Annotated in this window: 100 protein-coding genes and 1 pseudogene (2 of these 101 cut by a window edge); 62 read left to right on the top strand and 39 right to left on the bottom strand. The window is 54.1% G+C overall.

Going from position 1 to position 115343, the window contains the following annotated elements:
- Positions 1-734, top strand: partial view of an MFS transporter gene (locus N5923_RS14135; protein WP_267141989.1) — the 3' end only. Its footprint begins 850 nt before the window's first position; the window shows 734 of its 1584 coding nt (coding positions 851-1584); its start codon lies off the left edge, out of view; it ends in the stop codon at positions 732-734.
- A gap of 35 nt (positions 735-769) precedes the next feature.
- On the opposite strand, the gene N5923_RS14130 is transcribed toward N5923_RS14135, so the two are convergent.
- A complete protein-coding gene (locus tag N5923_RS14130; RefSeq protein WP_267141988.1) occupies positions 770-1678 on the bottom strand; it encodes a LysR family transcriptional regulator in 909 nt (302 codons plus the stop codon).
- Between the two features lie 110 nt (positions 1679-1788).
- Here N5923_RS14130 and N5923_RS14125 point away from each other — a divergent pair, with 110 nt between their 5' ends.
- Together N5923_RS14125 and N5923_RS14120 are read left to right on the top strand one after the other, a co-directional pair.
- Positions 1789-2346 (top strand): antibiotic biosynthesis monooxygenase, encoded by a 558-nt coding sequence (locus tag N5923_RS14125; protein ID WP_267141987.1) that lies wholly within the window; start codon positions 1789-1791, stop codon positions 2344-2346.
- 19 nt (positions 2347-2365) lie between these two features.
- Positions 2366-4234 carry an amidohydrolase gene (locus N5923_RS14120; protein ID WP_267141986.1) on the top strand — a complete coding sequence of 623 codons (1869 nt, stop codon included), beginning with the start codon at positions 2366-2368 and terminating at the stop codon, positions 4232-4234.
- Between the two features lie 56 nt (positions 4235-4290).
- Here the strand turns inward: N5923_RS14120 and N5923_RS14115 are convergent, their stop codons facing one another.
- Entirely contained in the window at positions 4291-5625 is a 1335-nt protein-coding gene (locus N5923_RS14115; RefSeq protein ID WP_267141985.1) for an MFS transporter, read from the bottom strand.
- Between the two features lie 306 nt (positions 5626-5931).
- Here N5923_RS14115 and yghX point away from each other — a divergent pair, with 306 nt between their 5' ends.
- Positions 5932-6816, top strand: a complete 885-nt coding sequence (yghX, locus tag N5923_RS14110; RefSeq protein WP_267141984.1) for a YghX family hydrolase — start codon at positions 5932-5934, stop codon at positions 6814-6816.
- Between the two features lie 45 nt (positions 6817-6861).
- Here yghX and N5923_RS14105 read toward each other — a convergent pair whose 3' ends face one another.
- Complete coding sequence (locus N5923_RS14105; RefSeq protein WP_267141983.1) at positions 6862-7275, bottom strand: ASCH domain-containing protein; 414 nt, start codon at positions 7273-7275, stop codon at positions 6862-6864.
- Between the two features lie 158 nt (positions 7276-7433).
- Between N5923_RS14105 and gstA the strand changes: the two genes are divergently transcribed.
- The 3 genes from gstA to N5923_RS14090 all read left to right on the top strand — a co-directional run bounded on the left by gstA (position 7434) and on the right by N5923_RS14090 (position 10025).
- Positions 7434-8036: a glutathione transferase GstA gene (gene gstA / locus N5923_RS14100; RefSeq protein WP_017801642.1), complete on the top strand. Its 603-nt coding sequence runs from the start codon at positions 7434-7436 to the stop codon at positions 8034-8036.
- A gap of 115 nt (positions 8037-8151) precedes the next feature.
- Complete coding sequence (locus tag N5923_RS14095; RefSeq protein ID WP_267141982.1) at positions 8152-8976, top strand: AraC family transcriptional regulator; 825 nt, start codon at positions 8152-8154, stop codon at positions 8974-8976.
- Between the two features lie 83 nt (positions 8977-9059).
- Complete coding sequence (locus N5923_RS14090; protein ID WP_267141981.1) at positions 9060-10025, top strand: DMT family transporter; 966 nt, start codon at positions 9060-9062, stop codon at positions 10023-10025.
- Positions 10026-11082: 1057 nt separating this feature from the next.
- Here N5923_RS14090 and N5923_RS14085 read toward each other — a convergent pair.
- Positions 11083-11478: a transposase gene (locus N5923_RS14085; protein ID WP_267141980.1), complete on the bottom strand. Its 396-nt coding sequence runs from the start codon at positions 11476-11478 to the stop codon at positions 11083-11085.
- Positions 11479-12033: 555 nt separating this feature from the next.
- Here N5923_RS14085 and N5923_RS14080 point away from each other — a divergent pair.
- Both N5923_RS14080 and N5923_RS14075 read left to right on the top strand, forming a co-directional pair.
- Entirely contained in the window at positions 12034-13290 is a 1257-nt protein-coding gene (locus tag N5923_RS14080; RefSeq protein ID WP_267141979.1) for an MATE family efflux transporter, read from the top strand.
- Positions 13291-13298: 8 nt separating this feature from the next.
- The gene (locus N5923_RS14075; RefSeq protein WP_267141978.1) at positions 13299-14249 is read left to right on the top strand and encodes an ATP-grasp fold amidoligase family protein; all 951 of its coding nucleotides are present in this window, start codon (positions 13299-13301) and stop codon (positions 14247-14249) included.
- Between the two features lie 62 nt (positions 14250-14311).
- Here the strand turns inward: N5923_RS14075 and N5923_RS14070 are convergent, their stop codons facing one another.
- Entirely contained in the window at positions 14312-14593 is a 282-nt protein-coding gene (locus N5923_RS14070) for a YjcB family protein (protein ID WP_267141977.1), read from the bottom strand.
- 1067 nt (positions 14594-15660) lie between these two features.
- Here N5923_RS14070 and N5923_RS14065 point away from each other — a divergent pair.
- Positions 15661-16962: a diguanylate cyclase domain-containing protein gene (locus tag N5923_RS14065; protein WP_267141976.1), complete on the top strand. Its 1302-nt coding sequence runs from the start codon at positions 15661-15663 to the stop codon at positions 16960-16962.
- 28 nt (positions 16963-16990) lie between these two features.
- Here N5923_RS14065 and soxS read toward each other — a convergent pair whose 3' ends face one another.
- The gene (gene soxS, locus N5923_RS14060; RefSeq protein WP_267141975.1) at positions 16991-17419 is read right to left on the bottom strand and encodes a superoxide response transcriptional regulator SoxS; all 429 of its coding nucleotides are present in this window, start codon (positions 17417-17419) and stop codon (positions 16991-16993) included.
- 90 nt (positions 17420-17509) lie between these two features.
- Between soxS and soxR the strand changes: the two genes are divergently transcribed.
- The 4 genes from soxR to N5923_RS14040 all read left to right on the top strand — a co-directional run bounded on the left by soxR (position 17510) and on the right by N5923_RS14040 (position 22214).
- On the top strand, positions 17510-17977 hold the full coding sequence (gene soxR / locus N5923_RS14055) for a redox-sensitive transcriptional activator SoxR (protein ID WP_267141974.1): 468 nt from the start codon (positions 17510-17512) through the stop codon (positions 17975-17977).
- Between the two features lie 47 nt (positions 17978-18024).
- Complete coding sequence (locus N5923_RS14050) at positions 18025-18687, top strand: glutathione S-transferase family protein (RefSeq protein ID WP_267141973.1); 663 nt, start codon at positions 18025-18027, stop codon at positions 18685-18687.
- Positions 18688-19011: 324 nt separating this feature from the next.
- A complete protein-coding gene (locus N5923_RS14045) occupies positions 19012-20361 on the top strand; it encodes an NCS2 family permease (RefSeq protein WP_267141972.1) in 1350 nt (449 codons plus the stop codon).
- 203 nt (positions 20362-20564) lie between these two features.
- On the top strand, positions 20565-22214 hold the full coding sequence (locus tag N5923_RS14040) for a Na+/H+ antiporter (RefSeq protein WP_267141971.1): 1650 nt from the start codon (positions 20565-20567) through the stop codon (positions 22212-22214).
- A 57-nt stretch (positions 22215-22271) separates the two neighbouring features.
- On the opposite strand, the gene N5923_RS14035 is transcribed toward N5923_RS14040, so the two are convergent.
- Positions 22272-23174, bottom strand: a complete 903-nt coding sequence (locus tag N5923_RS14035) for a LysR family transcriptional regulator (protein WP_267140941.1) — start codon at positions 23172-23174, stop codon at positions 22272-22274.
- 102 nt (positions 23175-23276) lie between these two features.
- On the opposite strand from N5923_RS14035, the gene N5923_RS14030 reads away from it, so the two are divergent.
- From N5923_RS14030 to N5923_RS14020, 3 genes are all read left to right on the top strand, one after another.
- A complete protein-coding gene (locus N5923_RS14030; protein WP_017799028.1) occupies positions 23277-23705 on the top strand; it encodes a CidA/LrgA family protein in 429 nt (142 codons plus the stop codon).
- Positions 23698-24396, top strand: a complete 699-nt coding sequence (locus N5923_RS14025; protein WP_267140940.1) for an LrgB family protein — start codon at positions 23698-23700, stop codon at positions 24394-24396. Before N5923_RS14030 ends, N5923_RS14025 begins: the two co-directional genes overlap by 8 nt.
- 136 nt (positions 24397-24532) lie before the next feature.
- The gene (locus tag N5923_RS14020) at positions 24533-25075 is read left to right on the top strand and encodes a YfaZ family outer membrane protein (RefSeq protein WP_267140939.1); all 543 of its coding nucleotides are present in this window, start codon (positions 24533-24535) and stop codon (positions 25073-25075) included.
- Positions 25076-25139: 64 nt separating this feature from the next.
- Here N5923_RS14020 and N5923_RS14015 read toward each other — a convergent pair whose 3' ends face one another.
- The 3 genes from N5923_RS14015 to acs form a co-directional block, all read right to left on the bottom strand.
- The gene (locus N5923_RS14015) at positions 25140-26801 is read right to left on the bottom strand and encodes a cation acetate symporter (RefSeq protein WP_267140938.1); all 1662 of its coding nucleotides are present in this window, start codon (positions 26799-26801) and stop codon (positions 25140-25142) included.
- Positions 26798-27109, bottom strand: a complete 312-nt coding sequence (locus N5923_RS14010; protein WP_267140937.1) for a DUF485 domain-containing protein — start codon at positions 27107-27109, stop codon at positions 26798-26800. The genes N5923_RS14015 and N5923_RS14010 overlap by 4 nt, the downstream gene beginning before the upstream one ends.
- Before the next feature lie 209 nt (positions 27110-27318).
- Positions 27319-29274: an acetate--CoA ligase gene (acs, locus tag N5923_RS14005; protein ID WP_267140936.1), complete on the bottom strand. Its 1956-nt coding sequence runs from the start codon at positions 29272-29274 to the stop codon at positions 27319-27321.
- A 520-nt stretch (positions 29275-29794) separates the two neighbouring features.
- Here acs and gltP point away from each other — a divergent pair.
- From gltP to N5923_RS13970, 7 genes are all read left to right on the top strand, one after another.
- Positions 29795-31096 carry a glutamate/aspartate:proton symporter GltP gene (gene gltP / locus N5923_RS14000; RefSeq protein WP_267145240.1) on the top strand — a complete coding sequence of 434 codons (1302 nt, stop codon included), beginning with the start codon at positions 29795-29797 and terminating at the stop codon, positions 31094-31096.
- A 137-nt stretch (positions 31097-31233) separates the two neighbouring features.
- Positions 31234-32142 (top strand): N-acetylmuramic acid 6-phosphate etherase, encoded by a 909-nt coding sequence (murQ, locus tag N5923_RS13995; protein ID WP_267140934.1) that lies wholly within the window; start codon positions 31234-31236, stop codon positions 32140-32142.
- 2 nt (positions 32143-32144) lie between these two features.
- Entirely contained in the window at positions 32145-33569 is a 1425-nt protein-coding gene (gene murP, locus N5923_RS13990) for a PTS N-acetylmuramic acid transporter subunit IIBC (protein WP_267140933.1), read from the top strand.
- 440 nt (positions 33570-34009) lie between these two features.
- The gene (locus N5923_RS13985) at positions 34010-40213 is read left to right on the top strand and encodes an autotransporter outer membrane beta-barrel domain-containing protein (protein WP_267140932.1); all 6204 of its coding nucleotides are present in this window, start codon (positions 34010-34012) and stop codon (positions 40211-40213) included.
- 400 nt (positions 40214-40613) lie between these two features.
- A complete protein-coding gene (locus N5923_RS13980) occupies positions 40614-42329 on the top strand; it encodes a beta strand repeat-containing protein (protein WP_267145239.1) in 1716 nt (571 codons plus the stop codon).
- Positions 42313-43908 (top strand): autotransporter family protein, encoded by a 1596-nt coding sequence (locus N5923_RS13975; protein WP_267145238.1) that lies wholly within the window; start codon positions 42313-42315, stop codon positions 43906-43908. The genes N5923_RS13980 and N5923_RS13975 overlap by 17 nt, the downstream gene beginning before the upstream one ends.
- 277 nt (positions 43909-44185) lie before the next feature.
- Complete coding sequence (locus N5923_RS13970; protein WP_267140930.1) at positions 44186-45730, top strand: methyl-accepting chemotaxis protein; 1545 nt, start codon at positions 44186-44188, stop codon at positions 45728-45730.
- A gap of 117 nt (positions 45731-45847) precedes the next feature.
- Here the strand turns inward: N5923_RS13970 and N5923_RS13965 are convergent, their stop codons facing one another.
- Positions 45848-47020 carry an ROK family transcriptional regulator gene (locus N5923_RS13965; RefSeq protein WP_267140929.1) on the bottom strand — a complete coding sequence of 391 codons (1173 nt, stop codon included), beginning with the start codon at positions 47018-47020 and terminating at the stop codon, positions 45848-45850.
- A 299-nt stretch (positions 47021-47319) separates the two neighbouring features.
- On the opposite strand from N5923_RS13965, the gene N5923_RS13960 reads away from it, so the two are divergent.
- The 6 genes from N5923_RS13960 (at position 47320) to N5923_RS13935 (ending at position 53111) form a co-directional block, all read left to right on the top strand.
- The gene (locus tag N5923_RS13960; RefSeq protein WP_267140928.1) at positions 47320-48570 is read left to right on the top strand and encodes an extracellular solute-binding protein; all 1251 of its coding nucleotides are present in this window, start codon (positions 47320-47322) and stop codon (positions 48568-48570) included.
- A gap of 9 nt (positions 48571-48579) precedes the next feature.
- Complete coding sequence (locus tag N5923_RS13955) at positions 48580-49488, top strand: carbohydrate ABC transporter permease (protein ID WP_267140927.1); 909 nt, start codon at positions 48580-48582, stop codon at positions 49486-49488.
- Complete coding sequence (locus N5923_RS13950) at positions 49478-50317, top strand: carbohydrate ABC transporter permease (RefSeq protein ID WP_267140926.1); 840 nt, start codon at positions 49478-49480, stop codon at positions 50315-50317. The genes N5923_RS13955 and N5923_RS13950 overlap by 11 nt, the downstream gene beginning before the upstream one ends.
- Before the next feature lie 2 nt (positions 50318-50319).
- Positions 50320-51267, top strand: a complete 948-nt coding sequence (locus tag N5923_RS13945; protein ID WP_267140925.1) for a carbohydrate kinase family protein — start codon at positions 50320-50322, stop codon at positions 51265-51267.
- 3 nt (positions 51268-51270) lie between these two features.
- Positions 51271-52359 (top strand): ABC transporter ATP-binding protein, encoded by a 1089-nt coding sequence (locus N5923_RS13940; protein WP_267140924.1) that lies wholly within the window; start codon positions 51271-51273, stop codon positions 52357-52359.
- 104 nt (positions 52360-52463) lie between these two features.
- On the top strand, positions 52464-53111 hold the full coding sequence (locus N5923_RS13935) for a Qnr family pentapeptide repeat protein (protein WP_267140923.1): 648 nt from the start codon (positions 52464-52466) through the stop codon (positions 53109-53111).
- Positions 53112-53200: 89 nt separating this feature from the next.
- Here the strand turns inward: N5923_RS13935 and N5923_RS13930 are convergent, their stop codons facing one another.
- Together N5923_RS13930 and N5923_RS13925 are read right to left on the bottom strand one after the other, a co-directional pair.
- Positions 53201-53494, bottom strand: a complete 294-nt coding sequence (locus N5923_RS13930; protein WP_267140922.1) for a type II toxin-antitoxin system RelE/ParE family toxin — start codon at positions 53492-53494, stop codon at positions 53201-53203.
- On the bottom strand, positions 53487-53729 hold the full coding sequence (locus N5923_RS13925; protein ID WP_267140921.1) for a type II toxin-antitoxin system ParD family antitoxin: 243 nt from the start codon (positions 53727-53729) through the stop codon (positions 53487-53489). The genes N5923_RS13930 and N5923_RS13925 overlap by 8 nt, the downstream gene beginning before the upstream one ends.
- A gap of 167 nt (positions 53730-53896) precedes the next feature.
- Here N5923_RS13925 and N5923_RS13920 point away from each other — a divergent pair, with 167 nt between their 5' ends.
- A complete protein-coding gene (locus N5923_RS13920; protein ID WP_267140920.1) occupies positions 53897-54661 on the top strand; it encodes an AraC family transcriptional regulator in 765 nt (254 codons plus the stop codon).
- Here N5923_RS13920 and leuA read toward each other — a convergent pair.
- Entirely contained in the window at positions 54643-56334 is a 1692-nt protein-coding gene (gene leuA / locus N5923_RS13915) for a 2-isopropylmalate synthase (RefSeq protein WP_267140919.1), read from the bottom strand. The genes N5923_RS13920 and leuA overlap by 19 nt on opposite strands.
- A 182-nt stretch (positions 56335-56516) precedes the next feature.
- Here leuA and N5923_RS13910 point away from each other — a divergent pair, with 182 nt between their 5' ends.
- Complete coding sequence (locus N5923_RS13910; protein ID WP_267140918.1) at positions 56517-58157, top strand: dihydroxyacetone kinase subunit DhaK; 1641 nt, start codon at positions 56517-56519, stop codon at positions 58155-58157.
- Positions 58158-58222: 65 nt separating this feature from the next.
- On the opposite strand, the gene sbmA is transcribed toward N5923_RS13910, so the two are convergent.
- Positions 58223-59452 carry a peptide antibiotic transporter SbmA gene (gene sbmA, locus N5923_RS13905; protein ID WP_267140917.1) on the bottom strand — a complete coding sequence of 410 codons (1230 nt, stop codon included), beginning with the start codon at positions 59450-59452 and terminating at the stop codon, positions 58223-58225.
- A 328-nt stretch (positions 59453-59780) separates the two neighbouring features.
- On the opposite strand from sbmA, the gene N5923_RS13900 reads away from it, so the two are divergent.
- The 3 genes from N5923_RS13900 to N5923_RS13890 are packed head-to-tail and all read left to right on the top strand — an operon-like array spanning position 59781 to position 63627.
- A complete protein-coding gene (locus N5923_RS13900) occupies positions 59781-60521 on the top strand; it encodes a gluconate 2-dehydrogenase subunit 3 family protein (RefSeq protein WP_267140916.1) in 741 nt (246 codons plus the stop codon).
- Between the two features lie 2 nt (positions 60522-60523).
- Positions 60524-62308 carry a GMC family oxidoreductase gene (locus N5923_RS13895; protein ID WP_267140915.1) on the top strand — a complete coding sequence of 595 codons (1785 nt, stop codon included), beginning with the start codon at positions 60524-60526 and terminating at the stop codon, positions 62306-62308.
- 11 nt (positions 62309-62319) lie between these two features.
- The gene (locus tag N5923_RS13890; RefSeq protein WP_267140914.1) at positions 62320-63627 is read left to right on the top strand and encodes a c-type cytochrome; all 1308 of its coding nucleotides are present in this window, start codon (positions 62320-62322) and stop codon (positions 63625-63627) included.
- A 153-nt stretch (positions 63628-63780) separates the two neighbouring features.
- Here the strand turns inward: N5923_RS13890 and N5923_RS13885 are convergent, their stop codons facing one another.
- The gene (locus N5923_RS13885) at positions 63781-64104 is read right to left on the bottom strand and encodes a cupin domain-containing protein (protein ID WP_267141493.1); all 324 of its coding nucleotides are present in this window, start codon (positions 64102-64104) and stop codon (positions 63781-63783) included.
- A 17-nt stretch (positions 64105-64121) separates the two neighbouring features.
- On the bottom strand, positions 64122-65288 hold the full coding sequence (locus N5923_RS13880; protein WP_267141494.1) for an oligogalacturonate lyase family protein: 1167 nt from the start codon (positions 65286-65288) through the stop codon (positions 64122-64124).
- A 245-nt stretch (positions 65289-65533) separates the two neighbouring features.
- On the opposite strand from N5923_RS13880, the gene N5923_RS13875 reads away from it, so the two are divergent.
- The 3 genes from N5923_RS13875 (at position 65534) to N5923_RS13865 (ending at position 68248) form a co-directional block, all read left to right on the top strand.
- Positions 65534-66172 carry an RpiB/LacA/LacB family sugar-phosphate isomerase gene (locus tag N5923_RS13875; RefSeq protein ID WP_267141495.1) on the top strand — a complete coding sequence of 213 codons (639 nt, stop codon included), beginning with the start codon at positions 65534-65536 and terminating at the stop codon, positions 66170-66172.
- 208 nt (positions 66173-66380) lie between these two features.
- Positions 66381-67079, top strand: coding sequence for a hypothetical protein (locus N5923_RS13870; RefSeq protein WP_267141496.1), 699 nt, complete (start codon positions 66381-66383; stop codon positions 67077-67079).
- Between the two features lie 476 nt (positions 67080-67555).
- The gene (locus tag N5923_RS13865) at positions 67556-68248 is read left to right on the top strand and encodes a GntR family transcriptional regulator (protein WP_267141497.1); all 693 of its coding nucleotides are present in this window, start codon (positions 67556-67558) and stop codon (positions 68246-68248) included.
- Here N5923_RS13865 and N5923_RS13860 read toward each other — a convergent pair.
- The 4 genes from N5923_RS13860 to N5923_RS13845 are packed head-to-tail and all read right to left on the bottom strand — an operon-like array spanning position 68245 to position 74011.
- Entirely contained in the window at positions 68245-69465 is a 1221-nt protein-coding gene (locus N5923_RS13860; protein ID WP_267141498.1) for an amidohydrolase family protein, read from the bottom strand. The two genes, N5923_RS13865 and N5923_RS13860, sit on opposite strands and share 4 nt — an antisense overlap.
- Positions 69465-71942, bottom strand: coding sequence for a branched-chain amino acid ABC transporter ATP-binding protein/permease (locus tag N5923_RS13855; RefSeq protein WP_267141499.1), 2478 nt, complete (start codon positions 71940-71942; stop codon positions 69465-69467). The genes N5923_RS13860 and N5923_RS13855 overlap by 1 nt, the downstream gene beginning before the upstream one ends.
- On the bottom strand, positions 71942-72805 hold the full coding sequence (locus N5923_RS13850; protein WP_267141500.1) for a branched-chain amino acid ABC transporter permease: 864 nt from the start codon (positions 72803-72805) through the stop codon (positions 71942-71944). Before N5923_RS13850 ends, N5923_RS13855 begins: the two co-directional genes overlap by 1 nt.
- 24 nt (positions 72806-72829) lie before the next feature.
- Entirely contained in the window at positions 72830-74011 is a 1182-nt protein-coding gene (locus tag N5923_RS13845; RefSeq protein ID WP_267141501.1) for an ABC transporter substrate-binding protein, read from the bottom strand.
- 192 nt (positions 74012-74203) lie between these two features.
- Between N5923_RS13845 and N5923_RS13840 the strand changes: the two genes are divergently transcribed.
- Entirely contained in the window at positions 74204-74605 is a 402-nt protein-coding gene (locus N5923_RS13840; protein WP_267141502.1) for a nuclear transport factor 2-like protein, read from the top strand.
- A 111-nt stretch (positions 74606-74716) separates the two neighbouring features.
- The gene (gene yjdN / locus N5923_RS13835; protein ID WP_267141503.1) at positions 74717-75154 is read left to right on the top strand and encodes a VOC family metalloprotein YjdN; all 438 of its coding nucleotides are present in this window, start codon (positions 74717-74719) and stop codon (positions 75152-75154) included.
- Between the two features lie 51 nt (positions 75155-75205).
- Here yjdN and N5923_RS13830 read toward each other — a convergent pair whose 3' ends face one another.
- Positions 75206-76072, bottom strand: coding sequence for a nucleoside-specific channel-forming protein Tsx (locus tag N5923_RS13830; protein WP_267141504.1), 867 nt, complete (start codon positions 76070-76072; stop codon positions 75206-75208).
- A 385-nt stretch (positions 76073-76457) separates the two neighbouring features.
- On the opposite strand from N5923_RS13830, the gene N5923_RS13825 reads away from it, so the two are divergent.
- Positions 76458-77237, top strand: a complete 780-nt coding sequence (locus tag N5923_RS13825) for an ABC transporter substrate-binding protein (protein ID WP_267141505.1) — start codon at positions 76458-76460, stop codon at positions 77235-77237.
- Between the two features lie 8 nt (positions 77238-77245).
- Here the strand turns inward: N5923_RS13825 and N5923_RS13820 are convergent, their stop codons facing one another.
- The 6 genes from N5923_RS13820 to N5923_RS13795 form a co-directional block, all read right to left on the bottom strand.
- A complete protein-coding gene (locus N5923_RS13820; RefSeq protein WP_267141563.1) occupies positions 77246-78016 on the bottom strand; it encodes an ABC transporter ATP-binding protein in 771 nt (256 codons plus the stop codon).
- A 24-nt stretch (positions 78017-78040) separates the two neighbouring features.
- The gene (locus tag N5923_RS13815; RefSeq protein ID WP_267141506.1) at positions 78041-78907 is read right to left on the bottom strand and encodes an ABC transporter ATP-binding protein; all 867 of its coding nucleotides are present in this window, start codon (positions 78905-78907) and stop codon (positions 78041-78043) included.
- Positions 78879-79784 (bottom strand): ABC transporter permease, encoded by a 906-nt coding sequence (locus N5923_RS13810; RefSeq protein WP_267141507.1) that lies wholly within the window; start codon positions 79782-79784, stop codon positions 78879-78881. Before N5923_RS13810 ends, N5923_RS13815 begins: the two co-directional genes overlap by 29 nt.
- Complete coding sequence (locus tag N5923_RS13805; protein WP_267141508.1) at positions 79781-80818, bottom strand: ABC transporter permease; 1038 nt, start codon at positions 80816-80818, stop codon at positions 79781-79783. The genes N5923_RS13810 and N5923_RS13805 overlap by 4 nt, the downstream gene beginning before the upstream one ends.
- Entirely contained in the window at positions 80815-82443 is a 1629-nt protein-coding gene (locus N5923_RS13800; protein WP_267141509.1) for an ABC transporter substrate-binding protein, read from the bottom strand. Before N5923_RS13800 ends, N5923_RS13805 begins: the two co-directional genes overlap by 4 nt.
- 142 nt (positions 82444-82585) lie before the next feature.
- Positions 82586-83740: a mandelate racemase family protein gene (locus N5923_RS13795; protein WP_267141510.1), complete on the bottom strand. Its 1155-nt coding sequence runs from the start codon at positions 83738-83740 to the stop codon at positions 82586-82588.
- 599 nt (positions 83741-84339) lie between these two features.
- Here N5923_RS13795 and N5923_RS13790 point away from each other — a divergent pair.
- Entirely contained in the window at positions 84340-84789 is a 450-nt protein-coding gene (locus N5923_RS13790; protein ID WP_267141511.1) for an SgcJ/EcaC family oxidoreductase, read from the top strand.
- A gap of 79 nt (positions 84790-84868) precedes the next feature.
- Here N5923_RS13790 and N5923_RS13785 read toward each other — a convergent pair whose 3' ends face one another.
- From N5923_RS13785 to N5923_RS13775, 3 genes are all read right to left on the bottom strand, one after another.
- Positions 84869-85327, bottom strand: coding sequence for a MarR family winged helix-turn-helix transcriptional regulator (locus N5923_RS13785; protein ID WP_267141512.1), 459 nt, complete (start codon positions 85325-85327; stop codon positions 84869-84871).
- Positions 85328-85414: 87 nt separating this feature from the next.
- Positions 85415-86284 (bottom strand): glutathione-dependent disulfide-bond oxidoreductase, encoded by an 870-nt coding sequence (yghU, locus tag N5923_RS13780; protein ID WP_267141513.1) that lies wholly within the window; start codon positions 86282-86284, stop codon positions 85415-85417.
- Between the two features lie 109 nt (positions 86285-86393).
- Positions 86394-87341: a GGDEF domain-containing protein gene (locus N5923_RS13775; protein WP_267141514.1), complete on the bottom strand. Its 948-nt coding sequence runs from the start codon at positions 87339-87341 to the stop codon at positions 86394-86396.
- 476 nt (positions 87342-87817) lie between these two features.
- Here N5923_RS13775 and fhuE point away from each other — a divergent pair, with 476 nt between their 5' ends.
- From fhuE to N5923_RS13755, 4 genes are all read left to right on the top strand, one after another.
- Positions 87818-90010, top strand: a complete 2193-nt coding sequence (gene fhuE / locus N5923_RS13770) for a ferric-rhodotorulic acid/ferric-coprogen receptor FhuE (RefSeq protein ID WP_267141515.1) — start codon at positions 87818-87820, stop codon at positions 90008-90010.
- A gap of 325 nt (positions 90011-90335) precedes the next feature.
- Positions 90336-90668 (top strand): hypothetical protein, encoded by a 333-nt coding sequence (locus N5923_RS13765; RefSeq protein WP_267141516.1) that lies wholly within the window; start codon positions 90336-90338, stop codon positions 90666-90668.
- A 109-nt stretch (positions 90669-90777) separates the two neighbouring features.
- Positions 90778-91479, top strand: coding sequence for a hypothetical protein (locus N5923_RS13760; RefSeq protein WP_267141517.1), 702 nt, complete (start codon positions 90778-90780; stop codon positions 91477-91479).
- Positions 91472-91897 (top strand): hypothetical protein, encoded by a 426-nt coding sequence (locus N5923_RS13755; RefSeq protein WP_267141518.1) that lies wholly within the window; start codon positions 91472-91474, stop codon positions 91895-91897. Before N5923_RS13760 ends, N5923_RS13755 begins: the two co-directional genes overlap by 8 nt.
- Positions 91898-91918: 21 nt before the next feature.
- Here N5923_RS13755 and N5923_RS13750 read toward each other — a convergent pair whose 3' ends face one another.
- Positions 91919-92887, bottom strand: a complete 969-nt coding sequence (locus tag N5923_RS13750) for a LysR family transcriptional regulator (RefSeq protein ID WP_267141519.1) — start codon at positions 92885-92887, stop codon at positions 91919-91921.
- A gap of 258 nt (positions 92888-93145) precedes the next feature.
- Between N5923_RS13750 and N5923_RS13745 the strand changes: the two genes are divergently transcribed.
- From N5923_RS13745 to N5923_RS13730, 4 genes are all read left to right on the top strand, one after another.
- Entirely contained in the window at positions 93146-94402 is a 1257-nt protein-coding gene (locus N5923_RS13745; protein WP_267141520.1) for an MFS transporter, read from the top strand.
- A gap of 14 nt (positions 94403-94416) precedes the next feature.
- Positions 94417-95493 (top strand): sugar phosphate isomerase/epimerase family protein, encoded by a 1077-nt coding sequence (locus N5923_RS13740; protein WP_267141521.1) that lies wholly within the window; start codon positions 94417-94419, stop codon positions 95491-95493.
- On the top strand, positions 95486-96637 hold the full coding sequence (locus N5923_RS13735; protein ID WP_267141522.1) for a Gfo/Idh/MocA family protein: 1152 nt from the start codon (positions 95486-95488) through the stop codon (positions 96635-96637). The genes N5923_RS13740 and N5923_RS13735 overlap by 8 nt, the downstream gene beginning before the upstream one ends.
- 113 nt (positions 96638-96750) lie before the next feature.
- Entirely contained in the window at positions 96751-97731 is a 981-nt protein-coding gene (locus N5923_RS13730; RefSeq protein WP_267141523.1) for a LacI family DNA-binding transcriptional regulator, read from the top strand.
- 41 nt (positions 97732-97772) lie between these two features.
- Here the strand turns inward: N5923_RS13730 and N5923_RS13725 are convergent, their stop codons facing one another.
- A complete protein-coding gene (locus N5923_RS13725) occupies positions 97773-98621 on the bottom strand; it encodes a sugar phosphate isomerase/epimerase family protein (RefSeq protein WP_267141524.1) in 849 nt (282 codons plus the stop codon).
- 215 nt (positions 98622-98836) lie between these two features.
- Here N5923_RS13725 and N5923_RS13720 point away from each other — a divergent pair.
- Both N5923_RS13720 and N5923_RS13715 read left to right on the top strand, forming a co-directional pair.
- Positions 98837-98938, top strand: a pseudogene (locus N5923_RS13720) (nickel/cobalt efflux protein RcnA); the annotation flags it as partial.
- Positions 98939-99109: 171 nt separating this feature from the next.
- Positions 99110-100381 (top strand): Glu/Leu/Phe/Val family dehydrogenase, encoded by a 1272-nt coding sequence (locus tag N5923_RS13715; protein ID WP_267141525.1) that lies wholly within the window; start codon positions 99110-99112, stop codon positions 100379-100381.
- 115 nt (positions 100382-100496) lie between these two features.
- Here N5923_RS13715 and N5923_RS13710 read toward each other — a convergent pair whose 3' ends face one another.
- On the bottom strand, positions 100497-101576 hold the full coding sequence (locus N5923_RS13710; protein ID WP_407704451.1) for a porin: 1080 nt from the start codon (positions 101574-101576) through the stop codon (positions 100497-100499).
- Positions 101577-101710: 134 nt separating this feature from the next.
- Positions 101711-102631, bottom strand: coding sequence for a DMT family transporter (locus N5923_RS13705; RefSeq protein WP_267141564.1), 921 nt, complete (start codon positions 102629-102631; stop codon positions 101711-101713).
- A 272-nt stretch (positions 102632-102903) separates the two neighbouring features.
- Here N5923_RS13705 and N5923_RS13700 point away from each other — a divergent pair, with 272 nt between their 5' ends.
- The 5 genes from N5923_RS13700 to nac are packed head-to-tail and all read left to right on the top strand — an operon-like array spanning position 102904 to position 107153.
- On the top strand, positions 102904-103743 hold the full coding sequence (locus N5923_RS13700; RefSeq protein ID WP_267141527.1) for a transporter substrate-binding domain-containing protein: 840 nt from the start codon (positions 102904-102906) through the stop codon (positions 103741-103743).
- A 9-nt stretch (positions 103744-103752) separates the two neighbouring features.
- Positions 103753-104457 carry a 5-oxoprolinase subunit PxpB gene (gene pxpB / locus N5923_RS13695; protein ID WP_267141565.1) on the top strand — a complete coding sequence of 235 codons (705 nt, stop codon included), beginning with the start codon at positions 103753-103755 and terminating at the stop codon, positions 104455-104457.
- Entirely contained in the window at positions 104454-105440 is a 987-nt protein-coding gene (locus N5923_RS13690; protein WP_267141528.1) for a 5-oxoprolinase subunit C family protein, read from the top strand. Before pxpB ends, N5923_RS13690 begins: the two co-directional genes overlap by 4 nt.
- A 26-nt stretch (positions 105441-105466) precedes the next feature.
- Positions 105467-106237, top strand: a complete 771-nt coding sequence (locus tag N5923_RS13685; RefSeq protein ID WP_267141529.1) for a 5-oxoprolinase subunit PxpA — start codon at positions 105467-105469, stop codon at positions 106235-106237.
- Positions 106238-106253: 16 nt separating this feature from the next.
- Positions 106254-107153: a nitrogen assimilation transcriptional regulator NAC gene (gene nac, locus N5923_RS13680; RefSeq protein WP_267141530.1), complete on the top strand. Its 900-nt coding sequence runs from the start codon at positions 106254-106256 to the stop codon at positions 107151-107153.
- A gap of 102 nt (positions 107154-107255) precedes the next feature.
- Here nac and N5923_RS13675 read toward each other — a convergent pair whose 3' ends face one another.
- Together N5923_RS13675 and hisN are read right to left on the bottom strand one after the other, a co-directional pair.
- Positions 107256-108413: an MFS transporter gene (locus N5923_RS13675; protein ID WP_267141531.1), complete on the bottom strand. Its 1158-nt coding sequence runs from the start codon at positions 108411-108413 to the stop codon at positions 107256-107258.
- Between the two features lie 28 nt (positions 108414-108441).
- Positions 108442-109227, bottom strand: a complete 786-nt coding sequence (hisN, locus tag N5923_RS13670; RefSeq protein WP_267141532.1) for a histidinol-phosphatase — start codon at positions 109225-109227, stop codon at positions 108442-108444.
- 70 nt (positions 109228-109297) lie between these two features.
- Between hisN and N5923_RS13665 the strand changes: the two genes are divergently transcribed.
- The gene (locus N5923_RS13665; protein WP_267141533.1) at positions 109298-110068 is read left to right on the top strand and encodes a DeoR/GlpR family DNA-binding transcription regulator; all 771 of its coding nucleotides are present in this window, start codon (positions 109298-109300) and stop codon (positions 110066-110068) included.
- A gap of 33 nt (positions 110069-110101) precedes the next feature.
- On the opposite strand, the gene N5923_RS13660 is transcribed toward N5923_RS13665, so the two are convergent.
- Both N5923_RS13660 and N5923_RS13655 read right to left on the bottom strand, forming a co-directional pair.
- Positions 110102-110842 carry an SDR family NAD(P)-dependent oxidoreductase gene (locus tag N5923_RS13660; protein ID WP_267141534.1) on the bottom strand — a complete coding sequence of 247 codons (741 nt, stop codon included), beginning with the start codon at positions 110840-110842 and terminating at the stop codon, positions 110102-110104.
- Entirely contained in the window at positions 110805-112007 is a 1203-nt protein-coding gene (locus tag N5923_RS13655; protein ID WP_267141535.1) for a pyridoxal phosphate-dependent aminotransferase, read from the bottom strand. The genes N5923_RS13660 and N5923_RS13655 overlap by 38 nt, the downstream gene beginning before the upstream one ends.
- 389 nt (positions 112008-112396) lie before the next feature.
- Between N5923_RS13655 and N5923_RS13650 the strand changes: the two genes are divergently transcribed.
- The 4 genes in view from N5923_RS13650 to N5923_RS13635 are tightly spaced (at most 29 nt apart) and all read left to right on the top strand, a layout consistent with a single transcriptional unit that may run on beyond the window.
- Complete coding sequence (locus N5923_RS13650) at positions 112397-113302, top strand: ABC transporter permease (RefSeq protein ID WP_267141536.1); 906 nt, start codon at positions 112397-112399, stop codon at positions 113300-113302.
- Positions 113299-114102 (top strand): ABC transporter permease, encoded by an 804-nt coding sequence (locus tag N5923_RS13645; RefSeq protein WP_267141537.1) that lies wholly within the window; start codon positions 113299-113301, stop codon positions 114100-114102. Before N5923_RS13650 ends, N5923_RS13645 begins: the two co-directional genes overlap by 4 nt.
- A gap of 29 nt (positions 114103-114131) precedes the next feature.
- A complete protein-coding gene (locus N5923_RS13640; RefSeq protein ID WP_267141538.1) occupies positions 114132-115199 on the top strand; it encodes an extracellular solute-binding protein in 1068 nt (355 codons plus the stop codon).
- A 6-nt stretch (positions 115200-115205) separates the two neighbouring features.
- A protein-coding gene (locus tag N5923_RS13635) for an ABC transporter ATP-binding protein (RefSeq protein WP_267141539.1) crosses the window boundary here: on the top strand, positions 115206-115343 show its 5' portion. It continues 957 nt past the right edge of the window; 138 of the gene's 1095 nt are visible here — the first part of the coding sequence; it begins with the start codon at positions 115206-115208; its stop codon lies off the right edge, out of view.

Raw genomic sequence — 115343 nt, 5'->3', positions numbered from 1 at the left:
TGGCGCGTTTACGTCAGCTGCTGAGTAGCGATGGCTTGATGCTGCTGTCGGCGGTGCTTTCCGCGCTGGTGATGGTGCTGCTGGCGTTAACACCGCCACAGTGGCTGGCGCTACCGCTGATGGTGGTGCTGGGCGTTGGCTGGATTATTGCCCTCACTACGCTGAACGGTGTGGCGCAGGCGGTACTGCCGGACTGGGTGCGCGGTCGCGGGCTGGCGGTCTGGTTAATGGTGTTTAACGGCGCAATGGCCGGCGGCAGTCTGTTTTGGGGACTGGTGGCGCGTCAGAGTGGCTTAGTTACCACGCTGCTGATTGCCGGTGCAGCGTTATTGATGTCAGCATTGCTGGTCTGGCGGCTGAAACTGCCTGCCGGTGATGCCGATTTACAGCCATCGGGCCACTGGGAGACGCCGGAGCTGGAAGGCGACGATCGCGGTCCGGTAATGATTCAGATTCACTATCAGGTGGCGCAGGAAGATCGCCCGGCATTTCTCAGTGCTATTCGTAAGCTGTCACTGGTGCGACGTCGTGACGGTGCATCGGCGTGGGGGATCGCAGAACATAGCGCTAAAAGCGATACGCTGGTGGAGTGGTTTCTGGTGGAGTCATGGCATGAGCACTTACGTCAGCATCAGCGCGTTTCCAACGCCGATGCCGATCTGCAACGTGAAGTGGTGAGTTTTCACCGTGGCGATGCTAAGCCGGTGGTGCATCATTTACTGTCACTGCATTAAGTTACCGCACCGGCGAATCGCCGGTGCGGCATAGTCTATTCTGCGGCGTAAACGGCATGGATGCCGGTGAAGTTTTGCAACCGTTCGCGCCACCACTGCGCGGCATTGCCAGTAGCGCTCTCTTTCCACGCCAGAAAAGCCTGATCGCGCCGCGGTTCACTATCCAGCTGGCGCTCCACCAGCCGGCCATCGGCCAGATAAGGCGCCGCCAGATAACGTGGCAGATAGCCGCAACCCAGTCCGTCGAGCTGCGCCTGCACTTTATCGCTAAAGCTGTGAACGCTGAGAATCGGCTGCTCATCCAGCACCCGCAGATCGCTCCCTTCGCCATGGCGCGAAGAGTCATTCACTACCACCGCCCGATATTGACGAATCTGCTCGCGCAGCAGCGGTTGCGCCAGGGCCGCCAGCGGATGCTGTGGCGCAATCGCAAATACATATTCCAGCCAGCCAATCGGCGTACACTGGATGCCGTTGTGTCTGACCGGTTCCTGTACCGCGCCAAACACAATATCGGCTTCGCCGTAGCTTAACGCTTCCCAGCAGCCTGCCAGCACGTCATGGCGAAACAGCAGTTGAGTATGTTGATGCTGCTGACAGAACTCATCGATCAGCGGCGACAGCAGGGCGAAGGGCACTGAAGCATCAAGGCTGATGGTCAGTTTGCTCTCCCAGCCGCTCTCAACATATTTCGCCTGCTGTTCCAGTTCACTGACCGCGCGCAGCAACACACGACCTTTTTCCAGCATCAGGCGGCCGGTGGAGGTAAAAGTGGCGCGATGGCCGGAGCGATCCAGCAGGGTAATCCCCAGATCGCTTTCCATTTTTTGAATGGTATAACTCAGTGCGGAAGCGGTTTTAAACATTCTGGCCGCGGCGGCGGCAAAAGTACCATGGCGATCCAGCGCATCCAGGATCAGCAGAGCTTCAAGGTTTAATCGCATTATTTACCCAACCCCAAAATTGTTTAACAACAAGCCAAAATCTTTCCGTTATCAATAATCATGCCTGGTTCGTATTGTAAAGCCATCTTAATTGGCTTCAGGAGAATCTTATGGATTATCCGCATCAACCGGATCATATCACCTTAGTGATCACCCATCGCCTGCAGCCGGGCAGGCAGCCTGACTACGAGCGCTGGCTGGACAGAATTATGCCACAGGCGGCGCTGTTTCCCGGTCACCTTGGGGTAAATGTCCTGCGCCCGCTGCATGGTGAACTGACCTATACCGTGCTGGTGCGATTCGTCAGTATGGATAATCTTTATCACTGGATTCATTCCAGCGAGCGTCAGGCGCTGGTGGCTGAATTGCCGCCGTTGTTGCAGGGACAGGAGCATATTGAAATGCGTCCCGGTGCGGCGTTCTGGTTTACGCCCGCGACGGCCACATCGCCGCCGCCCGCGCGCTGGAAGCAGTTTCTGCTGACGCTGGCGGTGATATTCCCCTCGACCAATCTGGTTCCGTGGTTCTGGAGTCAGGTATTACCGATCAGTAAAGGCACCCTGTGGGGACATTTACTGAATGATGCCTGTGTGGTGGCGCTGGTGGTTTATCTGTGGATGCCGGCAATTACCCGCTTATTTAAAAACTGGCTGACCCCGCGCGGTTAGTCTTACCTGGAGAAAAGTAATGACAACAGCTTCATTAGTTCTGACCAACGGTAAGTTTCATACGGTGGATCGTGAAAATCCGCAGGCAACCGCGGTGGCGATCAAAGACGGCAAATTTCTGGCAGTGGGAAGCGAAGCAGAGGTGATGCAGTTTGCCGGTGCGGCAACCAAAGTCGTCGATCTGCAGGGCAGCACTGGCATCCCGGGGCTGAATGACTCGCATCTTCATCTGATTCGCGGCGGGCTGAATTACAACCTTGAGCTGCGCTGGGAAGGTGTCCCGTCGCTGGCCGATGCGCTGCGGATGCTGAAGGAGCAGGCGCTGCGCACGCCGTCGCCACAATGGGTGCGCGTGGTAGGCGGCTGGAACGAATTTCAGTTTGCTGAGCGCCGGATGCCAACGCTGGATGAAATAAATGCCGCTGCACCGGATACGCCGGTATTTATTCTGCACCTTTATGACCGCGCCTTACTGAACCGCGCGGCGCTGAAAGTGGTGGGTTACACCCGCGACACGCCAAATCCACCAGGCGGTGAGATCCAGCGCGACAGCAAAGGCAATCCTACCGGTATGCTGATTGCCCGCCCGAACGCGATGATTCTGTACGCCACGCTGGCGAAAGGGCCGAAACTGCCGCTGGAGCAGCAGGTCAATTCCACACGCCAGTTTATGCGCGAACTGAACCGCCTTGGGGTAACCAGCGCGATTGATGCAGGCGGCGGTTTCCAGAACTATCCCGATGATTATGAAGTCATTGCCGAACTGCACAGTAAAAAGCAGCTTAGCATCCGCATTGCCTACAACCTGTTTACCCAGCGTCCCGGTCACGAACTGGAAGATTTTGAGAAGTGGACCGATATGCTGAAGCCGGGGCAGGGCACCGATTTCTATCGTCATAACGGCGCCGGGGAAATGCTGGTGTTCTCGGCGGCGGACTTTGAGGATTTCCTTGAGCCGCGTCCCGAGCTGGCGCCGGGAATGGAGGATGAGCTGGAGCGCGTGGTGCGCCATCTGGTGGAACATCGCTGGCCGTTCCGTCTGCATGCCACCTATAACGAATCGATTAGCCGGATGCTGGATGTGTTTGAAAAGGTGAATCGTGATATTCCGTTTAACGGACTGCACTGGTTCTTCGATCATGCCGAAACCATTACCGAAGCCAATATTGAGCGTGTCAAGGCGCTGGGTGGCGGCATTGCAGTGCAGCACCGTATGGCTTTCCAGGGAGAGTACTTTGCCGAACGTTATGGTAAAGAAGCAGTAAAACACACCCCGCCAGTGGCGCGGATGCTGGATGCCGGGGTGCCGGTCGGGCTGGGCACCGATGCCACGCGGGTAGCCAGTTATAACCCGTGGACCGCGCTTTACTGGCTGGTGTCGGGTCGTACCGTCGGCGGAATGGCGATGTATGATGATAACGCACGGCTCGATCGCGAAACTGCGCTGATGCTGTGGACTCAGGGCAGCTCATGGTTCTCCAGCGAGCAGGGCAAAAAAGGGCAGATCAAGGTCGGACAGCTGGCGGACTTGGTGATTTTGTCGCAGGACTACTTCAGCGTGGCGGAAGAGGCGATTAAAAGCATCGAGTCAGTGTTAACCGTGGTGGATGGCGAGATTGTCTATGCCGCAGGGCGTTTTGGCCCGCTGGCGCCGCCTTCTATTCCGGTGCTGCCTGACTGGTCACCGGTGGTCAGCGTGCCGGGCCACTATCGCAGCGCGCCGCCGCTGGCCGATGGCCGCGTTGGCATGATGCCGCAAGTGCATCACTGCGGCGGTGCCTGTGGCGTGCATCAGCATCAGCACGATGTGGCGCGTCGTTCTTCCGTGCCGGTGTCAGATGACAACGCGTTCTGGGGTGCGCTGGGCTGTTCCTGCTTTGCGTTTTAACGGCTGAAAGTGCGTCAGGTCCGGTGGTTGTCCGGGCCTGACGGTTAGCCGCAAAATCAGTGCTTCTGCCACTGCTGATACTCGCGTTTCAGTCGCGCCGGGGCAGTTTCTGGCATCAGCATCAAACCGATTAGCGAGATAATACCCAGCACCACCACGTAAGTCGCCAGGCCATAATAGTGCCCGCCCGTTATTTGCAATATTTTAACCGCCACTAATCCCAGCACCCCGCTGCCAATCAGTGAACCGACCTGCCAGATCAGGGCGATGCCGCTACAACGAATATGCGTTGGGAATAGTTCAGGAAAGAAAGAGGCCTGCGGCGCGTAACACATGCTGTGTCCAAACGTCAGAACCATAATCATCACCAGCTGGGTTAACCAGAAATTGTCCTGATTAATCGCCAGAAAGAAGGGCACAATCATAATGATCTGTAGCAACGCACCCGTGATATAGACCGGTTTACGACCGATTTTATCTGACAGGGCGCCAATCAGCGGGATGGCAATAATTTCCAATATGATTGCCACTATCATCGCTTCCATTAAAATATTGGCGTCAAGTTGATTTGCTTTGCCATAGGCCAGCACAATCACGGTAAACAAAGCGAAGGTGCAGGCTTCAATCAGTTTGGCACAGACCCCTTTCACCACAATCCCCGGGAAGTCACGAATCACTTCGACTAACGGGCGTGACTCTTCTGCTTTGGTTTCACGGATTTGGGCAAACACCGGTGATTCATCAATGCGCAGGCGGATAAATAAGCCGACAATCACCAGCAACAAACTGAGCAGAAAGGGAATACGCCAGCCATAATCCATCATCGCTTCCGGCGTCAGAAGGGCATTTAACAGGGCAAACAGGGCCAGCGGCAGTAAAAAACCGACCGGCGCACCCACTTGCACCCAGCTGGCAAAGAACCCACGACGGGCGGGTTGCGAATATTCCGCCGTCATCAGTACCGCTCCCGCCTGCTCTCCTCCCACGCCAAATCCCTGCAACACCCGGATAAGGATCAAAATAATCGGCGCCCAGATACCAATTTTCTCATAGGTCGGTAACAGGCCAATACAGAAGGTGCCTAAGCCGACAATCAGGATGGTGATTACCAGCGCTTTTTTGCGGCCAACTTTATCGCCAATATGCCCGAAGACCATGCCGCCCAGGGGTCTGGCAAGAAAGCCGACAGCGTAGGTGGCAAAAGCGGCAAGCGTACTGACCAGTGGATCGTCACTGGGAAAGAACAGGTGTCCAAAGAACAGTACGGCAGCAGTACCATAGGCAAAAAAGTCGTAATATTCTGCCGCTGTGCCAATGGCTGACGCGGTGGCTACACGTCGGATAACAGGGGTATTCGCGTTAACATCTGTGGCTTCGACTGACGTATGCATTAGGCAATGACCTGTATTGTAGGGTAGTGATATTTCACCAGCGATAAACGTAAACTACCCAATACGCACTACCATACAAGTATTTGATCAATGGGTGGCGATACTGGTCACACTATTTAGATGATTTTTATGTAACCATCATTAGCTCAATGGATTCAGCCAGTGCCGCGGTGCATCATCTGTCTGTCAGGGGGATTTTTAAACATGCTGGCCTGATCAGGATTTTTCAGTTAGCAACTTTGCCCGCCGTCGGCCATAGTGTAAAAACCGCTTTTCCCACTTAACTGATGTGAAAGGAGCACTGCTATGGCCCGTCTGACCGCAAAAGATTTCTCCCCGGAACTGCTTGAGCTATACGACCACTACGTGCATGGCAAAATCACCAAGCGTGAATTTCTCTCCCTCGCTGCAAAATTCGCCGTTGGCGGCACCACCGCCACGCTGCTCGGCACCCTGATGCCCAATTATGCGTTAGCTGAACAGGTCGAATTCACCGATCCTGATATTGTCGCGGAGTATATTGAGTACCCATCGCCCAATGGACATCAGAAGGTGCGGGGTTACTGGGTTCGCCCGGCGTCGGCGACCGGGCCGGTGCCCGCAGTGGTGGTGGTGCATGAAAACCGCGGGCTGAATCCTTATATAGAGGATGTCGCGCGGCGGGTCGCCAAAGCGGGGTTTATCGCGCTGGCGCCTGATGGGCTTAGTGTGGCAGGCGGTTATCCTGGCAACGACGATAAAGGCCGTGAACTGCAACAGGCTATCGACCCCAGCAAACTGATGAATGACTTTTTCGCGGCGATTGAGTTTTTACTGCAGCATAAACAGGTGAACGGCAAAGTCGGTATCACTGGTTTCTGCTATGGCGGTGGCGTGGCAAATGCTGCTGCGGTGGCTTACCCGGAGCTGGCCGCTGCGGTGCCGTTTTATGGCCGCCAGCCGAAAGCCGAAGATGTGCCACGTATCAAAGCGCCGCTGTTAATTCACTATGCGGAGCTGGATACGCGGATTAATGAGGGCTGGCCAGCTTATGAAGCGGCGCTGAAGGCGAATAATAAAACCTGGGAAGCGTATATCTATCCGGGCGTACATCATGGTTTTCATAACGATTCGACGCCACGTTACGATAAAGCCGCCGCGGATTTAGCCTGGCAGCGCACCATCGACTGGTTTAAACGCTATCTGGTGTAGCGGTTTTTGTGGCGACGCCGCTGAGCCGGTGTTCGCCAGTGCTGCTTATAGCGTTTCCACTAGCTGAAACTCGCTAAACAGTAACTCCATCTGCTCCGTGTAGCTGCCTTCACGGCTAAAGAATGCCTGATGCTCATGCCGCCAGTAAGCCAGGCTGCGATCGCCTTCCCCCTCTTTACTCGCCAGCTCGCTGGTGACGTCGCAAAAGCGAATAATATGCAGTGCAGTAGTTTTAATCACCGCAACCGGCTGATCCCTGCCGTCTAAAATAATGCTGAAATCACCGACGGCCGGCAGATCGTTTTCCTGTTGATAAGCCTGGAGCGATCCACAACTGGCGGTTTTGATCCCCGCGATCACCAGCGCTGCCAGTTCATCTGCCATTTCTGGCGAATCACCAAACGACCAGGCTGATGCCTGCGGGTATTTTTGCTGTAAGCAGGGTAATGGATTATTCATCGTGATGTTGCAATCCTTGTAGGGGCGAGACGGCGTAATTTGTACATTCCTTAACAACTTAGCAGAATTCCGCTACTTGTTACTATTGATGCAACCGCTACACTGGATCCCGCATAACGTTATCTTGTGAATCACTAAACGGAAAGGAATGACGGTTAATGAAACTCTACTACTGCCCGGGAGCCTGTTCGCTGGCGCCACATATTGTATTAGAAGAAGCTGGTTTGTCGTTTACTCTGGAGCGCGTGGACTTAAAAACTCACCGTACTGAGTCCGGTGAAGACTTTATGGCGATTAACAGCAAGGGGTATATCCCGGCGTTACAACTGGATAGCGGCACGCTGCTAACCGAAGGTGCGGTGATTTCGCAATATCTGGCCGACCTGAAGCCACAGGCGCAACTGATCCCGGCATCAGGTGAAGCGCGTTATCAGCTGCTGGAGTGGATGACATTTATCTCCACCGAACTGCATAAAAATATGGGCGCTCTGTTTAATCCGGCAATCTCTGATGACTGGAAAGCGGCGGTGACCGCCACCCTGACGAAGCGTATCAACTGGTTAAGTGAAGCGCTGGGTGATAAAAACTGGCTAAATGGCGAAGGTTTTACCATTGCCGATGCTTACCTGTTTACCGTGCTGGGCTGGAGCGGCCATGTCGGCTTTAGTCTGGACAAATGGCCAGCACTGCAGGCGTACCGGGCCAATATTGCCCAGCGCCCGGCGGTGATTAAAGCGATGAAAGCCGAAGGTCTGATCTAAGCGGCAGGCTGCGGCGGCTGGCATGGGCGGCGATAACGCCGCCCCTACAACAAACGTAGGGGAGCCGTTATCGGCTCCCGTTGTTTTGTTATCTATAATAGTCGTGAGGTTTGGCATGCAAGGGGTTCCGCAGCAGTTTCCGTGTGAAAAAGATCGCGCCCGGTTCCGGCATCTGCCTGAAATGCCGGGTGTGGAGCTGTATCATGCGCATATCTCCAGCTACGCCTTTGAGCCGCATACGCACGAAGCTTTCGGTATGGGTACTATCGATTACGGCGCCGAGCGTTTTCGTTATCGTGGCAGCAATTATGTGGCGCCCACTCACTCACTGGTGTTGATGAACCCGGATGAGCTGCATACCGGCGAATCCGCGACCGAGGATGGCTGGCGTTATCGCATGATCTATATCGAACCACAGGTACTGGAAGCGCTGTCCGGTGAACAGGGATGGTGGTTTACCGATGCCGTGCGCGAAGATCTGGCAACCTCGCAGCAACTTTCCCGCACGCTGGCCGCACTGTGGCAGGCTGATGATTCACTGGCAGTCGAGGGGCAAATGTTCAGCATTATGCAACTGCTGCGGCCCCATGCACGGGTAGCGAAAAAGCGGCTTGTCGAGCCAGCGCAGCGCTTTGATATCGTACGCGATTATCTGCGGGAAAATTTCACGCGCAATATCACTCTGGCTGAACTGTCGACGCTGGTGTCGCTCAGTCCTTACCATTTCTTGCGCCAGTTTAAGCGGCAGCATCATGTCACACCGCATCAGATGCTGATGGCCTTTCGTTTATATGAAGCCAAGCAACTGCTGATGCGCGGTATTGCCGCGGCAGAGGTGGCGGCGACGGTAGGGCTTAGCGATCAGGCGCATCTGACGCGCACTTTCGCCCAGCGCTACGGCATAACGCCGATCCGCTATCAGAAGCAGGTCACCGGCTGACGGCGATAGCGCAATCTTATACAATATTTCGCCGGCAGAATGCGGCACAGTAGCGGCGACTTCTCTTTTTTCAGGTGCTGAAGATGCTCGCTGGCGTAATGTTTGCCCTCTCTGCAGGCTTAATGTGGGGATTAATTTTTGTCGGACCGCTGTTTGTGCCGGAGTATCCGGGGGCGTTGCAGTCCGTTGGGCGCTATGTGGCCTTTGGCCTGATCGCTTTGCCGCTCGCCTGGCATGAACGCCATCGTCTGCGTCAGCTGGTGGCCAGCGACTGGATGGAAGCGCTAAAACTTACCGTAATCGGTAATCTTCTTTATTACACCTGCCTTGCCAGTGCCATCCAGCGTACGGGTGCACCGGTCTCAACCATGATTATTGGCACGTTGCCGGTGGTGATTTCGGTAACCGCTAATCTTTTATACAGCCAGCATGACGGTAAGCTCTCGTGGCGCAAGCTGACGCCCGCTTTGCTGTTGATTGCGCTGGGATTAGTGCTGGTCAACGTCGCTGAGTTAGCGGCGAACAGCGCAGAATTTTCCCTCTGGCGCTATCTGAGTGGCATTGCGCTGGCGCTGGTGGCGGTGGCCTGCTGGACCTGGTATCCGCTGCGCAATGCGCGCTGGCTCAGGGAACATCCTGATAAAAAACCGGGCACCTGGGCGACGGCGCAAGGGCTGGCAACCCTGCCGGTGGCGTTAATCGCCGGCGTGCTGGTGAGTATCCAGCTGGCGTTGACGCAGCCCGCCTTTGCCCTGCCATTCGGTCCGCGGCCAGAAGTGTTTATTCCCCTGATGCTGGTGATCGGCCTGTTGTGCTCCTGGCTGGGCGCGCTGTGCTGGAATGAGGCCAGCCAGCGTCTGCCGACGGTACTGGTAGGGCCATTAATCGTATTTGAGATACTGGCCGGGCTGGCATATACCTTTATGCTGCGCCAGCAATGGCCGCCGCTATTGACGTTGCTGGGCATTATCTGCCTGATTGCTGGCGTAATTTATGCGATGCGCATCAAACCCACCGTAAAAATTGTCGAAGTCTCGTCGGCAAACTGAGCATAATTCTGACTGAGACTGGTACCTTTTATTACGCAAGGGGCGCAATTATTTAAGAATATGCGCACCCTTTAGCGCGCCCGGAAATCAGCTTAAGGCTGTTTGATAAGCTTTTTCCTGCCTTGAACGCGGTGTTGATATTCCTTTTATCTCTATAAATGTTCACTTTGGCACATCCAGCGGCGCGTTTAGCGGCTGGATACCACTGCTTTCCTGACGGTCAAATCGGCCGGACGCGGCTCTGTTAAATTATTTTTGCGCTTTCCAGTGGGATAAAGCGTCATTTATGTGATCTTGATCACGTAATTTTGCGGGAGTGGATCGTTGTTTTTTCCGGCAATTTGACTACGCCCCTGCCACAAGCGGTGCAAAAATGGCTATAAGAATTGTCGCTAATAAAATTTTGATGGATCTGGCGAAGCTAAAAGCAATCTACTGAATGCTTTGCGCCGCTTAAAGCCAAATTTTTGTCAGGATTTGCTCTGACGCGATCCAGCTGATGATGGAATAAAAGCGGCAGATGGCTGGCAGCAAGCGGGGTTTACTCAGGTGATAGTTAAGCAGTTGCAGTCTGAGCTGTCTGACAGGTTAAGTATTTCTGGGTGAAAAATAATCAAGTCGTTAGCATTATTAAACCATTATCAATGGCAATCCTCCTGGTCGGATTGGCGCAGACGACAATAAGCGCAGCGACAGGCTCGGATCGGCGGAAAGGGGTTTCAGGACCAGCTGACCTTTTTTGCACAGCGGCAGAAGAATGGCGGGAATGTTTACCATTGCTAACCTTGTTTATGGAAATACTGGCTGAACAGTAAACAGTGATAAAGTAATGAGTGGCGCGTCCATCGGAGTGTGAAACCGATAAACGCGCCTGAATAGCCTGATATTAGGGGGGTTTAAAATAATCGGTTAAGAAAACAGCCAAAGCCACCCTGATCCCAATACTTAAAGCATCAGAAAAGAGAAGGACTGCTTGTTAAAAATTGACCGTTTTAATCAAAAGCATCCATATTTAATTTTTGGCATTATTCTGACTGATAATAAAAAAATACAGATATTACTGGCTGTCGCAATGTAAAGGATAATGGTAGACGCTGCGGCTGATATCCAGCAGTCGACAGCTGCGCCGTGTACCGATTTCATAGGTATCCTGAAGGAAATTAACAGCCTGGCGCTTGTCATTAGTGGTAAAGAAGTGCTTGAGAACGCTCTGCAGCATCTCTTTATCGGCGCTAAGCATCTGCACTTCCCGTTCCACAGCTTGTAATTTCTCTTCCAAGTCCTTGATTTTCCTTCCATCTTCAGAGGACAAACCCGCGTATTTCTTTTTCCAGCTATAGAATGTTGCCTCGGAAATCCCCAGCTCATCGCAGATCTCCTTAACCTTAACGCCACATTCTGAAGCTTTAATAGCGTTGGTGATTTGCTCTTCGCTATATCGTGACTTTCTCATAAATGCATTTTCCTTTCTAAAGTATTAATGATTGAGATTAACCGCAATTAACTCTGGCACTGTTCATCCAGAATATATCTGCAGTGTTTTTAAGTACGAGATTTGAATTGCAAGGGTTAAGTTAAATTATCTTTTAGAAATAGCATCATGGGAATTGTCTTATTTTTTATTAATTGAGTTTGGATGACTTTCGAGAAAGGGTTTTTTGATATAGATTCGTTCCATGCCAATCGGGAAAGCGCATTCAAAGCTTGAGTGGTTTAAGCAGCAGCATTTTTGGTCGAATAAACGATTATGCATTGAAAAATAAATACAACCATTTTGTGAAATCGTTTACATAACGGAGCCGTTACTGGCCCAAAATTAAGCAGAGTCAACCCAGGGTAATTCTTAGGTAAATTTTATTTCCAGTGTTTCGGCGAAGTTTATACAACGGTTGTTTTTAATAATAACCCGCGACCCTTTTTCGCCAGCATGCCTTTTGTGAAATTGTCAATTGTGGACAAGGATGTGTTGTATTAAGTGGTTTTTTTTGGAAACACAAAGGATGAGTCGATGAAATTCAGCGTAATGTCAAATGCCGCCTGGATGATGTCAGAAAAAATTGTCTCTGTTTTTGGCGTGATATTTGTGACGTCTTACGTCGCCAAATCGTTTGGACCGGCGGTTTTCGGCCAGATAGCGTTCTCTGCCTCGCTGTTTTCGGTGGTGCAGACTGTCGCTATCTTTGGCACGGAGACCATACTGTTTAAACGCATCAGTAAAAGCGCGCAGAAAGGTGTGAAGCTGATGGCAGTGGCGAAAAAAATGCGCATCACCATTTTTATGCTGCTGTCGATGCCGGTGCTGGCTTACGTCTGGTATGCCATGCAGGAGAATTTTGTGGCCTTTGCGATCGCCTCTTTTCTGGCGGCGCTGTTTGTTACCCAGGACACATTTAGTGTCTATAACAATGCGCGGCTGGCTTCGCGGCTGAATACGATGGCGAATGCAACGGGGATGACATTAAGCTTCGCGCTAAGTTTTTTTATCGCCTGGTTCAAAATGAATCCGCTATTCCTGACGTTGTCGATTGTTTCGGTAACGCTGGTGCCTTATCTGATTAAACGTAACTTTTTTTATCAGAGTCATTCAGATATTGCGCCACCCAGGCATAAAAGAAAAAAATATTTACGTTATTTGCTTTATGCCGGTCTGCCGTTGGCCATTTCCAGCATATTTATATCGATTCAGGTAAAAATGGCGCAGTTCTTTTTAGTCGGCGTCGGTTCTTCACAGGATCTCGGTCTGTTTGCGGCGGCAAACACAATTTCGGCTTCATGGATATTTATTCCTGTAGCCATTATTACATCATGCTTTACGGAGATTTTCAGAGAACGCTCTGATGTCGCGTTTAAGCTGGCCGCAAGGCTGCATGGTTATGTTATGGCGGTATCATTGCTGATGCTTCTGCTCGTTGCAGTTTATGGCGAAAAGCTCATCATCACACTTTATGGGCAAGACTACACACAATCAGGAAGTCTCGTTACGTTATTGTCGATAGCAACCTGCTTTTCGGCTATGGGGACGGTGGCCTACCGTTACATGGTGAAAGAGGGGGGATTTAACTATCTGCTGAAGAAAATTATCAGCCTGATGGTTATCAGCCTTCCCACTTCATATCTGTTAATTCAGTCTTTTGGCTTAATGGGTGCGGCGTGGAGTGTTTTTATCACTGAGTTATTATCCCTGACCGTAATGAATTACTTCTTTAAAAATGGCGTCATCAAAAAAATACAAGTTTCCTCACTCAACTACAAAACCTACAGATGAGGTGAAAAATGTTGAAGTTTAAAGATGAATTACGAAGAAGCGTCAAGTACTTCATCAAGAAAATGCCGTGGGCATACCAGGACCGGATCCATTATTTTCATAAATTTAAAAAATTGCCGAATATACGCGAGCCTAAGTTGTTTAATGAAAAGGTGCTGTATCGCAAGTTTATAAATGGTGATTATATCCGTTACGGAAGATTGTCTGATAAATTTTTGGTGCGCGATTATGTCGCCAGCACCATTGGTGATGAATATTTGGTACCGTTGGTTTATGAAACTGACGATCCGACTACACTGCTCAGCTTAACATCTTTGAAAGGCACCGTGATTAAACCGAACCATGGTTCAAACATGGTGGATATTTTGCTTGAAGAGCCAGATTGTCTGCAGAAACAACTGATTGTTAATCGTTGTATCGAATGGTTGCGCAAAGATTTCTCCAGCGAAGCGCGTGAGATTCACTATCGTTATATCCGGCCGCGTATCCTGGTCGAAAAGTACATTGGTGACGGCAAGGCGGCGCCGGTTGATTACAAGTTTCATATGTTTAACAAGAAAGATGGATCTTTCGAATATGTGTTGCAGGTGATCTATAACCGCAGTATGCCGGCACTGTCGATGAACTTTTACGTCAACAATCTGAGCGATGCTTTTCACAAGATTCGCGACACCGGACTGGATATTTCTGCGGATATGCACTCGCTGGTGCATGCGCTGGAGCTGAGTAAAAAGCTGGCGTCGGATTTCGACTATGTGCGTGTCGACTGGTATATCAACGAAGGGCATGTTTACTTTGGCGAGCTGACGTTTACGCCGGGTGCAGGTCTGGTCACCGGTCTTGATCGCGGACTGGATAAGATGATGGGCGCGATGTGGATTCAGGACAGCCTTCAGCCCCTGCGTCCGGATGCGGTGGTGCAGGATGTCACGATTCCGGCAATGTTGAAAAAAGTATAACGGCGAAGTAAGTGCCGGATGGGAAATGCGGGCTGTATGTGGCCCGCATTTTTGCTGCAGAGTTATGGCAGCAGAATATTGTCAGGCTGATGGCTCATTACATCGATAAAGACATCTTTGGTCACCTGCCATGCATAGCTCAGGTTCTCCGCGCTTAGCGTGATACCCAGCAGGCCGGTAACAAACCAGCAGGACATACCAATACCCACGCCGCTAAACACAAATGCCATGGCATTACGGCTGCTCTGACGGCATTTAATCTTAAAGGTGCTGGCAAAAAACATCATCACTGCACTCAGCAGTTCCCAACGCATCAGTACAACACTTGCGGCAATGGTACCCATCAAACAAACCTCTTCACGCGATATCAGATATGCCCTGACGAAAAATTGGCATCACCATCCGGTGTTGAGGAATTGCCAGGGAAGCTTCTCAACCCACTGACCCATGGGTCAATTGTGTGATGTGGATCACATTATATCATTGAGTTTTAAAAATTGAACAAAATTTACACTTGGTATGGTAGTTCCGCTGTCGCATGCTGCGGCTGCCACCGTTCGCCGGGAAAATCTTAATTTTCGTGCGGGGAAGTCTTCAGTGACGGGGATTCGCTATTTAGCTTCTCTGCTAAAGTATTATTAATTGCAGATGAAGAAGTGGTTAATTCGGCCGCTAATTCAGCGCCGATTTTATATGAAATAGCCATTTTTTATGCCTGGCTACTGTCAGATAACAGTAAGTTTACTGAAGTAAACACTGATAAGTTATGCTGATTTCTTTTTAAATAAAAAAGAAAACTTAAGCCAAATATTTTGTAAAAGTCCTTATAAATCATTGTGTTGATTTAATTTAATTAGATTAATATTTTAGCGCCTTAGATAATCCAGGAAACTTTCTCATTGTGTCATTGCTGGCAAATCAACCTATTTAAGATGAATCTTACCTACTAAAAAGTTGTACTATTTTCCGATTGGCTGTAGAGTTTTCTGCCTGCCATATGTAATTGACCCTTATTCTGATTTTATTATCAGGATGAGTTTTCTATTATTAAAAAATAATAGTGAATTAACAATAAATCGGCCTGGCCGAGCATTAGAACAGTATCAAATACCGTGGAGTATTTATGTTTACTTATGTTCTTTATTGGCAATACCTTTTACACCACCAGGAGAACGACAACCATGACCTACCTGATTTGTCCCGCTGCAGGCCACAAACGTAGTTGAAGGCCGCAAGGTTGAGCCGCGCCTCCTTAGTCAGTGGCCTCTCAACACCTGAAGACCTTTTCAGTCAATATTACTCTGCCCTGATTGTGGGGAAACAGGCAACGGCCGTACAGATGATATTGTCAGAGGGTCATCGCTGCAGCAGTTAAGCGCGCAGGTTATTGCGCGCCAGCCAGGACATGATGATGGTTAAACGTAATCCGCAAGTCAGCTATGTGGTTGAGCCGCACCGACGCATACTTCCCACGCTGCGTCAGTCGCTACAACGAATTCATATGGTGATTATCCTTGTTTCGCTACTGATCTCGGGGATTTCGCTCTCAACGCTCTCGTTGTTCGCGTTGCGCTACTATGCCGAAAATAATCTACAACTGGTGGCTTCGACCATCAGTTATAGCGCCCAGCCGGCAGTGTTGTTTAATGATCGCAACAAAGCCAGTGATGTGCTGAAGGTGCTGGGTGGACGCGGGCAGTTTTCACAGGCCACTATTTTTAATGCCAGTAATCAGCCGCTGGCCAGCTGGCAGTCACCGAAACATCAGGTGCAAAACAGTATCGATGGGATGATTGCCCGCTGGTTGTTTCCACAGCCGGTGAGCCTGCCAATGATTTATAACCAGCGCGAAGTTGGCCGCGTGTCGATTACCGGCGACGCCAGCGTAGTGACGGCTTATATCTATCGGGCATTTGCCTGGCTGGGCGGCAGTTTATTGATTACCGCGCTGATAGCGGCTTATCTCTCCCAGCGGATGCACGCGGGAATTATTCAGGGCCTGCATAGTATTGCTTCCGTGGCACATGACGTACGCAAACGTCGTGCTTTCTCCCAACGGGTTCCTTCATCGGAGATCGCCGAATTGAATAAGTTGAGTCTGGATTTTAATGGTTTGTTAGATGAGCTGGCCGAGTGGCAGCGTCATATGGCGCGTGAGAACGCTGACCTTGCGCATCAGGCGGCGCATGATTCACTCACCGGCTTGCCTAACCGCGCGCAGTTTGAACGTGCTTTAGCGCGCCAGTTTAGTCTGGGCGACGCGCGCAACAGCCTGGCCGTGCTGTTTATTGATGGCGATCGCTTTAAGCAGGTCAACGATACCTGGGGACACGCCGCTGGCGACGCGGTACTCGGGACTACGGCCGGGCGTTTACGTGCGCATCTGCGTAAAGACGATCTGGTATCGCGCTTTGGTGGCGATGAGTTCGCTATTATGCTGACCAATGTGGAGTCGCCGGATCAGGCGGCGCAGGTGGCGCGTCATATTATGGCGGCGATGCTCCAGCCGATCACCTTGCCGCAGGGCGAGAGTGTGCAGCAGTCACTCAGTATCGGTATTGCCCTCGCGCCACGTCATAGCAGCCCGCAGGCGCTGCTGGCGCAGGCTGATGCGGCGATGTATCACATTAAGCAACTGGGCGGCGGCTGGTATTTCTCGCCATCATGCTGGGAAGCCGGTGCGGATAAGCCGGCGCGGGGGACAAGCCACTGATCCCCTTCGCTGGGAAGGGGAGAGTGGTTTAATTGACCGGGCAGTATTCACCGTTAGTACGCTGGCTGTAGCTGGCGTAGTGTTCACTACAGTCAAAGCTCCAGTTCGCCGGACGCTGCTGCATATTTTGCCGACGCATGCGATGGCGATAAGCGGTAGGCGTTTGCGCAAACTGGCGACGAAATACCCGCGAAAAAGTCTGCTGCGAGTCATAGCCATATTGCATCGCAATATCAAATACCGGGCGCTGGGTCTGAGATAGCGCTTCCGCTGCCAGCGTCAGGCGACGCTCACGAATGTATCCGCCCAACGTCTGTTTCGTCACTGAACGGAACATACGTTGCAGGTGCCACTTCGAGTAACCCGATTTTGCCGCCACTTCATCAATCGACAGAGTTTTATCTAAATTCTGCTCAATCCAGTCAGTCAGTGTATGAATAATGTCGTTATGCATCATGACCTCATCCTTCATTTTTAAAATTTTGATTTCGCCGTTCTGTTGGGGGAGGAGTATAATTCCTCAAGTTAACTTGAGGTAAAGCGCTAAATGAAAAAAGATCGCAATAGTCAGAAAACGGTTCTGACGCCCGGAGATGTGGCGAAACGTTGCGGTGTGGCGGTATCCGCGCTGCACTTTTATGAATCGAAGGGCTTAATCTCCAGTACGCGTAATGCCGGTAATCAGCGGCGCTACAATCGTGATGTGCTGCGTCGCGTGGCGATTATCAAAATTGCCCAGCGTATCGGTATTCCGCTGGCGACGGTCAGCGACAGCCTGATCAATGCACCGGCGGATAAACGCATTTCGGTAAAAGCCTGGGCAGAGATGACCCGTCAGTGGCGCTCGGAACTGGACAAGCGTATTGAAACCCTGACGCGCCTGCGTGACCAGCTGGATGGCTGCATCGGTTGCGGCTGTCTGTCGATGAGGGATTGTCCGCTGCGCAACCCCGACGATCGGCTGTCACTGCAGGGAACTGGTGCGATTCTGCTGGATCCGGAAATTGAATCGTAGCGGCAGGGTCTATACTAAGAAACCGTCCCTGAACAAAAGGTTACCTTATGATTACGGTTCACCATCTGAACAACTCCCGCTCACAGCGCGTCCTCTGGCTGCTTGAAGAGCTGGAAGTCCCCTATCAGATCAAACGCTATCAGCGTGAAGAGAGCATGCTGGCGCCGGAAGCGTTAAAAAAAGTGCATCCGTTGGGTAAATCACCGGTGATTACCGATGAAAATCGCGTGATTGCCGAGTCCGGGGCGATTATTGAGTATCTTGCCGGTAAATATGACCATGAATATCGCCTGAAACTTTCTGATGTCGATGAGGAGCTGCAGTCTCGCTACTGGCTGCATTATGCCGAAGGCTCATTAATGCCGCTGCTGGTAATGAAACTGATCTTCAGCCGCATGGGTAAGCCGCCGGTGCCCTGGTTGTTACGCCCGGTTGGCGCGGCCTTTGGCAAAGGGGTGCAGAAGGGCTATCTTGATAAACAAATCGCGACGCATCAACAGTTTATAGAACAACATCTGGCCGCCCATCCGTGGTTTGCCGGACAACATTTCAGTATTGCCGATATCCAGATGAGTTTCCCCATCCAGGCACTGGCCACCCGTGGCGCCGGTGAGTTGCAGCCCCATACCCGAGGCTGGCTGGAGAAAATTCAGGCCCGCGCGGCATGGCATCGCGCCATCGCTCAGGGCGGTGAGCTGACGCTAAGCTGAATGGTTTTCTTGCGTTGCGCAACAAAGGTTTCATCCTCCTCTGCGCAGCGACCCCCCTATAAGAAAAGTGTATTACGAGGCGCTGTTTCTGATGCGTAAAGTCAGATCTGTGCACGCGATAACCATGATCGTGTCAAACCAGGGCTAAAAAGGGCCAGTCAGCGGTAAACAGCAGTTGAAAAACCGCTATTAAAGGCAGGATAATCGTTTGCCTTTTTAGCTGGCCCTGTAAGTAAACGTTTGCCTGCGCCATTAAGTGCCAGACAGGGCCAGGATACATACAGCGCTTCACTTCATCATAAGAAATCTCAGGGGATATTCTCTATGTCGACTCCTTCACGCCAGGCAGGCGGCTCTATGGATGCCTGGTTCAAAATCTCTGCGCGCGGCAGTACCGTGCGTCAGGAGGTTATTGCTGGCCTCACCACCTTCCTGGCAATGGTCTACTCGGTGATTGTGGTGCCGGGTATGCTGGGCAAAGCAGGCTTCCCGCCAACTGCGGTGTTTGTCTCAACCTGTCTGGTTGCCGGTTTTGGTTCCATTATTATGGGGCTGTGGGCTAACCTGCCGCTGGCGATCGGTTGTGCCATTTCACTGACAGCGTTTACCGCCTTTAGCCTGGTGCTGGGCCAGCAGATCAGTGTGCCGGTAGCACTCGGCGCGGTGTTCCTGATGGGGGTGCTGTTTACCGTTATCTCGGCAACCGGCATTCGCGCCTGGATCCTGCGCAATCTGCCGATGGGTGTGGCGCACGGTACCGGCGTTGGTATTGGCCTGTTCCTGCTGTTAATCGCCGCTGATGGTGTTGGCCTGGTGGTAAAAAACCCGGCTCCGGGTTTGCCAGTGGCGCTGGGTAACTTCGCTTCTTTCCCGGTATTATTGTCGCTGATTGGCCTGGCGGTGATTTTTGGTCTGGAAAAACTGCGCGTGCCGGGCGGCATTTTGCTGACCATTATCGCGATTTCGATTATCGGCCTGATTTTTGATCCGGCGGTAAAATACCAGGGGCTGTTTGCGATGCCCAGCCTTAGCGATGCCAATGGCAATTCGCTGGTGTTTAGCCTCGATATTCTTGGCGCGTTAAAACCGGCGGTACTCCCCAGCGTGCTGGCGCTGGTCATGACCGCGGTATTTGATGCTACCGGCACCATCCGTGCGGTGGCGGGTCAGGCTAACCTGCTGGATAAAGACAATCAGATTATCAACGGCGGCAAAGCATTGACCACTGACTCAGTCAGCAGCATTTTTGCCGGCCTGGTCGGCTCCTCGCCAGCGGCGGTCTATATTGAATCGGCGGCGGGTACGGCGGCGGGCGGCAAAACCGGCCTGACGGCGATTGTGGTCGGCCTGCTGTTTATGGTGATTCTGTTTATGTCACCGCTGGCTTATCTGGTTCCGGCTTATGCCACGGCGCCAGCGCTGATGTATGTTGGCCTGCTGATGCTGAGTAACGTGTCAAAAATCGATTTCAGCGACTTTGTCGATGCGATGTCCGGTTTACTGGCGGCGGTGTTTATCGTGCTGACCTGCAATATCGTTACCGGTATTATGCTGGGCTTTGGTTCGCTGGTGATTGGCCGCATTTTTGCCGGTGAATGGCGCAAGCTGAATGTCGGCACCGTGGTGATTGCGGTGGCGCTGGTCGCCTTCTATGCCGGTGGCTGGGCGATTTAAGTCCCTCAGGCGAAGGGGAAAGGATTCCCCTCCGGACCATCCTGCGGTATATCTGCGCTTTTATGCCAGATTCGTCTCTAATTTTCCCAATCGCACGTCATGTTTTTAAACCACCCGCACTTTTGTTTTACAATGCCTTGAGGCATGTCGTTCCCCATGCCGTTTTTACACCGCCTGTTGGAAGAAGGGGCTACAAAGAAAGCATGGAAATCTTTTTTACAATTCTGATTATGACGCTGGTGGTATCGCTCTCCGGTGTTGCTGCACGTATTATCCCGTTCCAGATCCCGCTGCCGCTGGTGCAAATTGCCGCTGGCGCAATGCTTGCCTGGCCTACATTTGGTCTGCACGTCGACTTCGATCCTGAACTGTTCCTGGTACTGTTTATTCCACCGCTGCTGTTTGCCGATGGCTGGAAAACACCCACCAGTGAATTTATCCATCATGGACGCGAAATTCTCGGGCTGGCATTAGTGCTGGTGCTGATTACCGTAGTCGGTATTGGTTACCTGATTTACTGGATGGTGCCAGGCATTCCGCTAATTCCGGCGTTTGCGCTGGCGGCGGTACTGTCACCCACCGATGCGGTCGCGCTCTCCGGCATTGTCGGCGAAGGGCGGATACCGAAGAAAATTATGTCGATACTGCAGGGCGAGGCGTTGATGAATGATGCCTCCGGCCTGGTGTCGCTGAAATTTGCCGTCGCCGTGGCGATGGGCACCATGGTGTTTACCGTGGGCGGTGCCAGCGTTGAGTTCGTTAAAGTGGCGATTGGCGGCCTGCTGGCCGGTGTTGCCGTCTGCTGGCTGTTTGGTAAATCACTGCGCCTGTTCAGTCGCCTGACCGGTGACGATCCGGCCACGCAAACCGTGCTGTTGCTGCTGCTGCCATTTGCCTCTTATCTGATTGCTGAACACCTTGGCGTTTCCGGCATTCTGGCGGCGGTAGCGGCCGGGATGACCATTACCCGTTCCGGCATTATGCGGCAGGCGCCGCTGGCGATGCGTCTGCGCGCCAACAGCGTCTGGCAGATGCTGGAGTTTGTGTTTAACGGCATGGTGTTCCTGATGCTGGGTCTGCAATTGCCGGGCATTCTGGAGACTTCGGTGGCGCAGGCGAATGCCGATCCGAATGTGCAGCTGTGGATGCTGTTTACCGACATTGTGCTGATTTACGCCGCACTGATGATTGTGCGCTTTGGCTGGCTGTTGATTATGCAGCGCCTTAGTCGCCGCTTCCTGAAGAAGCGCCCGATGGAGTTTGGCAACTACTCTACCCGTGAATTGCTGATCGCCTCCTTTGCCGGAGTGCGCGGCGCTATCACGCTCGCCGGTGTGCTGTCGATTCCGCTGCTGCTGACCAATGGCGAAGAGTTTCCGGCACGCTATGAACTGATTTTCCTCGCGACCGGGGTGATTCTGTTCTCGCTGTTTGTCGGGGTGATTTTACTGCCGATTCTGCTGCGTGGCGTGGAAGGCATCGATAAGTCGGTGCATCGCCATGAGATGCAGAACGCCCGCGCCGCGATGGCCGGTGTGGCGATTGAGAGCCTGCATAAGATGGAAGAGCGGCTGGCGGTCGATACCGAAGAGAATATCGATACCGAGTTGCTGAAAGAGGTGAGTGCGCGTGTGGTCGGCAATATGCGTCGGCGTATCGATGGCAAAGAGGATATGGAGCGCGCGCTGTTTGCGGAAAATCTTGAGCGCCGCTTCCGTCTGACCGCGCTGCGTGCCGAGCGTGGTGAGGTCTACCATTTGCGTGCTACGCAGCAGATCAGTAATGAAACCATGATGAAGTTGCTGCACGACCTGGATCTGCTGGAAGCCTTGCTGGTAGAGAAAGAAGAGTAAACGCGATACGGGCGGCGATTTGCACCTGCCGTAATGACGGCGTTCTCGCCGCCCATCTTAAACCGATAACGTCGGCGCTTCGCCCGGCCAGAACTCTCGACAGCAGCTGATCCACGCCTGCGCACTGCGCGATAAATAGCTGCCTTCACGCCAGATCAATCCCAGTTTCCACTCCAGATCCGACTCCAGCGGCAGCCACAGCAATAACTGTTTATCCAGGCGCTGACAGATAGGCTCCGGCAGAATCGCAATGCCCATCCCCGCCTGCACCATCGCCGCGAGGAAATCCCACTGACCGCTGCGCACCGCAATCTGCGGGCTAAAGCCGCTGCGCTGGAAAGCGCGCATCAGCTGACGATTCAGCGAGAACTCTTCGTTGTAGATCAGGATCGGATGTTCGGCCAGTTCCGCCAGCGCAACGCTGCTACGGCTGAGCCACTGTTCGCTGCGCGGCACCAGCACACATAGCGGATGGCTCATCAGCGGCAGGGTATTCAGTGATACCCCTTCCGCCAGTGGTAATGCCGTCAGGGCTAAATCGAGGCTACCGGACTGCACCGCCTGCTGCACCGTCAGGCCGCCAGACTCCGAGATTTTCAACTCAATGCCGGGATAGCGCTGGCGAAAGGCGGAGATCGAACCGGCAATCTGCATGCCGACCATCGGCGGGATCCCCAGTCGCAGTTCACCGGTTTTCAGCTCATTAATATCACTGATTTCGGTCTCCAGCTGCTTAAACTCCTGCAAAATCGTCTGCCCGCGCTGATACACCGCCTGGCCGCTGTCAGTCAGATGCAGCTTACGCCCTTCACGGATTAACAGGGTGCAACCCAGCTCCAGCTCCAGCTGGCGCAGCATTTTGCTGATCGTCGGTTGGGTGACAAACAGCTTCTCTGCCGCGCGGGTAAAGCTTTGCTGGCGTACTACTTCAACAAAATAGCGCAGCGCTCTGACGTCCATAAACATTCCTTTAAGGCATGGTTTCAATGATTTTAATTCATTTCATTCACTGTTTGTCACTGATTTATACTGACAGCGCTGAATTCTTACGAGGAAACGATCATGGCATTGGCACTGCAGCCGCAAGGCGCGGGAAGACTGCAACGTTTACAGGTGCCGCTTCAGGTGGCGCTCTATGCCGGGATGTTTATTGCATCAGAGCAACTGGTGGAGTGGCTGCATCTGCCGCTTCCGGCCAATATCGTCGGTATGTTGTTGCTGCTGGCGCTGATTATGCTGCGCGTGTTGCCGCTGGACTGGGTGCGTGCGGGTTCAAAATGGTTGCTGGCCGAAATGCTGCTGTTCTTTGTACCGGCGGTGGTGGCGGTAATTAATTATTCGCAGCTGCTGCGCGTCGAAGGCTGGCGCATCTGCCTGGTGATCGCCATCAGTACCATTCTGGTGCTGGCTTCTACCGCACTGGTGGTGGACCGGGTGTATCGTTTTGAAATCTGGCTGGCGCAACGTAAGCAGGCGCGCCGCGATGAGTGATTATATTCTCAGTGTGCTGTGCCTGATCGCTACCCTGCTGATCTACTTCCTGAATAAACGCCTCTATCGTCGCTGGCATAAGCTGCTGCTGATGCCGCTGGTGATGACACCGATGGTGCTGGTGGCGCTGTTGATCGTGACGCATATCTCCTGGCAGGACTATATCGGCGAGAGCCACTGGCTGTTATGGCTGCTGGGTCCGGCAACCTTAGCCTTCGCCGTGCCGGTATATGAAAATATGGCGATTATCCGCCGTCACTGGATGTCGCTGAGCGCCGGCGTGATTACCGCCACCACGGTAGCGGTTTGCAGCTCGGTGTGGCTGGCGCGCCTGCTGACGCTGCCGGAAGAGATTCAGCGCAGTCTGGCGGTACGTTCGATCACTACGCCTTTTGCCCTTGCCGCGGCGAAGCAGCTTGGTGGTCAACCCGATCTGGTGGCGCTGTTTGTGGTGATTACCGGCGTATTTGGCATGGCGATTGGTGACCTGCTGTTTATCCGCCTGGCGGTAAAACAGGGGCTGGCAAAAGGCGCCGGACTGGGGGCGGCATCCCACGGCGCTGGCACCGCCAAAGCTTACGAAATGGGTCAGCAGGAGGGGGTGGTTTCCAGCCTGGTGATGATGCTGTCGGGGGTCGTGACAGTGGTTATCGCGCCGGCAATTGGCCATATTATGTGGGCGACGATTTAGCTTTAGTAAGCGATTACTTACCTGACGCAGCGCAAAGTATCGTATATCCGGTTGTTAATTGGTTTTTTTTTCGTTTACCATTCACCCTCTAAATAGGTCAGTGAACGTATAAGCCAGTTCAGCATGGAGTTTGGCAATGAATAAAATTATTTTAAGCAGTGGCGTAGCGATGTTGTTGTTAGCGGGTTCAGCGCAGGCAATTGAAGGTGGTGTTGATGTGGGTGAGCACTACACCAACCTGAATGTTGGCCTTGGAACCACCACACCAGGCCTGAGCCTGTCCGGTAACTGGATGCGCAGCGACCACGACGGCAGCGTGTCCGGCGTTGGCCTCGGTTATAACATTGAAGTCGGTTCGGTGTTTTTATCACCCGGCGTAAAAGCGATGTTTATCAGCCCGGAAGATGCTAAAGACGGTTATGCCGTGGCAGTTGGCGGCGGCGTGCAGGTGCCGGTAACCAAAATGCTGGGTCTGTATGGTGAATACTATTACTCACCAGATTCGTTCTCCAGCCGTATCGACAGCTATCAGGAAGCGTCCGCTGGCCTGAGCTTTACCCCGATTTCGCTGCTTAATCTGCGCGTGGGTTACAAATATCTGGCGCTCGACGGCAAAGATGGCCGTAAAGACAATGTACTGGCCGATGGTCCGTATATCGGTGGTTCAGTGCGTTTCTGATTTGCGCAGTGGTTTATCTGAGAAAGCCGGGCAATCTGATTGCCCGGCTTTTTTTATCGACTGATCAATGCGCTTTGCTGCTCTGATCAATGCCGACACCAGTTTGCGAGCGTACAAACTGCGCCGGGAACAATTTGCGCTCTGCTGCGCCTTCAGCCGATTTATCGGTAATGGAGAACGCCCAGATGCCGATAAAGGCCACCAGCATCGAGAACAGCGCCGGATACTCGTACGGGAAGATAGCCTGCGGGTTGCCTAACACCTGCACCCACACCGTTGGACCAAGGATCATCAGCACCACCGCCGTCAGTAAGCCAAGCCAGCCGCCAATCATCGCACCGCGCGTGGTCAGCTTTGACCAGTACATCGACAGCAAAATAATCGGGAAGTTACAGCTGGCGGCAATCGAGAAGGCCAGCCCTACCATAAAGGCGATATTTTGCTTCTCAAACATAATCCCCAGCAGAATGGCGACGATGCCAAGGATCACCACGGTGATTTTCGATGCTCTGAGCTCTTCACGCTCGGTGGCATGACCTTTGCGGAATACGCTGGCATACAGATCGTGGGAAACTGCCGAAGCGCCTGCCAGCGTCAGACCGGCGACCACCGCCAGAATGGTGGCGAACGCCACCGCCGAGATAAAGCCAAGGAACAGACTTCCGCCCACCGCATCGGCCAGATGGACGGCTGCCATATTATTGCCGCCGATCAGCAGTCCTGAGGCATCTTTAAATGCCGGATTCGCGCCGACCAACAGAATGGCGCCAAAACCGATAATAAACGTCAGGAAGTAAAAGTAGCCCATAAAGCCGGTGGCGTAGAGCACGCTTTTTCGCGCCTCTTTGGCATCGCTGACGGTAAAGAAACGCATCAGAATATGCGGCAAACCGGCAGTACCAAACATCAGCCCCAGACCCAGCGATAAAGCGGAAATCGGATCGTGCACCAGTCCGCCCGGGCGCATAATATCCTGGCCTTTCGGGTGAACCGCCATTGCTTCCGTAAACAGATTATTGAAGCTGAAACCGACGGTTTTCATCACCATAATCGCCATAAAGCTGGCGCCAAACAGCAGCAGCACCGCTTTGATGATCTGTACCCAGGTGGTGGCCAGCATGCCGCCAAACAGCACGTACAGCACCATCAGAATGCCGACCAGCACCACGGCGATATGGTAATCCAGGCCAAACAGCAGCTGAATCAGCTTACCGGCGCCGACCATCTGCGCAATCAGATACAGTGCCACCACTACCAGGGAACCACAGGCCGAAAGGGAGCGAATCGGTTTCTGTTTCAGGCGGTAAGAGGCCACATCGGCAAAGGTGTAGCGGCCAAGGTTACGCAGCCTTTCGGCTATCAGGAACAGGATAAGGGGCCAGCCCACCAGGAAGCCAAGCGAGTAGATTAAGCCATCATAACCGGAGGTATAGACCAGCGCCGAAATACCGAGGAAAGAGGCGGCCGACATATAGTCACCGGCTATCGCCAGACCGTTCTGAAAGCCGGTAATATTGCCCCCCGCGGTATAGTAATCGCTGCGCGTGCGCGTGCGTTTCGCCGCCCAGTAAGTGATGCCGAGGGTAGCGGCAACAAACACCAGGAACATAATAATGGCTTCGTAGTTAGTCGGCTGCTGCTTTACCGCGCCGGTGAGGGCATCGGCGGCCAGCGATGACAGAGGGAGCAGCGCTAATGCTGCCAGCAGTGCATTACGCGCTTTCATCCTTTTACCTCTCTGAGAATTTGTTTGGTCAGACGTTCAAATTCGCCATTGGCGCGCCAGACGTAAATCGCCGTGAGCACAAACGAGATCACGATCAGCCCGACGCCAATCGGAATGCCGCGGGTGACATTGGTGCCTTCATGCAGCGGGGTGCCGAGCCAGTTGGGGGCAAAGGCGATAAGCAGAATAAAACCGACGTAAAGCACGAGCATGATGACGGAAAGTAGCAGGGCGAAAGCCTGGCGCTTGCGCACCAGCTCTTTAAAACGCGCACTGTTTTCGATCCGCTGATAAATGACGTCATTCATCACAGCATCTCCAGAGGTGGGTGGGAGGCTATTTTGCTTGCCACTTTGCGTCCGGGAAGTGCTCACCATCCTCACGTACTACGTGTACGTTGCGGTGGCTGTGCGCTTGCCGGACACAAATTGACTGCGCCGATAACGCCTCTTGCGTAGGGTGTTTCTTATTGTTTTAAAATTTAACGGCCCCCTCCCGTTACGGGAGGGGGTAAAACTTATGGCATCTTAATGGTCTGTTTTTCTTCAACTAATTTCTCAACCACACCAGGATCGGCGAGGGTTGAGGTATCACCGAAGTTACTGGTGTCACCCGCGGCGATTTTGCGCAGAATGCGCCGCATAATTTTGCCGGAGCGGGTTTTCGGTAGCGAATCGGTCCAGTGCAGCACATCCGGGGTGGCAATCGGGCCAATCTCTTTGCGTACCCAGTTACGCACTTCGCTGTACAGCTCTGGCGTCGGATCCTCACCGTGATTCAGGGTGATATAGGCATAGATCGCCTGGCCTTTAATACTGTGCGGAATGCCCACCACCGCCGCTTCGGCAATTTTTGGATGGGAAACCAGGGCGGATTCTATTTCGGCGGTGCCAAGACGGTGGCCGGAAACATTCAGCACGTCATCGACGCGACCGGTGATCCAGTAGTAGCCATCTTCATCACGCCGCGCGCCGTCGCCACTGAAATACATATTTTTAAAGGTGGAGAAGTAGGTCTGTTCGAAGCGATCGTGATCGCCAAACAGCGTACGCGCCTGGCCTGGCCATGAATCGACAATCACCAGGTTACCTTCGCACGCGCCTTCCTGCGGATTACCTTCGTTATCCACCAGTGCGGGCTGTACGCCAAAGAACGGCTTAGTGGCTGAACCGGCTTTTAGCTCGGTGGCGCCTGGCAGTGGGGTGATCATAAAACCGCCGGTTTCCGTCTGCCACCAGGTATCGACTATCGGGCAACGGCCATCGCCGATTTTGTTGTAATACCACTCCCAGGCTTCCGGGTTAATCGGTTCGCCGACCGAACCCATTATGCGCAGCGAGGAGCGGTCAGTGCCCTCAATGGCCCGGTCTCCTTCGGCCATCAGCGCACGGATCGCGGTCGGTGCGGTATACAGCAGGGTGACTTTATGTTTATCCACCACTTCCGCCATCCGGCTCGGTTTCGGCCAGTTAGGCACCCCTTCAAACATCAGGGTGGTGGCGCCGCAGGCCAGCGGGCCATACAGCAGATAGCTGTGACCGGTGATCCAGCCAACGTCGGCGGTGCACCAGTAGACGTCATCCGGGTGGTAATCAAAGACATATTTAAAGGTGCTGGCGGCATACACCAGGTAGCCGCCGGTGGTGTGCAGCACCCCCTTCGGTTTACCGGTTGAGCCGGAGGTATAGAGGATAAACAGCGGATCTTCCGCATTCACCTCTTCCGGCTGGTGGTGGGCACTGGCGCTATTCACCAGCTCGTGCCACCAGAGATCGCGACCCGGAGTCCAGTCAATCTCTTTGCCGGTGCGGCGGAACACCACCACATTGGTGATCGATTTAACGTCAGGATTGTTCAGCGCGTCATCGACATTTTTTTTCAGCGGAATGGTGCGCCCGGCGCGAATGCCTTCATCGGCGGTGACGACCAGTCGGGCATTACAGTCGACGATACGTCCGGCTACGGCTTCCGGCGAAAAGCCGCCAAAAATCACCGAATGCACTGCGCCGACGCGCGCGCAGGCCAGCATGGCGACAGCGGCTTCCGGCACCATCGGCATATAGATAGCCACCACATCGCCTTTATTAATTCCCAGCTCTTTCAGCGAATTGGCAAAACGGCACACTTCACGATGCAGCTCGCGGAAAGTCAGGGTTTTACTTTCACTGGCATCATCACCCTCCCAGATAATCGCCGGATGGTCGCCACGCTCGTGCAGATGACGATCCAGACAGTTCGCTGCGAGATTCAACGTGCCATCTTCAAACCAATTGATCGCAATATTGCCAGGCGCGAAGGAGGTGTTCTTCACGCGGGTATAAGGTTTAATCCAGTCAAGTATCTTGCCCTGCTCTCCCCAAAAAGCCTCGGGATCTTGTACCGACTGCTGATACATCGACTGGTACTGTTCTGCATTGATCAGGGTATGTTCCGCAATGTTTGCGGGCACGGGATGCTTATGTATTTGGCTCATGGCTGGTCTCCTTGAAGTTGTTAATATTATGTCAACCAAAAGTTAATTAAAGACAGGAATCACGCTTTGTTTCTTTTTTGCGCGACAGATCACGGGAATTATCGACCTGAAATTTCCAAGATTATTACGCGCTTGCCATGGGTACAGGTTGGGAATGTTCTGCCCTAAAGTGTAGGAAAGGTCCAATTGCGCTGCCTAAAAAATCAGCAAACGGCACTGGGCGTTATTTGCACAAAACTGCATAGCTATGCCAAATAGCGTTTAAATATTACTTTTTATAACAGCAAGTTATGCTTTCTATAACTTATCAGCATTTTATCCTGTTGCACCGCCCGGCTGGCGCGCGAACGCGCTAAGGGTTGCTTTTATGCCGGTGAAAATGGTACTGATTACGCGCCTGTTATGCAGGCGTCAACCATCAATAACCCTCGATTTTATCGGATTACTGTCCGCCTCCCATAAGTGTAAAGCTTCCGCATGCAGTGCGTGGAAGTGGGGTTTTGTTAAGGAATTAAGCGTTATGAAAGGTTTTAAAATCAGCCTTGCCTGGCAAATTCTGATTGCTCTGGTGCTGGGGATCGTCGTCGGTGCGATTCTGCATAACCAGCCAGAACAGCGTGAATGGTTAGTCAGTAACTTTCTTAGTCCGGCTGGCGATATCTTTATCCACCTGATAAAAATGATCGTCGTGCCAATAGTGATTTCCACGCTAATCGTCGGTATTGCCGGCGTGGGCGATGCGAAAAAACTGGGTCGTATTGGTGTCAAAACCATAATTTATTTTGAAGTGATTACCACCATTGCCATCGTGGTAGGTATTACCCTGGCCAATGTGTTCCAACCTGGTAGCGGCATTGATATGTCGACGCTGGCAACGGTGGACATCTCTAAATACGAAGCCACGACAGAGCAGGTGCAGAGCGGTGCACACAGCCTGGTGATTACTATTATGTCCCTGATTCCGACGAATATTTTCGCCGCAATCGCCAAAGGTGACATGCTGCCAATCATCTTCTTCTCAGTACTGTTTGGCCTTGGCCTGTCGTCACTGCCGGCAGAACATCGCGATCCACTGCTGAAAGTGTTCCGTTCAACCTCAGAAGCGATGTTTAAAGTGACGCATATGATTATGCGTTATGCCCCGATTGGCGTCTTTGCGCTGATTTCGGTAACCATCGCCAACTTTGGTTTTGCTTCACTGTGGCCGCTGGCGAAGCTGGTGATCCTGGTGTACGCCGCGATTCTGTTCTTTGCCTTTGTGGTGCTGGGCAGCGTGGCGCGTATCTGTAAGTTGCGTATCACTACTCTGATGCGCATTCTGAAGGATGAGCTGATCCTCTCTTACTCCACCTCCAGCTCGGAAACGGTGCTGCCGCGGATTATGCAGAAGATGGAAGCCTATGGCGCACCGAAGTCGATTACCAGCTTTGTGGTGCCAACCGGTTACTCCTTTAACCTCGATGGTTCAACGCTGTACCAGAGCATCGCGGCGATCTTTATCGCCCAGTTGTACGGCATTGACCTGTCGATTGGTCAGGAAATCGTGCTGGTGCTGACGCTGATGGTGACCTCAAAAGGGATCGCCGGTGTACCGGGCGTCTCCTTTGTGGTGCTGCTGGCGACGCTGGGCAGCGTCGGTATTCCACTGGAAGGACTGGCGTTTATTGCCGGTGTCGACCGTATTATGGATATGGCGCGTACCGCGCTGAACGTGGTGGGCAATGCGCTGGCGGTGCTGGTGATTGCTAAATGGGAAGACCAGTTTGATAGCCAGCAAGCCGCCAGCTATGAACTGAGTCTGCGAACCCAGACCGCGGAGTAATCTCTGACCCGTCCTCCCCGGACGGGTTTTTTCGTTATATACCTGCCCGACACACTTCTTCTGGAATGAGTAATTCTTTTCATCATATAGTGTAAGGAATAAATTATTCCTGCCTGTCGATCCTGCCCGGAGCTGTTATGAAAATTGACCTGAACATTCTGATCACCGAAGGCCGTAATCCCGCCAGCGAAAATATTGATGAGCTGCCAACCGAAGCGATGCTGCGCGTTATTAATCATGAAGACCAGAAAGTGGCGCTGGCGGTAGAAGCCATCGTGCCGCAGATTGCCCGTGCGGTCGATGCAATTGCCGCCGCCTTTCAGCAGGGGGGACGTCTGATTTACTCCGGCGCTGGCACCTCGGGCCGGTTAGGGATTCTGGATGCAAGTGAGTGCCCGCCAACTTTTGGCACCCCGCGTGAGCAGGTCGTGGCGCTGATTGCTGGTGGTCACCAGGCCATTTTGCAGGCGGTGGAAAATGCCGAAGACAACCGTGAAATGGGCGTGGCCGATCTGCAGGCCATTAACTTTAGCGCGCAAGATGTGCTGGTGGGCATCGCCGCCAGTGGCCGTACCCCTTACGTGCTGGCGGCGCTGGAGTATGCGCGGCAGCTGGGCGCTACCACCGCTGCGCTGACCTGCAACCCGGATAGCGCGATGGCGCGCATCGCGGATATTGCGCTGACGCCGGTGGTCGGTCCGGAAGTGATCACCGGTTCATCACGGATGAAAGCGGGCACCGCGCAGAAGCTGGTGCTGAATATGCTGACCACCGGCGCGATGATCCGCAGCGGCAAAGTCTATAGCAATCTGATGGTGGACGTGGAAGCCACCAATAAGAAGCTGATTCAGCGTCAGGTAAATATTGTGTTGCAGGCCACCGGTTGCAGTGAACAGGAAGCGCAGCAGGCGCTTAGTGCCTGTGACGGCCACTGTAAGACTGCGATTCTGATGGTGCTGGCGCAGCTGTCAGCCAGCGAGGCGCGTGATCTGCTGCAACAGCATAATGGCTTTATTCGCCAGGCGTTGCCGCCAGAAGGGGTCTGATGATGGCAAAAATAACTGATGAGCTGATTCAGGCGATTTTGCAGGCGGTGGGTGGCGCGCCAAATGTGGCGCTATGTGGCAACTGTATGACGCGATTGCGTTTAACCCTGCGCGATCAAAGCCTGGTTCAGCAGGCAGAACTGAAGAGGCTGCCGGGTGTGCTGGGGGTGGTCAACAGTGACGACCAGCTACAGGTGATCCTTGGCCCGGGTAAAGCGCAAACTGCGGCGGAGATCATGAATCAACGGCTGCAAGCCACGCCGGACCTCAGGACGCTGGCGGCAAAGAATAAGCAGCAGCAGAAAGCCAGAAATAACAGCGCCGCTCATCAGTTTCTGGCGAAATTCGCCACCATTTTTACGCCACTGATCCCTGGTTTTATTGCAGCTGGTTTGCTGTCAGGCATCGCGACCTTGCTGGAACAACTTTTCCATCTTAATACCGCAGGCGAACATCACGCGCTGCTGGTGCAGGGCATCGGTTACATGAAAATTTTCAGCAAGGGGCTGTTTACCTTCCTGAGTATTTTGATTGGTTATAACGCGCAGAAAGCGTTTGGCGGCTCCGGGGTGAATGGCGCGATTATCGCCTCGCTGTTTTTACTCGGTTATCTTCCCGAGGCCAAAGTGGGTTACTACGCCGGTATCGATAACTTTTTCGGCATGGCTATCGATCCGCGCGGCAACATTATCGGCGTGCTGATGGCGTCAATTGCTGGCGCATGGATTGAACGACAAATCCGCCGCTGGATGCCGGATAATCTTGATATGATCCTCACTTCCATGCTGACGCTGCTGATCACCGGCGCCATTACCTTTATGGTGATTATGCCGCTCGGCGGCGAGCTGTTTAAAGGCATGTCGTGGCTGTTTCTCCATCTGAATGGCAATCCGTTTGGCTGCGCATTGCTGGCGGGGCTGTTCCTGCTGGCGGTGATGTTTGGTATTCATCAGGGCTTTATTCCGGTCTATTTTGCGCTGATGGAAGCGCAGGGCTTTAATTCGCTGTTTCCGATTCTGGCGATGGCGGGGGCCGGACAGGTGGGGGCGGCGCTGGCGCTCTATCTGCGGGCGGAAAAGACCTCAATGCTGCGCAGCCAGATCAAAGGGGCGATTATTCCCGGTTTTCTCGGTGTCGGTGAGCCGTTAATTTATGGCGTAACATTACCCAGAGTAAAACCCTTTATTACCGCCTGTATTGGCGGCGCGGCCGGTGGATTCTTCTTAGGGCTGGTGGCCTGGCTGGGATTACCGGTGGGATTAAATACCGTATTCGGTCCTTCTGGTCTGGTTTCATTACCGCTAATGACTTCAAATCAAGGTATTCTGGCCGGAATGGCAGTCTATACCGCAGGCATGATTGTAGCCTGGGTGGCAGGATTTATCGCGACCTGGTTATTTGGCTGCAAGGGTGTCGATCTCAGTTAAACGGAGTAGTTACCTCCATATTAATGGCGGTAACTATCGGATTGAATTGTGAACTTCAACACGGATTTAAACGGCAGCGAATGATTATATTTTGCTATACAACCCCTTCGGCCAGTGATGATTAAATTCAATTAAAACAGATAAGCTAATTTACGGCTGGTGTTAAATCACCATCAGCCGTTATTTATCCCCGGCGTCAGCATTGAATAACAGAGAATATGCTGTCAGTTTGCTGCGCTCATCAGGCGGTAAAGGGTTTATCTGTTGAAGTTGAGCACTGTAATCTGTTTTTATTTAAAGACTATTTTTGATTGTCATAAGCGTTAATTTTTAACAGCCGAAGGGCAGAATAAAACTTACCTTGCTATAAAGTTATTATTTCCTGCCTGAGTATTTTAGCTATTGATTGCCATAAAACACTCCTTGTTGCAGGGGGAATAATGATGCTTAAAGTAAATTCTCTGCTTTGCGCGCTAATTATCTTACATACCAGCTCCTTTATTACAGGCAATGTCCGGGCTGTGGTGCTGCAAAGTTTTAATCCCGTGGCGAATGATAATCTTACCGGTTCAGTGATCGTTTCTGGCACCTCGCAATCTTTAACCGGCAACCAGCAATTTACTGCGGGTGCCAGCGCCAGTCAGGATACAACGCTGAGCAATGTAAATATTACTTCGGGTGCGCAATTTCTTAATCAACCGCGTCTGGAGCCAGGGCCGCAAAACTTTGCGATTACGGTCCCCGATGCAGCCACCGGCGGAAATACCGTTTTTCAGGTGTATAACCCGGCTAACCTGGTCGCGCTGCCACCGGCGACGGGCAGCACTGTCGTACCGGATATTATCAATGTGGCTGATAATCAATATATTAATACGCAGATTGCCAGCGTCAGCAACGGCGGCACTCTGCTGGTCAATATTGGCAGCGGCACCGCCAGCAGTACTGCCAGCACCCATGCCTGGTCGATGGCCGCCAAGCAAAGCTCACTGTTTAATGTTGACGGCAGTAGCGGCACGCTCAGCACCCTGAACTGGGGCAACAATAACCGCATTACCTTTTTCGGCAAAGCAGCCACACCGGTAAGCGGTTCCCGGGCGCAGCTGAGTTATACCGTTGCCGATGTGGCGACGTTTAAAGGGGCATTTAGCGTGCAGACGCTGGATGGCAGCAGCACCGCTTTTAATGTGACCAGTGCCGCCGGGTTGAAAACCTATAATGACTGGCTGATTGAACAGCTACAGGCTGGCAGGCTGGATAAAGCGCGCTACCTCACCGAGTTTAATAGAGCCTTCAGCAAGGCTAACGGTAATATTTTTTACGATGTGACCGCTACCGCACCGGATGAGGCGACGCTGCCGATTGGCAATCGGGTGCTAATCAACGCCACCGGCGCCAATGCCCGCGTCAATGTTGCGGCCAGCAGAACGCTGGAGGTCTCCGGTGCCACCGCAGGTGCCATCCGCGCCACCGGGGGGGCGCAGGTGCGTATTGACGGAAAATTGTCCAGCCAGGGAGATGACACTGAAGGTATTACCGACAGTTCCGCCATCTGGCTTAACGGCAGCAGTGCGCTGAACTCTGCTACCGGGGTGATTAATGGCGGCTTTCTTAATCGTGCTGATACCAGCAACAGCGGCATTGGCCTGACCAGTTATAACGCCAATGGCGTCAGGCTGGCAGACGGCAGTGTTTTTACCAATAACGGGGTGCTGAATTTCGCCACCACCGGCAGCAACACCCCTTTCGGCGTGGCGGCGATTAATATCGGCGCCAGCTCGAATGCCAGTAACAGTGGCAATATTAACATTGGCATTAATGGTTCCAGCGCCACGGGGACCACTTCCGGCGTACTGCTTAACAGTAATACCTCCGCATTTACGAACTTCGCCGGCGGCACACTCTATATTGGCCGGGGGCCGCAAAATACGCTTAGTGAAACCGTCGCCGATACTGCGATGAATCAGAGCGGCCTGACCAGCGGTATTGCTGTGATTCAGCAGGGTAATGCGATCAATAACGGCAATATCGTGATTGGTTCACGGGCGCAAAACAGTGCCGGGATGTTTGTTAGCGGAGCAACAGGAGCCGTGGTGCGCAATCATCAAATTATTGATGTCAATGGCCGGGCAAGCAGTACGCCACGCGAAAACTACGGCATGCTGGTGGTGAATTCGGGTTCGGGCGATGCGATTTCCAATGACGGCACCATCAGTCTTAACGGTATCAATGGGATCGGGATAAAAGTCCTCGCCACCGGCAGCAACAGTGCCGGGGCTACCTCAACAGGTATCATTAATGTCGCAGGTGCCGCGGATCCGGCCAGCGGAACGCGCAACTTTGGCGTCTGGGTTGAAGGGCAGGGAAATGGCAACGCGGCGGCGACCATCGACGGACCGGTAAATCTGACCGGCAATGGCGCGATTGGCGTCCATGCGCGCGGCCGTGCGGTAGTTACCGTGGAGAGCGCCGCAGCACCCAGTTTTAGCCAGGGCAGCAATCAGATCGCCTTCTTTGCTTATGGCCCCAGTGCTGATATCAATGTGGCGGGTAATACTTTATTAAATGTGGCGACCAGCGGTTCTACGCTGTTTCGCGTTGAGGATGGCGCTGACTTCGACGGCACAGACCTCCTGCTGACCACCTCTGGCGCGAATGCTGTCGCCGTGCGCGGCAGCGGAACCGCCACTAACGTTGATACCCATAATGCCGATATGACGATCTCTGGCAATGGCGCGGTCGGCGCAATTATCGAAGGCGGGGCGACCGGGGTTATTGACACTGCTACCACGCTGACGCTGAGCGGCATCAATGCCATTGGCGCGATTGTTGATGGTCAAAAACAGTCCCTGAGCGGAACCAACAGCGGCACGCCGGTGGCCAGTACTTCACTGGTATCGGCAGCGGCGCTGGTCGCTGCGCAAAATGGCCTGACCGGCTATATCGCCCGTCAGCTTGGTCAGTTGACCAATTCCGGGGAGATCACGTTTAGCGGCGCTAACACTACCGGCATCCTGGCGCAAAGTGGCGCCACAGCCACCAACACCGGCAATATTACGGTCAGCAACGGTGGCAGCGGTATCCTGGTCAATAACGCCAGCCAGACCACTACGGCGAATAACCGCGGTGTGATTAACGCTAACGGCGGCAGCGTCACGGCGCGGACCCGGGCGGTTAGCGCCAGCGGGCCACTGGCAGTGGTGAATCTTAGCGCTGGCGCATTAAATCTGAACGGCGTGGGCGCGCTGGGCGCGCAGGCGATGAACGGAGCAAAAATTAACCTTGCAGCGGACGCTGCGCCGGTATTTCACAATAGCGATCAAATCGCATTTCACGCCTCAGGTGCCGGGTCGACGATCAACAGCGCCAGTGCCGATCTGGCTGTCAGCAGCGACAGATCTACTGGCTATCGCATTGATAACGGTGCGGTGGTCAACTTTAGCGGCGCTAACAGCATCACCAGCAGCGGAGCTGAAAGCACCGGCGTGATTGTCTCCGGCAGCGGCAGCAATCTGACCAGCGGCAACAGTGATTTGCTGGTAACAGGTTCAGGGAGTATCGGCATTCGCGTCGAGGGCGGCGGGACGGCCACCTTATCAGCGGATAGTGGCGTGACCATTAATGGTACGGATGGGGTTGGCGTATTAGTGAATAACTTACGCACTGATTTAGCCAATGCGTTAAACGGCGAGAACGCGGCGACTACGGTAACCAGCAGCGCCAACGTCGGGGGTAATGGTGCCAGTGCCACTGGTTTCGAGGTGGTCAACGGCGCCAGCTTAATTCAGCAGGGGATGCTGAAACTGGATGGTGACAACAGTACGGGAATTCGCAGTCGCTCGGCAGCCAGCATTATTAACCATGGCGTAGTGAATATTGCCAATGGTCGCGGTATTGATATCAGCGGCAGTGGCGCCACGCAGGTGCAGGGCGGAAGTCTGTTGGTTAACGACGGCATTGCCGGAGTGGTGGTCGGTAGCGAGGGGTTCCCCGCATTAAGCGATACCACCATCACCAGCGCCGGAAGCGCCCACGGTATTCTGCTTGATACCGGCGCTGGCGGGCTGACAGTTAGCAACACCAGCATTAATGTGCAGGGTGATGGCAATGGCCTGGAAAACAGAGCTGAAACCGGTGCGGTGACACTGGGCAATGTCGCGATTAATGTCGCCGGCGGTAACGGCATTCGTACCGCAGTCAGCTTAGATCCCAGCTCAACGGTGACCACCACGGTTAACGGTAGCGGCACCGGCCTGAACTTTATCCAACTGAACGATGCTGCGGCCACGGCGGATTTAATGCTGGGCGACGGCTGGCAGTTTACTGTTCAGGGCGCTGGCGCGAGCGGTATCCGCGCCAGTACCACCGGCACCGTTTATAACGCGGCGAAGGTCAGCGTTGTTAATCCATCGGGGGGGGCGGCGCTGGCGATCAGCAGCGCAAAAAGCGTAATAAATAGTGGAGTGCTGAGTTCACAAAGCACTGTCTCACCGGTGGTGGATTTTCGCGGGGGGAGCGCCGCAATCTTTGAGAACCACGCTACCATTGCCGCGCGCGCTGCGAATCGGCTGGCGGTAGCGGGCAGTGACGAGGACGATACCGTACGGCTGCTGGCAGGTGATATCCGTGGCGATATCGATACCGGTGACGGCAACGACATTGTGCAATGGGTTGGCGGCAGCTTAGACGGCAGCCTGACGCTGGCAGCCGGCGACACTAACCAGGCGTTGGTGCAGGGTATTGACCTCAGTACGACGGGGCATATCACCAGCGGTGAGGGCAGCGGTAATACCCTCAACCTGGCGGATATTGTCGCGCGTGGCGGATCCTTTACTGCGGACGATGCGGCGAAAGGTGTCAATCTGGGTAGCGGCTGGAGCACTGTTGCGTTTCAGCAGAGCCTGTGGACTTTGACCGATAAACTGCAGCTGGCGGGCAGTGAGGTCTATATCGACAGCGCATCAACGCTGTATGCCGGTGACGGTGTGCATCCGGTGATCGCCGGTGGCGCGGATAACGCGCTGACGTTGATCAATGACGGCATTATCGATCTCACTAACGGCAGCGGATCGCCCGGCAATAGCTTGTCGATCAACGGCGATCTGGTCTCTGGCGGTGGTCAGCTGAATCTGGTCACGCGCTTAAATGCAGGCGGGGCGCTGAACAACCAGTTTACCGACAACCTGCGGGTGACGGGGAACGCCAGTAGCGGCTCTACGCTGATCAATGTGGCGCTGGATGCGCTCAGTAGCGATGCGCTGACCGATCTTAACCATAACAGCAACATTGAATCTTATGAGGGGATTTCGCTGGCGCAGGTGGCGGGAAACGCCGATGCCGCCAGTTTTGTACTGGCAGGAGGCTCGCTGGCGGCAGGGCCATGGCGTTACCAGCTGTATAGCTTTGCACCGGGCGCCAGTGACGCCGATCAGCGCCGTGTCGCTGGTGGCGGCAATAATCAGTTCTGGGATTATCGCCTGGCCAACGTCTACCTCTGTGAAAATGATAATAGTTGTCCACCGCCAGCACAGCCCGGCCAGCCGACGCCAACCAATCCTCAGGCGCCGCCGGTGGCGGAGCAGCCTTCGCCTCCCGGCAGTCCGCGGCTGGATAATCCGCCGCCGGATGGCTGCGTGGTCGACGGGATTGATAGCTGCGCGCCAGGACGCCAGGCGGTTATCGCGCAGGTGCCTGCTTATATTTCTGCGCCCATCGGTCTGACGTACTACACCGCCGCAATCATTGACGATCTGCATAAGCGGCTGGGCGAGCTGCGCCAGCAGCAGACGCGTACGGATGGCAACGGTGCGGAGATGTTTGCCCGCTATATCGGCGCAGATCTCGATTATAAATCGAACGTCGGTTTCCGAAACTTTGGTTATGACCTCGATATCGATTACAGCGCGTTGCAGATTGGCGGCAACCTGCTGCGGCTGGAGGGAGAAGAGGACACTCTGCGCGGCGGTATTGCCTATATCCGGGGTAATACGCGTCTGCGTCCCAAAGCGGCAGATGGTGACAGCAGCACCCGTTTCGACAGCAACAGCGTTGCTCTGTATGGCACCTGGCAGCGGCAGAATGGCCTGTATGTTGACGGCGTGCTCTCTTTTGACTGGCATCGCGGTGAAACCGACACCGGCAGTAATAAAAATGTCGGCAGACCAAAAGGACGCGGCTGGAGCGCCTCGGTGGAGAGCGGTTATCCTGTTACCCTGCCTTATGACATCAAACTCGAACCGCAGGCGCAGTTGATCTATATGCGGTTAAATATGGACGACTTTACCGATAAGCAGGGCACTACGGTGAAATATGACCATGACGCCCAGACCGTGGGTCGCCTTGGCGCGCGTCTGGATCGCAGCTGGAGCGATAATGGTAACCGACAGTACACCCCGTATCTGCGCGCTAACTACTACCGTGGCTGGGGCGGTGCGACGAAAACCACCGTTGGCGCCACAGGCACGAACGCCTTCGACCATACCTTTACCGGTGGCCGTTTCGGGCAGATGGTTGAAGTGGGCGTCGGCGGCACCACCACCTTTAACAATGATCTTTCACTGTATGCGGAAGCGGATTACCGCAAAGCGATCGACAACAATGGCGCCAGAGGCTGGCGTTATAATATCGGCGTGCGCTGGCAATTTTAATTTAAGTCCAGTAAATATTTAATAGTTGTCTTGCTATTAATATTTTACAATTTCTTATTTTGATAAATAAATGTGAACTATATCGCGATATCGTTATTTGTTGTTCATTTGTGTATTTTTATGCGCTATTAATTTGGTTGATTGTAAAAATTTTTGTCTTGCTGGTAATGGCTGTATTTCTCTTTTAACTCAATTCTGCTTTTAAAGGTTGTTAAAAATACCTTCTCTTCAAGAAATAGATGAAGTGAATGTCGGGCCAATAAAAATAACCTGGCGCTGTCGTAATGTTTTGGGCGTGGTGGCGGGAATTATCTTGAGATGAAAATAATCATTCCCGACCACAAAACCATTCACTATTTTATTGATTAAAGGGAAAGTCCATAAAGCTGGAGGGATAATAATGTTTAAGTTAAATCCGGTTGTACGTGGGATAATCTCCTTTTGCGCGTCCTCTTATATTGTCGCTGCGGTTGCTGTCGAGTATACCAACCACGGCGTCAGTCCTGCTGACGTATTTACTGCGGAGGGTGAAGTTGTCGAGGTTAACGATGCAAACATCATTCCATATCGTATGGATGATGGCGCCCAACTGACTGTTACGGGGGCCGGCTCGCCTAATCTTATTCCTTCAAATTTTACGCTTAATGCCGGTGGCAGCACTGGCGTGATTATTTCTGGTCCTGGCAGTGTGCTTAATTCAGATTCTGCCGTGTATAACCTGGCAGGCGCGACAAGCAATGCTATCCGTGTTGAAGGAGGAGGCACGGCGACGCTGACCGACAGAACCAGTATCAATATTGATGGGGAACTCAGCACTGGCGTGTTAGTAAACAATGTCAGAACCGATCTGGCCAATATACCGATTAGTGGTTCGTCTGCTGCTACCCAGCTGACAAGTAGCGCGGCCATCGTCAGTTCGGCTGATGCTGCAAATGCTGCGGGCTACAGCGTGCAAAATGGCGCCAGTTTAATCTTAACGCCGCAAAGTCAGCTGATTATGCATGGTGAGGACAATATTGGTATCTCCATGACTAATGGCGGCAGTGTCACCAATAATGCGGCAATGACGATCGATAACGGTATCGGGCTGGATGTTAACGGCAGTGGCGCGGCACAGTTTCAGGGGGGAACGATTAATGTCGCTACCGGTGATGCTGGCGTGCGTGTCAGTGATGGCGGGCAACTGGCATTAAGCAATACCACCATTAACAGCTCCGGTACGGCAAACGGTGTCTGGCTGTTGCCGGACGCGGCGGGACTCACCGCCGTAAATACCCTTATCAATACTGACGGCAGTGGCGCTGGTTTTTATTTCAGCACTGAGGATGACTCTTTAACCGACGCTGATGTGATTGTGGCAAGCGGTTTGCAGATCAATGTGCAAGGCGAAGCAGGGCAAGGGATTAGCGCCAATACCACTGGCCGGATTGAGAACCATGCCAATGTGAATATCAATAATGCCGCTGGCGGTCCGGCACTGTTTAGCGCCAGCAGCGCGGAGGTATGGAATGACGGGCTGCTGCAATCGCAAAGCGCGTCAGCGCCGGTAGTGAATTTACTGACTGAAGCGCCCGTCAGCCTCGAAAACCATGGTGGTCTGGTATCCTTATCCACTGATGCGGATACGCTTCCGGTAGTCCTGATGTCCGGCACCGTCGCTGCACAGGTGGATAACTATGGCACTATTGCGGCAGCCGATCCTGGCTTACCAGCGATAGTCACCGGTGAGGGTAGCGATACGGTCAGCCTGCTTGATGGCGATGTGGTTGGTGATATTAATACGGGTGATGGCGACGATACAGTGCAGTGGACCGGGGGCAATTTAAACGGCAGCCTGACGCTGGGTGCCGGCGAGCGTAACCTGTCTCAGATACAAGGAGTTAATCTTGATACTACGCGCCATATCACCAGTGAGGCTGGTGAGGAAGGGAGCGATAATATCCTGATCCTCGAGTCACTTGATGGGCGTGGCGGCTCGTTTACGGCCGATGATCTCACCAAAGGGGTTAACCTTGGCGATGGCTGGAATACTATTTATTTTGTTAACAGCCAGTGGACGCTGACTGATGATCTGACGACGGCAGGCAGCGAAGTCAATATTGACTTCGCTGACTGATGATCTGACGACGGCAGGCAGCGAAGTCAATATTGACTCTGGCTCCACCCTGTTTGCCGGTAACAGTGTTAATCCATTTATTCACGCTGATATTAATAACTCAGGCACCATCGACTTAACCAACGGCAGCGGCTCTCCGGGCAATATCCTCTCGGTTGATGGCAATCTTAATTCGTCCGCCGGGGTAGTGAGATTGCAGACGCTTTTCAATCAGGGCGGCGCACTGAGCAACCAGTTCACCGATAACGTGCAGGTATTCGGCGATGCGACGGGAACCACCCTGCTCGATATCACTCCTGCAAGTCAGAGTTCGGGCGCCAGCACCGATACCAATGTTTCCGGTACCGCCGATAATAATGAAGGCATCTCAGTGGCGCAGGTCGTCGGGTCAGCAAATGCGAATAGTTTTGCCCTGCAGGGGGGGTATGCGGCAGTCGGGCCGTGGCGCTATGACTTATACAGCTTTGCGCCCGGCAGCAGCGATGCCAGTCAGTCGCGTATCACTGGCATTGGTAATCAGTTCTGGGATTACCGTCTGGCGAATAGCTTTATTAATGAAGATGGCAGTACCGGTGGTCCTGGCGGACGTCCGCAAGTGATCCCGCAGGTTCCTGCTTATATTTCCGCACCGCTTGGCCTCGCTTATTACAGCACCGCGATAGTCGACGATCTGCATAAACGGCTCGGTGAATTGCGCCGCCAGCAAGCATACCCGGCTAATCCAAATAATATTGGCGGTGAAATGTTCCTGCGCTATATCGGTTCCAATCTGGAGCATAAAACCAATCTCGACTTTACCAGCTTTGGTTATGACCTGGATATTGACTATAACGCGGTGCAGGTGGGCGGCAATGTCATCAGGCTGGATGGCGCAGCCGACAGTTTGCGCGGCGGCCTCGCTTATACTCTGGGGCACACCCGTTTAACGCCGCATGCCGTCGATGGCTTCAGTCGCACTTCATTCGACAGCAATAGCCTGTCGCTGTACGGCACCTGGTTGCGTGACAATGGTTTCTATGTTGATGGTTCGCTGTCACTGGACTGGCATCGTGGCGATACTGATATCAGCCGTGAGCGCAAAGTGGGCAAAATCAAAGCGCGTGGCTGGAGCACCTCAGTCGAAACTGGTTATCCGTTTAAGCTGCAGAATGATTTCCAGCTTGAACCTCAGGCGCAGATCACTTATTTGCGTCTGAATATGGATGATTTTACCGACCATGATGGCACCACGGTCAAATATGACAACTACAGTCAGACCATTGGCCGCCTGGGCGCGCGTCTGGATCGCAGCTGGAGCGATAATGGCGGACGCGAATACACCCCGTGGTTGCGCGTTAACTACTATAAAGGCTGGGGCGGGGCGACGAAGACCACGATAGGCACGGAGGCGGGCGGCAACAGTGTTGATTACACCTTTGACGGTGGTCGCTTTGGTCAGATGTGGGAAACTGGCGCAGGCGGCTCTGTGAGCTTTAAAGGGGGTCTGGCGCTGTATGCGGAAGCGGATTACCGTAAAGAGCTTGGCGACAGTGGTACTAAAGGCTGGCGCTATAGTGTCGGGCTGCGCGGGCAATTTTAACGTTTGATTTACTACCGGGCGGCAGGGCGGCTGCCCGGCAAACATTCATTTTATTTACTCTAAAGAGGATCTTAACAGAATTGGGTAACTCATTTGCTGGTTAATGATTACCCTGCGTGACAAATGGCTGCGCCACGCCTGAATCCATCCCTGTTAACCCCGTCACGAAATATTTGCCCTGCGTCACTAAAGTTCCGCTCTCCTCGCGCCGAAAATATAAAAAAACGTAATCGTTCGTTTTATTCAGGCCATGCTCACCCCCTAAAGGACTTAACCCATGCGTAACAACCAGCCCGTCACCCAGCAAGAGTATGTGTTTGATAACGATGCGACATTGATGTCCACTACCGACCTCAATAGCTACATTACCTACGCCAACGATGCGTTTATTGAGGTCAGTGGTTTTACACCGGAAGAGATTAACGGGCAGCCACACAATATGGTGCGCCACCCGGATATGCCACCGGAAGCCTTTGCCGATATGTGGTCAACGCTAAAACATGGCGAACCCTGGACCGCGCTGGTAAAAAACCGGCGTAAAAATGGCGATCACTATTGGGTGCGCGCCAATGCCATTCCGGTAGTGCGCAACGGTAAGGTGCATGGCTATATGTCGGTGCGCACCAAACCGACGGCGGAAGAGATACGGCAAACCGAGCAGCTCTATCGCGAGTTTCGTGAAGGACAGAGTAAAAACCGCCGTTTCCACAAAGGACTAATTGTGCGAACCGGCATCATGAGCTGGCGTTCGGTGTTTAAAACCCTGCCGCTACGCTGGCGCATTCGCAGCACTATGATGACACTGTTGCCGGTAAGCGTGATTGGCGTCTGGCTGCTGGGTATTGCTGACGCTCAGGTGGCGGCATTTACCGCCGGGATGGCGCTGCTGTTGCTGCTGGCCGGTAGCTGGCTGGAGTACCAGATTTCACGCCCTATCGAACGGGTCTGTCAGCAGGCGCTTAGCGTCGCCACCGGCACCAGCCATAAAGTTGATCAGATGGATCGTGTCGATGAAGTAGGCATGACGCTGCGCGCGATTGGCCAGCTGGGACTGATGTTCCGCTGGCTGGTGGATGATGTCAGCGGTCAGGCAATCAATGTGCTTAGCGCCAGTGATGCGATTGCGCAGGGCAATAACGATCTCAGCCGTCGTACCGAGCAGGCGGCGGCCAATGTCCAGCAGACCGCGGCAACCATGAATGAAATGACCGCCACCGTTAAGAGCAACACTGAAACCGCGGCGCAGGTAAATAGCCTGTCGATGTCGACCAGTACCGCAGCAGTGGCGGGTGGCAAAGCGATGAGCGATATGGTCACGATGATGGCGGAAATTACTGACAGTTCGAAGAAGATTGCCAATATTACCAGCGTAATCGACGGCATTGCCTTCCAGACCAATATTCTGGCGTTAAATGCGGCGGTTGAAGCGGCGCGCGCCGGTGAGCAGGGGAAAGGTTTTGCGGTGGTCGCCGGTGAAGTGCGCAGTCTGGCGCAGCGAAGCGCCAGTGCTGCCAGCGAAATCAAAACCCTGGTGGAAACCAGTGAAACACGGGTAAGAGTCGGCACCGAACATGTTAACGACGCGGGTAAAACCATGGAGAGCATTGTTTCGCAGGTGCAGAATGTCACCGGATTGATTTCGCAAATCAGTTCCGCCACCGCTGAACAGGCGACAGCGCTGTCTGAAGTGAGCCTGGCGGTAGAAGATCTGGATAATATTACCCACCAGAACGCCGCCCGAGTGCAGGAAGGGGCTGAAGCTTCCGATCGTATGTCGCGTCAGGCCACCCGGCTGGTTGAGGCGATTAGCGTATTTCGTTAAACCTTGTAGGGGAGCCGTTATCGGCTCCCGCATAGTGCAAATTATTAGCACGGGCGGCGAGAACGCCGCATTTGATTTTTGTGCAAAATAGCAGCACGGGCGGCGAGAACGCCGCCCCTACTTGAGAAGGACGTTATATTGCGGATTAAATTCATCAAAAATCGGCAGGGCGGCGGCGCCCAGCGCGGCGGTATCGCTACCAGTCATCCCCATTTTTACCCGCATATCGTCCAGATAACGGCTGCGCACTGATTTGTGCAGCGGGAACAGGCGCTTAACTATTTTCTGTAGTAACGGCTGCGGCATCATGCCGCCAATAATTACCGTCTCGGCATCGAAAATACACTCGATCATATTGATCGCGCGGCGCAACGGCGGCAATACACTGAGGATCCAGTTATCAAACAGATCCTCATCCACCGCCAGCAGATCGTCAGGCAGCGCGGTCATCGGATCGAGGCCGCAATGCTCATAGGCTGCCTGCAGCGATACATAGCGCTCAAGACAGCCATGATTGCCGCAGTAGCACTCGCGGCCATCATGCTCAATCACAATATGCCCCACTTCCCCGGCGTTGTGCGCATGGCCGGTATAGATATGGCCGTCGGCAAAAATCCCGGCGCCAAGGCCGGTGCCAATATAGAGATAAACAAACGAGTTTAGCTGGCGCGCAACACCATGAAAACGTTCACCAATTGCCGCTACCGTGGCATCATTTTCCAGCGTCACCGGCAATCCGCTGGCATGATTCAGATGGGCGACGACATCGACATTCTCCCAGCCGTGCAGGGTAGTCGGACCCAGTGACGAGAGACCTTCGACGCCAAACGGCCCGGGCATTACCACGCCAATACCCAGCACTTTGCGCCAGTTTGCCGCCAGCTGCTGTTTGATCTCCTCCAGCAGCCTGACGATTAGCGCCAGCGTTGCACCTGGCTGGGGCTTTTGCACCATCACAAGGCGGCGAAAATGGATCTCACCGGTAAGATCAACCAGCACCATCAACAGGGTTTGATGATCGAGATGAATACCGATCGACCAGGCGCTGGCGGGATTGAGGGTGATCGGGATCGCCGGTTGGCCGCGCCCGCTGACTTTACGCGGCGAGTGCGACGACAGGATATCCGCCTGCTGCAATTCGGCGACAATATTGGACACTGTTTGCGGCGTCAGGGCGGTTAAACGCGCCAGTTCCGCGCGCGTCAGTTCTCCGTTAAGCCTGATAGCCTCAATGATGACGCGTCGGTTATGGGCGCGTGCATGTTCCAGATTGGTTCCCGAAGTTCCCATTAATGATTTCCCTGCTTACGCGCTGCTTTGCGTTCAGTATGTGATCGCGCTTACGGTCGGGCAAACGAATTCTTGATCACCACCGCAATTCCACGCGGATTAATTGGGCAAATACGCATCAGCATGCAAAGTTAATTTATGCAGCTGACGATGCCCGATAAATAAACTGGCACGCAGCTTGCTTATCACCTGTACAGGCGCTGAGGCTGTCAATGTGCTGCGCTTATTTTACCCTCCATTAAATCAATCAAATTGATTTAATAAATCGCCAACTATCGCAGCGTTACCGGAGAGAGAGAATGAAAAGTCGATTTACCCCACGCCTGACGGCTTGCATGCTGGCGCTGATCGCCGCGAGCGCTTCGACACAGGTCTTCGCTAAAACCGCGATCAACGCGCTGTTTATGACCCAGGCGGCTTACAGCGAAAACGATATTCGCGCCATGACCAGCGACTTTGAAAAGCAGAACCCCGATATCAGCGTTAACCTGGAATTCGTCCCTTATGAAGCGCTGCACGACAAAATCGTCGCGGCGCGCGGTGCGGGCAGCAAAGGCTATGACGTCGTGCTGTTCGACGCCATCTGGCCGGCTGAATTTACTAAATTCGATCTGCTGCAGGATGTCTCGGCGCGTATCAAGCCGGAAGAGAAAGAGAAAGTGTTCGCCGGTGCGATGAATACCGTGGTGTACAAAGGTAAAACCCTCGGTATGCCGTGGATCCTTGATACCAAATATCTCTATTACAACAAAGCGATGCTGGCCAAAGCCGGGATTACCACGCCGCCGCAAAGCTGGCAGCAGGTGATGGAGCAGTCGGAACTGCTGAAGCAGAAGGGCATTGTGAAGTATCCGCTGGTGTGGAGCTGGTCGCAGGCGGAAGCGCTGATCTGCGACTACACCACGCTGGTATCGGCGTTTGGTGGTGAGTTTTATCAGAACGGTAAGCTGAACTTTAGCAGCCCGGCCTCGATGAAAGCGGTCAGCTATATGAAGACGTCGCTGGATAAAGGCGTCACCAACCCGAACTCCCGTGAATATCTGGAAGAAGATGTGCGTAAAGCCTTCTCCAATGGCGATGCGGCATTCGCGCTGAACTGGACCTATATGTACAACATGGCCAATGATGCTAAACAGAGCAAAGTAGCGGGTGATGTCGGTATCGTACCCGCGCCAGGTGACGCGCCGGGCAAAGCGTCGGCGGTCAATGGCTCGATGGGATTAGGTATTGCCAAAGCCAGCGAACATGCAGATCAGTCATGGCAATTTATCAGCTATATCACTTCGCAGCCGGTGCAGGATAAATATTCGCGTCTGAGTCTGCCGATCTGGAAAAGCTCGTATGACGATCCGGCAGTGCAAAAAGGGCAGGAAGAGCTGATTGCCGCAGCGAAAAAATCACTGAATGTGATGCTGTCGCGCCCGGAAACGGCGGATTATTCGCGTCTGTCGAACACACTGCAACAACAGCTTCAGCAGATCCTGCAGGGCCAGGTGACGCCGGAAGCCGGTATGCAGGCCGCGACCAAAAGTGCGGAGCGTTTGCGCTAAGGAAACACGATGCTGAGTTTGTCACAACGCGAGCATCGTCAGGCATGGGTGCTGTTAGTGCCCATGCTGATTGTGATGTTTTTGCTTACCGCCTGGCCGCTGGGGCGTACCATCTGGCTGAGCTTTACCGACGCGGCGCTGATTGGCAGCGGCGCTTCACCGCAATATATCGGTTTTGAAAACTATCTTTATGCCTTAACCGATGCCGATTTTCAGGCGTCGATCCTGCGCACGCTGTACTTTACCGTGGTTTCGGTCGCCATCGAGGGGGTGATCGGCGTGCTGGTGGCGCTGTTGCTCAATCAGAAATTCTATGGCCGCAATCTGCTGCGCGTGCTGGTGATTTTACCGTGGGCGCTGCCAACCATCGTCAATGCAATGATGTGGCGCCTTAACTTTAACCCCGATTACGGCAGCATTAACGCCATGCTGACGCAACTGGGGATTATCGACGGCTATCGCAGCTGGCTGGGTTCACCGGATTCGGCGCTGAATGCGGTGATGCTGGCCGATATCTGGAAGAACTATCCGCTGGTGACGTTGCTGGTGCTGGCGGCGTTGCAGTCGATTCCTGAGGACCTGTTTGAAGCCGCCCGGCTGGATGGCGCTTCGGCGTGGCGTCGTTTCCGCGCCATCACTTTTCCGGCCATCGTCGCCCCGTTAAGTGTGGCGCTGGTATTGCGCACCATTGATGCGTTAAAGATTTTCGACATCATCTATGTGATGACGCGCGGTGGCCCGGTCGACAGTACCAAAACCCTCAGCTTCTTTGTCTATCAGGAGTCGTTCAGCTATCTGCGCGCCGGTAGCGGTGCAGCTTACGCGATCCTGATGACCCTGATGTGTGCGGTGCTGATCGCTATCTATATGACCATGCTGCTGCGCCAGCGCCGCCGGAGTACCGCTGATGAAACGTAAAATCCGTACGCTGTTGCGTTATGCCGCGGCGCTGCTGGTGGCCGCCTCAATTCTCGGGCCGATGCTGTGGCTGTTTCTGATGAGCGTCAGTTCAGGCAGCGACCTCACCCGTATTCCGCTTGAATGGCTGCCGCGTCAGTGGGACTTCAGCCGTTACGCGCAGCTGGTGTCGCTGGATGCCGATCAGCCTGGCGCGCTGTTCCTGCATGCGCTGTGGAACAGCCTGCTGGTGGCGACCGGCGCGACGGCGATTTCGCTGCTGCTGGCGATCCCGGCGGCATTCAGTTTCTCGCGCTATCCGGGCCGCGATGGCTGGCTGTTCGGCAGCCTGGCGATCTATATGGTGCCGCCGGTAGCCTTTGTGTTGCCGCTCTACTTTGTGCTGCAACAGCTGAGTCTGCTTAATACCCATCTTGGGCTGGTGCTGGTCTACTGCTCGTTAATCCTGCCGTTTCTTACCTGGATGCTGAAAAACCAGTTCGATGCCTTACCGCTGGATATTGAACAGGCGGCGCGGCTCGATGGTTTACGCGTCTGGCAGGTGCTGCTGCGTATTACGCTGCCGCTGGCGAAGCCGGTGCTGGGGGCTTCGGCGCTGTTTGGCTGGTTGCTGGCATGGGATGAATTTTTCTACGCGCTGCTGTTTACCAGCAATATTCAGGCGCAAACCTTGCCGGTGACGATTGCCGGTTTCACCGCCGGACGCGCTACCGATGACGGACTGATTGCCGCCGTCGGTATTCTGGCGTCGGTTCCACCACTGTTTATCGCCATCTGGTTACAGAAAACGCTGGTTAGCGGTCTGGCCAGCGGCGGCAGTAAGGGTTAAGCATGGACAGAGCAATTAACGCCACGCTGTATGTGGTGGGCAATATTAATGTCGATTTAATTATGAGCACGTTGCACCACTGGCCTGCGCCGGGTACGGAAACCATGCTGGAACACAGCGAGCTGCGCCCCGGTGGCTCCGCCGGTAACTGTGCGCTGGCGCTGGACGCGATGCATGTTCCGCATCGCGCCGTCGCCAGTCAGGGCTGCGATGGTTTCGCCAGCTGGCTGGCGGGCTATTTTACCGATAGCGCCGCGCACTGGCCGCGCTATCAGTGTGAAACGTCGCTGACGGTGGCGGTGACGCACCCCGATAAAGAGCGTTCATTTATCAGCAATCAGGGCCATATCGTGCGTCTGACAGCGGAAGATGTGTTGCAGCAACTGCCATTGCGCGCTCAGCCCGGCGATACCGTGCTGTTATGCGGCACCTTTCTTTGCACCACCCTGTTTGCCGCTTATCCACAGCTGTTAGCCACGCTGCAACAACGCGGGTTTGTGGTGGCGGTGGACACCGGCTGGCCGCCGCAGGGGTGGAGTGATGAATTGCGCCAGCAGCTTCAGATCTGGTTAACGGATTGCGATTATCTGCTGCTGAATGAGGTGGAAACCCTTGGTTTTGCCGGTCTGCCGACGCTGGAAGCCAGCGCCCGGGCGCTGGCGGCCCAGCTGAGTGGTAACGGCGCCTGCGTGGTGAAGTGCGGCAGTGATGGCGCGCAGCTGTGGCAACCGGATCACCATCTGCAGGCGGCGGCGCGTGCTGTCGGGGTGATTGACACCATCGGCGCCGGTGACAGCTTTAACGCCGGATTTCTTAGTGCGCTGCTGTGCGGTGAACCGCATCAGCTGGCGCTGCAATGGGGCATTGAAGTGGCGGCCCATGCGATTAGCAGCTCACCGCGCCACTATCCTGACTGGCAGACCCTGCAACAACGAATTAAGGAGTGCTGAGCCATGGCCAGCGTAGAACTTGTAAAAGTAGCCAAGCGCTATGGCAAACAGACGGTGCTGAATCCGCTGGATCTCACCATCCCTGACGGCAGTTTCACCGTATTAGTCGGACCTTCCGGCTGCGGAAAATCGACATTATTACGTCTGCTGGCCGGGCTGGAGACGCTTTCCGCTGGCGCGATCCTGATGGATAACCGGCAGATCAACGATCTTGATCCGGCGGATCGCGATATAGCGATGGTATTCCAGAGCTATGCGCTCTATCCGCATTTAACCGTGGCGGAAAACCTGGCGTTTCATATGCAGGTCAGGAAGATCAAACGCGACGAGCAGCAAACCAGGGTCGCGCGTATTGCCGCGATCCTTGGCATAGATAAGCTGCTTGGCCGCTATCCGCGCGCACTCTCCGGCGGCCAGCGTCAGCGCGTGGCAATGGGACGGGCGATGGTGCGTAATCCGCAGGTATTTCTGTTTGATGAACCGTTATCCAATCTGGATGCTCAGTTGCGTATGGAGCTGCGCGCCGAGATCAAATCGCTGCATCAGCGCTTTAAAACCACCATGGTGTATGTCACCCACGATCAGGTTGAGGCGATGACGCTGGCGGATCAGATCGTGGTGATGCGCGACGGGGCGATCGTTCAGCAAGGTGCGCCGCTGGCGATCTACGATCGTCCGGTCAATACCTTTGTTGCGCGTTTTATTGGATCGCCGCCGATGAACCTGCTGGAAGGCACGCTGGTGAACCACGGCGGACAACCCGGCGTCAGCTGCGGTGAGCTGTGGTTTGCGTTGCCAGAAAAGTGGCATGCCGCCGCTGCTGCGCAGGGTGATAAAGCGGTGATTATCGGCATCCGGCCACACGATTTTATCCTGGACAGTCGGATTGGCGATCTGCCCGCCGCCACCTTAAACATTGCCGAGGTGACCGGTGAATCAAGCCTGCTGCATCTGGACTGGCGCGGCTTTGCGCTGCATGTGCAGTGTGCCGGACGGGTGGCGACGCAGCCGGGAGAATTGCTGAACTTAGCGATTAAAGCGGAAAAAATACATCTGTTTGATGCCGCCAGTGGCCAGCGTTTAATTGATTAATGGCTAATCGCCTGGCAGTACGTGCGCTGCCAGATTAATTTCATTGCATCTCCGCCAGCGCCTCGCTACCATCGAAATAACTGGTTAAAATTACAGGTATTATGATGGCGAAGTTGCTGCTGCGTGATGAAAAAATTGAACGTAATCGTTTTAGCGGTGAAAAGATTGCCGATGCGGTTTTTATTAACTGTGATTTTTCCTCAGCCGATCTGACGGATACGCAGTTTACCGATTCGCAGTTTTATCATCGCGACAGTGAGCTGGGTTGCAACTTCAGTCGGGCAATGCTGAAAGACGCCAGTTTTACCCGCTGCGATCTGTCGATGAGCAACTTCAGCTATGCCAATTTGCTGGGCGTTGAGATCCGTGAATCGATGTTGCAGGGTGCGGATTTTCGCAACGCCAGCTTTATGAATCTGATTGCGCCAAAAGTGTGGTTTTGCAGCGCGTATATTACGAAGAGCAATCTGAGCTACGCCAATTTTGCCAATGTGGTGCTGGAAAAATGTGAGCTGTGGGAAAACCGCTGGACGGGAACCCAGGTGTCGGGCGCCAAATTTAGCGGTTCCGATCTTTCGGGCGGCGAGTTCGCCTCCTTTGACTGGCGCACGCTGGATGTCACTTGCTGCGATCTGACCGGTTCCGCGCTCGGCGAACTGGATATCCGCCATGTTGATCTGCAAGGGGTGAAATTAGACAGCCTGCAGGCGGCGGAATTAATGGAACGTCTTGGGATTATGGTGATGGGGTAGAGGCTGCTATCCAGACGGGAGCCGATAACGGCTCCCCTACGGTTTTTTCAGATATCTGTGCCGTAGGGGCGGTGTTCTCGCCGCCAGAGCTAAAGCCCCGGCAAATGACGCCATGGATCCATTTGCTGGTGAAGAATGCGGATAATGAAAGTGTCATATTGTCGCAGACGATAAAATATAGCGTGTCTGGCGTACTCATAGCGTAACAAACCAACACCCAGCTCTGGTTGTTCACGCCCCATACGGGGCATTTCTGCAAGCCGGTTCAGGCATTTGTCCATCTCTTCAGTATACCTGTCTGCCTGCTTTTCACCGAAATTCAGCAACGTGTAGTCATAAATGGCGGCGAAATCATCCGCAGCCAGCACCGACAGTTTATACATTGCGTGAACGCTTCCTTTGTTCAGCGATTTCTTTAAGCGTCAGCGAACTTTCACCACTACGCTCACCCTGTAAAATGGCCTCTTTCAAGAGGATATGGCGCTGCTCTTGCTGTTCCAAAAGGCGCAAAGCGGAGCGCATCACTTCACTTACAGAACCGTAGCGTCCATCCTGGATAAGGCTGGTCACGAAAGCGTCCAGCTGTTCGCCTATGGTTACGCTGGTTGTTCTAGCCATCATTTCTCCCGAAATGGAATGTGTTATCTATTCACACAAAACTATAGCTCATCTTTTATTCATATTCGAGAGGTCATTACTTTATTATCTTACACACAAACCCCGCCCCCCGGCAGCCTGAGACTTTTATGCTATTGTTAAAATTGATGGTTTTTGGCTGAGCATTCATGACAACCACAGTAGATTTTTCTTTCGCCTCGCGATCTTTAATCCCTTACGCCCAGGACTATCTGCATGGTGCTTATGAGCCAATGCATCAGCATAACTGCGCCCAGCTGATTCATACGCTGAGCGGCGTGGTGCGGGTAGAAACCGCGCAGGGGAACTGGATTGTGCCGCCAGGCCGCGGCGTCTGGCTACCTGCGGGCACCGAACATGCCTTACAGATTACCGGTCAGGTCGCCGCACGGACGCTATTTATCGATTCACTGGCGCGGGCGGATTTACCGGCCAGCTGCCGGGTGGTGCAGGTCTCTCCGCTGCTGCGTGAACTGATTATTAATGCGCTGGATCTGCCGGAAAGCTATCAGCCCAATAGTCGCGCTGAGCGTATCTATGAACTGATCCTTGATGAGATTCGGGTGATGTCGGAGTTGCCGTTTTATCTGCCGCAACCGCAAAGCGTCAGATTAATGCAGCTGTGTCAGCAGGTGCGCATTCTGCCGGGCGAAAGCTGGTCGCTGGAGCAGGCTGCCGACCGCCTGAATATCAGCAGCCGCACTCTGTCGCGCCATTTTAAGCGCGAAACCGGCTTGCAGTTTAGCGACTGGGTAAGACGCGCCAGGCTGCTGTCAGCCCTGACGCGTCTGGCGCAGGGGGAATCGGTGCTGCGGGTTTCGCTCGATCTCGGCTACGAAAGCCATAGCGCTTTTAGCGCCATGTTTCGTCGTATCCTCGGCGTCTCGCCCAGCGACTATTTCCCGCTAAAGTAGTTCTGCTGTTGCAGGTGGCTGCTGAGCGCATTTAGCAGCGCCTGCAATGACGCGCGCGCCACATCGCTGTCGATCCCCACGCCCCAGGTCGCCTGATTATCGGCAAAGGTGCAGCGGATATAGGCCACCGAGCGGCTGTCGCTACGCTGTCCGAGGGTATGTTCATGGTAGTCCTGAATTGATAACGGCAGATCGAACGCCTGACGCAGCGCCTCTGTCGCACCGGACAGCAGGCCATTGCCCTGGCCCTGGATGGTTTTCCGCTGCTCAGCCATCAGCAGTTCAGCGCGAAACTTCAGCTGGCCGTTAGCCTGGCTCTGGCTGCTGTATTCACCCAGCGCCAGCGGCATCGGGTCGCGCAGACCATAAGCTTCACGGAACAGCTGCCAGATACTGGCTTGCGTCATCTCTTTGCCGTGGCCATCGGTCTGCTCCTGTACCCGGCGGCTAAAGTCCTGTTGCAGGGTACGCGGTAGCGCTAAACCGTGGTTTTGCTCAATCATCCACGCGGCGCCGCTTTTGCCGGACTGGCTGTTAACGCGGATCACCGCCTCATAGCTGCAGCCAATATCGGCCGGGTCGAGAGGCAGATAGGGAACTTCCCACAGCGCGTCCTGCTGCTGCTGGCGGGCGGCAAAGCCCTTTTTAATCGCATCCTGATGCGAGCCGGAGAAAGCGGTAAATACCAGTTCACCGGCATACGGATGGCGCGGATGGACCGGTAGCTGATTGCACTGCTCCACCACATCGACAACCTGTTTGATCTGGCTGAAATCGAGATTCGGCGGCACGCCCTGGGTATAGAGATTCAGCGCCAGCGTCACCAGGTCGACATTGCCGGTGCGCTCGCCGTTGCCAAACAGGCAACCTTCAACGCGATCGGCGCCAGCCAGCAGCGCCAGTTCGGCGCAGGCGATACCGGTGCCGCGGTCGTTATGCGGATGGACGCTGATACAGACCTGCGCACGCTGCGAAAAGCGGCGGCAGAAAGTCTCAATCTGGTCGGCGTAAACATTCGGCGTGCTGACTTCGACGGTGGCGGGTAAATTGATAATCATCGGACGTTCGGCGCACGGCTGCCAGATTTCCGCTACCGCCTCACAGATTTCAACGGCGAAATCGAGCTCAGTAAAACAGAAGGTTTCCGGTGAATATTCAAAGGTCCAGTTGGTCTCCGGCTGCGCGGCGCACTGCTGACGAATCTGCTTGGTTGCGCTGACCGCCAGCTGGATAATTTCCTGTTTGCTCTGACGGAACACCAGGCGGCGGAACACCGGTGCGGTGGCGTTATACAGATGCAATGTGGCATTTTTTGCCCCTTGCAGTGCGGCAAAAGTGCGTTCAATCAGGTCGGTACGCGCCTGGGTCAGTACCTGAATCGACACATCTTCCGGGATGCGTTGCTCTTCAATCAGCTGACGCACAAAATTGAAATCGGTTTGTGAAGCGGAGGGGAACGCCACTTCGATCTCTTTAAAGCCACATTGTAACAGCAGATCCCAGAACAGCAGCTTACGCGCGCTGTCCATCGGCTCCGCCAGCGCCTGGTTGCCGTCACGCAGATCGGTGGAGAGCCAGCGTGGCGCCTGGGTCAGTGTGTTATCAGGCCACTGGCGTGCATCCAGTTTCACCGGGGGGAAAGGACGATATTTTCCTGCGGGTTGCGTCAGCATAGGGTTTTCCTGTTTATGGCGTATCCCCCATTTTTAATCAAAAGCGCGGCGGTAATCTCGCGCATAACTGACAATCACTGTCGAATTGCCGACATACTATAACGGTCGGCGAGGTAACTGAAATACCGTAGGGGAGCCGTTTTCGGCTCCCGTGTATAGCCCAACACCTTGAGAGGATTTCAATGAATCAGTTTTTTATGAACGATAAAAGTGATCTGGTGAATGAAGCGATTGAAGGGGCGCTGATCAGCACGCCGTTTCATAATCTGAGCAAGCTGGAAGTGGACGCCGATATTCGTGTGGTGGTGCGCAACGACTGGGATAAAAGCAAAGTGGCGCTGATCTCCGGCGGCGGCTCCGGTCATGAACCGGCGCATGTCGGCTTTGTCGGCAAAGGGATGCTGACCGCTGCGGTGTGCGGCGATATCTTTGCTTCGCCGAGTGTGGATGCGGTACTGACGGCGATTATCAATGTGACCGGCGACGCCGGTTGCCTGCTGATTGTAAAAAACTATACCGGCGACCGTCTGAACTTCGGTCTGGCGGCGGAAAAAGCGAAAAAGCTCGGTTATCAGGTCGAACTGGTAATGGTCAAAGACGATATCTCGCTGCCGGACAATCCACAACCACGCGGTATCGCCGGAACGGCTTTAGTCCATAAGATTGCCGGCTATGCCGCTGAGCAGGGGCTGGCGCTGGCGGAAGTGGTGAAGCGGGCGAATCAGGCGATTGAGCACACCAACAGTATCGGGCTGGCGTTTGGCACCTGCCATATTCCGGGCGAAGCGCGTGATGAACGTGTGGATGCCGGGCACAGCGAATTAGGTATGGGGATCCATGGCGAACCGGGCGTATCGACGCTAAAAACACAGAACAGCCGCGAAATCGTCGCCATCGTTACGGAAAAACTGCAACAACTGCTGCCTGGCGATAAAAAAGTCGCGTTGCTCAGTAATAACCTTGGCGGTTTTTCCGCGCTGGAGATGGCGGTGCTGACGCGCGAAGTGCTGGCCTCGCCGCTGGGTGAGCAGATTACCCATCTGATTGGTCCCGCCACGCTGGTCAGCGCGCTGGATATGAAAGGTTTCTCTCTGTCGACGCTGCTACTGGATGCGGACACTGAACAGGCGCTACAGGCACCGGTAGAGGCCTTTGGCTGGCAGCCGCTGGTCACTCTGCAACCCCTGAAATCGCAGCAGGGAGAGAAAGCCACGCAGCAACTCAATTTCTCGCCATCGGCGAATGCGCACAACGGGCGGATTATCGCCACGGTCTGCGAGACGCTGATCGCGCTGGAGAGTGAGCTGAACAAGCTGGATGCGCGAGTGGGCGATGGCGATACCGGTTCCACCTTTGCCGCCGGTGCGCGCAAAATTCTCAAACAACATCAACAGCATGAATTGCCGCTGGATAAACCTGAGCAGCTGCTGACGCTGGTGGGCGAACAGCTGGCGGTGGTGATGGGCGGCTCCAGTGGTGTGCTGATGTCGATTATGTTTACCTCCGCCGGGCAGAAGCTGGAGCAGGGCGAATCACTGGCGCAGGCGCTGCAATATGGTCTGGCGCGCATGAAGCATTATGGTGGCGCGCAGGTGGGAGATCGCACCATGGTTGATGCGCTGGAACCGGCCTTTAACGCGCTGGCCAGCGGAAAGGATCTGGCCGCCGCGGCAGATGCGGCGCGTATAGGGGCGGATTCCACCGCAGAGATGACCGCCGCTAAAGCCGGACGCTCATCCTATCTGAATCAGGAAAGCCTTAACGGGGTAAAAGATCCTGGTGCTTATGCGGTTCAGCAGGTGTTTGCTGCTCTGAATTCCTGATATCTGTAGGGGAGCCGTTATCGGCTCCCGCGTAACATTGACCACGGGCGGCGAAAACACCGCCCCTACAAAGATGTCGCCGGTTGAGAGACTTCTTTCCCCTCCAGCACCTGCTCAAAGCTGCGCAGTCGTTTATAAATCGACATCAGTTCAACCAGTGTCGACCAGGATGTGATCAGATACTGGAATGACGCGCGCACCTGATCAAATACGTTGATGATCTGCTGCATCAGGCCGAGGGTGATGGTGCCGGCAATAATCGACGGAAACAGCACAAAAATGCCAAATACCGTATCCACCTGCAGATACAGAATGCGGGTGATATTGAAGTAGAGATAGTGAAAATAGAGGCGGAAATAGTTAAAGCGCACACGGTGAAACAGCTCATGAGTGGTGGCCGGGGTGGCGCGTTCGGCGTTATCTTCCCCATACACCAGCTCCTTACGATAAGCGGCCTCGACGCGCTGATTACGAAACTCCAGCCCTGGTAATTTTATCCCTACCGCCGCCAGTAAGCCGGTGCCAAACAGCGACCACAGCAGGGCGGCAATCACCAGCGCATAGGGAACGTTGCCCAGAATCGGTACGCTTTCGACATGCTTTGACAGCGCCACCAGCACCGGCAGAAAGGCAATCAGCGTCATAATTGCCTTAATCAGATTGATGCCCCAGTCCTCAAGGGTGCTGGAGAAACGCATGGTGTCTTCCTGCACACGCTGGGCTGCACCCTCGATGCCGCGCAGCTGCTGCCAGTGCGCCATATAATAATTATTCATCGCCGTACGCCAGCGGAAAATCCAGTGGCTGACAAAAAAGGCACTCAGTACGCCAATCACCACCGCAATCAGCGCAATGCCGAGAAACGCCTCCAGCTGGTGGTAAAACACGCTGATTTTTATCGAATTCGGATGGCTAAGGGCATTCTGAATCAGATCGTAAAACGGCCCATACCAGGCGTTAATCGCCACGCCAACCTGCACATCAAACCAGGTGACAAAGATAATTAACGCGCTGCCGTAGATCGACCAGTATTGCCAGCGGTGTGGACTCAGACAACACCACGCCAGTGCGAAGATTCCTGTTACCGCCAGATAGTAGCAATAGAACCAGACTTCTGTGGGCTGAACAAAGCGCAACGCATTGTCAGGTAAGGGTTTATTCGCGTATTGCGTCATGCTGCCAGTATGGAAAATAAGATCGCTGCCGCCTTCGAACCAGAAAAGTATCGCCAGCAAACTCCAGATCGCTGCACTACTGAAAAACAGCGCTGGCCGGGGGAAAAAGGACTTGAACATAGGTGCTCCGCTATTGTTGTCAGACAGTTATAGCGTCATTGACTGTTTACAGTCTGTGGTGGGTTGTGTCCGGGCGTAACAAACGCGTTGCGCGTAAGATTATTCTCGCCGATTCGCGTGAAGTGATACGGAAATGTTAAGCATTTTGTGTGCTTTTGTTTCCAGGCTATGAATATTCCCTACAAATGCTGTTAGAATAGATCGGCTTGTTACCGGTAACAATTGAATGTAACAGCCAGATACCCCGCAATAACCAAAATAAAAACGATAAAACCGCAAGTTAACTGTTTATACGCGTCGCATGGCGGCAGCGTGTTAAGGCAATGTAATGTCACAAGAAAAAACAGGCAGCACCAGGAGAGACTTCCTTCTGAGAACCATTTCACTGGCTCCGGCCGTGGCGATTGGCGGTAGCGGCATCGGTTCGCTGGCACTGGCAGCAGAAGCTCAGGCAAAACAGAGCAATGCCCCTGCCGCGCCGCAGCAGGCGAAAGATTATCAACCCACCTGGTTTACCCGCGAAGAGTATGCTTTTCTGCAGGCGGCGGTTGCCCGTCTGATCCCCGCTGATGAGCGTGGCCCGGGCGCGCTGGAAGCGGGCGTGCCGGAGTATATCGATCGCCAGATGAATACCCCTTACGCCACCGGCAGTAACTGGTATATGCAGGGGCCGTTTGATGCTGATGCCGATCCGGCGCTGGGCTATCAGCTGCCGCTGGTGCCGCAGCAGATCTACCGTCTTGGTCTGGCTGATGCCGACGACTACGCCACAGCGCAGCATGGCAAAGTCTTTGCGCAACTTTCCGCGTCACAGCAGGACGCCCTGTTGCAGGCTTTTGAGCGCGGCAGCGCCGAATTTAAACAACTGCCAGCCAAAGTCTTTTTCTCTTATCTGTTACAGAACACCCGTGAAGGCTTCTTCAGCGATCCGGTCCACGGTGGCAATCAGGGGATGGTCGGCTGGACGCTTATCGGCTTCCCGGGCGCCCGGGCTGATTTTATGGACTGGGTAGAGCGCGGCGAACAGTATCCGTTCCCGCCAGTGTCGATTCGCGGGGAAAGAGCATAACCATGGCAAATGAAATGAAAAAAGTGGATGCGGTGATTGTCGGTTTCGGCTGGGCCGGATCGATTATGGCGAAAGAGCTGACCGAAGCCGGACTGAATGTGGTGGCGCTGGAACGCGGCCCGCATCGCGATACCTATCCTGATGGCGCGTATCCGCAGGTGATCGACGAACTGACCTATAACGTACGTAAAAAACTGTTCCAGGATCTGTCGAAAAGCACCGTCACCATTCGCCATAATGCGGCGCAAACCGCCCAGCCTTATCGTCAGCTGGCGGCATTTTTACCCGGCACCGGTACTGGCGGCGCGGGTCTGCACTGGTCGGGCGTCCATTTCCGCGTAGACCCGATTGAGCTGCGGATGCGTAGCCATTACGAAGAACGCTACGGCAAAAACTTTATCCCGGATGGCATGACCATTCAGGACTTTGGTGTTAACTACGATGAACTGGAGCCGTTCTTCGACCAGGCGGAAAAAGTATTTGGTACTTCCGGCTCGGCGTGGAGTATCAAAGGCAAAGTGGTCGGCAAAGAGAAAGGCGGCAACCCGTTTGCGCCGGATCGTTCCAGCGACTTCCCGCTGCCCGCACAAAAGCGCACGTTCTCGGCACAGCTGTTTGCCAAAGCCGCAGAATCAGTGGGTTATCATCCCTACGATCTGCCGTCAGCAAATACTTCCGGCCCTTACACCAATACCTATGGCGCGCAGATGGGCCCGTGCAACTTCTGCGGCTATTGCAGCGGTTACGCCTGCTATATGTACTCCAAGGCCTCACCCAACGTAAATATCCTGCCAGCACTGCGTCAGGAGCCGAAGTTTGAGCTGCGCGTCAACTCGCATGTGCTGCGCGTCAATCTGACCGACGATAAAAAGCGCGCCACCGGCGTGACCTATATTGATGCGCAGGGACGTGAGCAGGTACAACCGGCCGATCTGGTGATCCTCTCTGCTTTCCAGTTCCATAACGTCCATCTGATGCTGCTGTCCGGGATTGGCCAGCCCTATAACCCGGTAACCAATGAAGGCACGGTAGGACGCAACTTTGCCTACCAGAATATCTCCACTATCAAAGCCTTCTTCGATAAAGATGTGCATACCAATAACTTTATTGGCGCGGGTGGCGCCGGGGTGGGTATCGATGACTTTAACGCCGATAACTTTGATCACAGCAAATATGGTTTTGTCGGTGGTTCGCCATTCTGGGTAAACCAGGCGGGAGTGAAACCGATTTCCGGCCTGCCAGTACCGCCTGGAACGCCAGCCTGGGGCAGCCAGTGGAAAGCCGCGGTGGCCGATCACTACACCCATCATGTGTCGATGGATGCCCACGGTGCGCATCAGTCTTATCGCGCTAACTATCTCGACCTCGATCCTAACTATAAAGATGCGTATGGTCAGCCGCTGCTGCGTATGACCTTTGACTGGCAAGATAACGACATCAAAATGTCGCAGTTTATGCATAACCGCATGCATACCATCGCTGAAGCGATGAATCCAAAGCTGATCACCGGCGCGCCGAAAAAAGCGGGCGCTCACTTCGATACCACCGTTTATCAGACTACCCATATGAACGGCGGCGCGATTATGGGTGAGGATCCGAAAACCAGCGCCATTAACCGTTATCTGCAGAGCTGGGATGTGCCGAACGTGTTTGTGCCGGGCGCATCAGCCTTCCCGCAGGGGCTGGGCTATAACCCGACAGGCATGGTGGCGGCGCTGACTTACTGGTCAGCCAAAGCTATCCGTGAACAGTATCTGAAAAACCCCGGTCCGCTGGTGCAGGCATAAGGATGATGGCGATGAAAAACTGGATATCCGCCCTGTTACTGGGCGCAGTGACCTTTGGCGTACAGGCACAGGATGGCAGCGATCTGATTAAGCGCGGCGACTATCTGGCGCGCGCGGGCGACTGCGTGGCCTGTCATACCAGCAAAGGCGGAAAAGCTTTTGCCGGTGGTCTGCCGATGGCGACGCCAATTGGCACGATTTACTCCACCAATATCACGCCGGATAAACAGAGCGGAATTGGCGACTACAGTTACGATGACTTCCAGAAAGCGGTACGTCATGGTGTGGCGAAAAACGGCGATACGCTCTATCCGGCGATGCCTTATCCCTCTTATGCGGTAGTCAGCGATGAGGATATGCAGGCGCTGTATGCTTACTTTATGCATGGCGTGGCGCCGGTAGCGCAGGCGAATCAGGATAGCGATATTCCATGGCCACTGTCGATGCGCTGGCCGCTGGCAATCTGGCGCGGCGTGTTTGCGCCGGATGTTAAAGCCTTCCAGCCAAAGGCGGGTGAAGATCCGCTGCTGGCGCGTGGCCGCTATCTGGTGGAAGGGCTGGGACACTGCGGCGCCTGTCATACGCCACGCAGTATCACCATGCAGGAAAAAGCGCTTAATGATGATAAAGGCAGCGACTATCTTGCCGGTAGCAACGCGCCGATCGATGGCTGGAACGCCAATAATCTGCGTGGTGACAACCGTGATGGTTTGGGCCGCTGGAGCGAAGACGATCTGGTGCAGTTCCTGCGTACCGGACGCAACGATCATACTGCGGTGTTTGGCGGCATGAGCGATGTGGTCGAGCACAGTCTGCAACATCTGACTGCCGAAGATGCGACGGCGATTGCCCGTTATCTGAAGTCACTGGGTGCGCGCGATCCAAACCAGGTGGGCTTTAAACCGGATGACAGCGTGGCGCAGGCCTTGTGGCGCGGCGATGACAGCAAAACCGGCGCAGCGCTGTATGTCGACAGCTGCGCGGCCTGTCATAAAACCGATGGCAGTGGCTATAAGCGTTTCTTCCCGGAACTGCGCGGCAATGCAGTGGTACAGGCGGACGATGCGACTTCACTGATCCATATCGTTCTGACCGGTAATACTCTGCCTGGCGTTAAGGGCGCGCCATCAGCGATTACCATGCCTGCTTTCGGCTGGCGTATGAACGATCAGCAGGTGGCGGATGTGGTCAACTTTATCCGCACCAGCTGGGGCAATACCGCCAGCAGCAGCGTTAGCGCGAAGGATGTGGCGAAGGTGCGAAAAGATGAAACGGTGGTCAGTTATCAGGGTAATGCGGATATTGAGAAACTGAAATAATCGCAGGGGCTACCGGCGCTACTCATTAACACGGGCGGCGATAACGCCGTCATTATGGCCGGTGCAAATTATCAACACGGGCGGCGATAACGCCGCCCCTACGGTTTAATGATGTAGGGGCGGCGTTATCGCCGCCCTTTCTTAAATCCAATCTCACGAAAGAAAATCTTCGCGCTGCGGCGTAAAGGTATCCAGCAGGGTGCCCGCTTCCAGACAGACACAACCATGAACCACATGCGGCTGCTTATACAGCGTATCGCCTGCGCCCACTTCATGGGTGACGCCATCAATGGTAAAAGCAAAACGTCCTGACAATACATAGGTCAGCTGCTCATGGGGATGGTGGTGCAGCGGTCCTACCGCATCTTTGGCAAAATTCACCTCTACCGCCATCATACCGCCGCTATGCGCCAGAATCCGGCGCGTTACGCCGTTGCCTAAATCTTCCAGTCTGGTCTCTTTTTTAAAGGTAAACATAAGGGGTCCTGTGAATATTAAGCGGTTAATGGATCGGGCAGTGCAGCGAGATAGAGCGCAGGTTGCCCCTGATAATCAGAGGTAAACAGCACCTGACGACCATCTGGCGTAAATGACGGATGCGGATGAGTGACCTGGCGGTCGCCATTCAGCACGCGCCATGAACTGTTATGCGCCGCCAGGCGGAAATAACTGCGTTGTGCCACATCAAACACATACAGCCAAGGATCATTATCGATAGTGTAGCCGCTGGTGTCCTGCACATCGACCGGCGTTCCGGAACCATCGCCGACCAGCAGCGTGCCATTCTCATTACTCATCAGATGCGAGCAGGCGGGCATGGTCATCAGCACTTCGTTGTACTCTGTATCCGGGTTAAAGCGGCAGATCTGACGATCCGGCCGATCCTTATGATAAGAGACATAGATCAGCGCCGATCCGTCCGGCACCCAGAATTCATGGGTGCAGCTTTCACCTGGCGCATGATGTTTTACTTTACGCATATTGCTGCCATCTTCGTTGATCAACCACATTCGTGCATCGATCAGGTCATGCGGTCCTTCATGGCAGAAGGCGACGGTGCTGTTGTCGTGCGGACGGTATATCGGATGGCCCAGCCACAGATGCTGCTGGTGGATAATTTGCGCTGCGCCGCTTTTCAGATCGATACGCAACAGGCGACAGTGCGGGTTTTTCTCAAAGAAACGCTGGAAAATTTGCCAGTCGGTTAGCGGTTCCCAGTCTTCACGGGCGATTTCAATGCCAACCAGTTGCGTGCAGTCGCTGTTCGCCACCCAGGTGCCGTAACCGACCCAGTCAGCCGGTACCTGATAAATGCTGGTCTCTTCCAGCGTGGCAAGATCCACACGTTGCAGGCTGCGTTCATTTTTGACATACCACAGATAGCGATCGTCATCGGAAAGAAAGCCGCCAAACGTATTATCACCTTTGCCTTCTGTCAGCTGTAACGCCTCCTGCTGATGCAGATCGAGCAGGTAATAGTTGCGATTGCCATCGAACTCAGCGGCAAACAGCAGATGGTTACCGTCACGGGTAAAGCACTTCTGATAGAAGTAATTACGGTGACAAAGGACGTCCGGCGGCGTGAGTCGGGTAATGTTTGCCCCGGTTTCTGCATCCTGGAAGTGGTGGAAAGGAAGTTTAATGCGTAAGCCCTTCGCCATACTCTTCTCCTTATCAGACTGGCTTTAATTTTTATTGAAACGTTGTTTCATAATTAAGCCAAGCATATCCTTTTCACCTCGTCTGCCGAGCGGCAACCGAAGGATTTGCGAGCAGGGTCACAATAAATTGCGCAGAATTCTACCTGGGTGAGAGACATTACCTTATAAAAATGAAACAATGTTTCATAAATCTGGTGGTGATAACCACCCTCTGTTCCTTAGCCAATGAAGTAAAGGGGAGAACCATGAAAATTGCACTGATGATGGAGAACAGTCAGGCGGGTAAAAACGCCGTGGTATTGAAAGAGCTGCAGCAGGTGGCCGCCAGCAAAGACTACCCGGTTTACAACGTCGGCATGAGCGATGAACAGGATCATCATCTGACCTATATCCATCTTGGCATTATGGCCAGCATTCTGCTGAACGCGAAAGCGGTGGATTTTGTGATTACCGGCTGCGGCACCGGACAAGGCGCGCTGATGTCACTAAATATCCATCCGGGCGTGGTCTGTGGTTACTGTATCGATCCGGCTGACGCCTTCCTGTTTGCGCAAATCAATAACGGCAATGCGCTGGCGCTGCCGTTCGCCAAAGGCTTTGGCTGGGGGGCTGAACTGAACCTGCGCTTTATCTTTGAAAAAGCCTTCACTGGTGAAACCGGTCAGGGTTATCCGCAGGAGCGCAAAGAGCCACAGGTGCGTAATGCCGGCATTCTGAATCAGGTGAAAGCGGCGGTGGTGAAGGAGAACTATCTCGATACCCTACGTGCGATTGACCCTGAGCTGGTGAAAACCGCGGTTAGCGGCCAGCGTTTCCAGCAGTGCTTCTTTGAAAACTGCCAGGACAAACAGATCGAGGATTTTGTCCGTCAGCTGGTGGCATAACCAAAAAAAAATAGCGGCATCGCCGGATGCCGCTGTTATCGTCAGATATTTTCCCGCTTGATGTCATGGGTCTTTCCAACCGACAGCATCACAATCAGCATGCTGACCACGATAAATGCAATGATCCTCAATTTTTGATTCGGATCTTTTTTCTCAGTTAAAAGCTATGGCATTATCTGCTGAAAAATGGAGTTAAGGAGCCGCCAGGATGGCGTACAGTAACCGTCAAATTATCACATCACTGGAAGCAGACAGATATATTGCTTTGAGGCTGAAACGTGCTCTTGGTGGAGTTGGCGAGCAAATGGTAAAACAGGGAAACATGATAGCTGATGCTTTTACGCGGCTTACCTGGTATATTTCCTGCCTGACCGATAATTATCAAGATGTCTGCCAGAATCTCAAAAATGAAGATAAGCGATTTGTGTTGGGTATTTCTGAACTGATAAAACGCAGAGAAATAATCTACGATTTGATCCATATCTATGTTGAAACCTGGCTGACAGGGCTGTCTGAAGACGAAGTCAGGAAAATTGAGAGCCAGATGATTAAGATGGGGGCAATTTTCAGCAGCAATTATCTGACACATTCCACAATTGTATCAGGAATCACCTTGGTTATATTTAACTCCTTCTCCATAACTCCTATACTTTCCAGAGAACGATTGAAAAGATATGCTAAAGGCGGAGTTTTTGCATTGTCTGTCTATGGTCTTGTTGATAAAGCTGCTAAAAAAGCTGAAGAGTTAAGATATTTCAATAGTATTTATTATCATGCGCTTTACAGTCTCAACCTCGAGATGTTGTATTTTCTGGTTGAACCTGTTATCGCAAGAAACAATTATTTCAGTCAATTTATGAGAACAGATAAAGAACTTGCCGAAGGGTTGATGAGGTTAATATTATGATTATCAGGTTATTAAAATTTTTAAGGGATGGAATTATCTGGGAACTTACCGGATACATTCCGGCAGTTCTGATTCTGATATTTGCTATGTTCGCGGTTAATTATTGGGAAGAGTATGCCATTCAGTCAATTGGCTTGTTTATTTTGGTCTTAATTGTGGGCTATTGGTTCTGGATTAAAAGACAAGTGAATAAAAAGCATAAATAACATTTTTGATTCGCCTGTTATATTTTCAACTTTCATATACAGGTCATTCATTCCATTCACCATTGCCCATAAAATATTAACCTGGCAGTCGCGGATAAACTGCTGGTCCTTTTGGCAGGCCCGGCGCATACCACGCCCGCAGCAACAGAACCCAGATGGTGAAGCGCCTGACCGTAAAAGCCAGATAAAGCTTACCGGGAAGTTATTCGCCCGACGAATAACGGATGTTATGATAAAGCGAGTGTTGTCAGCCGCCAGTTGAGGTAAGGGATGAGTAAAATCGCGACCGCGAAGCAACGGGAAGTTCAGCGCATTGTGGATGCGTTATCCATTGCGATTGCTCAGCATCGCCTGAAGCCGGGCATGCGTCTGGTGGAAGCGCAGATAGTGGAAGTGTTACAGGCTAACCGTAACCACGTGCAGGCCGCGCTGCAGCGGATGGCGTTACAGCATATTGTCACTATCGAACCGAATCGCGGCGCAATGGTGGCGCAGCCGGAAGCGCGCGAGGCGCGCGAAGTGTTTATTGCGCGGCGGGCGATTGAAAGCGCGATTGTCGCCTGTATTACCCCGGAAAATATGGCGCAGTATCAGAGCGAATTTAGCGCTCAGCAGCAGGCGGAGAGGGTAGCCAGTGAGCAGGAAGATCGGCGTGATATTGTACGCGAACTGAGCCAGTTTCATCTGCTGCTGGCCAACGTCAGCGGCAATAAGGTGCTGAGTGAAATTCTGTCCAATCTGATGGTGCGCAGTTCACTGATTGTGGCGCTCTACCAGCGCAATGATATTCCCTCCTGCCAGTGCGCTGAGCATGCCGCCATTATCACCGCGCTGAAAGCGGGCGATTCGGCGCTGGCGCAGTCGATTATGATTGCGCACCTGAATGAGCTGGAACAGCAGCTGGATCTGGCTGATGCCGCGCCTGACCAGCTGAATCTGCGTCAGGCGCTGTTGACCAGCTAAGTCAGCAGGCGTGCTGCCGGACGTTCAAAGGTCTGACGTCCGGCTTTAAACCCCATCAGCGGCGGCGCGATTTCCGCCACCACATCACTGGCGTTCGCCACATCAAACACCACAAAATCAGCATGGCAACCGGGAGCTAAACCGTAATCCTTCAGCCGCATCAGGCGCGCGGAGGCGGTGGAGATCCATGCCAGGCAGCGCAGCATATCGGCAGGGGTGCCTAGCTGGCTGACATTGGCGAACAGATTGGCCTGGCGCACCAGCGAAGCATCACCAAAGGGGGTAAATGGATTGCCAATATTATTGCTGGAGAGCGAGCAGGTGACGCCACAGCTGTCGAGGGTCGCCAGCGGCGCGACGCCGCGCGGCTTAAGCGCAAAGCGATCGCGGGCGGTAAGAAACAGATCGGTGGCGGGCAGCGCAGTGACCTGCACGCCCGCCGCCGCCAGCGCGTGCGCCAGTTCGGTCAGCTGCGGTTTATCGAGAATCGACAGCTTGGTGACATGGCCGACGGTAACCCGCCCGGCCATCTGCCAGCGCCGGGTCTGCTCAATAACACAGTCGATCATCCGTGCTTCGGGCTGCAGATCGAAATCGAGATGAAAATCGAGATCGACATCCCACTGACTGGCCAGCGTAAACAGCCGCTCAATCTGGCCGCGCGCATCGCTGTCGGTATAAGGGCAGCCGCCCAGCAGATCGGCGCCCTGCGCCAGAGCGCGGCACAGTAACGCTTCGGTACCGGGGTTATTCAGCATGCCTTCCTGCGGAAACACGCAGATACTGAGATCAAGCGCCCAGGCATAGTCGGCTTTAAGCCGTTGAATGGCGTGAAAACCGGTCAGGCCGATCTGCGGATCGATCTCGACATGGGTGCGCATCCAGCTGGTGCCCTGCATAATCGCTTTTTCGATAATCGTTGCGCCGCGCTGATAAATATCCTGTTCATCAAAGCTCGCTTTGGCGCAGCGAGTCTGGCTTATCGCCTCTTCCAGCGTGCCATGCTGCAGCTGACAGCGCGGCATAATACAGGCTTTATCCAGATGGATATGGGTTTCAATCAGCCCCGGCAACACCAGTTTACCGCCTAAGTCGCGGCTGGCGCCTGCCGCCGCAGGGTCTGTGAATTGCGTAACAAAACGACCCGCTTCGATATAGAGCGTATGCAGCGCCGCAGAGTCCGGCAGACGCGCATTCAGCAGGGTTAATGTCGTCATCAGTGCGTCCCGCCTAAATAGGCTTCCACCAGTCCACCCTCGTTTTGCAGTTGTTTTGCCTCACCCTGATTGACGATGCGGCCGGATTCCATCACAAAGGCGCGGTCGGCAATTTCCAGCGCCAGATTCGCCATCTGATCGACCAGCAGCAGGGTAACGCCATCGTCGCGCAGGCTGGCGAGCGCATCATACAGCTCGCCAATCATCGCCGGTGACAGACCCAGGCTCGGTTCATCCAGCAGCAGAATCTTTGGCTGCGACATCAGTCCGCGCCCAATCGCCACCATCTGCTGTTCACCACCGGAGAGCAGTCCGGCGGGATTATGCAGGCGTTCGCGCAGGCGCGGAAAACGGCGTAATACTGCTTCGACATTGCTGCCGGTTGCGCGGCGATCCTGACAGGAGTAGCTGCCCAGCAGCAGATTATCCAGTACCGACAGCTGACCAAATACCTGGCGGCCTTCCGGCACCAGCGCCAGTCCCATGCTGGCGATCTGGCTGGCGTCAGCCTGATGAATCGCAACGTCATGCAGATAGATTTTGCCAGCGCGCGCCGGATGCAGACCTGCCAGACAGTTCATAATGCTCGACTTACCGGCGCCATTCGCGCCGAGGATCGCCACGGTTTCGCCCGGATTGACCGTCAGGCTCACCTGCTGCACTACGGGTGCTGCGCCGTAATCCAGCGTCAGTTCATGCAACACCAGAATCGGCTCATGGCTGCGCGCCAGCGGATGGCGACGTGGTTGCGCGTGGTAATCGGTGCCGCCCAGATAGGCGGCGATCACCTGTGGATTACGCTGAATCGCCGCCGGTTCACCCGCAGCCAGCGGTTTACCGGCATCCAGCACCTGCAAATGCTGGCACACCGACATCACCAGCGTCATATCGTGTTCCACCAGCACAATCGCCAGACCAAAGCGCGCCAGCTGCTGAAACAGACCGGTCAGACTGTCAGTCTCTTCGCGGCTCAGTCCGGCGGCAGGCTCATCCAGCAGCAGAATTGCCGGGTTAATGGCCAGCGCGCGGGCAATCTCCACCAGGCGGCGATCAACATGCGGCAGATCGTCAGCAGGGGTGGTCACCGAACCGCGAAAACCCACCAGCGCCAGCAGCGACAATGCCAGCTGTTGCTGCTGCTCGCTGGCGCGCCGCCAGGGCCGTCCCATTCTTCCCTGTTGCAGCGCCACCAGCAGGTTCTCCAGTACGCTCAGTTCGCCAAACAGCTGGGTGGTCTGCCAGGTGCGCGCAATTCCGGCGCGGGCGATTTTCCATGCGGGCTGGCCGCGCAGATTGTCCTGCAAGCGGATTTCACCGCTGTCAGCCTGACAGAAGCCGCTGATCATATTCAGCACCGTGGTTTTGCCAGCGCCGTTGGGGCCAATCAGGCCTAAAATCGCACCTGGCTCCACGTTAAAGCTGACGCCTTGCGCCGCCTGCACACCGCCAAAGCGGATACCGATATTGCTGACTGCAAGGCGCTGACTGCCGCGCGGCTGAAAGTGTGCCCGCAGACAGACGGCATCCGCTTCGGTCGGCGCATACTGCGGCTGCGGACGGGCAAACCAGCGCGCCAGCGTGCCTGACACGCCTTTTGGTGCCAGCCACAGCACGCACAGCAGCAGCAGCGAGAAGATCAGCAGGCGATATTCGGCGAAGCTGGACAACAATTCCGGCAGTAACACAATCAATAGCGCACCCAGCACCGGGCCGAACAGCGTGCCGCTGCCGCCAATCACCACCGCCAGCACAAACAGAATCGATTGTGAGAAGGGAAAGGAGTCCGGGTTGATAAACATCATCAGGGGCGCCACCAGCGCACCGGCGGCGCTGGTCAGCATCGCTGACAGCGCAAAGGCGAGGGTTTTGCTCTGCGTGGGATTAAAACCGAGCGAGCGGGCGGCAATCTCACTGGATTTTACCGCGCGCATCGCCAGTCCCCACTGACTGCCATGCAGCCGGGCGTAAAACAGCAGCGCCGCCAGCATCAGTAAGCTACTGCATACCGCCAGCCCAATCGCCGGATCGAGGCCGCCAAACTCAGGCATCGGAATGCCCGTCAGGCCGTTGGCGCCGCCGGTGATATCGCGCCACTCAATCAGCACATGGCGCACCACCAGCGCAAAGGCGATAGTGATCATTGCCAGCCACGGGCCGCTGACGCGCAGCGCCGGGATCGCCAGCAGCGCACCCAGCGCGCCTGCGGCCAGCGCGGCAATCACCATTGCGACGCCGAGCGGTAAACCGGTCATCGTCAGACCGGCGGAGAGGTAAGCGCCAATGGCATAAAAAGCGATATGCCCAAAGGAGATCTGCCCGCTCAGTCCGAGCAAAATATTCAGGCCAACCGCCACCACGACCGCCAGCGCGCACAGCGACATCACCAGCAGTGCATAGCTGCCAAGCCAGAACGGCAGCATAATGCTGACCAGCCCGAGCAACAGCAGTGCCGCCTGATTGTATGGCAGATTTTTCATCACATTTTCACCCTTACTTTTTTGCCAAACAGGCCGTCAGGCCGCAGTGCTAATGCCAGAATCACCAGCGAAAAGGTGAAGATTTGCGTAAACGCCGAGCCGAACCACAGGGTGATCAGCGCTTCCGCCAGACCAAACAGCAGCCCGGCCACATAGATGCCGCTGGCGCTGGAGAGGCCGCCGAGGATCGCCACCGCAAAGGCTTTCAGGCCAAACAGGGTGCCCATATCGCTGTTGATATTAAATAACGGCGCAATCAGCATTCCGGCGATACCGGCAAATACCGTCGACACCGCAAAGGCGGCGGCGATGGCATAGCTGACGCGGATGCCCATCAGGCGCGCCGCACGCGGATTTTGTACGCAGGCTTCCAGCACTTTGCCCAGCGAGCTGTAACGGCGCACCAGCGTCAGCAACAGCACCATCATCAGGCCGCAAAACGGGATCAGCAGGCTGAACAGGCCCAGCGTCTGGCCGAACAGGGTGAAACTGATATCGGTAACCGGAAACTGGCGCGGCTCTTTGCCGAAGGTAAACATGGCGATGTTGTCCACCAGTATGCCGCCCGCCACCGTCGCCATCAGCCAGGCGTCGGAGCCTTTGCTGTGAAACGGCCGGATCAACAGCCGTTCAATCAGCAGACCAAACAGCGCACAGATCACCAGCGTCATCGGAATCGCCAGCAGCAGCGGCCAGCCAAAGGTGACAATCAGCGAGTAACCGACCGTGGCGCCGACCATCATCGCGCTGCCTTGCGCAAAGTTAACCGTGCGCGAGACGATCCAGGTGATATGAAACCCCAGCGCCAGCAGCGCATACATGCTGCCGAGGCTCAGGCCGGTTGAGAGGGCGGTACTCCACATAGCATCACTCCTGTGGGGGGCGGATTAAGGGTTCACCGGCACGATCTGCTCACCAACAAAATGGGCGAAGACGTAATCATCTGGCCCCAGCGCGTCATGCTGCTGTGGCGTGAAGGGGTGCTGATAGTGTTTTATCAGGCCGTTATAGCTGCCGATCTGATAAAAACCGTCACGAATGGCGTTGCCGTCGAGGCTGCCCGCTTTCTCCATCGCCAGCGCGGCAAGGTGCATCGCGTCATACGCGTTAGCGATACCGACCGCGGGGGTGACATCGGCCAGGGTTTTGATCTGCGGATACTGCTTTTTCAGTGCTGTCAGCACCGCATCGCCTTTTGCCGAGTTATGGTCGGTAAACAGAAAGGTCTGGATAAAGGTCACCCGATCGGCGCCCGGACCAGCCAGCTCGCTAAAGCGACCCCCCGCCGGACCCCAGTGGGAAACCACCGGCACCTGCCAGCCCATTTTATGCAGTGATTTCACCACCTGTGCTGAAGGGCCAACGTTGCCGACCATCAGCAGCGCATCTGTGCCGGCGTTTTTCAGGCGGGTGAGCTGTGGCACCAGGTCAACGTCGCTGTCTTCAATCCGTTCGGATCCGGCAACCGCCATCTGGCGTTTCTCCAGCGCGGCGCGGAAACCTTTCTCATTGGATTCGCCCCACGGATTGTTTACCAGAATCATGCCCGGCTTTTTCATCCCGACTTTGCTGATGCCATAGTTGACCAGCGCTTCATCCACCAGCTCATCCACTGCCGAAACACGGAACGCGTAGTTCTCTTTGGCGCCGTTATGGGTGATGCCGGTACCTGCGGCCCAGATGCCCATAAACGGCGTTTTCAGCTGGTTGGTCAGCGGCACAATCGCCAGCGACACCGGCGTGTCCAGTCCGCCAAACAGCACCGCCACTTTCTCACGCTGGATCAGTTCGCGCGCCGCCAGCATCCCTTTGCCGGGGTTACTTTCGTCATCACGGCGTACCAGCTGCAGCGGACGCCCTTTTACGCCACCGGCGGCGTTGATTTCGTTGATCGCGATGGTCAGCCCGCGCGTCAGTGCTTCTCCTGACTTCGCGGATTGCCCGGACAGCGCCGCCACCAGGCCGACTTTGATCGGGTCTTCTGCGGCGAATGCGTTAAAAGAGAGTGCAGCACAGAAGGTTACCGCTGCTGCGCTAAACCATTTACCTGGAGATTTTACTCTGTTCATTTTCACGCCTCTTGAATTGCTAGCTATTTTGATTTTATTTCTAGCAATTACGGTGCCAGTTTGTTATTTCTGTGGCGAGCCGCTTTTTTACTCACTTTGAACCCTGAGGAAAGCGGGGCGTTGTGCGCTATTTTGGTGCTTACTGCGCCGAAAAGGGGCAATTTAGTCGGCAATAATCTAACGAGGTGCGTGATGAACGCTGAGCATCCTGCAGTACAAATCGTGCGCGAATTTCTCGCCGCATCTATGGCACCGGACCCGGTGCTGGCCGCGACGTTTATGACGTCAGAGGTGAAAATCACCTTTACCGGCAAGCGTGTGATGGCCGATCCGCAGGCGATTACCGCCTTTAACGGCGGGCGCTATAAGTGGGTGAAAAAAGCGTTAGGCCAGTTTGACTGGATGGATCGCGGTGACTGCGTGGTGGTATATGCCAACGGCACGCTGTATGGCGAGTGGCCCGACGGGCGCAGCTTTGCCGGCAATCGCTATCTGGATCGCTACGAAGTGCGTGCGGGCAAAATTACCCATATGGATGTGTGGAATGACAGTGCCGAGTGGATACTGACGCCAGAGATTGCGCAATCGGCATAAATCAGCGCACGGGCCGGTTATTGGCCCATTGTGCGGCGTGACGCCCATTTTGCCCCGACGAAGCTGACTACACTTTGCGCTGAGTGATAGCCCATTGTTAAGGAGTCAGCTATGCAAGTGAATCCGTATCTGTTTTTTGCTGGCCGCTGTGAAGAGGCGATCGCCTTTTATCAGCAGGCATTTGGCGCTGAATTACGCTTTAAAATGACCTTTGGCGAAATGCCGGAAGAGCAACAGCAGCAAGAGGGCTGTGCCTCCGCGTATCAGTTTCCGCCGGATAAAATCATGCACGCCCAGCTGAAAGTGGGTGACAGTGAAATTATGCTCAGTGATGGCGATATGGCCAGTGGCGATCGACAGCATGCTGGTTATGCTATCAGCCTGGCGGGCGAGGATGTCGACGAAGGCAAAAGCTGGTTTGATAATCTGGCGGCTGGCGGCAATGTTACGATGCCATGGCAGGAGACGTTCTGGGCCAAAGGTTTTGGCATGCTGACCGATAAATTCGGTATTCCATGGATGGTGAATGTTGAGAAGCCGATAACATAAGATGACGGCCTGTGTACGGGAGCCGTTATCGGCTCCCGTATGGCGGCAGAATCAGAAGTTATAACCTGCCACCAGGTAGTAGCCCCAGCCGGTCGATTTCACTTCAAATGGTCCGTTACCAAAGTTCAGCTCGGTGCCATCTTCCCACTGTCCGCCGTTATGGAAGTAGCGCGCCACAACGGAGTAGTGCCAGTGATCGTAGCCCAGAGACAGAATATGACTGGATGCGATGGAGTCGTTGCTACGTGATGCGCCTGCTTTATCACGCAGCTCGGAACCGAAGTCGAAGTTGGTGAAACTAACATAGCTCAGATTACCGCCCCACAGCTGGGTGATCGGCAGGAAATATTTGATTTTAAAACGGTAGCCGTCCCAGCTATCTTCATTGGCGGCGCCGTAGTTTTCCCACTGGTATTTTGCATAGATATTCGCGGACAGCGCCAGTTTGGTGCCGGTCTCAATATCAGTGCCCAGGCCCATATACCAGGTGTTCTGGCGGTTGTCGCTGTTACGGCCCATATCGTAGATATAGTTGTTAGCGAAATACCACTCTTTAAACGGACCAAAACTCAGATCGGTATTGGTCAGCTTATCAATCGAGAAGCGTGGCTCGATTTCCATAAACAGCGGTGAGCCCTTGTCCCAGATGCCGGTCTGGTTGCTGTTGCCACCAAAGAATTTCGGCACATCAAGGTAACCGTAAAAGTCGAACCAGTCTTTATGGGCAAAGGCTTCATATTCAAGATAGGTGTTGTTATTCAGCTGTGGTCCGAAGCGGGTATGGTAGCTGCCCACCACGTTAACGCTCTGATGCCACCAGTCGGAGACATACTCCGGGCTGTTGCTCTCTGCCATTGAAGAGACACTGTATGACATCGTCATCAGTGCGCCTGCCGCCATCAACATTTTTATTTTCATTTCATTACCACATGCTTAATGACCATTCGGTTTTGCAACATTGATGGTCTTGTTATGTCGCCCCTGCATGGCAGGAGGGTGATTTCTGTCGTCACAAAACAGATCCAACGCCTGAACGAGTGCCCGCGCATCGTGCCTGCAACAGAGGAATAGAAAATAGATATTGCTCACATTTGTCAAAGTTTGTTTCATTATGATTCAGGTGTTTTGTGATCATTATCACAAAAATATCGCATTTAAGCGCAATCGTTTGGCTGCTTAAAAATACGGCAGCGGCAGAAGGGGCATTTTTGCTGATTGAGCGCTGCACAAAAATAAGCAACTATGTTATTAATTTGAATAAATAATCGTTTGCTGTTTGGCTTATTTTCCGGGGATAGAGTTTATGAAGAAAATCGCGCTCACTGTTTTGCTGGCGCTGAGCACCGTCAGCCTCGCTGCTTCCGCTGAAACGCAACTGCGTTTTGGTGTCGATCCGACTTTTCCGCCGTTTGAGTCGAAAGCTGCCGACGGATCGTTGCAGGGTTTTGATATCGATATGGGCAACGCGATTTGTCAGCAGTTACAGGTGAAATGCGTCTGGGTGCAGACCGGCTATGACGGCATTATTCCGGCGTTAAAAGCGCGCAAATTTGACGCCATTCTGTCGGCAATGTCGATGACGGATAAACGCCGTGAGCAGGTGGCGTTTAGCGACCGGCTGTATATCACGCCAAGCGCGCTGATTACCCGCAAAAACAGCGGATTAAGCCCGGATATTGCCACCCTGCAAGGCAAGGTGATCGGTGTGGCGCAGGGCACCACGCAGGAATCCTATGCCCAGAGTTTGTGGGCGCCAAAAGGCATTCAGGTGGTTTCCTATCCAAATCAGGAAGAGATCTATCCTGACCTGGCCTCAGGTCGCGTCGATGCCACTTTTACTAACGCGGCGTCAGCGGCTACCGGCTTCCTGAAATCGCCACAGGGGCAGGATTTCGCCATCAGTGGCAAGGCGCTCTATGATGATAAATGGTTTGGTGAAGGCGTTGGTATCGGCCTGCGTAAAGACGATGAGCAGCACCGCCAGATGATCAACAGCGCGCTGGCGGAACTGCACAAAAACGGCACTTACGATAAGCTGGCGAAGAAATACTTCAGCTTTGATATTTATCGTAAGCCTGAGTAAACATTGCGCTACCCGGCTGCCCGTGCCGCCATTTCACGACTGTAGTGGCGGCTGGCTTCCAGCAACATGCGGGTATATTCGACGTCAGCGCCGCCGCTAAGCAAGGTGTCGGTATCCAGGGTCTCCAGAATCTGCCCGAACTGCATTACCGCCACACGATGGCAAAGGTGGGCGATCACGCCGAGATCATGGGTCACCATCAGATAGGTCAATCCCTCCTCTTTTTGCAGGTCGCTCAGCAGGTTGAGGATTTCCGCCTGCACCGAGACATCCAGCGCCGAGGTCGGCTCATCCAGCAGCAGTACCTGCGGTTGCAGAATTAACGCGCGTGCAATCGCCACGCGCTGGCGCTGGCCGCCGGAGAGCTGGTGCGGATAGCGGGTGCGAAACGCGCGATTAAGCCCGACCTTTTCCAGCATGCTGTTCACCCGCTGGTCGCGCTGGCCGATACCGTGGATTTGCAGCGGCTCTTCCAGAATATCGGCAATGGTATGCCGTGGATGCAGTGAACCATAAGGATCCTGAAACACCATCTGCACCAGACGGCAACGGTCGTGGCCGATGCTGTGTTCCAGCGGCAGGCCGTTTATTGCCAGCTCTCCCTGCCAGTGGGTAAACAGCCCGGCGAGGCACTTCAGCACCGTGGTTTTGCCGGATCCGGATTCACCGACCAGACCAAAAATTTCGCCCTGCTGCACGGCAAAGTTAACGTCAAACAGCACCTGGCTGGCATTTTTCCCGCTATTAAACGTCAGATTAAGCTGGCGGACATCGATCATCGTTGAAGTTTGCACAGGAGATCCTTAATCGGTTAGCCAGCTGGACTGACGCTGGAGGACGGGAAGGCGCGGGCGACGATGTTGCATATCCGGCAGCGCGCTCAGCAACCCCTGGGTGTAAGGATGTTGGGCGTTATCGAGATCGGCGGCGGCAATCGACTCCACCACCCGCCCGGCGTACATCACCAGTACCCGGTCGCAGAAGCTGCGCACCAGATTGATATCGTGACTGATAAAAATCAGCCCGAGACCGCGTGACTGCACCAGATCATCCAGCAGCGCCAGCACCTGTAGCCGCACCGAAACATCCAGCGCGGAAGTGGGTTCGTCGGCGATCACCAGTTCAGGATCGGTAATCAGCATCATCGCGATCATAATGCGCTGCCCCTGACCGCCGGAGATCTCATGGGGATAGAGGTTGTAGACCCGCTCCGGCTGGCGGATACGCACCACATCCAGCATTTCGATCACCTTGCGTTTGGCATCGGCGCGCGAGCAGGGATGATGCGATCGCCAGGCTTCGGCGATCTGATCGCCTACGCAGATCACCGGATTGAGCGAATACTTCGGATCCTGCATGATCATCGAAATGCGTTTGCCGCGGATCTGGCGCATCCGGGCGGCGGAAGCATGCAGCAGATCGATCTCACCGAACTGCATACGCTCGGCGCGGATGCGGGCTTTCGCCGGATGCAGCTGCAACAGCGCGCGTCCGACGGTGGATTTACCGGATCCAGATTCGCCGACAATCGCCAGTTTCTCTTTACCGAGCTGAAAGGAGACGCCGCGCACCGCCGGGGTTTCCAGCCGTCCGTTGATAAAGCTGACGTGCAGGTCGCGCACGTCGAGTAACGCCGGGGCGTTATTCATTACGGGGATCGAGGATGTCACGCAGGCCATCTCCTAAGAAGTTAAATGCCAGACTGTTGATCAGAATCGCCAGCCCCGGAATGGTGACTACCCACCAGCACTCCATCATGTAGGTGCGACCGCTGGAGATCATTGCGCCCCATTCCGGGTCCGGTGGCTGTGCGCCGAGTCCAAGAAAACCCAGACCGGCGGCGGTCAGAATGATGCCTGCCATATTCATGGTGATGCGGATAATCACCGACGGCATGCACAGCGGCACAATATGTCGCCACAGCACCCGCAGTGACGACGCGCCCTGCAACCGTACCGCCGAGATAAAGTCCGCCTGACGCAACGACAGGGTTTCCGCCCGCGCCAGACGCGCAATTGGCGGCCAGGCGGTAAGCGTGATGGCAATCACTACATGCTCAAGGCCGGGGCCGAGCGCGGCGACAAACGCCAGCGCCAGCACCAGGCTGGGGAAGGAGATAAAAATATCGGTGATCCGCATCAGCAGCATATCCACCTTGCCGCCAAAGTAACCGGCGGTGACGCCCAGCAGCAGCCCGAGCGGGCCAACGGTGACGGAAACCAGCAGCACGATATACAGCGTGATGCGCGCGCCATACACCAGACGACTGAAGATATCGCGGCCAAACTCATCGGTGCCAAACCAGTACACCGCATTCGGCGGCGTCAGCGCGTTATTCAGATCCTGCACCAGCGGGTGGAAAGGGGCGATCCAGGGCGCAAATAGCGCAACAATCATCAGTATCAGTACAATGCTGCCGCCAATCGCGGTCAGCGGATTGCGCGCCATGCGCAGCAGAAAATGACCAACCCGGCCAGCACGACGACCGAGGCTGGCCAGCCGCTCACGGCCGCTGCTGGTGGTGGGAGAATCGAGGGAGATAGTCATGCTTTAGTCCTCGGGTCGAAGACCTGATACAGCAGGTCAGAGAGCAGATTCAGCATCACAAAGATGACGCCGACTACCAGTACGCAGCCCATTACCGCATTCATATCGCCCAGCAGCAGGCTGCCGGTCAGATAGGAGCCGAAGCCCGGCCAGGAGAAGACGGTTTCGATTAACACCGCCCCTTCCAGCAGCGAGCCATAGGCCAGCGCCACCACCGTCAGCAGCTGCACGAGGATATTGCGGAAGGCGTGCTGCCAGATCACCTGCCACTCGGTCAGTCCCTTCACCCGCGCGGTGATAATAAATTCCTGCGACAGCTGGGCCAGCATAAAACTGCGCGTCATACGGCTGATATATGCCATCGAGTGAAAGCCCAGTAGCGAAGCGGGCAGAATCAGATGGTTGAGCGCACTACGGAATACCGCCCAGTTGCCCTCCAGCAGTGAATCCACCAGCAGCAGACCGGTATGGCGCACCACCTGACCGTCGAGACTCAGCTCGACGCGACCGGCGCCGCCAACCCAGCCGAGCAGAGCGTAAAACAGCAGCAGACCCATCATCCCCACCCAGAAAATCGGCGTGGAGTAACCGGCGAGGCTGATAATACGTACCACGTAGTCGGCCACGCTGTTGCGGCGTGCAGCAGCCAGTACGCCTAACGGAATGCCCAGCCCGGTGCCGATAATAATCGCCAGCGTCGCCAGTTCGAGGGTGGCGGGAAAGACGCGCAGAATATCGTCGACCACCGGTTTGCCGGTCAGCAGCGCATTGCCTAAATCGCCATGCAGCAGGGTGCTGAGATAGATGCCAAACTGCGCCCACAGTGGCTTATCAAAGCCCAGCTGCTGGTAAACCTGTTGATAGGTGCTGTGGTCGGCGTCCGGGCCAACGATCGCCAGTACCGGATCGATCGGCATGACGCGGCCAATAAAAAAGGTTAACAGCAGCAGACCAAACAGGGTGATGGCGACCTGCATCGCGCGGCGGCCTGCCCGACGGACAGGGCTGTCCGCTAACAACCATTGTGTTGTCATGGTGCGTTCCCCTCAGTGACTGACGCGGATTTAGACACATCACGCAAGAAGGTGGTGGCGGAAGGGTGCGGCTGATAGTGCTGAACGTTATTACGCACCACCACCGAATCCACCATTTGTGACAGCGGGATTAGCGCCGGGATCAGCTGGTCGTAGCGCTGCTGAATGGCGTAATAGTCCTGCTGCTGTTTGCCCGGGTCGCGCTCCAGCAGCGCCTGATCGATCTCGCTGTTGAGCTGCGGATCAAAGAAACTGGTGCGCCAGCCCTGGAAGTTGGTCAGACGCGCGGCATCGCTGTTGTTCGGGTTGTAGACCAGCGAACGCAGGCTGGAGTGCGGATGCGGTTCCACGCCACTGCCGCCACGCCCCACCAGCATATCGAAGCGCCGCTCACGCATTGCGCCGTAAATCTGGTTGCCGGTGCCGGTAATGATTTTGGCGCGGATCCCACCCTGCAACAGCGTTGACTGCACGGCAATCGCGATATTGAGGAACGGCTGATCGGCCAGCACCCGCAGGGTGGTATCAAAGCCATCGGGATAACCGGCTTCCGCCAGTAACGTTTTGGCGCGCGGAATATCCAGCTTATAGCCGGGGTTCGGCAGGGTGGCAGGCATGCCGGACTGAATCGGCCGCTGATGCAGAATGCCATATCCCGGCATTAGCGCCTTATTAATTCCCTGATAATCAATCAGGTAGCGTACCGCTTCGCGTACTTTGGCATTGGCGAAATGCGCCTCCTTCATGCTCATCGCCACATAATAGATGGTGCCTTTTTTCACTGCATCGATGGTCAGGTTTGGGTCATGGCGTAGCGCGTTGATATCGGAAACCGCCATGCTGCTGGCAATGTCCAGATCGCCTTTTTCAATCATCAGGCGCAGGGTTTGCGACTCCTGGAAATGGCGGAATACCACGCGGCTGAGTTTTGCCGGGCCGCGCCAGTAGTCGGGGTTACGACTGATCCGCAGCACATCTTTCGCCTGCCAGGTATCGAGGCGAAACGCCCCGGAACCCGCTTCATTGGTGGTCAGCCAGTGATTGCCCCAGTCGCCGTTACGCGCATGGGACTGCACGGTTTTGCTGTCGAGCACTGAACCGCTGCCAAGCGCCGCCAGTGAATAGATCACCAGCTTCGGATCGTTGGCTTTCGGCAGCGCAATTTCCACTGTCCAGCGGTCAGGGGCGCGCACCATCTGGTCGACATTCTGTCTGGTGAAGCCGTAAGACTTCCACACTGAAGCCTGCGCCAGATTGAGATGCAGAATCCGGCGCATCGACCAGACCACATCGTCAGCGGTCAGCGGATTGCCGGAGTGGAAGGTGACCCCCTTACGTAATTGAAAGGTCAGCAGGTTATCGTCGCTATTCACCTGCCAGCTGGTGGCCAGCGCCGGACGCACATTGGTCAGCTGATCGGGATCCAGTTCGACCAGTGAGTCATACAGATTCACCACAATGCCGACCACTTCATTGCCGGTCATCGCTGCCGGATCAAGCGTCAGCAGGTTATTCATATTCATGCCGACGATCAGCTGGTCAGGTGGAGTTTTCGCCTGCGCCATACCGCCGCCAAATATCAGCAGCAGGCACAGGCAAGCCCCTCGTAGGGTGCCAGTGTTCATATTTTTACCTTCCGGGTAGAGTCAGAGGTTTATTTCCCCTTCGTACTTGACGTTGCAGCTGTGGACGGGCGGCGATAACGCCGCCCCTACAAACCCTGCGATTTCAGGTGGTTTGGGGAATTATTATTTTTCTGCCCGTAGATCAGTCGCGGCTGACAGTATGGGTCTCTATATAGTCAAAATTAATGTCCTCCCCCAGGCCGGGGCGGTTCGACAGCTGGACGAATCCCTGTTCATCCATCGGATCAACAAGGCTGTTGAGATAAGCAGGTGGCTGGTCGTAATCAAGGAACGGATGCAGCAGGCCGCGTTCGTACCAGCGACAGTTACGAATGGCGCCAACCACCGCCAGGCTGGCCGCGCCGTTGCCATGCACTTCGCAGTCCATGCCGAACGCTTCCGCCAGGCTGGCGACTTTCATACAGGGGGAGATGCCTCCCACGCCGTTGGCGCCAGCGCGCAGAATGTCGCAGGCGCCAGCTTTTACCCAGTCGGCGCGGCTGTGGTGTTTGCCGCCAAGACTTTCCGGGCCAATCACGTCAATCGACAGGTTTTCCGCCAGCCAGGCATAGGAGGCCATACTCTCCTCTTCCATCGGCTCTTCAAACCAGGCGAAGTTAAGTTTTTCCAGTGCCTTACCAATAGTCAGCGCCTGGCTGCGGCTGTACCAGTGATAGCCATCAAGCATCAGTTCAATATCCGGCCCTACCGCTTCGCGCACGGCGGCGCAGGCTTTGATATCCATTTTAGGGTCCGGTGCAAAGGCCACCGGCGGCATCCAGGTATGCAGTTTGATCGCCTGATAACCGCGCGCTACCAGTTTTTCGGCAAACTGGCCGAATTCGTCCGGCGTCGACAGTCCGCCTGGCAGCTCATCACCACACATGGTGCTGCCATAGGCCGGAACCTTCTCGCGAAAACCGCCGAGCAGTTTATGCACCGGCATCTTTAGTTTGCGGCCAATCAGATCCCACAGCGCCTGTTCGACAAAGGAGAGCGCGCGTTCGGTCAGTTGATGGGCGCTGCCACGCTGCCAGTGCACCAGATCCTGCCATAAACGTTCACGGTCAAAGGGGTTCTGGCCAATCAGCACTTTTCTGAAGAAGGCGTTAACGACATGCGGGCGCACCACTTCTGGTGGTGCAAAAGCGTAACCACAATCACCTTCATCAGTGGTGATGGTCAGCATCGCCATCGCCGCCAGGCTCTCTTCACCGGGATGGGAATGGCCAGCACTGTCGGCGGCGCGGCGTGTAGGGTAATTAAAGATGGTGACATCAACGGAGCGTATTTTCACAATAATTCCTGCCGTCAGAGGGTGGGTTAGAGATATCGTTGCCGGGGCAATGGCAAAGTTTGCAGGTGAATCGCCCCCGGATTTGGTTAAACTATCCGGCGCGTGTAAATTATAAAACGCCGTTTCATTTATACACTGTATCGTTAACTTTCTGTTATCGCCCTGGTGAAAGCGGAGTAAATTCGGGTCATTTTTCAGGCAAATGCACAGGGTAACGTGAGCATAATCACCATAATGTTGTGAAATGTGATCTGCGTCGGCTGTTGGTGGTGGAGGGCTGCACTGATGATATTGCTACTACCCACTGCGATACCTGGTAGAATTAGCGATCAATGTATTTAAAGAAAATATGTTTATAGCAATGCAATTATCAACGTCATCGGTTACTGAATTTAAAAGCAGGCATTTAATTATCACGATAATTATTTATACGCATAATATGTGCCTATAAAAATCAGTCAGATATAATTTATTAAGTGGGGGTGAAAGATTTTTTTGTATTCTTTTATTCTAAAATTATAAGTATGGGTAAATTTAATTGCGCAAATCAATTGGCGAATATTTAATACACTTGCTTTAATTAATCAAGGAAGTGTTTAATGAAAAACCATATTGCTCTTTTTCTTCTGAGCGCATCACTGTCCGCATCAGCCTTAGCGAATGATGTTAAATGTGAGAAAGCCGACAAGCAGCAAATCGAAGGATTGTTTGACCGCTGGAATGAGTCGCTGAAGTCCGGCGACCCGCAGAAAGTATCGGAAAACTATCTGTCTGACGCGGTGTTGCTGCCAACGGTATCGAACACTGTGCGTCTGACCGATGCAGAGCGTAAAGAATACTTCGGGCATTTTTTAGAAAAAAAACCAGTGGGAAAAATTGATAGTCGTACTATTCGTATTGGCTGTAATAAAGCCATCGATGCCGGGACTTATACATTTAGCTTTAAAGATAATACAACTGTATCAGCCCGTTATACCTTTACTTATGCGTGGAATGGTGAAAAGTGGTTGATTTCCACCCATCACTCTTCCGCAATGCCTGAGTCTTAATTTCTGTTGTACCAGCACCGGGAAAAAAGCGAAGGGCCGGTTAATATTGACCGGCCCTTTGTCATTTTTATCACGCGGCTTAACCGTTAAGGTTATCGCGCAATATTTCCAGCTGCTGCTTTAGCCCCTGCAAGGCTCCGGCATCGCAGGCCGCGGCGCAACTGACGGATTCAGGAATTGAGACTGCTTTCTGACGCAGCTGACGACCCTGCTCACTTAATGTCACGATAACCTGACGTTCATCCTGACGCGAACGCTGGCGATGCAGCAGACCGGCGGCTTCAAGGCGTTTCAGTAACGGGGTCAGAGTGGCGGAATCAAGAAACAGGCGCTCGCCAATTTCGGAAACCGTAACGTCATCCTTTTCCCACAGCACCATCATTACGAGGTATTGCGGATAGGTCAGATCCAGCTCTGCCAGCAGTTGCCGGTAGAGTTTATGCAGCGCCAGATTGGCGGAGTAAAGGGCGAAACAGAGCTGTTCATCAAGCAACAGCGGCAGATCAGCCACTTTTGAATTATTTTGCGTGTTTGTCATTATTCAAAATATAGGTAGGGCGCTACATAATTGCAAGCGAATTTCCTGCTACCGAAGCCAGGCGGGGGCCTGACTCCGGTAAAACATTTACTGCTGGCGCTTATCTTCCGTACGCAGCTCGAAATCAGAGGCATCATGACGCTCATGCAGCTGTTCGGCGGGTTCTCCCCAGGTACGGTTGACGATACGCCCACGCTGTACCGCCGGACGTTTAGCGATCTCCTGCGCCCAGCGTTGCAGGTGTGTGTACGAGCTGGCGTCAAGGAATTCGGCCGCGTCGCCATACAAACCACCCAGCATCAGATTGCCATACCACGGCCAGATGGCGATATCCGCAATCGAGTAGTCATTACCGGCGATATAGCGATGTTCCGCCAGCTGGCGATCCAGTACATCAAGCTGACGTTTGGCTTCCATGGTAAAGCGGTTAATCGCATATTCGAACTTTTCGGGCGCATAACTGTAGAAATGCCCAAAACCGCCGCCGAGATAAGGCGCTGAACCCTGCAACCAGAACAGCCAGTTCAGTGCTTCGGTGCGCGCCGCCGCCTCTTTAGGCAGGAAATGACCAAACTTCTCCGCCAGATGCAGCAGGATCGCGCCAGATTCAAATACGCGTACCGGTGTGGTGCCAGACTTATCGAGCAGCGCCGGGATTTTAGAGTTGGGGTTGACCGCGACAAAACCACTGGAGAACTGGTCACCTTCGCCGATGCGGATCAGGTGCGCATCATACTCTGCGCCGCTGACATTCAGCGCCAGCAGCTCTTCCAGCAGAATGGTAACTTTCTGACCATTAGGTGTGCCGAGCGAATAGAGCTGCAGTGGGTGCTCACCTTCCGGCAGCGTGGCTTCATGGGTCGGACCGGCAATCGGGCGATTGATTTTGGACCAGTTGCCGCCGTCCTGTTGATTCCATGTCCAGACTTTCGGTGGCTGATAGTGTTTTTCCGACATAGTAATGGTCTGCCTTTGCTAAGAATAAGAGATAGCGGAGGGTCAATTTTCGTCTCTGAGTGTAGCACTCTGGCAGGGGGAGATTTAACCGGATGAGGGGTGCTGCGGATCAGATTCCCAGCGCCACGCCATTTTTACCGGCGTGTTTAATTGAATACATCGCCTGATCCGCGCGCAGGGCGGCACTGTCAAAATTATCGCTGACCAGCACCTGGTCAATACCAATCGAAGCGCCAATTTGCCCGAGGCCGTTAGCCAGTTCAAACGGGGCGATCGCCGCTTGCAGGCAGTTTTGCGCAATCACGCGGATCTGCGGATGGTTTAGTGCAAACGGCAACAGCAGAATAAACTCATCACCGCCCAGTCGGCCTGTCACCACCCCGGCCGGACACTGCTGTTGCAGGCGCTGGCTAAGCTGGATAAGCACTTCGTCGCCACTGCGGTGTCCCAGGGTATCGTTAACGTGTTTAAAGTTATCGAGGTCGATAAAGGCCACGCAGAGATCGCCCTGGTTTTTCAGTCGCTGAAACTGCTGCTGTAATGCATGGCGATTTGCCAGTCCGGTAAGTGGATCGTGATGCGCGAGGTCCGCCAGCTGCTGTTCGTAATCTTTTTCTTTAGTCATATCGATATGGGTGCCGGTGACTTTTATCGGCCTGCCGGCGGCGTCCCATTCGCTGACGCGTCCGCGATCCAGCACCCAGGTTATAGTGCCATTCTTCGCCTGCATGCGGTGCAGGGCTTCATAGAAGGGCGTTTTTCCCTGCAGATGACCATAAAACGCCGCCAGCACAAACGCTTTATCATCCGGGTGCAGATGTTCACGCCAGACGTCAAAATGCGCACTGAGCTCTTTTGGCTGATAGCCAAGCATTGAGCCCCAGCGGCGATTAAAAATCACCAGTTTGCCGCTCGGCACATCCAGCTGCCACAGGCACAGGCCGGTGCCGTCCAGCGCCGCACTGAGCTTATTACGCGCGTCATGGGCGATGCGCTTTAAGCGGGCATTATGTTTTTTCAGAGTCTGAATTTGCTGCTCGGGTGATTGTGCTGACATAGCCTTGCGCGCTGTGCGGTGAGTATTGATTATTGCCAGGAGCTGGCAGAGTGTTTCCTAAAATATATTAATACCATCAGGTGATGATTATATTTTTCCATTAATTAACTATTTTAATTTAATTGCTGGTACTAAGCGGTAATCACTGCAATTTGCTCTGCGTTAAGCCAAATGGCTGGAGAACTGCGTTCCAGCTGCTGACAATAAAAATCCTGCAAAGTTCATTAACATTCTTTTACACCAGCAATCAAAATGATTATACTTCTCATTCGCCTTATGATTACGGAATAGTTCGCAGTGGTTCCGCTCTGGCGCAAGCTCACAGGGAAAGCGTTCAATGCCAGAAAGACTGCCATGGCAGCAACGTATTGCTGGCACAGGGAAAATATGCCCGAATGATCGGCATTTTTGCTTTCTGAGAAAATGCGGATGCATTCAGTTAACTGAAAAATAATAATATTTCTTGAGGGTGAATAATGTTTTTTGCTTCACGCCAGAACCGGGAAAATCGCCTTAGCGATGCGCCATCTCTTTCTCTGCTTGCCGTGGTGATCGCCGCCGCCCTGCAGGTTCCTTATGCATCAGCTGCTGAAACCACGAAAAAAGAAGAAACTCTGGTGGTTGATGCGACAACTGAGAGCGCCAGTACACCGCAAGCCACCGATTACAATGTGCCAGTGACCCGTGCAGCGACTAAAATGGCCCTGACCGCGCGTGATACGCCACAGTCAGTCAGCGTGATCAGCAAGCAGCGTATGCAGGATCAACAGCTACAGTCACTGGATGAAGTGCTGAGAAATACCACCGGCATCTCAGAATTTAACTCCGGCACCAGCCGCAGCAACTTCTACTCCCGCGGTTTTACCATTGATAACTATATGGTCGATGGTATTTCAACCACCTTTGAAGATCGCTGGAACCTGGGTGATGCCCTATCTGATACTGCTATCTATGAGCGAATTGAAGTGGTGCGCGGCGCGACCGGTTTAATGACCGGTGCGGGTAACCCGGCAGCGTCGGTGAATATGGTGCGCAAGCATGCTGACAGTAAAGAGTTTGTCGGCAATGTTTCCGCCAGTTATGGCAGCTGGGATAAACAACGTTATGTTGCCGATCTCTCTGCGCCGCTAAGCGAGTCTGGTAATGTGCGTGGACGTGTGGTTGCGGGCTATCAGGATCAGGACAGCTGGCTGGACCGTAACAGCACCACTAAAAAATTCCTCTACGGCGTGTTGGATGCCGATCTGACCGATTCGACTACCGTATCGGTTGGCTATGATTATCAGCAAACCAATACCAAAGGCGCCACCTGGAACGGCCTGCCAGGCTTTTACACCGATGGCAGCAAAACCAATTATGATCGTAGCACCAGCACGGCGCCCGACTGGGCTTATAACGATAAAACCTCGAAAAAAGTGTTTGCCAGTCTGAAGCAGGATTTTGCTAACGGCTGGAATCTGACCGTTAACGGTGCCCATACCGAAGTCGATTTCGATGGCAGAATGTTATATATCGATGGTTACTTCGATAAAACCACCGGCATTGGCGTCAGCCCTTATGCCAACTATCCTGTGGTCGGCGGCACTGGCTGGAACAGCGGCACCCGTAAGGTCGATGCGGTTGATGCCTTTGCCAGCGGTCCCTATGAACTGTTGGGACGTCAGCATGAGTTAATGGCGGGCATCACTTATAGTCGTCAGCACAACCGTTATATGAGTTCGTGGGCGAATATCTCGCCGGAAGAGTTGGGTAATTTCAATAACTACAACGGTAATTTCCCTGAGACCGACTGGAATGAGCAGACCTTAGCGCAGGATGACACGGTACATCAGAAGTCAGCCTATACCGCTACACGTATTTCTCTGGCCGATCCGCTGCATCTGTTAATTGGCGCCCGCTACACCAAGTGGAGCAGCAGCACTATGACGCAGGAGATGGCGCAGAATCATATCACGCCATACGCCGGACTGATTTATGATATCAATGATACCTGGTCCACTTATGCCAGTTACACGTCGATCTTTAAGCCACAGTCATATCGCGACACCAGCGGCAGCTACCTTTCGCCGGTCACCGGCAACAATTATGAAACCGGTGTAAAAGCAGACTGGCTGAACAGCCGTATCACCACGTCCTTCGCGGTGTTCCGTATCGAGCAGGATAATGTGGCGCAAAGCGCTGGCAGCATTATCCCTGGCTCGACTGAAACCGCCTATTATGGCGCGAAAGGAACTGTCAGCAAGGGCGTTGAGTTTGAAATCAATGGTGCGGTAACTGACAACCTGCAAATGACCTTCGGCGCAACCCGCTATGTTGCGAAAGATGCAGAAGGCGAAGCGGTGAATTCAAATCTGCCGCGTACCTCTCTGAAGCTGTTTACCAGCTATCGTCTGCCGATGCTGCAGGATCTGACCGTCGGTGGTGGCGTTAACTGGCAGACTCATGTCTGGGACAATGTTGCAGGACCGAATGGCGAAGGCACTTTCTATGCCGAGCAGGGCAGCTATGCGCTGGTAGATCTGTTTGGTCGCTATCAGGTGACCAGGCAGCTGTCAGTACAGGCTAATCTGAATAACCTGTTCGACAAAACCTACAACATGGATGTCAGCGGCACCACGGTTTATGGTGCACCGCGTAACGTTTCGGTCTCCGCGAACTACAGCTTCTGATTTGCTGTCCGGCATGCCTCAGCAATGGGGCATGCCGCCTCGGTTTATTTCTCTTTGGTTAACTGCTGCATCACCCGCTGATGCTGGCATCAGGAAATAGCACCATCACACTGGCTATCTTGTTGCCTTATATTCGTTTTTGGCTCCCGTAAACATGCATATAAATCCTGGCGTCCCCTTTAATATATGGGGCCAGGAAATCTTCGTTGGGCAATATATTTCAGCGCCGAAGCATGTTTGATTGGCTTGTGCGGCGGTTAACATAGTGGCCTGCCTTTATCGCTCCAGCTATCATGGCCTATCTCTTAAGTAGCGGATAATGCAGATGAATAATACAGTGACTGAAGAAGTTCTGCGAAATAATGGGTTCAGCGACAAAAATATTGCTCGTCTGAACAGCGTCTTATCCAGAACACATGAAGATACTGAATCATATTCGTCTCTGGTTGCTGATTTGAGCAAACGTTTTTGGGGGGGGGGCGCGGGTATTCTGATGATGGTTGCGGCAGGTATCTACCTGATGTTTTTCGAGCCTGAGACGGGTGCAATTGAAGTACTGGCCATTGCGTTCGGTATCGCCGTATTTTGGATTATCACGCCAGTGCCGCTAGCCTGGAAATGCTGGCGGTTTACCTCACGCCAGCGCGTGTCTAACTAAATTTTTACTGATACCGCATAAAAATTAATGTTTCAGGTCCGGTTGTGTAAAATGCAAACATCGAAAGATGATTATTTCATACTAAGGTGAACAGGGAAGGAGGCTCAGGATGAGCAAGCGAAGCGACATTTTAGATGGTCGGCAAAGCCACCTGAAATACGGCCTGATCTATACGGAAGTTTTGGGTTGGATTGACCTTGGGCACGCGCAAGGTACTGACATTCGAAAATTGCTGCGCCTGATTGAAATGGGCGAGTCTTCAGGTCAGGACCGGTACGACATTACCTACTCTCAATCCATGGTCGACCCATCACGATTCGTCAAAATGGGCAAATTCATTACCTGGCGAATTAAGCGCGGCCGGACTCACTGCGAACGCCAGAGCATTGCGCTAGCTATGATGATGTCATTGGCACGAAAATTTGAAGGCTTGCAGGCATCATTCCCAATAAATTTCGCCACCGATAGTGGATTTAGTGGAGAGGATCTGGTTTCCAATCTCCTCGGCTTTTACCGCGTAGTATCAATACAAAACCCATTCGAAATGCTGCGGCCGGTCAGCAAGGAAGAAGTACTAAAACGATGGGATTATTATGGCAAGATTGGCTCCTGGAAGAATGAGACGTTCTCGCCGTTACTATTCCCGGACCCTGAAAAATTTCCTCGTTCGATGCCACGTAGGGGAGTACTGCCGAATTTTATGCAAACAGTCAGACCATGGACTGATTTTCACTCAGATATAGTTGGTGTCGCCTCAGCTGATGGTTCATATATGGACAGAGCAAAAGGAGGGTCGCTCCCTTATGCGTAAATCAATCAAAGTGGTTATTGTCGTAGTAGTTATGGCGGTTGCTGCACTTGCATATACCTGGCCATATATTGAGATGGAGTTTGCTGGTAACGCACATTACACCGAGCAAGATAGTAGAGAGTACAACTTCTACACTCCCGATATATTGAAGAAAATGCCTCGCATCTCTGATCGGTATGACTTTGATTTCGCCAATGTGACAGGCCCCGCTACGCATGTCTATGCCATTAAATTTTATGATAGCGAAGACACTGGCAAAATTGATGCCTGGTTAACTTTAGCTGGATACCAAAGACAGAGTGAATGCGATGAAGAATTGGTGTGCTGGAGAGGCGCTGATCCGCAAGAAACGGTTTATGTTGGCAGGCTCAAAGGCGAAAAAACAGTGATCGTCCAGGTGGTGTATGACTTCACTTAATGTGCAGCGAAAGCCGCACCATCAGTCCTTAGCCCCCTTGGTTAACTGCTGCATCACCCGCTGATGCTCGCCGGGCGCGAGTCGCTGAAAGGCTGGCAGCATCGATGATGCGACTTCACTTAATGCCTCGATTAACGCCAGCAACCGCGGATTGGGCGCACTGCCCAGCGGCGTCACCACGCCGAAATAATAGGGAATATCGACGTCCAGCTCGCGGATCACCACATCTTTGACCGGCAGACCATAAGCGGTAACCGGTTCGAGGATCGCCACGCCCAGTCCGGCGCGTACGCAGGCAAGAATATTGGCTGAAGAGTTGGTTTCCACCACGGTTGTCGGCCGCACTTTCTGCTTCGCCAGCGCTTTGTCAAAGCGACGACGCAGACGCCACGGGTTATGCGGCGCCACCAGCGAGCAGCTGGCCAGATCGTCAAAACTGATGGTGTTTTTCGCCGCTAAGGCATCGGATTCATGCAGCGCCAGCACGCAGCGCGACTGGCCGATCCAGTGCAGATTCACCGCATGATGCTCCAGCGGCAGGCTGCTGATGGCAATATCGGCTTCACCGGTAATTACCGCGTGCGCCGTTTGCTCAGCGGAGTCACTGATAATCTGCACCATCGAACTGAGTGACAGCTTTGCCAGCGCCGCTGGCAGCAAACCTGATGACATCGCCGGGGTGGCCGCGATAATCAGCGGTTTTTCTCCTGCCTGACCAATCTCCTGCGCGCGCAGACGAATCTGCTGCAGAGACAGCAGGGCTTTTTCCACATACTGATGCAGTTTAAGCGCCTGCTCGGTGGGATGAATTCGCGGACCGTTACGCACAAACAGCGCATAACCCAGCGATGCTTCGAGATCCTGAATCAGACGCGTGACGGCAGGCTGCGAACGGTTGAGCACTCTGGCTGCGGCAGTGACGCTTCCGGCTGAGATGACCGTCGAGAAGGCTTCCAGCTGGCGCAAATCCAGATCGTTTAACGATGTCATGCAGTTTACTCTCTCCCTTATTCGCCGCTAACTGGTTAACCGACGATAGTAAATTGCAATTTGTGATTAGGCTAATGATTAATGAACCCCATCAGCGGCTTCGCTAGCGATGCTGGCGCTGAATGGGGCCAATGTCCGGCGCAACGATTAATGTGACTACTCTCTCATTTTGTTAACACGCGCCAGACAAGCGTAAAAGTAATCGATTACATTCTGTCTCAGGCATAATTGTAATCGATTACTTTTAGCGAGGCCATCATGGTTTCTTCAGTGGACAGCAACAGTGCAGTGAACGCCCAACGCGGTGTGATGGTAGTACCAAGACTGGCGTTGATGATGTTTTTAGAGTTCTTTATCTGGGGTTCCTGGTCGGTCACGCTGGGTCTGGTGATGACGCAGCACAATCTTTCCCATCTGATCGGCGACGCCTTTTCCGCCGGACCGATCGCCACCATTCTGTCGCCTTTTGTCCTCGGCATGGTGGTCGACCGCTTCTTTGCTTCGCAAAAGGTGGTGGCGGCGCTGCATCTGCTCGGCGGCATTATTCTGTGGTTTGTGCCGCAGGCGTTAATCGATGAAAACGGCACTCAGCTTATCGCGCTGCTGTTTGCTTATACCCTGTGCTTTATGCCAACGCTGGCGCTGACCAATAATATTGCTTTCCACAGCCTCGCCAACAGCGACCGCAGTTTCCCGGTAGTGCGTGTCTTCGGCACCATTGGCTGGATTGTCGCCGGGGTGTGTATCGGTATGCTCGGACTCTCCGCCAGTGTCTCGATTTTCCATGTCGCGGCGGGTTGCTCGGTGTTACTGGCGATTTACAGCCTGACGTTGCCGCATACGCCAGCGCCGGCGAAAGGGCAAAAACTGGCGCTGCGCGATCTGTTCTGCGCCGATGCCTTCGCTCTGTTAAAACAGCGCCATTTTCTGATCTTTATGATCTGCGCGATGCTGATCTCGATTCCTCTCGGCACTTATTACGCTTATACCGCCTCCTTCCTGGCGGATGTCGGCGTGCAGAACGTCAGTACCGTTATGTCCTTCGGTCAGATGTCTGAAATCCTGTTTATGTTAATTATCCCGCTGCTGTTCAGAAGGCTGGGGGTGAAATATATGCTGCTGGCCGGGATGGTGGCGTGGTTTGTGCGCTATGCGATGTTCGCCATCGGCATTAACGAGGAGTATCGCTGGCTGCTGTACGCCGGAATTATTATTCACGGCATCTGTTATGACTTCTTCTTTGTGATTGGCTTTATCTATACCGACCGCGTGGCGGGGGAAAAAATTAAGGGCCAGGCGCAAAGCCTGATCCTGATGTTTACCTACGGTATTGGCATGTTTTTTGGCTCGCAAATTTCGGGCGCATTGTACAACTCACTGTTCGCCCCCGGCGCTGCATCTTCGCTGCAAAGCTGGGCCACGTTCTGGTGGATCCCGGCGATCGCTGCCGCCATTATCGCGGTGATCTTTATGCTGTCGTTTAAATACCGCGATCCGACCGGGGCCAGAACGTAATTGTTGGAGGTAGTATGAAAACGTTAAAAGGTCCGGGCATTTTCCTGTCGCAATTTATCAGCGATCAGGCGCCGTTTAATACGCTGGATAGTCTGGCCGCATGGGCGGCCGGATTAGGCTTTAAAGCCGTGCAAATCCCCTGTAATCATCCCCATATTTTCGATCTGCAACGTGCCGCGACCAGCCAGACCTACTGTGATGAAGTCAGCGGCGTGCTGGCGTCACAGGGCCTGGTCATCAGCGAGCTGTCGACGCATCTGGAAGGTCAGTTAGTGGCGGTCCATCCCGCCTATGACGCAGCGTTTAACGATTTTGCGCCGCCGCAGTACCGTGCCGATCCGCAGGCGCGCCAGCAGTGGGCGATTAATGCGTTAAAGCTGGCGGCATCGGCTTCTGCACGGCTGGGATTAACCGCGCATGCCACCTTTTCCGGCGCGCTGGCATGGCCCTATTTCTATCCGTGGCCGCCGCGCAAAGAGAATCTGCTTAATGAAGCCTTTGCTGAGCTGGCGCACTTATGGCGTCCGATTCTCGACTGCTTTGAGCAGCAGGGCGTTGATCTCTGTTTCGAGCTGCATCCTGGTGAGGATCTGCATGATGGCGTCACTTTTGAGCGCTTTCTGGCGCTGGTCGATAACCATCCGCGCTGCAATATTCTCTACGACCCCAGCCATATGCATCTGCAACAGATGGATTACCTCGGCTTTATCGATATTTACCATCAGCGTATCAAAGCCTTCCACGTCAAAGACGCGGAGTTTAATCCAACCGCCAGAAGCGGCGTGTATGGCGGCTATCAGCCGTGGATTGAACGCGCGGGCCGTTTCCGCTCGCCAGGTGACGGACAAATCGATTTTAAAGCTATTTTCAGCAAGCTGGCGCAGTATGATTTCGCCGGCTGGGCGGTGCTGGAGTGGGAGTGCTGCCTGAAAGATGGCGAATGCGGCGCGCGTGAAGGCGCTGAATTTATCCGGCAACAGATTATCCCGGTTGCCGCTCGCGCGTTTGACGACTTTGCCGTCACTTCCGATGACCGCGCGCAGATGCGTGCTGTGCTGGGCTTAGCGCCAGAGGAGCAAAGCCGTGATTAATGTGGGCATTATCGGTTCGGGATTTATTGGCCCGGCGCATATTGAAGCCATGCGTCGGCTGGGGTTTGTCAATGTGGTGGCGCTGGCGGATCACGCCATTGAATCCGCGCAGCTAAAAGCGCAGCAGCTGCATATTCCCCATGCTTACGGCAGCATTGAGCAGCTGCTGGCGCATCCGGGGTTGCAGGTGGTGCATAACTGCACGCCGAATGCGCTGCATGCCGCCATCAATGAGAAAATTATTCGCGCCGGGAAACATGTGTTCTCGGAGAAACCGTTATGTATGACCAGCGATGAGGCGCGCCATCTGCTGGCACTGGCGCAACAGTATGGCGTGGTGCATGGCGTCAGCTTTGTCTATCGCCAGTTCGCCATGGTGCAGCAGGCGGCCAGTATGATACGGCAGAACGAAATTGGCCGACTGTTTGCCGTGCATGGGGGCTATTTCCAGGACTGGATGCTACTGGATACCGATTACAACTGGCGGATTGAACCTGAAGTTGGTGGTGAATCGCGCGCAGTGGCCGATATCGGCTCGCACTGGTGCGATACACTGCAGTTTGTTACCGGGCGCAAGATCGTTGCGGTGATGGCCGATTTCTCGATCGTGCATCCGCAGCGTAAAGCGGCGAAAAATGGCGCGACCACCTTTGGTGCTGACCACGCGCAGCAGGAGTATGATCTGAAGCCGGTGGTGACCGAAGACTTTGCCTCGGTGCTGCTGAAATTTGATGATGGCAGTCGCGGCGCCTTTAATGTGTCGCAGGTCAGTGCCGGGCGTAAAAACCGGCTGCTGTTTGAAATTAACGGCAGCGAAAAGTCGCTGTGCTGGGATCAGGAAGTGCCGCAAAATCTGTGGGTAGGCGCGCGTAACCAGGCTAATCAGTTATTAACTGACGATCCTGCGCAGCTGAATGCCGATGTACAAGGCTCGGTGCATTTTCCTGGTGGTCATATTGAAGGCTGGCCCGATGCGTTTAAAAATATGCTGCTGAAGTTTTATCAGTATATTGCGGCGGAAAAACAGCCGGGCGTCGATGCGGCGGAATTTGCCACTTTCGATGATGGCGCGCAGATTATGTTTATTATCGATGCCATTGTGCAAAGCCATCGCCAGCAGCGCTGGATTGAAGTGAGCCAGTAATTGATGCACGCTTAATATCGCCCGCCGTTTACTGGAATAAGCGGCGGGTTTAGCGCCGGATGAACTGTGTTATTCTGTCGCAATCAGTGGATTAGCGTGAGATAGCCTCGAGTATGTCGATTCAAAAAATTGCCCGCCTGGCCGGTGTCTCGGTGGCAACGGTATCCCGGGTACTGAATAATATTGATACCGTTAAAGCCGGTAATCGCCAGCGCGTGCTCGATGCTATTAAAGCCAGTAACTACCAGCCTAATCTGCTGGCCCGTCAGTTACGTACCGCGCGTAGCGGTATGCTGCTGGTGATGGTGTCAAATATCTCCAACCCGTTCTGTGCCGATGTGGTGCAGGGTATTGAAGCGGAAGCCGAGAAAAATGGTTACCGTATTCTGCTGTGCAATTCCGGTTCCGATATTGTGCGTTCGCAATCCAGCCTGCAACTGCTGTCAGGCAAGATGGTCGACGGCGTGATTTCGATGGATGCGCTGTCGACCCTGCCTGAGCTGCAAAATCTGATTGGCGATGCGCCCTGGGTACAGTGCGCCGAATATGATGACGCCTCGGCGGTATCCACCGTGGGGATTAATGATATTGAAGCCTCACGCTTTATTATTGATTATCTGCTTCAGCAGGGCCGCCAGCGTATTGCGATGATTAACCACGATCTGAGCTATAAATATGCCAATCTGCGCGAAAAGGGTTATCGCGAACGGCTGGCCGAGCGCGGCAATGATTATTGCCAAATCCGTTATGCCGCTAAGCTGAATTATGACAGCGGTAAAAGCGAAACGGAGCATCTGTTACGCAGTGCAGAGTGGCCTGACGCTATTTTTGCTGTATCGGATACGCTGGCTGCGGGGGCGTTATCCGCCATTGCCGCGGCCGGATTAAAGGTGCCGGAAGATATTGCGGTGGTAGGTTTCGACGGTACTGAACTGGGCTTTATTACCACGCCGCAATTAACCACTATTGAGCAGCCGACCACCGAGATCGGTAAGCAGGCGGTGACGCTGTTGCTGCGTAAAATCAATGATCCGGGCAGTAAGCCGGAGCAATCAATTCTCGACTGGCGCTTTATTCAGCGCGCTTCAGCCTGAAGCCGCTGGCTGGCAGACGCGCCAGCCAGTTCGGCAAAATCTTACTTTAACGTCTTCTCTAAGTAACGTTTGCCGGCAGTAATAACAGAACGCGGATCTTTTGGCAGATCGTGTTCAACAATATACCAGCGGGTGCCTGCCTTCTCTGCGGCCGGTAAAATCTCATTCCAGGCCAGAATACCGCTGCCCGCCGGTGCAAAGTTCATCTCATCATCGCGTACGCCGATGGAGGCATTATCTTTGGCATGAATGGCAAAGATGCGGCCCGGATATTTCTGCAGGAAACGTACCGGATCCTGACCACCGCGTGATACCCAGGCGACATCCAGCTCAACCTGCAAGTTCTGCGCGCTGGCGTTATCTAGCATAATTTCCAGCGCGGTTTTGCCGCCATACTTCTTCATTTCAAAATTATGATTATGGTAACCCAGCTGCATACCCTGTTTTTTCAGCGTTGCGCCAAGTTTATCCAGCCGCTGACCCATCTGTTTCCAGCCTTCAGCGCTATCCGGTCTCTCATCCAGCGTCAGCCAGGAGACGATAATGGTGTGGTTATTAATCGCCTGATTAAAATCGATAATTTTCTGCGTTCCGGCTTCCAGGTCGGCAAGATGAACATGATCGGAAGTGACTTTAAGCTGGTACTTGTTCAGCAGGGCGTTTAATTGCTGCGGGCTGACGCCCTGATCGCTGACAATCTCAATCGCCTTAAATCCGGTATCATGCGCCATGGCGTATTGCTGCTCCAGAGAGCCGACATTACGCAGTGTATAGCCCTGTAACGCGATCTGATCCTGCGGCGCGGTCGCCGCGATGGCAGAGAGAGTGGATGCCGATAACAGCAGCAGTAAACCTGACAGCCGTTTGCCAGACACAAATCTTGATAGCATATTGATCTCCAACTTTTTTTGACTTGGTTATGGTTAAAGTAATCGATTACTTTTAACTTGCCATCTAAAGTAATCGATTACAATTGGTCTTAAGGTTGATTGTGCGACTCAATATCAAAAATGAGATCTGGGTTGGGGTTTAATGGAGATAAAACGATGGCAAGATGCTGGGTAGCCGGACGTGTTTCGGCTATATATTTAACTGGCGGTACATTTTTGGGACTTTGGATCGACACGCACCCTATTTCTCCAGCTTACTTATCGCCATTGTCAGCCTGTATATGGCTTATCATGGTATGAAGGGTATTAATCTTTAATTCCCGCCAGCGTTAATGCGATTTTCCGCAGGGTAGCGACCCTTTTACCGGTAAATTGATTCGCGATTATATAGTTTTTGGTTATGACACTATCACTAACTCCTGCAGGTCGCCGCAGCCGGTTTCCCGTAACCTGACCTCCTTTCGATACATTTAAATCGGAGGTTAGCATTGTCAGCACTCTCATATGTCAGCGGTGACCATCACTCTGCATGGTCCACTTATCTTGCACAGGTTGAACGCGTGGTGCCGTTTCTCGGTGAGCTGGAACACTGGGTCGATACTCTGCGTCATCCGAAACGCGCGTTAATTGTCGATATTCCACTGGAAATGGATGACGGCAGCGTGCGTCATTTTGAAGGCTATCGCGTGCAGCATAATCTGTCGCGCGGGCCGGGAAAAGGCGGGGTGCGTTTCCATCCTGATGTCACGCTGGAAGAAGTGATGGCGCTGTCGGCGTGGATGACCATCAAATGCGCCGCGCTGAATCTGCCTTTTGGCGGCGCCAAGGGCGGTATTCGTGTTGATCCCCGCCAGCTATCGGTAAAAGAGCTGGAGCGTCTGACCCGCCGCTATACCAGTGAAATTGGAGTGCTGATTGGTCCGCAGCAGGATATTCCGGCACCCGACGTCGGCACCAATGCGCAGGTAATGGCCTGGATGATGGACACTTATTCGATGAATGTCGGCGCGACCACCACTGGCGTGGTTACCGGCAAGCCGGTGCATCTTGGTGGCTCACTGGGACGGGTAAAAGCCACCGGACGCGGCGTATTTGTCACCGGGTGCGCCGCAGCCGCGAAAATGGGACTGGCGATCGCCAGCAGCCGGGTGGCTGTGCAGGGATTTGGTAACGTGGGCAGCGTCGCGGCTGAGCTGTTTTATCAGCATGGCGCAAAGGTTATCGCGGTGCAGGATCACAGTGGCACGCTGTTTAATGCACAGGGTATCGATATTCCGGCGCTGCAAGCCTGGCAGGCGGCGCAGGGCAAAATCAGCGCGTTTCCCGGCGCGGATAATATCGATGACAGCGCTTTCTGGTTGCAGGACATTGATATTCTGGTGCCGGCGGCGCTGGAGGGGCAAATCACCGCTGAGCGGGCGCAGCAATTAACCTGTCGCCTGGTGCTGGAAGGGGCCAATGGCCCGACGCTACCGCAAGCCGATGATATTTTGCGTGCGCGAAATATCATCGTGATACCGGATGTGATCTGCAATGCCGGTGGGGTAACGGTCAGTTATTTCGAGTGGGTACAGGATTTCTCCAGCTTTTACTGGAGCGAAGAAGAGATCGACCAGCGGCTTGATACCATTATGAAGCATGCGCTGGATGCGGTATGGGAAAAAGCGCAGCAACTGAATGTGACCTTGCGTACTGCAGCCTATGCAGTGGCCTGTGAGCGGATTCTGCTGGCGCGAAAAGATCGTGGACTCTATCCATAAGCACGGGCGGCGAAAACGCCGTCATTATGCAGCATGCCAATCATTGACACGGGCGGCGAAAACGCCGCCCCTACAGTTTTTGTAGGGGAGCCGTTTTCGGCTCCCGCGTTTAACATCAGAACTGATAAACCAGCGCCAGCGCAACCTGATCGTCGCTCGCCAGCCCCAGTTTATTATTCTCATTGATCTGATTAATCTTCCATGCCACGTAAGTCTTCATATTTTTATTGAAATAATAAGTGATGCCAGGCTCGATAAATTTCAGCACATATTCATCACCTAAACCTTCAATATCTTTTGCTTTGGTTTGCACATACGCAATCGAAGGGCGAATGCCGTTCAGGAACTGGTATTGCAGTGTCGCTTCAAAGGTTTCCGACTGATTGGCAAACCCGCTTTCGCCGGTGTTGCTGTTGCTAATCGCATACGCATTACGTGTCTGGCCGTAAATAGCGGCAAAATACCACTGATTGGCATCGTATTTGCTGCCCACTGTCCAGCTTTCGCCTTTCTTGCCATTGCCATAAACGCCATCCGCATTTTGCGCATCGGTGCGATCCAGGCTGGCATAACCCCCGGCAAAGCTGACGCCAAAGTCGGTATCGTAGCTGACGGAACTGGCCCAGCCGTCGCCGTTGGCGCGCGAGATGCTGTCGCGGTCGTTTTTACCCTGGTATTGCAGACCGAAATTTAAACCGTCGACCAGACCAAAGAAACCACGGTTACGATAAGTGGCGACACCGGTCGAGCGGCCACGCAGAAAACCGTCAGCGGAGCCGGTAGGGCCGCCAAATTCTGGCAGCATATCGGTATAAGCGATGGCGTCGTACACCAGGCCATAGTTACGGCCATAGTCAAAGCTGCCATAGTCGCCGAATTTCAGGCCAGCAAACCCTAAGCGGGTTTTATTATTGCTGTTGGCGTCACTGCCTTCACTGTTATTCGCCTGAAACTGATATTCCCACTGACCGTAGCCGGTTAAGGAATCATTAATCTGCGTTTCACCTTTAAAACCGATACGTATATAGGTTTGATCGCCAGCCAGACTGTCATCGCTGGAGAAGTAATGCATGCCCTGCACCTTGCCATAAAGATCCAGTTTATTGGCATCTTTATTATAAATTTCGGCGGCCTGGCTTGTCCCGGAGGTTAATAAAATTACTGCCACACAGACTTTATTTATACGCTTCATCATCGTCCTGTTTTTTCATTGAGTGAGATTAACAACATGAAAATCGGATATCGCTTGTCATAGCAAAGGCGAATTTTTATTGAGAATAAAGTGTGGTCATTATTATTATGGATATAACAATCGGGATATTTCCCTCCTTAATTCACGCTGCGTACAATACGCGGTTTACGTGTGCGGTGTTCGCTCCAGACGGTGAAAATACCGGCTGTCGCCACAATTGCCGCCCCAATGACGGTGGTTGAAGTCGGCAGACTGCCGAGGAAAAAATAACCAATCAGCATCGACCACACCAGCGTGGTGTAATCAAACGGCGCCAGCAGCGAAGCATCGGCATAGCGCAGGCTGAGGGTGATCAGAATTTGCGCCATACCGCCAAAGAAACCGCAGCCAGTCAGCAGCAAAAGCTGGGTGGTGTCGGGCACTTCCCAGCCAAAGAATATCGTCGCCATGCCGATCAGCATGGTCATTAACGAGAAATAAAATACAATGGCGCCAGGTTTTTCGACTCCATTTAGAAAGCGAATTTGTACTGAAGAGGTCGCCGAGCAAAACGCCGCCAGCAGGGCGAAAATAACCCCGATCGTGGCGCCGGTATCGGTTGTGGCACCGGAAAAAAAAGACCCGCTGGCATTCAAATGCGTCGAGAGCATAACTATGATCCCGGAGAAACCAACGATTACTGCCAACCAGCGGGAGAAGCGCACACTTTCTTTCAACAAAATGGCCGCCATGATGACGGTAAATAATGGCGCGGCATAACTGATGGCGGTGGCATCGGCCAGAGAGATATAGACTAACGCCAGATAATTAAAATACATACCGCCGGTGCCGGAAAAGCCCCGAATTAAATGGCCGAAGATATTTTTGGTTTTAATCAGCTGAAGAATATTGCCCTGAAACTTTAACCAAATCAGTAACGGGAATAAGGCGACAAATGAGCGGAAAAAGATCACTTCACCAGTCGGGATCGCGCCGTCCAGACCTTTTACACATGCCAGCATTAATGTTGCGCACAGGGCGGCCATAATCTTCAGCAGCACACCCATTCTGGAATTTATCTTCAACCTGTCTCTCGCTTTATTACCGTGATGGAAATCCTCCCTACCTTAGAGTGCAGCTATGACCGGCGGTTAAGATAATTTTGTTCTGCCCGGATAGTTTTTGCTTATAGCCGGTTTGCGCGCTGCGGTGGTGGTTTTTCAGTCATACAAAATGCATATCACCATACAGGGTTTACCTCTTATACAAGCCAAATTGCAGCTTATATAGTCAGACCATCGTGCCAGGGGATACTTCCGCCACTGCTAAATACCATTTCGGGGAAAAACAAATGAAACTGAAGTTACTGTCTTGCACCATGCTGGCGATGCCACTGATGATGACTTTCCCGGCGGCGCATGCTGATGCGCTGTCTGATATTCAGGCACGCGGTCAGTTAAATTGCGCAGTCTATTCCGATGTTCCCCCATTTTCGTCTCCGGATCCGCAAACCCGCCAGCTGGTGGGCATGGATGTCGATCTCTGTACCGCGCTGGCCAGCAAAATGGGCCTGAAACTCAATCTGATGCCAACCTCGGTTGAAGCACGTATTGCGGTGATTGCCACCAAACGTGCCGATGTGCTGGTCGCCAACCTGGCGTACACCAAAACGCGCGGTAATCAGATTCAGTTCAGCGACCCCTACTATGTGGCGAAAGAGATGCTGGTGGTAAAAAAGCCAAACGTGGATAAAACCCGCGCCGACTTTAAAGGCAAACGCATCAGTGCCACCAAAGGCACCACATCAGAGCAGTCTATCTATCTGGCGGGCGCCAAAGCGGTAACGTTCCAGGATTCTGCCTCGGCTTTCCTCGCGTTGGAGCAGAATAAAGTGGTGGGCTTTGTCACTAACACCATGACCGGCATTAAAATGATTTCGCAGGCGCAAAAAGACGGTATTGAACTGGGCATGATTAAAGAACCGATGGCGCTGGAACCGATTGGGGTCGGCATGTCGAAGGAAGAACCTGCGCTGCTGGCGAAAGTGAATACCAGCCTGAAAGCGATGGATGATGACGGCACCATCGACAAAATCTGGGATAAGTGGATTGGGCCAAAAACCGAATACAAAATGATTCGTGAAGAGAAGGTTCAGCCGTTATCCAGCCTTAAATTCGAACCTCTGGAATAACCCATGACGATGCTGTCTGGTGAGGCGCCTTCCCGCGCCTCGTTTATTCTTGCCGGCCACGGCGATAAGGTAAAGATTTCTACCATCGGTAGTCGGGCATGGCTGGTTGAAGCGCCGGGAGATTTCGATCTGCCGGCCCAGCGCCGTATCTGGTCGCTGGCTGCCTTGCTTGAGTCGTGTGCCGATGTGGAATCCCTGATCCCCGGCGTGACGAATCTCCTTGTCTTATTCCGTCAGACCCCGGTTGATTATGACGCCACGCTGGCGCTGTTAAACGAGCTCTGGCAGCAGGCGCAGGCGGTCAATCCGCGTGGCAAGCTGATTGAAATTCCGGTGATCTATGGGGGTGAACATGCCACCGATCTTGCTGCCGTCTGTCAGCACACCGGACTCTCCGCCGCAGAGGTGATTCGTCGCCATGCGCAGGGCAGTTATACAGTGTTTGCGCTGGGTAGCGCGCCGGGCTTTGGCTATCTGCATGGTCTCGATCCGACTATCGCCACGCCGCGTAAGAAAGTGCCTTCGCTGAATATGCTGAAAGGCACCGTCACCATTGGCGGCGCGCAGGCGGGGGTGTCAGCCTTAACCGGGCCGAATGGCTGGAACGCGATTGGTTTTGCCGAATTAAATGTGTTTGACCCATGGGCGGAGAACCCGGCACTGATGGCTCCGGGAGACAGCGTGCGCTTTTTAGCCGAAAGGATTGAGCTGTGATTGAGATTATCAAAACCGGTGCGCTAAATACGGTACAGGATCTGGGACGCAGCGGCTTTCGTCATATGGGCGTGTCGGTCAGTGGCGTGATGGATCCGCTTGCGCTGCGTGCGGGTAATATTTTGCTCGGCAATGATGAGAATGCCGCCTGTCTGGAGATCCAGCTGTTTCCGTTCCGCGTGCGTTTTCTGGCGGATACCAGTATTGCGCTGACCGGCGCTGACTGCCGGGCAAAGCTGGATGGCGAAGCGCTGCCGCCGTGGTGGGGTTGTGCGGTAAAACAGGGGCAGGAGCTGGAGCTGAATTTTCCGCGCCACGGCGCGCGTAGCTATCTCTGTGTGGCGGGCGGTATAGATGTGCCGCTGGTGATGGGGTCGCGCAGCACCGCGTTGCGTGGCAGCTTTGGCGGTCACGAAGGGCGCTGGTTGCAGAAGGGCGATCGTTTACCGCTGGGTGAAACGCAGGCGCTGCCGCTGCCCGCCAGCGGCATGGGTATCGAACCCCCGGCGGTGGCGATGGCGGCCGCTTTTCCCTGCAATGCCGATGGCGTCATCCAGCTACGGGCGATTCCGTCCGGTGAGTATGAACTGTTCGCCGCCGATCACGCACGCTTCTGGCAGCAGCAGTGGCAGATATCGAATCAAAGTAACCGTACCGGCTATCGCCTGTCGGGTGAGCCGATTTTGCCCTCCAAAGTGGTCGAAATGCGCTCCTATGGTCTGGTGCCGGGCATTGTGCAGGTTCCGCCTGCCGGTGAGCCGATTATTCAGCTTAGCGACGCCAATACCGCCGGGGGGTACCCGAAGATGGCGGGGATTATCGAAGAGGATTTATGGCGTCTGGGTCAGGTTCAGCCCGGCCAGTATATTCAGCTGATTAAAAGTGATGCGCGCGAAGCGATTAGCGTGGCCGCGGAGATTCAGCGCTGGCTGACGCGCCTGCGTGACAGCTGTCTGCCAATGAAAAAAGTCGTCGGTCTCTGACCGTTGTCAACTGTGAGTGAATCCTGATGAAGATCGATGTGAACTCCGATATGGGTGAAGGTTTTGGCGTTTATCAGCTGTGTGATGACGCGTCGCTAATGCAGGTGGTCTCTTCCGCCAATATCGCCTGTGGTTTCCACGCCGGCGATCCGGATATTATGACGCGTATGGTGCGGCTGGCGAAGCAGCATGGCGTTGGTATTGGCGCGCATCCGGGTCTGCCGGATCGTCAGGGATTCGGGCGCAAAGAGTTGCCGTTTAGCGCCGATCAACTCTGCCAGCAGGTGGTGTATCAGCTCGGCGCGCTAAGCGCCATTGCGCGTGCCGAAGGCGTGCGGGTGGCGCATGTCAGTTTTCATGCGGCAATGGGCAATATGATTAACCGCGATCTGGCGCTGGCGCAGCAGGTGATGCAGGCGATTGCACGTATCGATCCTGAACTGATTATCTTTTCCCAGCCCGACACCTTTGTTGAGCAGGCCGCCAAAGCCTGCGGATTAAGCACCCTGACGATTTTTCTCGCCGACCGCGCCTACGATGCGCAGGGACAGCTGGTGCCCAGAGGGGTTGCCGGATCGGTGATTAAAGAAGAGTCGGCGGTACGCGCCCGTGTCCGCCAGTTTTTACTGGAAGGCACGGTAACCACCTTTGATGGTCAGCGCTATCCGGTTCGCGCACGATCGATTTTGATCCACAGCGATACGCCGGGATCGGTTGAACTGGCCGGTATCGTACGCAGTGAAATTGAAGCCAATGGCGGCACCGTTGCCCCGGCAGCAGAGGTTATCGCGCAATAACCCAGCGGAGAGGCAGATGAACACCCGGCGACTGAAATCATTTATCACCATTGTGGATATGGGCAGTATCACCCGGGCGGCGGATGCGCTGCATATTGCGCAACCGGCACTCAGCCAGCAGCTGGTATCGCTGGAGGAGCATTTCAAACGCAAACTGCTGATTCGCAGTCAGCAGGGTGTGGTGCCGACCGAAGCGGGCAAGGTGCTGTACAGCCATGCCAACGCGATTCTGCGCCAGCTGGGCCAGGCGGAAACCGATGTGCTGGATGCCGGACAGGCGCTCTCCGGCCGCGTATCCGTTGGCCTCGCGCCGTTTAGCGTCGCCGCGACGTTATCAATGTCGTTATTAACTGAAATGCGTAAGCGTCATCCCGGTATTCTGCTGCATCTGGTGGAGAGCGTCGGCCAGGCCTACAGCCAGCTGATATCCAACGGTCATCTGGAAATTGCCCTGCTGCATGGCAGCGGCGGCATTAAGGGATTGCATTATGAACCGCTGCTGGTGGAAGAGTTTTTCTTTGTTGCCCATGCGGATTTTGATTTTGACGATGAAGGCGGGCCGGTAAATGTCAGTCAGCTCAGCAGTTTACCGATGCTACTGCCCCCAGCTTATAACTTTGTCCGTCGCGCAATTGATAATGCTTTTAACCAGAATGGCGCATCAATGAATATTGTCGGTGAGCTGGAAGCGGTGAAAAGCATTGCGCGTGCGGTTGATGCCGGTCTCGGCGTGACGATTATGCCAAAAGCGATTGCCGAACGTATTCAGTCGGAATCGCGTGATGTGATTATTCGTTCTCTCGCCGGGCCGCAGATCGCCGAGACGCTATCGTTATGCATCTCCGATCGCACGCCGATGTCTGAGCCTGCCGCGGCGGTAAGAGAACTGCTGCTGGAGCTGACGTCGGGATTGTGACAGGTGAAACATTTGGCCAGGGCGGCGAGAACGCCGCCCCTACAATCATCCTGATTCAGAAACTGGCTCGGGCGGCGAGAACGCCGCCGGTTAGCCGCCGACTTACATCTTCACCCGCCGCGCCCCCCAGGCCACCGCCAGCAGCATCAGCGCCACCAGCAGAAAAGCCAGCGGCAGCGTACTGATATGGGCAATGAAACCGATACTGGCTGGCCCGGCAAGCACTCCCATATAGCCCAGTGTGGTAATCGCCGGTATTGCCACCGCCTGTGGCATACTGGTTTGACGCCCGGCGGCGGAAAACATCACCGGCACAATATTGGCGCAGCCGATACCAATCAAGCCATAGCCTGCCAGCGAGAAAATCCAGTGCGGAACAAAGACCGGCAGGGCGAGTCCGGTTGCCGCGATAATCGCGCCAGCGACAACCACCGGATAGCTACCGAAGCGCGCAACAATACGGTCGCCGGTTAAACGCCCAACCGTCATCGTAGCGGCGAAGCAGGCGAAGCCCAGCCCACCGAGCGCATTCGGCATATCACGGTATTCGATCAGAAATACGGCACTCCAGTCGAGCACCGCGCCTTCCGCCAGAAACGAGGCAAAACAGATGGCGCCGATAATCAGTACCGCTCCGCGCGGAAAAGCGAATGCCGGGCCTTCTGCCGGATTGGCATAAGTCAGCAAGCCGCTGAGCGTGATCAGCAACATCACCAGCAGCAGCACGGCAGCGACCAGGGTGGCAGCAAATGGCGACAGCCCAAGCGACATCATGCCGCTCATCGCTGCGGCGCCGCCAATACCGCCGACGCTGTAGAAACCATGGAAACCGGACATAATCGGTTTCGTCGCCGCTTTTTCCACAATAATTGCCTGCACATTCATCGCGCAATCGGTCACCCCAATGCCGACGCCAAAGCCCAGCAACACCAGCGCCAGAATGGCACCGTTGCTAATGACCGGCAGCAGCGGCAGTAATAACACAAAGATCAGCACCGAAACCACCAGCACCGCCCGGCAGCCGAAACGGGTGGTCAGCGCGCCGGTTAATGGCATTGCCACCAGCGCGCCACCGCCCAGACAAAGCAGTAATAGCCCGAGCGTGCCATCATTGACGCCGGTATTCAGTTTGGCAAAAGGCACCAGCGCGGCCCAGGCGGCGGTGGCAAATCCCGCCATAAAAAACATCAGCCGGGTGGCGCTCTGTTCGCGCTTCGCCGGAGCCCACTGCTTTTCAACTGCATCAGAAACATCAGACATTTATCGGGTTTCCCTTACCGGGTGAATGTTAACCATTAAGAATAGTCAGTACCTGCTGGTGTAGCGCCGGACAACCGCTCGCCACCACTGCGCCACCTTTCTCCGCACGCTGACCGTCCAGAGTGGTCACCACACCGCCAGCCTGTTCGATAATCGGGATTAATGCCACGATGTCGTAGGGTTGCAGTGAAAATTCGACGCAAATATCAATCTGCCCGGCAGCCAGCATCGCCGTGGCATAGCACTCGCCACCGTAACGGGTCATTAGCACCTGCTCGCTGAGCTTAGCGAAGTTAATTTCACTGTGCATACCCGCCGGTTTCGGCGCGGTGGTATGCAGAATCGCCTGATCGAGGCTAATACCCTTGCGCGTCTGTAACCGTTGTTTACCCTGCGCGCTGCTGCTCCATGCCTGCTGACCATCGGCCCAGAAGCGTTCGCCAGTAAACGGCTGGCTCATCATCCCCATAATCGCGCGACCATTTTCCATCAGTCCCGTCAGGGTGCCCCACACCGGCAAACCACACAGGTAAGGCCGGGTGCCATCAATCGGATCCAGCACCCACATCAGCGGTCCTTCGCCGCTGATACCGAACTCTTCGCCCATAATCGCGTGCTGCGGGTAATATTGATTGATCAACTGACGCATGACCTTTTCCGCTTCCCGATCGGCTTCCGTGACCGGATCAAAGCGGAATCCCGCTTTGGGCTTAGATGCAATATGTTGCAACTGATGACGGTAACGCGGCAGTGTTTCCTGACTGGCGGCATCCGCCAGCTGATGCAGGAAAGAGAGTTCAGGCAGTTGGCTCATTGACTCGACCCCTTCGTCAGATTAAAGTTATGCTCAGTTTTGCTCGATCAAGGTATTGTGAGGAAGTTTTATGCTCGATTATGCAGCTTTTCCCCAGCAGCGACAATCCCTGATTCGTCAGAAACTGCTGAATGAAGGTCGGGTAACAGTGACAGGCCTCGCGGCAGAATTGCAGGTTTCGGAACATACCATCAGGCGGGATCTGCAGGAGCTGGCGCGCGAAGGAGTCTGTAAAAAGGTCTATGGTGGCGCTGTCAGTATGGTGAAAGAATCTGACAGTTTTATTAACCGCAGCCTGGCAATCAGCGCTGAAAAACAGCGGATCGCCAGTGGCTGCGCCAGTCTGGTCAAGGATGGCGGCTCTGTTTTTATTGACGCCGGATCCACGAATCTGGCGCTGGCCCGTGCGTTGCCGGAGCATCTGCAGCTGACGGTGGTCACCAATTCACCGTTGATTGCGGTGGAACTGATGCGCTATCCGCATTACGAAGTGATTATGCTTGGCGGGCGGGTGCAGCCGCAGACCGGCGGCAGTCTTGGCGTCACACCGCAAAGTCAGCTGAGCGATATCTGGTTCGATCAATGTTTTCTCGGCGGCTGTGCTATGGATGCTGAAGCGGGAGTGACGGTATTTGATTTTACCGACGCCGAGTTTAAACGAACCGTGGTTGCGCGTAGCAATGAGATTATTATTGCGCTGACAGCGGAGAAGATCCCCGGCATTGCACGCTACTCGGTGGCGCAATGCGCTGATATTGCGATTATGGTGGTGGATAAAGGGATCGCCGCAGAGAAGCTGACGGCGTTTACCGGGAAAAATATCAGGATTGAGCGGGTCTGAAACATCGGGCGGCGTTCTCACCGCCCGGAGTGACTAAAGCATCGCTTCTTTACGGCAGTTAATCAGCAGTTCCGCCACCGACAGATTGTTCGGCAGGCGTAACAGCAGTTCGACCATTTCCGCTAAATCTTCCGGTTGGGTCATCTCTTCACGTGTCACTTCGGTTTCACCGGCGGTCATATCGGTCGCGATATAACCCGGGCAGAGCGCAGTAGCGCGCACGCCCTGATCCCAGCACTCCTGACGGATACCGTGCGTCAGCGCCACCACGGCAAATTTGGTCATCGCATAGCCGACATTACTGCCGACCCTGCGCCCGGCCAGTGATGCGACATTAATAATGCGACCATTACCACAGCTAAACAGCGACGGCAGGGCGGCGCGACTTAAGCGCAGCGGTCCTTTCACATTAATCTGCCACATATCATCCAGCGCGCCTTCATCCTCATCCATCACCCGCACCCGGGGATTAATCCCGGCGCAGTTTACCAGCGCATCGATACGGCCATACTGTTGCAGGGTCGCCGCCACCCAGGCTTCGCCGGATCCCGCGACTGCGGCGTCATACTGACAAACGGTTAAGCGCTCGCGTGGTGCAAGGGCGTCCGGGTTGCGCACCCCGGCGCAAACGGTAAATCCTGACTTAAGTAAACGCTCGGTAATATGCAAACCGAGGCCTCTTGCAGCCCCGGAAACCATTACCACACGTTGAGCCGTGTCGAGCATGGTTTTCTCCTCAGTGAATGCCAGCGCAGAAAGCAGCGATGCGGTCACAGCCTTCCTGCAACATCTCCATGCTGGTGGCGTAAGAGAGGCGGAAGTAAGGGCTCATGCCATAAGCTGCGCCCTGCACGGTAACCACATGCTGCTCTTCAATCAGCGCCAGTACGAAGTCCGCATCATTGCTGATCGGACGGCCACCGGCGCTGGTTTTGCCGATAAAGGCGGCGATATTAACAAACAGATAAAACGCGCCCTGCGGTTTATGGCAGCTCAGGCCATCGACCGATGTCAGGCGTTCCAGCACATAATCACGGCGCTGACGGTAAATTTCTGCCCGCTCTTTCAGCAGATCCTGCGGGCCATCCAGCACCGCAACCGCCGCCGCCTGGGTCAGGGTGGTGACACCACCGCTGTTCTGGGTGTTGACGTTGCTCATTGCTTTAATCAGGTCTTTCGGCCCGCCACAGAAGCCCAGACGCCAGCCGGTCATGGAGTACGCTTTCGATACGCCGTTAACCGTCAGTACGCGATCCAACAGGCGCGGTTCCACTTCCGCCAGCGTATAAAAAGTGACGTCATCGTAGATCAGATGTTCGTAGATATCGTCGGTCATAATCCACACTTGCGGATAGCGCAGCATCACTTCGGCAATCGCCTGCATCTCAGCGCGGGTGGCGACCGAACCGGTCGGGTTGCTGGGATAATTCAGCAGTAACCATTTGGTTTTTGGTGTAATCGCTGCCTCTAAATCCGCCGGATAAGGCTTAAATCCATTCTCCTGCGGACACGCGACCGGCACCGGGATGCCACCAGCAAACTTCACGATATCGGCATAGCTAATCCACGACGGCGTCGGGATCACCACTTCATCACCGGGGTTAATGGTGGCCAGAATCGCATTAAAAATAATCTGCTTTGCACCGCCCGCCGTCAGAATCTGGCTGATGTCATAGTCCAGATTGTTGTCACGTTTGAATTTACGCTGGATTGCCGCGCGCAGCGCCGGAGTGCCATCGGTCGGAGGGTAACGCGTATCGCCGCCACGCGCCGCGGCATAGGCGGCTTCGGTTGCGTGTTCCGGCGTCGGGAAGTCAGGTTCGCCAGTGGAGAGACCAACAACATGCACGCCCTGGGCGGCAAGGTCACGCGCCTTCTGGGTCATGGCAACGGAGGCAGAAACGGTAACATTCTTTAAGCGATCGGCGATATCAGGCATGGTGCTGGATTCCAGAAGTCATCAGTCAGTGAGAATTAGCGTGCAGACGCAGTGTCAGGGAGAAGGGTAATGATGAAAGGGTTAAACAATCCAATAGCGCTTTGTTGTGGTGACATAACACAAAACAATATCTGCGGTTAAATCGCTGCTTTATCACAGGGGAATCGCGCCTTATCTCCATAACGGGATAAGGTTGCCACATAATGAAAATGTATTGGTCATTACGCAGTGAATCATATTACCGTTTTGTGACGACGAAAATTATAGAGTAATTCATTTTATTCAATGAGTTATAAAAAGGTCGCGGCTTTTCTGTTCCTACACTCATGCTTACGCTGGCGATTGACAGCCAATCGCATAAAGATATTAGCTTGCTCACAGGAAATCCGATGACTGATATTTCTGCGCCAATGGTTCGAATAAAAAAAAGATTAACCTTCTGGCAATCTCCGGCCTGGTTAATTTTACCTTTACTCGTCTTTCAGCTGTTTTTCTTTTTTGCGCCTGCGGTTCGGCTGATGTTTTTTAGCGTGATGACGCAAACGCCGGACGGAAATATCGCTGCGCCTTATACCTTCGAACATTATCTGCATTTCTTTCAGGTGGCGTTATATAGCGATGTGCTGATCAATACCTTACGTATCAGTGTGATTACCGCCCTGATTGCCGCGCTGCTGGCTTACCCGGTCGCCTCGGTGCTGGTGCGCGGCAACACCACGGTTTCACGCATTATGACGCTGATGATTATCGCTCCGCTGGCGGTCAGCGTGGTGGTGCGCGCGTACGGCTGGCAGTTAATTTTAAATAATGGCCCTGGTGGCTTAGTCAATTACGTGCTGCTGCATCTGGGGATAATCGATCGTCCTGATTCGCTGATGTTTACCCAATGGGCGGTGATCATCGGCTCACTGCATATTTTCTTTCCGATGATGGTGCTGCCGCTGGCGTCGGCGCTCGGCAAAATTGACCCCAATCTGCAATCGGCGGCGCGCACCCTTGGCGCACCGCCCTGGAGTGTTTTTCTGCGTGTGACGCTGCCGCTGAGCCTGCCCGGACTGGTGGCGGGGATGACGCTGGTGTTCTCGCTGGCGGCGGGATCTTATGTGATACCGGCGCTGATTGGCGGGCCGCGATCGCAAATGCTTGGCAACCTCGCCGAGCAGCAGATTGTCGCGGTGTATGACTGGCCGTTTGGCGCCACCATCGCCACTATCCTGGTGTTTATTGTGATTGTGGTAAATACCCTGTCGATGAAGTTACTGGGCGGACGTCGTGTGCCGGGAGATCGCAAATGAATAACAGCTTAAGCGGTTTTGGCGGCTGGGTGTTGTACGGCATTGCCGCCGCAATGATGATTTTTATTATCACGCCGATTGTGCTGATTGTGGTGATCTCGTTTTCGGATGGCTATTTCGTCAGCTTCCCGCCAACCGGTTTTACCCTGGAGTGGTACAGCAAGGTGCTGGCAAACGAGGAGTTTATTGAGGCGCTGCTGTTCAGCACCGTACTCTCGATCGGCACCACGCTGTTATCGCTGCTGCTTGGCGTGCCCGCTGCTTTTGCGCTGGTGCGCGGCAATCTGCCGTTCTCCTCGATGTGCAAAGGCTTACTGCTGTCACCGCTGATCTTTCCGGTGCTGATTACCGGACTGGCGCTGTTACAGCTGTTCTCCGGTTATGGCTGGAGCAATGTAAAACTCAATCTGCTGCTGGCGCACACCGTAGTGACCACGCCGTATGTGGTGCGCACGGTGTTAACCAGTCTGGAACTGGTTAATCCCAGCCTCGAAGAGGCAGCGCGCACCCTGGGCGCCAGCCGCTGGGCGACCTTCCGCCAGGTGATCTTCCCGCAGATTGTACCGGGCGTCACCTCGGGCGCCATCTTCTGCTTTATGGTCTCTTTCGATAATTATCCGGTCTCGATGTGGCTGGCTGACTCACAGAACACGCCGGTGCCTGTGGTGCTCTACCGCCAGATTGGCACCGTTTTCGACCCATCAGTGGCCACCATGTCCACATTAATAATTGTCCTGGCAACGGTAGTCGTACTGGCTCTGGAAAAGCTGGTTGGTCTGCGTCGCGCTATGGCTGCATAACTTTTCACCCCAATACCAGAGGAAGCAGTATGACATCCATCAAGCGACGTACCTTTTTAAAGGCAGTGGCGGGCACCGCGATGCTGCCTTATCTCAATATCAAAGCCAATGCTGCTGCCGACCGCGTATTACAGGTAGGGGTTTATAACTCGGCGCAGGGCGCGTTAATTAAGAAACAGGTGCTGCCCGAATTTGAGAAAGAGTACAACTGCCGCGTATTAACCACTGAAGGCGCAACTCTCGCCAATATCGCCGCGCTGCGCGCCACGAAAAAGAAACCGTTATTTAGCGTGATGTCGATGGACGATATCGGCATCCCGCAGGCGAAGGAAGAGGGGTTAATCGAACAGCTGCCGGTGGATGAGATCCCGAATCTGAAAAACGTCTTTGATCGTTATCTGCTGAGCGATCGCTACGGCGTCGGCTTCTCGGTGTCGATGGCGGGGCTGTTTATTAATCCGCAGGTGACGCAGCCGATTCAAAGCTACAGCGAGATTTTTGCGTCGAAATACGCGCATCAGATGATCCTCAATACACCGAAAAATACCCAAAGTATTCTGATGCTGATTGTTGCCGCCGCGCTGGCGACCGGTAAACCGTTGCAGGAAGCGCAGTATGAAATTGATAAAGGCTGGGAAAAACTCGCTCAGCTCAAAGCCAATGTGATGACGGTGTATGACGGTGAAGCGCAGGTGATGATGGTGGCGCAGAGCCAGGCGATGGTCGGCGGTATTGAGTACTCCAAAGCGATTTATCCGCATACCAAAAAAGGCATTCCGCTGGATATGACCTATCCCAAAGAGGGCGCATTTACCGGGATTAATGGTCTGGCGCTGGTAAAAGATGCGCCGCAGCGCGAGCTGGGATTGGCGTGGATTAACCGTCTGCTGGAGCCTTCGGTGCAGAAAATGCTGGCCGAAGTGACCCTCAGTGCGCCAACGGTACGCGGTATCGAGTTCGATGAGCAGACGCTGAAATACCTCGCTTATCCGGAAGACAAAATGAAAGCCCTTAACCTGTTTACGCCAGACTGGACTTACATCATTCCACGCCGCGCCGAGCTGCTGGAAAAATATAATCAGACATTTACCGGGTAAGCGATTATGCAGCGTTCTTTTGAAGTTCGTCTCGACAATCTGAGTAAGCACTACGGCAAGAGTGTCGCGGTTGATAATGTTTCGCTGAAAGTGAATGCCGGCGAAATTCTGGCGCTGCTGGGGCCCAGTGGCTGCGGCAAAACC

The sequence above is a fragment of the Winslowiella arboricola genome (assembly GCF_025527015.1).
GTDB classification, from domain to species: Bacteria; Pseudomonadota; Gammaproteobacteria; order Enterobacterales; family Enterobacteriaceae; genus Erwinia; species Erwinia arboricola.
The sequence above is the reverse complement of the archived record's forward strand: the minus strand, read 5'-3'. Positions and strand labels throughout refer to the sequence as shown.

Coding starts and splice junctions, on each gene's coding strand:
- N5923_RS13675 (WP_267141531.1), bottom strand. CDS start 108,413: ATGTCTGATGTTTCTGATGCAGTTGAAAAGCAGTGGGCTCCGGCGAAG.
- N5923_RS13820 (WP_267141563.1), bottom strand. CDS start 78,016: ATGATCGATGTCCGCCAGCTTAATCTGACGTTTAATAGCGGGAAAAAT.
- N5923_RS13920 (WP_267140920.1), top strand. CDS start 53,897: ATGACAACCACAGTAGATTTTTCTTTCGCCTCGCGATCTTTAATCCCT.
- N5923_RS14065 (WP_267141976.1), top strand. CDS start 15,661: ATGGTTAAACGTAATCCGCAAGTCAGCTATGTGGTTGAGCCGCACCGA.
- N5923_RS13805 (WP_267141508.1), bottom strand. CDS start 80,818: ATGACAACACAATGGTTGTTAGCGGACAGCCCTGTCCGTCGGGCAGGC.
- murP (WP_267140933.1), top strand. CDS start 32,145: ATGGCAAAAATAACTGATGAGCTGATTCAGGCGATTTTGCAGGCGGTG.
- N5923_RS13945 (WP_267140925.1), top strand. CDS start 50,320: ATGGACAGAGCAATTAACGCCACGCTGTATGTGGTGGGCAATATTAAT.
- N5923_RS13800 (WP_267141509.1), bottom strand. CDS start 82,443: ATGAACACTGGCACCCTACGAGGGGCTTGCCTGTGCCTGCTGCTGATA.
- N5923_RS13825 (WP_267141505.1), top strand. CDS start 76,458: ATGAAGAAAATCGCGCTCACTGTTTTGCTGGCGCTGAGCACCGTCAGC.
- murQ (WP_267140934.1), top strand. CDS start 31,234: ATGAAAATTGACCTGAACATTCTGATCACCGAAGGCCGTAATCCCGCC.
- N5923_RS14020 (WP_267140939.1), top strand. CDS start 24,533: ATGAATAAAATTATTTTAAGCAGTGGCGTAGCGATGTTGTTGTTAGCG.
- N5923_RS13710 (WP_407704451.1), bottom strand. CDS start 101,576: ATGATGAAGCGTATAAATAAAGTCTGTGTGGCAGTAATTTTATTAACC.
- N5923_RS13640 (WP_267141538.1), top strand. CDS start 114,132: ATGACATCCATCAAGCGACGTACCTTTTTAAAGGCAGTGGCGGGCACC.
- N5923_RS13925 (WP_267140921.1), bottom strand. CDS start 53,729: ATGGCTAGAACAACCAGCGTAACCATAGGCGAACAGCTGGACGCTTTC.
- N5923_RS14035 (WP_267140941.1), bottom strand. CDS start 23,174: ATGGACGTCAGAGCGCTGCGCTATTTTGTTGAAGTAGTACGCCAGCAA.
- N5923_RS14015 (WP_267140938.1), bottom strand. CDS start 26,801: ATGAAAGCGCGTAATGCACTGCTGGCAGCATTAGCGCTGCTCCCTCTG.
- N5923_RS14115 (WP_267141985.1), bottom strand. CDS start 5,625: ATGCATACGTCAGTCGAAGCCACAGATGTTAACGCGAATACCCCTGTT.
- yghX (WP_267141984.1), top strand. CDS start 5,932: ATGGCCCGTCTGACCGCAAAAGATTTCTCCCCGGAACTGCTTGAGCTA.
- N5923_RS13860 (WP_267141498.1), bottom strand. CDS start 69,465: ATGACGACATTAACCCTGCTGAATGCGCGTCTGCCGGACTCTGCGGCG.
- N5923_RS13985 (WP_267140932.1), top strand. CDS start 34,010: ATGATGCTTAAAGTAAATTCTCTGCTTTGCGCGCTAATTATCTTACAT.
- N5923_RS13865 (WP_267141497.1), top strand. CDS start 67,556: ATGAGTAAAATCGCGACCGCGAAGCAACGGGAAGTTCAGCGCATTGTG.
- N5923_RS13970 (WP_267140930.1), top strand. CDS start 44,186: ATGCGTAACAACCAGCCCGTCACCCAGCAAGAGTATGTGTTTGATAAC.
- N5923_RS13870 (WP_267141496.1), top strand. CDS start 66,381: ATGGCGTACAGTAACCGTCAAATTATCACATCACTGGAAGCAGACAGA.
- soxR (WP_267141974.1), top strand. CDS start 17,510: ATGAAAAAAGATCGCAATAGTCAGAAAACGGTTCTGACGCCCGGAGAT.
- N5923_RS13785 (WP_267141512.1), bottom strand. CDS start 85,327: ATGACAAACACGCAAAATAATTCAAAAGTGGCTGATCTGCCGCTGTTG.
- N5923_RS13875 (WP_267141495.1), top strand. CDS start 65,534: ATGAAAATTGCACTGATGATGGAGAACAGTCAGGCGGGTAAAAACGCC.
- N5923_RS14080 (WP_267141979.1), top strand. CDS start 12,034: ATGAAATTCAGCGTAATGTCAAATGCCGCCTGGATGATGTCAGAAAAA.
- N5923_RS13955 (WP_267140927.1), top strand. CDS start 48,580: ATGCTGAGTTTGTCACAACGCGAGCATCGTCAGGCATGGGTGCTGTTA.
- N5923_RS14030 (WP_017799028.1), top strand. CDS start 23,277: ATGGCATTGGCACTGCAGCCGCAAGGCGCGGGAAGACTGCAACGTTTA.
- N5923_RS13960 (WP_267140928.1), top strand. CDS start 47,320: ATGAAAAGTCGATTTACCCCACGCCTGACGGCTTGCATGCTGGCGCTG.
- N5923_RS13665 (WP_267141533.1), top strand. CDS start 109,298: ATGCTCGATTATGCAGCTTTTCCCCAGCAGCGACAATCCCTGATTCGT.
- N5923_RS13890 (WP_267140914.1), top strand. CDS start 62,320: ATGAAAAACTGGATATCCGCCCTGTTACTGGGCGCAGTGACCTTTGGC.
- N5923_RS13750 (WP_267141519.1), bottom strand. CDS start 92,887: ATGACATCGTTAAACGATCTGGATTTGCGCCAGCTGGAAGCCTTCTCG.
- N5923_RS14095 (WP_267141982.1), top strand. CDS start 8,152: ATGCAAGGGGTTCCGCAGCAGTTTCCGTGTGAAAAAGATCGCGCCCGG.
- N5923_RS13755 (WP_267141518.1), top strand. CDS start 91,472: ATGCGTAAATCAATCAAAGTGGTTATTGTCGTAGTAGTTATGGCGGTT.
- N5923_RS14040 (WP_267141971.1), top strand. CDS start 20,565: ATGGAAATCTTTTTTACAATTCTGATTATGACGCTGGTGGTATCGCTC.
- N5923_RS14010 (WP_267140937.1), bottom strand. CDS start 27,109: ATGAATGACGTCATTTATCAGCGGATCGAAAACAGTGCGCGTTTTAAA.
- N5923_RS13850 (WP_267141500.1), bottom strand. CDS start 72,805: ATGTGGAGTACCGCCCTCTCAACCGGCCTGAGCCTCGGCAGCATGTAT.
- N5923_RS13765 (WP_267141516.1), top strand. CDS start 90,336: ATGAATAATACAGTGACTGAAGAAGTTCTGCGAAATAATGGGTTCAGC.
- leuA (WP_267140919.1), bottom strand. CDS start 56,334: ATGCTGACGCAACCCGCAGGAAAATATCGTCCTTTCCCCCCGGTGAAA.
- N5923_RS14045 (WP_267141972.1), top strand. CDS start 19,012: ATGTCGACTCCTTCACGCCAGGCAGGCGGCTCTATGGATGCCTGGTTC.
- nac (WP_267141530.1), top strand. CDS start 106,254: ATGAACACCCGGCGACTGAAATCATTTATCACCATTGTGGATATGGGC.
- soxS (WP_267141975.1), bottom strand. CDS start 17,419: ATGATGCATAACGACATTATTCATACACTGACTGACTGGATTGAGCAG.
- N5923_RS14090 (WP_267141981.1), top strand. CDS start 9,060: ATGCTCGCTGGCGTAATGTTTGCCCTCTCTGCAGGCTTAATGTGGGGA.
- N5923_RS13965 (WP_267140929.1), bottom strand. CDS start 47,020: ATGGGAACTTCGGGAACCAATCTGGAACATGCACGCGCCCATAACCGA.
- N5923_RS14105 (WP_267141983.1), bottom strand. CDS start 7,275: ATGAATAATCCATTACCCTGCTTACAGCAAAAATACCCGCAGGCATCA.
- N5923_RS13650 (WP_267141536.1), top strand. CDS start 112,397: ATGACTGATATTTCTGCGCCAATGGTTCGAATAAAAAAAAGATTAACC.
- N5923_RS13895 (WP_267140915.1), top strand. CDS start 60,524: ATGGCAAATGAAATGAAAAAAGTGGATGCGGTGATTGTCGGTTTCGGC.
- N5923_RS13845 (WP_267141501.1), bottom strand. CDS start 74,011: ATGAACAGAGTAAAATCTCCAGGTAAATGGTTTAGCGCAGCAGCGGTA.
- acs (WP_267140936.1), bottom strand. CDS start 29,274: ATGAGCCAAATACATAAGCATCCCGTGCCCGCAAACATTGCGGAACAT.
- gltP (WP_267145240.1), top strand. CDS start 29,795: ATGAAAGGTTTTAAAATCAGCCTTGCCTGGCAAATTCTGATTGCTCTG.
- N5923_RS13855 (WP_267141499.1), bottom strand. CDS start 71,942: ATGAAAAATCTGCCATACAATCAGGCGGCACTGCTGTTGCTCGGGCTG.
- yghU (WP_267141513.1), bottom strand. CDS start 86,284: ATGTCGGAAAAACACTATCAGCCACCGAAAGTCTGGACATGGAATCAA.
- N5923_RS13645 (WP_267141537.1), top strand. CDS start 113,299: ATGAATAACAGCTTAAGCGGTTTTGGCGGCTGGGTGTTGTACGGCATT.
- N5923_RS14130 (WP_267141988.1), bottom strand. CDS start 1,678: ATGCGATTAAACCTTGAAGCTCTGCTGATCCTGGATGCGCTGGATCGC.
- N5923_RS13700 (WP_267141527.1), top strand. CDS start 102,904: ATGAAACTGAAGTTACTGTCTTGCACCATGCTGGCGATGCCACTGATG.
- N5923_RS13880 (WP_267141494.1), bottom strand. CDS start 65,288: ATGGCGAAGGGCTTACGCATTAAACTTCCTTTCCACCACTTCCAGGAT.
- N5923_RS14075 (WP_267141978.1), top strand. CDS start 13,299: ATGTTGAAGTTTAAAGATGAATTACGAAGAAGCGTCAAGTACTTCATC.
- N5923_RS13810 (WP_267141507.1), bottom strand. CDS start 79,784: ATGACTATCTCCCTCGATTCTCCCACCACCAGCAGCGGCCGTGAGCGG.
- N5923_RS14120 (WP_267141986.1), top strand. CDS start 2,366: ATGACAACAGCTTCATTAGTTCTGACCAACGGTAAGTTTCATACGGTG.
- N5923_RS13760 (WP_267141517.1), top strand. CDS start 90,778: ATGAGCAAGCGAAGCGACATTTTAGATGGTCGGCAAAGCCACCTGAAA.
- N5923_RS14070 (WP_267141977.1), bottom strand. CDS start 14,593: ATGGGTACCATTGCCGCAAGTGTTGTACTGATGCGTTGGGAACTGCTG.
- N5923_RS13655 (WP_267141535.1), bottom strand. CDS start 112,007: ATGCCTGATATCGCCGATCGCTTAAAGAATGTTACCGTTTCTGCCTCC.
- N5923_RS13910 (WP_267140918.1), top strand. CDS start 56,517: ATGAATCAGTTTTTTATGAACGATAAAAGTGATCTGGTGAATGAAGCG.
- sbmA (WP_267140917.1), bottom strand. CDS start 59,452: ATGTTCAAGTCCTTTTTCCCCCGGCCAGCGCTGTTTTTCAGTAGTGCA.
- N5923_RS14050 (WP_267141973.1), top strand. CDS start 18,025: ATGATTACGGTTCACCATCTGAACAACTCCCGCTCACAGCGCGTCCTC.
- fhuE (WP_267141515.1), top strand. CDS start 87,818: ATGTTTTTTGCTTCACGCCAGAACCGGGAAAATCGCCTTAGCGATGCG.
- pxpB (WP_267141565.1), top strand. CDS start 103,753: ATGCTGTCTGGTGAGGCGCCTTCCCGCGCCTCGTTTATTCTTGCCGGC.
- gstA (WP_017801642.1), top strand. CDS start 7,434: ATGAAACTCTACTACTGCCCGGGAGCCTGTTCGCTGGCGCCACATATT.
- N5923_RS13885 (WP_267141493.1), bottom strand. CDS start 64,104: ATGTTTACCTTTAAAAAAGAGACCAGACTGGAAGATTTAGGCAACGGC.
- N5923_RS13775 (WP_267141514.1), bottom strand. CDS start 87,341: ATGTCAGCACAATCACCCGAGCAGCAAATTCAGACTCTGAAAAAACAT.
- N5923_RS13980 (WP_267145239.1), top strand. CDS start 40,614: ATGTTTAAGTTAAATCCGGTTGTACGTGGGATAATCTCCTTTTGCGCG.
- N5923_RS13930 (WP_267140922.1), bottom strand. CDS start 53,494: ATGTATAAACTGTCGGTGCTGGCTGCGGATGATTTCGCCGCCATTTAT.
- N5923_RS13725 (WP_267141524.1), bottom strand. CDS start 98,621: ATGCTATCAAGATTTGTGTCTGGCAAACGGCTGTCAGGTTTACTGCTG.
- N5923_RS13745 (WP_267141520.1), top strand. CDS start 93,146: ATGGTTTCTTCAGTGGACAGCAACAGTGCAGTGAACGCCCAACGCGGT.
- N5923_RS13935 (WP_267140923.1), top strand. CDS start 52,464: ATGGCGAAGTTGCTGCTGCGTGATGAAAAAATTGAACGTAATCGTTTT.
- hisN (WP_267141532.1), bottom strand. CDS start 109,227: ATGAGCCAACTGCCTGAACTCTCTTTCCTGCATCAGCTGGCGGATGCC.
- N5923_RS14085 (WP_267141980.1), bottom strand. CDS start 11,478: ATGAGAAAGTCACGATATAGCGAAGAGCAAATCACCAACGCTATTAAA.
- N5923_RS13740 (WP_267141521.1), top strand. CDS start 94,417: ATGAAAACGTTAAAAGGTCCGGGCATTTTCCTGTCGCAATTTATCAGC.
- N5923_RS13900 (WP_267140916.1), top strand. CDS start 59,781: ATGTCACAAGAAAAAACAGGCAGCACCAGGAGAGACTTCCTTCTGAGA.
- N5923_RS13830 (WP_267141504.1), bottom strand. CDS start 76,072: ATGAAAATAAAAATGTTGATGGCGGCAGGCGCACTGATGACGATGTCA.
- N5923_RS13685 (WP_267141529.1), top strand. CDS start 105,467: ATGAAGATCGATGTGAACTCCGATATGGGTGAAGGTTTTGGCGTTTAT.
- N5923_RS14125 (WP_267141987.1), top strand. CDS start 1,789: ATGGATTATCCGCATCAACCGGATCATATCACCTTAGTGATCACCCAT.
- yjdN (WP_267141503.1), top strand. CDS start 74,717: ATGCAAGTGAATCCGTATCTGTTTTTTGCTGGCCGCTGTGAAGAGGCG.
- N5923_RS13790 (WP_267141511.1), top strand. CDS start 84,340: ATGAAAAACCATATTGCTCTTTTTCTTCTGAGCGCATCACTGTCCGCA.
- N5923_RS14025 (WP_267140940.1), top strand. CDS start 23,698: ATGAGTGATTATATTCTCAGTGTGCTGTGCCTGATCGCTACCCTGCTG.
- N5923_RS13950 (WP_267140926.1), top strand. CDS start 49,478: ATGAAACGTAAAATCCGTACGCTGTTGCGTTATGCCGCGGCGCTGCTG.
- N5923_RS13940 (WP_267140924.1), top strand. CDS start 51,271: ATGGCCAGCGTAGAACTTGTAAAAGTAGCCAAGCGCTATGGCAAACAG.
- N5923_RS13840 (WP_267141502.1), top strand. CDS start 74,204: ATGAACGCTGAGCATCCTGCAGTACAAATCGTGCGCGAATTTCTCGCC.
- N5923_RS13730 (WP_267141523.1), top strand. CDS start 96,751: ATGTCGATTCAAAAAATTGCCCGCCTGGCCGGTGTCTCGGTGGCAACG.